At 69.6% G+C, this 90,933-nt stretch carries 87 protein-coding genes, 1 tRNA gene, 2 rRNA genes and 1 pseudogene (1 of these 91 only partly in view); 48 read left to right on the top strand and 43 right to left on the bottom strand.

The genetic code is table 11. The features are described from left to right. From IAI58_RS00940 to IAI58_RS00915, 6 genes are all read left to right on the top strand, one after another. Positions 1–1,148, top strand: a 23S ribosomal RNA gene (locus IAI58_RS00940) (it extends 1,591 nt beyond the left edge of the window). Positions 1,149–1,286: 138 nt separating this feature from the next. Continuing rightward, positions 1,287–1,401 (top strand): 5S ribosomal RNA (gene rrf / locus IAI58_RS00935). Positions 1,402–1,450: 49 nt separating this feature from the next. Then, positions 1,451–1,527 (top strand) — tRNA-Met (locus IAI58_RS00930). 138 nt (positions 1,528–1,665) lie between these two features. Continuing rightward, positions 1,666–3,117, top strand: coding sequence for an amidase (locus IAI58_RS00925; protein WP_207449289.1), 1,452 nt, complete (start codon positions 1,666–1,668; stop codon positions 3,115–3,117). A 124-nt stretch (positions 3,118–3,241) separates the two neighbouring features. After that, the gene (locus IAI58_RS00920; RefSeq protein WP_207449291.1) at positions 3,242–3,463 is read left to right on the top strand and encodes a DUF1289 domain-containing protein; all 222 of its coding nucleotides are present in this window, start codon (positions 3,242–3,244) and stop codon (positions 3,461–3,463) included. 159 nt (positions 3,464–3,622) lie between these two features. Then, the gene (locus tag IAI58_RS00915) at positions 3,623–3,949 is read left to right on the top strand and encodes a hypothetical protein (protein ID WP_207449294.1); all 327 of its coding nucleotides are present in this window, start codon (positions 3,623–3,625) and stop codon (positions 3,947–3,949) included. A 143-nt stretch (positions 3,950–4,092) separates the two neighbouring features. Here IAI58_RS00915 and IAI58_RS00910 read toward each other — a convergent pair whose 3' ends face one another. From IAI58_RS00910 to IAI58_RS00900, 3 genes are read right to left on the bottom strand one after another with little or no spacing between them, the layout of a single operon-like run. Next, positions 4,093–6,234 carry a PBP1A family penicillin-binding protein gene (locus tag IAI58_RS00910; protein WP_207449296.1) on the bottom strand — a complete coding sequence of 714 codons (2,142 nt, stop codon included), beginning with the start codon at positions 6,232–6,234 and terminating at the stop codon, positions 4,093–4,095. A 47-nt stretch (positions 6,235–6,281) separates the two neighbouring features. After that, complete coding sequence (locus IAI58_RS00905) at positions 6,282–6,860, bottom strand: hypothetical protein (protein ID WP_207449298.1); 579 nt, start codon at positions 6,858–6,860, stop codon at positions 6,282–6,284. Beyond that, positions 6,838–7,896 carry a Kelch repeat-containing protein gene (locus tag IAI58_RS00900; protein WP_207449300.1) on the bottom strand — a complete coding sequence of 353 codons (1,059 nt, stop codon included), beginning with the start codon at positions 7,894–7,896 and terminating at the stop codon, positions 6,838–6,840. The genes IAI58_RS00905 and IAI58_RS00900 overlap by 23 nt, the downstream gene beginning before the upstream one ends. Positions 7,897–8,018: 122 nt before the next feature. Between IAI58_RS00900 and IAI58_RS00895 the strand changes: the two genes are divergently transcribed. Then, entirely contained in the window at positions 8,019–9,461 is a 1,443-nt protein-coding gene (locus tag IAI58_RS00895; RefSeq protein WP_208776000.1) for a pentapeptide repeat-containing protein, read from the top strand. 22 nt (positions 9,462–9,483) lie between these two features. On the opposite strand, the gene IAI58_RS00890 is transcribed toward IAI58_RS00895, so the two are convergent. Next, positions 9,484–12,279 carry a phosphoenolpyruvate carboxylase gene (locus IAI58_RS00890; RefSeq protein WP_207449304.1) on the bottom strand — a complete coding sequence of 932 codons (2,796 nt, stop codon included), beginning with the start codon at positions 12,277–12,279 and terminating at the stop codon, positions 9,484–9,486. Positions 12,280–12,416: 137 nt separating this feature from the next. Between IAI58_RS00890 and prpC the strand changes: the two genes are divergently transcribed. Then, positions 12,417–13,574: a bifunctional 2-methylcitrate synthase/citrate synthase gene (gene prpC, locus IAI58_RS00885; RefSeq protein WP_207449306.1), complete on the top strand. Its 1,158-nt coding sequence runs from the start codon at positions 12,417–12,419 to the stop codon at positions 13,572–13,574. Between the two features lie 69 nt (positions 13,575–13,643). Here prpC and IAI58_RS00880 read toward each other — a convergent pair whose 3' ends face one another. The 7 genes from IAI58_RS00880 to IAI58_RS00850 form a co-directional block, all read right to left on the bottom strand. Then, positions 13,644–13,949 carry a YciI family protein gene (locus IAI58_RS00880; RefSeq protein ID WP_207449308.1) on the bottom strand — a complete coding sequence of 102 codons (306 nt, stop codon included), beginning with the start codon at positions 13,947–13,949 and terminating at the stop codon, positions 13,644–13,646. Positions 13,950–14,385: 436 nt separating this feature from the next. Then, positions 14,386–15,927 (bottom strand): acetolactate synthase large subunit, encoded by a 1,542-nt coding sequence (locus IAI58_RS00875; protein ID WP_207449310.1) that lies wholly within the window; start codon positions 15,925–15,927, stop codon positions 14,386–14,388. 156 nt (positions 15,928–16,083) lie between these two features. After that, positions 16,084–17,094: a cysteine synthase A gene (locus tag IAI58_RS00870; RefSeq protein WP_207449312.1), complete on the bottom strand. Its 1,011-nt coding sequence runs from the start codon at positions 17,092–17,094 to the stop codon at positions 16,084–16,086. Next, entirely contained in the window at positions 17,091–17,726 is a 636-nt protein-coding gene (locus tag IAI58_RS00865) for a peroxiredoxin (protein WP_207449314.1), read from the bottom strand. The genes IAI58_RS00870 and IAI58_RS00865 overlap by 4 nt, the downstream gene beginning before the upstream one ends. Positions 17,727–17,863: 137 nt before the next feature. Then, positions 17,864–18,103: a hypothetical protein gene (locus IAI58_RS00860; protein ID WP_408906215.1), complete on the bottom strand. Its 240-nt coding sequence runs from the start codon at positions 18,101–18,103 to the stop codon at positions 17,864–17,866. Positions 18,104–18,261: 158 nt separating this feature from the next. After that, the gene (locus IAI58_RS00855; protein WP_237182566.1) at positions 18,262–18,930 is read right to left on the bottom strand and encodes an SCO family protein; all 669 of its coding nucleotides are present in this window, start codon (positions 18,928–18,930) and stop codon (positions 18,262–18,264) included. Positions 18,931–19,039: 109 nt separating this feature from the next. Beyond that, entirely contained in the window at positions 19,040–19,978 is a 939-nt protein-coding gene (locus IAI58_RS00850; RefSeq protein ID WP_207449320.1) for a LysR family transcriptional regulator, read from the bottom strand. 149 nt (positions 19,979–20,127) lie between these two features. Here IAI58_RS00850 and IAI58_RS00845 point away from each other — a divergent pair, with 149 nt between their 5' ends. From IAI58_RS00845 to IAI58_RS00780, 15 genes are all read left to right on the top strand, one after another. Continuing rightward, complete coding sequence (locus IAI58_RS00845) at positions 20,128–20,856, top strand: SIMPL domain-containing protein (RefSeq protein WP_207449322.1); 729 nt, start codon at positions 20,128–20,130, stop codon at positions 20,854–20,856. 84 nt (positions 20,857–20,940) lie between these two features. Further along, positions 20,941–21,840, top strand: coding sequence for a DMT family transporter (locus tag IAI58_RS00840; protein WP_207449324.1), 900 nt, complete (start codon positions 20,941–20,943; stop codon positions 21,838–21,840). 116 nt (positions 21,841–21,956) lie between these two features. Continuing rightward, a complete protein-coding gene (locus IAI58_RS00835) occupies positions 21,957–22,676 on the top strand; it encodes a class I SAM-dependent methyltransferase (protein WP_207449326.1) in 720 nt (239 codons plus the stop codon). A 14-nt stretch (positions 22,677–22,690) separates the two neighbouring features. Continuing rightward, the gene (locus IAI58_RS00830; RefSeq protein WP_336512373.1) at positions 22,691–23,038 is read left to right on the top strand and encodes an ArsR/SmtB family transcription factor; all 348 of its coding nucleotides are present in this window, start codon (positions 22,691–22,693) and stop codon (positions 23,036–23,038) included. Positions 23,039–23,371: 333 nt separating this feature from the next. After that, positions 23,372–24,238 (top strand): cytochrome c oxidase subunit II, encoded by an 867-nt coding sequence (gene coxB, locus IAI58_RS00825; RefSeq protein WP_408906214.1) that lies wholly within the window; start codon positions 23,372–23,374, stop codon positions 24,236–24,238. A 43-nt stretch (positions 24,239–24,281) separates the two neighbouring features. Then, the gene (gene ctaD / locus IAI58_RS00820) at positions 24,282–25,883 is read left to right on the top strand and encodes a cytochrome c oxidase subunit I (protein WP_207449330.1); all 1,602 of its coding nucleotides are present in this window, start codon (positions 24,282–24,284) and stop codon (positions 25,881–25,883) included. Between the two features lie 21 nt (positions 25,884–25,904). Beyond that, entirely contained in the window at positions 25,905–26,861 is a 957-nt protein-coding gene (locus IAI58_RS00815) for a heme o synthase (RefSeq protein ID WP_207449332.1), read from the top strand. After that, positions 26,858–26,986 (top strand): hypothetical protein, encoded by a 129-nt coding sequence (locus tag IAI58_RS23240; protein WP_272874869.1) that lies wholly within the window; start codon positions 26,858–26,860, stop codon positions 26,984–26,986. Before IAI58_RS00815 ends, IAI58_RS23240 begins: the two co-directional genes overlap by 4 nt. Before the next feature lie 14 nt (positions 26,987–27,000). Next, entirely contained in the window at positions 27,001–27,639 is a 639-nt protein-coding gene (locus IAI58_RS00810; protein WP_207449334.1) for a cytochrome c oxidase assembly protein, read from the top strand. Between the two features lie 124 nt (positions 27,640–27,763). Continuing rightward, on the top strand, positions 27,764–28,606 hold the full coding sequence (locus IAI58_RS00805) for a cytochrome c oxidase subunit 3 (protein ID WP_207449336.1): 843 nt from the start codon (positions 27,764–27,766) through the stop codon (positions 28,604–28,606). A 69-nt stretch (positions 28,607–28,675) separates the two neighbouring features. Beyond that, entirely contained in the window at positions 28,676–29,389 is a 714-nt protein-coding gene (locus IAI58_RS00800) for an SURF1 family protein (RefSeq protein ID WP_207449338.1), read from the top strand. After that, positions 29,364–30,857, top strand: a complete 1,494-nt coding sequence (locus IAI58_RS00795; RefSeq protein WP_237182567.1) for a carboxypeptidase M32 — start codon at positions 29,364–29,366, stop codon at positions 30,855–30,857. The genes IAI58_RS00800 and IAI58_RS00795 overlap by 26 nt, the downstream gene beginning before the upstream one ends. Before the next feature lie 432 nt (positions 30,858–31,289). Then, on the top strand, positions 31,290–31,910 hold the full coding sequence (gene maiA / locus IAI58_RS00790; protein ID WP_207449340.1) for a maleylacetoacetate isomerase: 621 nt from the start codon (positions 31,290–31,292) through the stop codon (positions 31,908–31,910). Between the two features lie 17 nt (positions 31,911–31,927). Next, positions 31,928–32,263: a hypothetical protein gene (locus tag IAI58_RS00785; RefSeq protein ID WP_207449342.1), complete on the top strand. Its 336-nt coding sequence runs from the start codon at positions 31,928–31,930 to the stop codon at positions 32,261–32,263. Positions 32,264–32,372: 109 nt separating this feature from the next. Further along, positions 32,373–33,779, top strand: coding sequence for a M20/M25/M40 family metallo-hydrolase (locus IAI58_RS00780; RefSeq protein WP_207449344.1), 1,407 nt, complete (start codon positions 32,373–32,375; stop codon positions 33,777–33,779). A gap of 301 nt (positions 33,780–34,080) precedes the next feature. Here IAI58_RS00780 and pheT read toward each other — a convergent pair whose 3' ends face one another. The 5 genes from pheT to IAI58_RS00755 all read right to left on the bottom strand — a co-directional run bounded on the left by pheT (position 34,081) and on the right by IAI58_RS00755 (position 39,055). Beyond that, on the bottom strand, positions 34,081–36,555 hold the full coding sequence (pheT, locus tag IAI58_RS00775; RefSeq protein WP_207449346.1) for a phenylalanine--tRNA ligase subunit beta: 2,475 nt from the start codon (positions 36,553–36,555) through the stop codon (positions 34,081–34,083). Positions 36,556–36,559: 4 nt separating this feature from the next. Then, positions 36,560–37,642 carry a phenylalanine--tRNA ligase subunit alpha gene (pheS, locus tag IAI58_RS00770; protein ID WP_207449348.1) on the bottom strand — a complete coding sequence of 361 codons (1,083 nt, stop codon included), beginning with the start codon at positions 37,640–37,642 and terminating at the stop codon, positions 36,560–36,562. 111 nt (positions 37,643–37,753) lie between these two features. Next, entirely contained in the window at positions 37,754–38,125 is a 372-nt protein-coding gene (gene rplT / locus IAI58_RS00765) for a 50S ribosomal protein L20 (protein WP_120640717.1), read from the bottom strand. Between the two features lie 15 nt (positions 38,126–38,140). After that, positions 38,141–38,347: a 50S ribosomal protein L35 gene (gene rpmI, locus IAI58_RS00760; RefSeq protein WP_207449350.1), complete on the bottom strand. Its 207-nt coding sequence runs from the start codon at positions 38,345–38,347 to the stop codon at positions 38,141–38,143. A gap of 105 nt (positions 38,348–38,452) precedes the next feature. Next, entirely contained in the window at positions 38,453–39,055 is a 603-nt protein-coding gene (locus IAI58_RS00755; RefSeq protein WP_237182890.1) for a 3'-5' exonuclease family protein, read from the bottom strand. A gap of 102 nt (positions 39,056–39,157) precedes the next feature. Between IAI58_RS00755 and dapF the strand changes: the two genes are divergently transcribed. The 3 genes from dapF to ftsY all read left to right on the top strand — a co-directional run bounded on the left by dapF (position 39,158) and on the right by ftsY (position 42,750). After that, on the top strand, positions 39,158–39,985 hold the full coding sequence (gene dapF / locus IAI58_RS00750; protein ID WP_207449352.1) for a diaminopimelate epimerase: 828 nt from the start codon (positions 39,158–39,160) through the stop codon (positions 39,983–39,985). Further along, positions 39,982–41,223, top strand: a complete 1,242-nt coding sequence (mtaB, locus tag IAI58_RS00745; RefSeq protein WP_207449354.1) for a tRNA (N(6)-L-threonylcarbamoyladenosine(37)-C(2))-methylthiotransferase MtaB — start codon at positions 39,982–39,984, stop codon at positions 41,221–41,223. Before dapF ends, mtaB begins: the two co-directional genes overlap by 4 nt. Positions 41,224–41,775: 552 nt before the next feature. Next, positions 41,776–42,750: a signal recognition particle-docking protein FtsY gene (ftsY, locus tag IAI58_RS23430; RefSeq protein ID WP_419555858.1), complete on the top strand. Its 975-nt coding sequence runs from the start codon at positions 41,776–41,778 to the stop codon at positions 42,748–42,750. 48 nt (positions 42,751–42,798) lie between these two features. Here ftsY and IAI58_RS00735 read toward each other — a convergent pair whose 3' ends face one another. Further along, on the bottom strand, positions 42,799–43,017 hold the full coding sequence (locus IAI58_RS00735; protein WP_207449356.1) for a hypothetical protein: 219 nt from the start codon (positions 43,015–43,017) through the stop codon (positions 42,799–42,801). Between the two features lie 366 nt (positions 43,018–43,383). Between IAI58_RS00735 and IAI58_RS00730 the strand changes: the two genes are divergently transcribed. The 7 genes from IAI58_RS00730 (at position 43,384) to IAI58_RS00700 (ending at position 53,800) form a co-directional block, all read left to right on the top strand. Continuing rightward, on the top strand, positions 43,384–44,679 hold the full coding sequence (locus tag IAI58_RS00730; RefSeq protein WP_207449358.1) for an HlyD family secretion protein: 1,296 nt from the start codon (positions 43,384–43,386) through the stop codon (positions 44,677–44,679). Then, positions 44,676–46,823 (top strand): peptidase domain-containing ABC transporter, encoded by a 2,148-nt coding sequence (locus IAI58_RS00725; protein WP_207449360.1) that lies wholly within the window; start codon positions 44,676–44,678, stop codon positions 46,821–46,823. The genes IAI58_RS00730 and IAI58_RS00725 overlap by 4 nt, the downstream gene beginning before the upstream one ends. Before the next feature lie 226 nt (positions 46,824–47,049). Continuing rightward, positions 47,050–47,856, top strand: coding sequence for an endonuclease/exonuclease/phosphatase family protein (locus IAI58_RS00720; RefSeq protein ID WP_237182568.1), 807 nt, complete (start codon positions 47,050–47,052; stop codon positions 47,854–47,856). Then, positions 47,853–49,328: a phospholipase D family protein gene (locus IAI58_RS00715; RefSeq protein WP_207449364.1), complete on the top strand. Its 1,476-nt coding sequence runs from the start codon at positions 47,853–47,855 to the stop codon at positions 49,326–49,328. Before IAI58_RS00720 ends, IAI58_RS00715 begins: the two co-directional genes overlap by 4 nt. A 135-nt stretch (positions 49,329–49,463) precedes the next feature. Beyond that, positions 49,464–50,579, top strand: a complete 1,116-nt coding sequence (locus IAI58_RS00710) for a THUMP domain-containing class I SAM-dependent RNA methyltransferase (protein ID WP_207449366.1) — start codon at positions 49,464–49,466, stop codon at positions 50,577–50,579. Between the two features lie 109 nt (positions 50,580–50,688). Beyond that, positions 50,689–52,284 carry an ABC transporter substrate-binding protein gene (locus tag IAI58_RS00705; protein ID WP_207449367.1) on the top strand — a complete coding sequence of 532 codons (1,596 nt, stop codon included), beginning with the start codon at positions 50,689–50,691 and terminating at the stop codon, positions 52,282–52,284. Positions 52,285–52,291: 7 nt separating this feature from the next. Continuing rightward, positions 52,292–53,800, top strand: coding sequence for a serine hydrolase domain-containing protein (locus IAI58_RS00700; protein WP_207449369.1), 1,509 nt, complete (start codon positions 52,292–52,294; stop codon positions 53,798–53,800). A gap of 24 nt (positions 53,801–53,824) precedes the next feature. On the opposite strand, the gene IAI58_RS00695 is transcribed toward IAI58_RS00700, so the two are convergent. After that, positions 53,825–54,940, bottom strand: coding sequence for an HWE histidine kinase domain-containing protein (locus IAI58_RS00695; protein ID WP_237182569.1), 1,116 nt, complete (start codon positions 54,938–54,940; stop codon positions 53,825–53,827). Between the two features lie 401 nt (positions 54,941–55,341). Here IAI58_RS00695 and IAI58_RS00690 point away from each other — a divergent pair, with 401 nt between their 5' ends. After that, positions 55,342–55,956, top strand: coding sequence for a Crp/Fnr family transcriptional regulator (locus IAI58_RS00690; RefSeq protein ID WP_207449413.1), 615 nt, complete (start codon positions 55,342–55,344; stop codon positions 55,954–55,956). Positions 55,957–55,991: 35 nt separating this feature from the next. On the opposite strand, the gene IAI58_RS00685 is transcribed toward IAI58_RS00690, so the two are convergent. The 7 genes from IAI58_RS00685 to IAI58_RS00655 all read right to left on the bottom strand — a co-directional run bounded on the left by IAI58_RS00685 (position 55,992) and on the right by IAI58_RS00655 (position 61,574). Next, positions 55,992–57,404, bottom strand: a complete 1,413-nt coding sequence (locus IAI58_RS00685; protein ID WP_207449415.1) for an alpha,alpha-trehalose-phosphate synthase (UDP-forming) — start codon at positions 57,402–57,404, stop codon at positions 55,992–55,994. Beyond that, the gene (locus tag IAI58_RS00680) at positions 57,392–59,185 is read right to left on the bottom strand and encodes a glycoside hydrolase family 15 protein (RefSeq protein ID WP_207449371.1); all 1,794 of its coding nucleotides are present in this window, start codon (positions 59,183–59,185) and stop codon (positions 57,392–57,394) included. Before IAI58_RS00680 ends, IAI58_RS00685 begins: the two co-directional genes overlap by 13 nt. Further along, positions 59,182–59,943, bottom strand: coding sequence for a trehalose-phosphatase (otsB, locus tag IAI58_RS00675; RefSeq protein WP_207449373.1), 762 nt, complete (start codon positions 59,941–59,943; stop codon positions 59,182–59,184). The genes IAI58_RS00680 and otsB overlap by 4 nt, the downstream gene beginning before the upstream one ends. Before the next feature lie 125 nt (positions 59,944–60,068). Further along, complete coding sequence (locus IAI58_RS00670) at positions 60,069–60,470, bottom strand: DUF2155 domain-containing protein (protein WP_237182889.1); 402 nt, start codon at positions 60,468–60,470, stop codon at positions 60,069–60,071. Continuing rightward, positions 60,467–60,694 carry a hypothetical protein gene (locus IAI58_RS00665; RefSeq protein WP_207449375.1) on the bottom strand — a complete coding sequence of 76 codons (228 nt, stop codon included), beginning with the start codon at positions 60,692–60,694 and terminating at the stop codon, positions 60,467–60,469. Before IAI58_RS00665 ends, IAI58_RS00670 begins: the two co-directional genes overlap by 4 nt. Then, the gene (gene mlaD / locus IAI58_RS00660; RefSeq protein WP_207449377.1) at positions 60,691–61,209 is read right to left on the bottom strand and encodes an outer membrane lipid asymmetry maintenance protein MlaD; all 519 of its coding nucleotides are present in this window, start codon (positions 61,207–61,209) and stop codon (positions 60,691–60,693) included. The genes IAI58_RS00665 and mlaD overlap by 4 nt, the downstream gene beginning before the upstream one ends. Before the next feature lie 8 nt (positions 61,210–61,217). Further along, positions 61,218–61,574, bottom strand: a complete 357-nt coding sequence (locus IAI58_RS00655; protein ID WP_207449379.1) for an NADH:ubiquinone oxidoreductase subunit NDUFA12 — start codon at positions 61,572–61,574, stop codon at positions 61,218–61,220. A gap of 206 nt (positions 61,575–61,780) precedes the next feature. Here IAI58_RS00655 and IAI58_RS00650 point away from each other — a divergent pair, with 206 nt between their 5' ends. From IAI58_RS00650 to IAI58_RS23370, 8 genes and pseudogenes are all read left to right on the top strand, one after another. After that, positions 61,781–63,310, top strand: a complete 1,530-nt coding sequence (locus IAI58_RS00650; RefSeq protein ID WP_207449381.1) for a hypothetical protein — start codon at positions 61,781–61,783, stop codon at positions 63,308–63,310. Positions 63,311–63,340: 30 nt separating this feature from the next. Continuing rightward, on the top strand, positions 63,341–63,808 hold the full coding sequence (locus IAI58_RS00645; protein WP_207449383.1) for a RidA family protein: 468 nt from the start codon (positions 63,341–63,343) through the stop codon (positions 63,806–63,808). Next, positions 63,808–64,248 carry a GNAT family N-acetyltransferase gene (locus IAI58_RS00640; RefSeq protein WP_207449385.1) on the top strand — a complete coding sequence of 147 codons (441 nt, stop codon included), beginning with the start codon at positions 63,808–63,810 and terminating at the stop codon, positions 64,246–64,248. Before IAI58_RS00645 ends, IAI58_RS00640 begins: the two co-directional genes overlap by 1 nt. Before the next feature lie 59 nt (positions 64,249–64,307). Continuing rightward, positions 64,308–65,717: a YcjX family protein gene (locus IAI58_RS00635; RefSeq protein WP_237182572.1), complete on the top strand. Its 1,410-nt coding sequence runs from the start codon at positions 64,308–64,310 to the stop codon at positions 65,715–65,717. Then, complete coding sequence (locus IAI58_RS00630) at positions 65,714–66,667, top strand: DUF697 domain-containing protein (RefSeq protein WP_207449387.1); 954 nt, start codon at positions 65,714–65,716, stop codon at positions 66,665–66,667. The genes IAI58_RS00635 and IAI58_RS00630 overlap by 4 nt, the downstream gene beginning before the upstream one ends. 45 nt (positions 66,668–66,712) lie before the next feature. After that, positions 66,713–67,864, top strand: a complete 1,152-nt coding sequence (locus IAI58_RS00625; protein WP_207449389.1) for a GNAT family N-acetyltransferase — start codon at positions 66,713–66,715, stop codon at positions 67,862–67,864. Between the two features lies 1 nt (position 67,865). After that, positions 67,866–68,741: a DMT family transporter gene (locus IAI58_RS00620; RefSeq protein ID WP_237182888.1), complete on the top strand. Its 876-nt coding sequence runs from the start codon at positions 67,866–67,868 to the stop codon at positions 68,739–68,741. Then, positions 68,738–70,733: pseudogene (locus IAI58_RS23370) on the top strand (DNA/RNA helicase domain-containing protein). The gene IAI58_RS00620 and the pseudogene IAI58_RS23370 overlap by 4 nt, the downstream one beginning before the upstream one ends. Here the strand turns inward: IAI58_RS23370 and IAI58_RS00610 are convergent. The 7 genes from IAI58_RS00610 to IAI58_RS00580 all read right to left on the bottom strand — a co-directional run bounded on the left by IAI58_RS00610 (position 70,730) and on the right by IAI58_RS00580 (position 77,815). Beyond that, positions 70,730–71,290 carry a DUF1269 domain-containing protein gene (locus IAI58_RS00610; RefSeq protein ID WP_207449391.1) on the bottom strand — a complete coding sequence of 187 codons (561 nt, stop codon included), beginning with the start codon at positions 71,288–71,290 and terminating at the stop codon, positions 70,730–70,732. The pseudogene IAI58_RS23370 and the gene IAI58_RS00610 sit on opposite strands and share 4 nt — an antisense overlap. A gap of 24 nt (positions 71,291–71,314) precedes the next feature. Further along, complete coding sequence (locus IAI58_RS00605) at positions 71,315–73,270, bottom strand: AI-2E family transporter (RefSeq protein ID WP_237182573.1); 1,956 nt, start codon at positions 73,268–73,270, stop codon at positions 71,315–71,317. 202 nt (positions 73,271–73,472) lie between these two features. Next, a complete protein-coding gene (locus IAI58_RS00600; protein ID WP_207449395.1) occupies positions 73,473–74,246 on the bottom strand; it encodes a hypothetical protein in 774 nt (257 codons plus the stop codon). 90 nt (positions 74,247–74,336) lie between these two features. Continuing rightward, positions 74,337–74,675, bottom strand: a complete 339-nt coding sequence (gene grxD / locus IAI58_RS00595) for a Grx4 family monothiol glutaredoxin (RefSeq protein ID WP_207449397.1) — start codon at positions 74,673–74,675, stop codon at positions 74,337–74,339. A 12-nt stretch (positions 74,676–74,687) separates the two neighbouring features. Next, positions 74,688–74,918: a BolA family protein gene (locus tag IAI58_RS00590; RefSeq protein WP_207449399.1), complete on the bottom strand. Its 231-nt coding sequence runs from the start codon at positions 74,916–74,918 to the stop codon at positions 74,688–74,690. A gap of 63 nt (positions 74,919–74,981) precedes the next feature. Then, positions 74,982–77,189 (bottom strand): phosphoribosylformylglycinamidine synthase subunit PurL, encoded by a 2,208-nt coding sequence (gene purL, locus IAI58_RS00585; protein ID WP_207449423.1) that lies wholly within the window; start codon positions 77,187–77,189, stop codon positions 74,982–74,984. 59 nt (positions 77,190–77,248) lie between these two features. Beyond that, on the bottom strand, positions 77,249–77,815 hold the full coding sequence (locus IAI58_RS00580) for a transposase (protein WP_207449425.1): 567 nt from the start codon (positions 77,813–77,815) through the stop codon (positions 77,249–77,251). A gap of 157 nt (positions 77,816–77,972) precedes the next feature. Between IAI58_RS00580 and IAI58_RS00575 the strand changes: the two genes are divergently transcribed. The 4 genes from IAI58_RS00575 (at position 77,973) to IAI58_RS00560 (ending at position 82,165) form a co-directional block, all read left to right on the top strand. After that, entirely contained in the window at positions 77,973–78,119 is a 147-nt protein-coding gene (locus IAI58_RS00575; RefSeq protein WP_207449401.1) for a hypothetical protein, read from the top strand. 202 nt (positions 78,120–78,321) lie between these two features. Continuing rightward, positions 78,322–79,710 carry an RNA-directed DNA polymerase gene (locus tag IAI58_RS00570; RefSeq protein WP_207449403.1) on the top strand — a complete coding sequence of 463 codons (1,389 nt, stop codon included), beginning with the start codon at positions 78,322–78,324 and terminating at the stop codon, positions 79,708–79,710. A 172-nt stretch (positions 79,711–79,882) separates the two neighbouring features. Beyond that, positions 79,883–80,983, top strand: coding sequence for an IS630 family transposase (locus tag IAI58_RS00565; RefSeq protein WP_208775999.1), 1,101 nt, complete (start codon positions 79,883–79,885; stop codon positions 80,981–80,983). A gap of 78 nt (positions 80,984–81,061) precedes the next feature. Beyond that, positions 81,062–82,165: an SDR family oxidoreductase gene (locus IAI58_RS00560; RefSeq protein WP_237182887.1), complete on the top strand. Its 1,104-nt coding sequence runs from the start codon at positions 81,062–81,064 to the stop codon at positions 82,163–82,165. 41 nt (positions 82,166–82,206) lie between these two features. Here IAI58_RS00560 and IAI58_RS00555 read toward each other — a convergent pair whose 3' ends face one another. From IAI58_RS00555 to IAI58_RS00515, 9 genes are all read right to left on the bottom strand, one after another. Beyond that, on the bottom strand, positions 82,207–82,560 hold the full coding sequence (locus IAI58_RS00555) for a hypothetical protein (RefSeq protein ID WP_207444617.1): 354 nt from the start codon (positions 82,558–82,560) through the stop codon (positions 82,207–82,209). A 310-nt stretch (positions 82,561–82,870) separates the two neighbouring features. Next, positions 82,871–83,008 (bottom strand): hypothetical protein, encoded by a 138-nt coding sequence (locus IAI58_RS00550; protein ID WP_207444618.1) that lies wholly within the window; start codon positions 83,006–83,008, stop codon positions 82,871–82,873. Positions 83,009–83,083: 75 nt separating this feature from the next. Next, complete coding sequence (gene purQ / locus IAI58_RS00545; protein WP_207444619.1) at positions 83,084–83,782, bottom strand: phosphoribosylformylglycinamidine synthase subunit PurQ; 699 nt, start codon at positions 83,780–83,782, stop codon at positions 83,084–83,086. Next, positions 83,779–84,192, bottom strand: coding sequence for a hypothetical protein (locus tag IAI58_RS00540; protein WP_207444620.1), 414 nt, complete (start codon positions 84,190–84,192; stop codon positions 83,779–83,781). The genes purQ and IAI58_RS00540 overlap by 4 nt, the downstream gene beginning before the upstream one ends. Further along, positions 84,180–84,434, bottom strand: a complete 255-nt coding sequence (locus IAI58_RS00535; RefSeq protein WP_207444621.1) for a hypothetical protein — start codon at positions 84,432–84,434, stop codon at positions 84,180–84,182. Before IAI58_RS00535 ends, IAI58_RS00540 begins: the two co-directional genes overlap by 13 nt. Before the next feature lie 27 nt (positions 84,435–84,461). Next, positions 84,462–84,701 (bottom strand): phosphoribosylformylglycinamidine synthase subunit PurS, encoded by a 240-nt coding sequence (purS, locus tag IAI58_RS00530; protein ID WP_207444622.1) that lies wholly within the window; start codon positions 84,699–84,701, stop codon positions 84,462–84,464. A 34-nt stretch (positions 84,702–84,735) separates the two neighbouring features. Beyond that, positions 84,736–85,500 (bottom strand): phosphoribosylaminoimidazolesuccinocarboxamide synthase, encoded by a 765-nt coding sequence (gene purC, locus IAI58_RS00525; protein WP_207444623.1) that lies wholly within the window; start codon positions 85,498–85,500, stop codon positions 84,736–84,738. Positions 85,501–85,629: 129 nt separating this feature from the next. Continuing rightward, a complete protein-coding gene (locus IAI58_RS00520) occupies positions 85,630–86,187 on the bottom strand; it encodes an NADPH-dependent FMN reductase (RefSeq protein WP_207444624.1) in 558 nt (185 codons plus the stop codon). A 22-nt stretch (positions 86,188–86,209) separates the two neighbouring features. Continuing rightward, positions 86,210–87,055 (bottom strand): creatininase family protein, encoded by an 846-nt coding sequence (locus IAI58_RS00515; protein WP_207444625.1) that lies wholly within the window; start codon positions 87,053–87,055, stop codon positions 86,210–86,212. 98 nt (positions 87,056–87,153) lie between these two features. Between IAI58_RS00515 and IAI58_RS00510 the strand changes: the two genes are divergently transcribed. Further along, positions 87,154–88,041, top strand: a complete 888-nt coding sequence (locus IAI58_RS00510; RefSeq protein WP_207444626.1) for a polyphosphate kinase 2 family protein — start codon at positions 87,154–87,156, stop codon at positions 88,039–88,041. Positions 88,042–88,217: 176 nt separating this feature from the next. Here the strand turns inward: IAI58_RS00510 and IAI58_RS00505 are convergent, their stop codons facing one another. Beyond that, a complete protein-coding gene (locus IAI58_RS00505) occupies positions 88,218–88,874 on the bottom strand; it encodes a LysE family translocator (protein ID WP_207444627.1) in 657 nt (218 codons plus the stop codon). A 184-nt stretch (positions 88,875–89,058) separates the two neighbouring features. On the opposite strand from IAI58_RS00505, the gene IAI58_RS00500 reads away from it, so the two are divergent. Further along, on the top strand, positions 89,059–90,081 hold the full coding sequence (locus IAI58_RS00500) for an LLM class flavin-dependent oxidoreductase (protein WP_207444628.1): 1,023 nt from the start codon (positions 89,059–89,061) through the stop codon (positions 90,079–90,081). A 15-nt stretch (positions 90,082–90,096) separates the two neighbouring features. Here the strand turns inward: IAI58_RS00500 and IAI58_RS00495 are convergent, their stop codons facing one another. Next, positions 90,097–90,867 (bottom strand): SDR family NAD(P)-dependent oxidoreductase, encoded by a 771-nt coding sequence (locus IAI58_RS00495; RefSeq protein WP_207444629.1) that lies wholly within the window; start codon positions 90,865–90,867, stop codon positions 90,097–90,099. Positions 90,868–90,933 lie beyond the last annotated feature (66 nt).

Genomic DNA, 90,933 nt, shown 5'->3' with positions numbered 1-90,933 from the left:
CTTGGGCAACCAGGGTGGGGTGGCACAGACCAGGGGGTGGCGACTGTTTAGTAAAAACACAGGGCTCTGCGAAATCGAGAGATGACGTATAGGGTCTGACGCCTGCCCGGTGCCGGAAGGTTAAGGGGAGATGTGCAAGCATCGAACCGAAGCCCCGGTAAACGGCGGCCGTAACTATAACGGTCCTAAGGTAGCGAAATTCCTTGTCGGGTAAGTTCCGACCTGCACGAATGGCGTAACGACCTCCCCACTGTCTCCAGCATGGGCTCAGCGAAATTGAATTCCCCGTGAAGATGCGGGGTACCCGTGGTCAGACGGAAAGACCCTATGAACCTTTACTGCAACTTCGCAGTGGTGCCAGGAAGGGGCTGTGTAGGATAGGTGGGAGGCTATGAAACCGGGGCGCCAGCTTTGGTGGAGCCATCCTTGAAATACCACCCTGCGCCTTTCTGGCATCTAACCGAGCCCCATTTATCTGGGGTCGGGACCCTGCGTGGCGGGCAGTTTGACTGGGGCGGTCGCCTCCTAAAGTGTAACGGAGGCGCGCGATGGTGGGCTCAAGCCGGTCGGACATCGGCTGTTGAGTGCAAAGGCATAAGCCCGCCTGACTGTGAGCGCGACAGCGCGAACAGAGACGAAAGTCGGCCTTAGTGATCCGGTGGTCCCGCGTGGAAGGGCCATCGCTCAACGGATAAAAGGTACTCTAGGGATAACAGGCTGATCTCCCCCAAGAGTCCACATCGACGGGGAGGTTTGGCACCTCGATGTCGGCTCATCGCATCCCGGGGCTGGAGCAGGTCCCAAGGGTTCGGCTGTTCGCCGATTAAAGCGGTACGTGAGCTGGGTTTAGAACGTCGTGAGACAGTTCGGTCCCTATCTGCCATGGGTGTAGGAGACTTGCGAGGATCTGTCCCTAGTACGAGAGGACCGGGATGGACATACCTCTGGTGTACCAGTTGTCGCGCCCGCGGCATCGCTGGGTAGCTAAGTATGGAACGGATAACCGCTGAAGGCATCTAAGCGGGAAACCAGCCTCTAAACGAGGTCTCCCTAAGGGCCGTGATAGACCATCACGTCGATAGGCCGCAGGTGAAAGGTCAGTAATGGCCTCAGCCGAGCGGTCCTAATAGCCCGATCGATCTCATTCATCTGCACCGCTGTCGTGGCAACACGACACCGCACGCAGCATCCAACCGCGACACACTCACTCAACACTCAATACAGATATCACCAACTCCCATTCATCAGCATCTGTGCTGCCAATGGAGAACGATCCGGCTCGGTGGCCCGGTGGCCATCGCGAGGCTGCTACACCCGATCCCATCCCGAACTCGGCCGTGAAACGCCCCAGCGCCCATGGTACTGTGTCTCAAGGCACGGGAGAGTAGGTCGCCGCCGGGCCACCAAGCCGGACCGTTCATCCAACAAACAGCACAAATACACACACCACCGCGGGGTGGAGCAGCCCGGTAGCTCGTCAGGCTCATAACCTGAAGGTCACAGGTTCAAATCCTGTCCCCGCATCCAACATCAAATAACAGCAACAGCGCAAACCCCGTCAGCACCAACTGGCGGGTTTGAACGCGTACAGACCATGGCATCAGGCCGGGCTTGCCAAGCCCGTAGCGGTAACGGCACATTCCGCCGCCAAGCTAAGGCCTGCCCATGACCCAGCCCAACGATTCCTGCCTCATGACCGCGGCCGAGCTATCTGCCGCCATACGCGCCAGGCACCTCTCGTGCCGGGAGGTCATGTCCGCCCATCTCGATCGCATCGAGCAGCTGAACCCTGCGGTGAATGCCATCATCGCCTTGCGCGACCGTGACGTCCTGCTGGCCGAGGCGGAGGAGCGCGACGCGCAGCTGGGACGGGGCGAGGTGATGGGCTGGATGCACGGCCTCCCTCACGCGGTGAAGGACCTGGCCGATGTTCGTGGCCTGCCTACCAGCAAGGGCTCTCCGCTCCTGGCGGGCCACATGCCCGTGCAGGATTCGCTGATCGTCGAGCGGATGCGGCGCGCCGGTGCCATTTTCATCGGCAAGACCAATGTGCCGGAATTCGGCCTGGGCTCGCACAGCTACAATCCCGTGCATGGCGTCACACGCAATCCCTGGAATACCGGCCGCTCGGCCGGTGGTTCCTCGGGCGGCGCGGCGGTGGCCCTGGCGTTGCGGATGGCACCGGTCGCCGATGGCAGCGATTTCGGTGGCTCCCTGCGGAATCCGGCCGCCTGGAACAATGTCTTCGGCCTGCGCCCCTCGGCTGGCCGGGTTCCGGCCTGGCCGGCCACGGAAAGCTTCGTCAGCCAGCTCTCCACGGAAGGGCCAATGGCGCGTGACGTGACGGACCTCGCGCTGCTGCTCTCGACCCTGGCGGGGCGCGATGCCCGGGCGCCGCTGTCGTTGGAGGACGCGCCGGAAGCCTTTGCCCGCCCCCTCGCGCATGATGCCCGTGGCACACGCATCGGCTGGCTCGGAGATTACGCCGCCAGCCTGCCTCTGGAAGCCGGCGTGCTGGATGTCTGCCGCCAGGGCCTCGCTGCCCTGGAAGCCGTCGGCTGCCGGGTGGAGGAGGCGCGCATGCCGCTTTCGCGTGAGCAGATCTGGGACACCTGGCTCGGCACCCGCCACTGGCTGGCCATGAATGGGCTGATGCCCTTCTACCAGGACCCTGAGAAGCGCAGGCAGCTGAAGCCCGAGGCGCTCTGGGAAGTGGAAGGCGGCCTGCGGATGAGTGCGCTGGACACGCTGCGCGCCTCCGCCGGGCGCAGCGCGCTCTACCAGGCCTTTCTCGTCCTGTTCACGCGCTTCGATGCGCTGGTGCTGCCCAGTGCCCAGTGCTTCGCCTTTCCCGCCGAATGGCACTGGCCCCAGGAGATCGGCGGCACGGCCATGGATACCTATCACCGCTGGATGGAAGTGGTCTTCCCCGCCAGCCTCTCCGGCTGCCCCACCATCAGCGTCCCGGCGGGCTTCGGCGGCGCGCTGGACCTGCCGATGGGCCTGCAGATCATCGCCCCGCCACGACAGGATCTGGCGCTGCTGCGGCTGGCCCATGCCTATGAGCAGGCCATCACTCCCGTGCTGGCGCGCCTGCCACCCGCCCTGCGCGCCTGAAGCGGCTTTCATTCGCCGTGGCCTGCTTCAACGGCTCTCGCCTGCCGTCCTGGCGGGGGGCGGAATATGCCTGGGCGTCCGGTGCGGAACGGGAACTTTCCCGCTTCCGCGGAGTCTTTGCGGCATGGACAAACTTGACCGCCCTTGCATCAAGGTCTGCCGCTACGACGACGAGACCGGCTGGTGCCTGGGCTGCGGCATGACCAAGCAGGAAAAGAAGGCCTGGAAGCATGTGCCGGCCTATCGTCAGGTGATCCGGGATGCCTTGCCGGCACGGCTGGGCGCCTTGGCCGGGCAGGGCTATGTGATCGGCCCGGCAGCCGGCAAGAAGAAGCACAAGGAGTAGCCGGCGAAGACGGTTTCCAACGTATCGGAGGCCGATCGGCACTTCCTGAGGTAAGCCTGCCCGCAACCTTGGCTGTTCCGGCGGGTTGGCTATCTGCGCTTCCGCGCGTGCCTGTACGGCTGCGTGGGGCGAGGAAGAACACTGCAAGGAATCCCAGCAATGGCCCGTATTTCCTCAACGCTGGCAGCCGCGTCCCTGGCCGTGACCATGGGTGGCGGTATCGCCCATGCACAGACTGGCTACCCGACGGCTGGCGCTCCCTCCGCTTCAGGATATCAGGTGCAGCAGCCCATGGGGTCGCAGGGTTTTCAGGCCTCCCCTGAACTCCAGACCTCGACGGGCCGCCCGGTCGTGCCGGTCCCGCCGAATCCCTTCTCTGACCTGAATCTGCCGAATCAGCAGGTCGGCAATGGCGCCTATATGGGCGGCGGTGCGGTGATCGAGTATCTGCCGGACGGCACCCGCCGCGTCGTTCCGATGCGCTGACCCGGAACCGGTCGGCCAAGGCCGGCCAGCCGGGTGAAGGCACGTGTTCCGACGAAGCCTGGCGGAAGCCGCCCCGGGCTTCCGGAGCAACTCGAAGAAGCCCGCCGGCCCCGTGCCGCGGGCTTCCGCATGTACTACGCCCCTCAGCCGCCCCAGATGCCCAGCCGTGCCTGCCGGGCGGCGCGCTCGGCCTGACGCAGTTCGGGCGGGGCATCGGTCGAGGCCCGTCCGCCGCCGTTGGAGAGGACCAGCTCCGACAGGCTCCGCCCGCCGACGCGACATTCCCAGCTCTCGGAACTCCGTGCCTCGCAGACAGCTTCGCGCCCCGAGATCCACTGCGTCATGGCGGCGACGAAATCGCCGGAGGGCAGGCCGACGAGGCCAGCCAGCCGCACTTCCCGCCCGCCGATCAGCAGGGTGGCGGTATCCAGCACCTGCGGCACGCCACGCAGCTGCTCCTCCCGCGCCGGGGAGGGCTGGACGGCGGCCGAGGGCGCGGCGGCGGTATGGAGCTTGTCCGCCTCCTCCATGAAATCACGCCAGATGCGCGCCGGCAGCCCGCCGCCATGGACATTCTTCGTCGGGCTGTTGTCGTCATTGCCGACCCAGACGCCCACCACCGCATCCGCCGTCATGCCGATGAACCAGGCATCGCGGCTGTCCTGGGTGGTGCCGGTCTTGCCGGCGACGGGGCGCTCCAGCCGGGCGGCGCGGCCGGTGCCGTCCCGCACCACCGCCAGCATCATGTCCAGCATGCCCTGCTGGACCCGTGGCGGCACCAGCGGCGCGGTGGGCGCGGGCGGGCGGGTATAGAGCGCCCGGTCCCGCGCGCGCACCTCCTGCACCACGTAGGGCTCGATCTGCGTGCCGTAGCCGATGCGGCCGAAGGCCGTGACCATCTCCGCCAGCGTCGCCTCGGTGGTGCCGAGCGCCATGCTGGGGTTCAGCGGCATCTCGGCGGAAAGGCCGAGGCGTCTGGCCATGGCCGCCACCTTGTCGCGCCCCACCGCCTCCTGCAGCCTGACGGCGGCGGTGTTGCTGGACTGCGCGAAGGCCTCCCGCAACGTCATGGCGCCACGATAGCGGCCACCGGAATTGCCGGGGGACCAGCCATCGATGGTGATGGGCGTATCCTGGATGGTCTGGTCCGGCCGCCAGCCTTCCTCCAGCGCCGCCGCATAGACGAAGAGCTTGAACAGCGAGCCGGGCTGCCGCCTGGCCTGGGAGGTGCGGTTGAACTGGCTCTCCGCATAGTCGCGCCCGCCTACCATGGCGAGCACCGAGCCATCCGGCGCCAGGGCCAGCAGCGCCGCCTGTCCGGCCTGCTGCTTCCCGCCTGTCTGCGCCAGGTGCCGGGTCACCACCTTCTCCGCCAGGTCCTGAAGGGCCGGGTCCAGGGTGGTACGGACGGAAAGGTCCACCGGCATCGGCCCCACCAGCCGCCGTGCCTCGGCATCCGCCCAGTCCGAGAAATAGCCACGGCCGACCAGCGGCTCGGGCGGCGCCTTCAGGACGGGCGGCGCGGCGCGAGCGGCGGCGACCTGCTCCGGCGTGGCGAGGCCGGTCTCCTGCATCACCTGCAGCACCACATTGGCGCGCTGCCAGGCGCCTTCCATATTGGTGGTGGGCGCCAGGGCGGAGGGCGCGCGCAGCAGCCCCGCCAGCATCGCCGCCTCCGCCAGCGTCACATCCCCGGCGGATTTGCCGAAATAGCGCCGCGCCGCCGCATCCACGCCCACCGCGCCCGCGCCGAAATAAGCGGTGTTCATGTAGCGGGCCAGGATCTCCTGCTTGGAGAGGCGGCTTTCCAGCCAGAGGGCCAGCATGGCCTCCTGCACCTTCCGGCTCAGCGTCTTCTCCTGCGACAGATAGGTCATGCGGGCGAGCTGCTGGGTGATGGTGCTCGCCCCCTCCCGCAGCCGCCCGGAACTCACGGCGCGGGTCACGGCCCGCAGGATGCCACGGGGGTCGATGCCATGATGGCTGTAGAAGCGCCGGTCCTCGATGGCGATGATGGCATCGGTCAGCGGCTGCGGCAGGGCATCGGCGCTGACCGGCTCGCCCCGCAGCACGCCGCGCGTGGCGAAGCCGGTGCCGTCCCGGTTCTCCAGGATCAGGGTGGCGGCGGTGGCCGTGGGCTGCATCCCGCCTCCCACCGGCATCTGCAGCAGGCACCAGCCCAGATAGACCACCAGCCCCAGCGCCACGACGCCCATCCCCCCGCCAAGGAGGAGGGGCAGGCGCGGCAGCAGGCGGCGGCGTGGCGTGGTGCGGCTCTCGGTCATACAGGCTCCCCCTTCGCCGGCGGACAGGGGCGGCGTGGCCTCAAGCCTCAGCTCGCGATCACCGTCTCCGCCCCGGCCGCCAGCCAGTGCAGGCGGGTATAACCGGCTCCGCTGCGCTGCATCCAGCGGGCCGCCAGGGTCACGGTTGCGTGCGGGCCATCAAAAACCCAGTGCAGATCAGCGCCCATCATATCCCGCGCATCCTCCACCAGCCGGGGCTCCACTCCCAGCCGGCGGCGTATCTCCTCCCGCTGCGCCGCCACCAGCGCCTGCCAGCCCGCGAGGTCCAGCCCGCCCTCGGGGTGGGAGAGGCTGGCCTCCATCTCGCTCAACCGCGCTTCGGTGCCGCCGAACATGGCCATGGCCGGCACCGGGCGCGGGCTGAGCGCGGCATCCGGCCAGTCGAACAGCACGCCCTCCACCCCCGCGCAGAGCGGCGCCGGCAGGGCCGCCGGCCCCAGGGCCCGCAGCGCCTCGGCCCGCGCCATGCCCAGGCGCAGTGGCCCGAAGCCCGGCGCCGCCACGGCCGGCCAGCCCAGCCAGGCAGCCGCCCCCGCCACGCCGCTGCCCGCCAGCAGCAGCATGGCCCGGCGGGGCAGGGGGTCAGGCCGGGGTGAAGGCTTCATGGATGGAGGACTGGATGCCGCCGCCGAAGACGACGCCGCCCCCGGCCACATGGATCTTGCCGCCCACCACGGCGGCGCCGAGGCCATGGCGCGGCGTCAGCATGGGCGCGTGGCTGCTCCAGCGATCCGTGGCGGGGTCGTAGCTTTCCATCTGGCCGAAGACCTTGTTGGTCTCCTCGCCCCCCATGCACCAGATGCGCCCGCCGAGATACACGGCGCCATGGCCGGAGCGCGGCGTCGGCATGGGCGTCCGGTCCTCCCACTTGCCGGAGGCCGGGATATAGACGCGGTGGTGCCCGACATTGGTGGCGAAGGTATTGATCCGCCCGCCGATGACGTGAATGCGCCCGTCCACCACCACCACGCCCTTGTGGTCCAGCGGGAAGCCCGGCATGTCCGGCCGCGCCTCCCACTTGTCGGCGCGGGGATCGTAGACCTCGTGCCAGGAGATGCTGTGGCGGTCGGTATTGCCCTGGGCGCCGCCGATCAGGTGCAGCATCCCGTCCACGATCACCAGCCCCGCAGCACCCCGCGCGTGCGGCAGCGGCGCCAGAGAGCGCCAGATCTGGCTGTCCAGGTCGAAGGCGAAGGCCTCCCGGTGCGGGTCACGGTTCTGCTGCACGAAGCCGCCGAAGGCATAGACCGTCTCCTCCGTCGCCGCGACGGCCACGTGGTTGGCGCCCAGCGGCAGCGGCGGCGCGATGTCCCAGACATCGCGTTCGGGGTCATAGACATGGTGATAGGGGCGGTTCACCCGCTGCTCGCCATAGCCGCCGATGACATGCATCCGCCCGCGCGCGGCGGTGGCCCAGGCCATCTCGGAGCGCGGGAGCGGCAGGTTGGCGCGGGCTTCCCACTGTCCCGGCGGCCCGGCGGGGGCTGGGCTGGCGGTGAAGCGCTGAGCCAGCTGCTGGTCCGTCAGCGTCACCGGCCCGGGCGCCTGCAACCGCTCCAGCGGCTGTGGCGTGCCCTGGGCGCGGGCGAGGAATGGCGTGGCGAGCAGCCCCGTGAGCAGGGCACGGCGATGAGCCTTCATGGTCGTCTTCCCCTACCGGCTTACCCGGCGGCGCCGAGGATAGCCGAAAGCCCGGAGGGGCCGTCCAGCAGGATCGGCGCGACCGCCTCCGCTCTTTTGTTGCTACGATACAGAAACGGAATATGCTGCGCCAGGATGCGACAGGGCGAGCCGCCATGGCGGGACTGATGCGCTCGCGGAGGCTGTTCCAGGCATGGTTCATCCGGGCCAGGAAGCTGCTGCGCGATATCCGGATCGCCAGTGGCTGGAAGAAGTTCGGCCTGCTGGCTTTCGTCAGCTCGGGGCCGGCGGTGGTGGCGGATTACATCAGGCCGGTCGCGGATCTCGTTCCCTATGTCACGGTCGCCGCCGCCCTCGCGGCCCTCCTGGCCATCTGGTATTTCCGCCGCCATCACGTCGGGGTCCGGCCACCGAGCAGGGCCTGCGTCGTCTCGGCACGCATGGCCATTTTCTCCGGGACAACCTGCGCGGTTTTCTCCTGTGTCTGGCTGGCGCAGTTCAGCGCGCCGGGCGGGGATCCCCTGACCGGCCACCTTCTGCGGATCGCGCTGGAGGTTCAGAACGACCTGAAGGCATCCAATCGGCAGGTTGCCGATATCGGGGCGCGAGTGTCACAGATCCACGGGGCGATGGAACTGGAGGCGGCGGGTGGCGCCGTGAGACGCGCGCAGGAACTCCGCGATTACAGCGATGTCGGCCAGGTCCAGGCGATCGAGATGCTGTCGTCGCAGGGCAGGAGCTTTTCCGCAGCCAATCTGTCGGGCCTGCTTCTGAACGGGTTGCGCCTGCCCGGCGGCGAGTTGGAGAAGGCCGCCCTGAGCGGCGCCAAGCTCCGGCGGGCCGTACTGGCGAACGCGACGATGAAAGATGCGACCATTGTCCAGGCGGATCTGACAGATGCCCGCCTGGAGGGTGCCGATCTGTCCGGCGCGGTCCTGGTGCTGTCCGACGGTTCGCGGACCGCCTTCAACCGGGCGGATGCCAGGGGCACAAATTTTTCCCTGGGACATTTCCCGTCCGCCGATTTCCGCGCCGCCTCTCTCCAGAGCGCCCGCTTCGCCTTCGCCGATCTGCGCGGCGCGGATTTTTCCGGAGCGGATCTGAGCGACGCCGTCTTCATCGGCGCGCAGCTCTCGGGCGCGAGGTTCGATGGCGCGACGCTCCGGAACACGGATATGACGGCGGTGTTTTCCTTGCCCGATGCGCTGCGGGGCCTGCCGGAGGGCTCCATCTGCCGCACCGGCACCCCAAAGCCGGATGAGCGCCTCAACGTAACGATCATCGAGCGTATTCCCAGTTCGCGCTTCAGCGGAGGTGTCGAATACAGCCGCCTCCTTGAAAAATGGTACTATTACTCCTCGATGGAGCCGGCGGGCCTGGCGCGATGCGCGCTGCGCCGCGCGGCGGAGGATTGGAGCTTTCCTGTCTCAACCTTTCGCGGCCAGGAATCGATCAGCAGCAGTTTCTCCCTGTCCTTCTCGACCGGGTTCCTGAAGGCCGGAGACCGGGAGCGGGATGTCCTGAACCGCCTCGGGCAGAGCCTGAGCGCGCTGGAATCCGACTGAAGGCCCGAAGCCGCGGCCCGGCCTATCCGAAGGCCCCGCAGTCCAGCGACACCACCGCGCTGATTTCCCGCACCAGGGAAAACATCGCGCGCAGGGGCTCGATGATCTCCTCCTGCTCCCGCCCGTATCCGCCGTGGCGGGGGGAGGGGGCCTCGTAGAAATCCAGCGATTCCTCAGGCGGAGGAGTGGTCGGGAAGACCTGGTCCAGATGCTCCACCGCCGCCTCCACATCCAGCCGCAGCAGCCGGCGCACCAGATCCTCCCGCGTGATGCCGTGGCGGGGCGAGAAATCGGGCACCGAGACCGCCACCAGCCAGATGCGATGGATCAGGAAGAGCCGCAGCGCATGGAGGGCGAAAAGTCGGTCGCTCATGCGCGGGGCCTGACCCGGCCAGGCCGCGCGCAGCATCAGGTCATCGGCCCGCAGCCGGCGGAAGACGCCGCGCGCCGCGTCGCCCAGCGCCAGCTCCTCCAGCGCCCGCGCCACGGCCAGCAGCGCGGCCGCGCGGCCGGGGCGGCTGGTCTTCGCCGCGCGGTCCAGCCAGGTGCCGGGGTCCAAGCTGGCGACATAGCCGCGCAGCACCTCGGCATCCGAGAGCTTCAGGCCCGCGCGGGCGAAAGCCAGGGCATTGGAGAAACGCGGGCTGTGCTCCAGCAGTTCCTGGAAGGCCTCCGGCTCCCGCGCCGCGCCGCGGCCCAGCCCGTGCATCAGGTTGGCCGGAAAACCCAGCTGTTGCAGCACGGCATTATTGGGAATGGCGCGCAGTTCGCGCGGGTGGCGGATGGCGGCGGGCCCGCCCTGGTCGCTTTGCCGGTTGGCGGGGCGGGAGCCCGTGCGGTCCAGCAGCGCCGGGCCGAAGGCGCCGAGCATGGCGGCATAACCGGGGTCTTCCACCAGCCCGTTGAAGGCCGCCCGCGCGCCGGCGAAAAGATCCGTGGCGAAGCCGCCCTCGGCATAGACCGGGTCCGGCTTGTCATCCGGCAGCGGCGCGAAGGCATGTTCGGCGATCCGCGCCACCGTCGCCTGCGCGAGCGCCGGCGTGCCGAAGAGCAGGTATCCGTCGCCGCCCTGGAAGGCGGTTTCCAGCCGCGTCGGGATGCCGTGCCGCGCGAAGGCCGCGCGCACCGCGGGCGGGTCCAGGTAATCGAAGCGCTCCGCCAGCCCGTCGGCATGCCCGCCGCGTCCGAGCCCCTCGCCATGCGTGTCGAAGAGCACGACTTCCAGCCCGCGCAGTTCGTAGCGTTCCAGCAGGTCGGCCACGCGCAGCTTCAGCCGCTCGATCAGATGCGTCGCCGCGATCTGGCCGATATAGCGGCCGGAATCCGAATAGCCGAACTGCAGGCAGAGCCGCCCCACGCGGCGCAGATAGGCGCGGAAATGCGGGCTTCTCAGCGCCTCCTCCACCACCCGCTCGCCACGCTGCTCCAGCGCCTCCGCCGTCTCGAACAGCGGCGATATCTCGATGTGTTCCTCGACGCCGGACAGCTTCGCCAGAAGCAGCGCCGCCAGCAGGGTGAATCCGCTTTCGGTCTCGGCGATCAGGAAGCGGATGGGCTGGCTGGCATCGATATGCTTGGTGATCTGCGCCACCGTCATCATCAGCCGCGCCGCGCTGGCCCGGGCCGCCATCAGCCCGCCCGTATCCACGGGCTCCGCGCGCACCTCCTCCAGCGCCGTGTTGATGGCGGTGAACAGCGCGCGGCGTCGCGCCGGGTCCTCCGGCCCACCGCCGAGGGCGGGAAAGCGCAGCCGCGCGGCGTTGTGCAGCTGCGCTGCGTTCAGCCGCACCTGCGTATGCGCCAGGGAAAGCCCATGCGCCACCAGCCCCGCCCGCGCGACGCAGAGCGCCAGCCGCACCTGGTCGTCCGGTGCGGCCTGAAGGGCGGCGGGGAACAGGCCCAGCAGCGGCGCGGGCGTGGTCAGCGCCGCGTCCCGCGTGTTGAGCAGCGTATGGGCGAAGGCCTGCGCCGCCTCGGCCGAGGGCTGGCCCTCCGGCGGGCAGGCGCGCAACTGCGCCTCCACGGCCTCCAGCGCCTCGGCCGCGCGCATGCGCAGGCCGGCGGTGCATGCCTCCGGCAGGGCGGCCAGCTGCGCCACCAGCCGCGCCAGTTGCAGCCGCTTCATCCGCAGCCGCAGGCGCAGCGTGTCCTGCCAGCCGATATCGGTGCGCCCATCCGTATCGTAGCCGACCCAGGAGGCCAGGATCACCGGACGCGGGTCCAGTACCGTCCAGCGGTCCGGCCAGATTTCCCGCGCCGTGGCCAGGAAGGCGGCGGCCAGCCGGTCCAGCGCGTCCCGCCCATGGGCGATGGCCACGGCCGCCTGCTCGAATTCCTCTTCCAGCGTCGGTGGCACCGGACGCAGCGGCAGCGGCCAGGGGGGGGCCATGCCGCTGGCCGCGCGGGCCAGGGCCAGGCCGGTGGCGCGCGGCAGGCTGAAGGTCGGATGCGCGGTGAAGACCGCCCCGGCGCGCGGATGCTCGCAGACGGCGCGAAAGCGGGCCAGCGGCACCGGGCTGTCGGCCGGGTCAGGGCGTGCGGCGCGGGCGGCCAGCCGCGCCAGGGCCGCGTCGGCGGGCAGGGCCGCGTCCAGCCCGACCTTGCGCGCCAGCCCGGCCGCGCGGTCCAGGAAGGCCGCCCGGCCGAGGGCGGAGATGATGCCCGCCACCCCCTCCAGGTTCAGCTGCCCCTCGTCCATCCGCCGGCTCAGCGCCAGCGCGGTGCTCAGGGCGGGGCGGGCGAAGGGGTCCTGCCCCGCCGCCGCCCGGGCGGCCTCCGTCAGCGAGAGCAGCTGGGATTCTGGGGTTTCGCCGGTCATGGGGCAATGCTGGACCCGCCAGGGGGCCGCTGTCGCCGGTTTTGTGCCGGGGGCCGGGCTTTCCAAGCCGGCCAGGATTGGCGATCCTCCCGGGGCACAGAAGGCGCCCCAGGCCCCGTGACGAGGAAGCACGACCCATGAGCGAAGCCCAGACCACGACTCCCAACAGCAAGCCCAAGAAGTCCGTCGCTCTCTCCGGCGTGCCGGCCGGCAATACGGCGCTCTGCACCGTCGGCCGCAGCGGCAACGACCTGCACTACCGTGGCTATGACATCCTCGACATCGCCACGCGCTGCGAGTTCGAGGAGATCGCCTATCTGCTGGTGCATGGCAGCCTGCCAACGGAAGCCGAGCTGCGCGGCTACAAGGCCAAGCTTCGCAGCCTGCGCGGGCTGCCCGCCGCCGTGAGGCAGGCGCTGGAAGCGGTGCCCGCCGCAGCCCACCCGATGGACGTGATGCGCACCGGCGTCTCCGTCCTCGGCTCCGTGCTGCCGGAGAAGGACGACCACAGCCACGCCGGCGCGCGCGACATCGCCGACCGGCTGATGGCCTCGCTCGGTTCCATGCTGCTCTACTGGTACCACTACAGCCAGAACGGCCGGCGCATCGAGGTGGAGACCGATGACGACAGCATCGGCGGCCATTTCCTGCACCTGCTGCACGGCCATGCCCCGCGCGAGAGCTGGGTGCGCGCCATGCACACCTCGTTGAACCTCTACGCCGAGCATGAGTTCAACGCCTCGACCTTCACCTGCCGCGTCATCGCCGGCACGGGGTCGGACATCTATTCCGCCATCGCCGGCGGCATCGGCGCGCTGCGCGGCCCGAAGCATGGCGGCGCCAACGAGGTCGCCTTCGAGATCCAGAAGCGCTACGCCGATCCGGACGAGGCGGAGGCCGATATCCGCGCCCGCGTCGCCAACAGGGAAGTGGTGATCGGCTTCGGCCACCCCGTCTATACCATCGCCGATCCGCGCAACACGATCATCAAGGACGTGGCGCGCGAGCTCTCGGACGAGGTCGGCTCCCGCAAGATGTTCGACATCGCCGACCGGATCGAGGCGGTGATGGCCGACACCAAGAGGATGTTCGCGAATCTCGACTGGTTCAGCGCCGTCTCCTACCACCTGATGGGCGTGCCGACGGCGATGTTCACCCCGCTCTTCGTCATCGCCCGCACGGCGGGATGGAGCGCGCATGTCATCGAGCAGCGCATCGACGGCAAGATCATCCGCCCGACGGCGAATTACACGGGGCCGGAGAATCGCGCGTTCGTGCCTTTGAAGAAGCGGTAGGCCACGACGCCAAGGGGGCGCCGCCCCCCTTGAACCCCTGCTGGGGAGGCGGCGCCTCCCCAGCACCTGTCAGTTCTTCGGCAGGTAGGACTTCCCGTCCAGATAGGCCTTGCGCCAGCGCGTGATGGCCTGGCGCCCGGGCAGGCCGGCCTGGGTGAAGGGATCGGCTGCCAGGAAGGACTCGGCTTCCTCGCGCGTCTCGACATCGACGATATAGAAGCTGCCGCCGCCATCGCCGCCGTCATCGGCCAGCTTGGCGCCGCAGGCCAGCAGCCTGGCGGCATTCTCGGCCAGATAGGCCAGATGCGCGGCGCGGTGCTCCAGGCGCAGCGACTGGCTCTCGGGCTTGTCCCAGGTTTCGATCATATAAGGCATGGCATTGTCCTCCCCGCAGCAGGGTAGCGCCGTCCTGGCCTGGGAAGAAGGGGATGCGGGCCGGAGTTGCACGCCCTGCCCGCGTGCAAAACGAGTCTGTCCGCGGGCACCCCCTTCAGGCGCCCTCGGACTCGGAACGGGTGGTTCGCAGTCACACCCGCTCCCTCCGGCCCGCTTCCGGTCCATGCCTCCCCTGCAGGCAGGAACCGGTTCTCGGTTGCGGATGACGGAGGAGGGAGACCGAGGGAGGAAAGCGGGACCCCGGCAAGCGGTGGGACGGTGGCCGCCCCTCATCCGTTATCTGCAACTGCGAGTTATTCGCAATAAAACCCGGAGCCAGGGTTCCGTCAAGCGGAACCCGCGCCCCCTCCGGATAACATGGAGGAGAGGGCGGAGAGGCGCGGCGGCCGGTGGCTGGCCGCCGCGCCCCGCTGGGTCAGATCATCAGTTCGATCAGGAAGGGGGCGTCGTGAGAGAAGGACTGCCGCATCAGGTCGCCGCACTGCTCCAGCGTGGTGGCGCGCGCCGCCTCCACGCCCATGCCGCCGGCCAGGCGCAGCCAGTCCAGGTCAGGGTTGCTGAGGTCCAGCATGCTCATCGCCGTCGGGCCGGGATTGGCGCCGACATTGCGGTACTCGCCGATCAGGATCTGATACTTGCGGTTGGAGAGGAGGACGGTCGTGACCGGCAGCTTCTCCCGCGCCTGGGTCCAGAGCGCCTGCAGGGTGTACATGGCCGAGCCATCGGCCTGCAGGTTCACCACCCGCCGCTGCCCGCCGGTGCCGATCGCCGCGCCCGTGGCCAGCGGCATGCCGCAGCCGATGGCGCCGCCGGTGATCTGCAGCCAGTCATGCGGCGCGGCGGCATGGGTGTGCTGGAAGAAGCCGCGCCCGAAGGAGACGCTCTCATCCACCACGATGCCGCCTTCCGGCAGCAGCGCGGCCAGGGTCTGCGCCAGCCCTTCCGGCGTCGGCGCGCCACGGGCGATGCCGGGGCGGGGGCCGGTGTCGGGCAGCGGCGACTCGGGCGCGCCCAGTTCCTCCACCAGCGCCTTGAGGCCGGCCAGCGGGTCCTGCTCGTAGCGCGTCAGCAGATGCACCCCGGCACTCTCCGGGTAATGCAGGCTCGGCTTGCCGGGATAGGCGAAGAAGCCCACCGGCGCCTTGGCATTGACCAGGATGATATGCTCGAACTCCGCCAGGGCGGCGATGGCGGCATCGGCCATATAGGGCACGCGTTCCAGCGGCAGGCGACCGGCGCCGCGCTCCACCCGCGCATTGGACATCTCCGCCAGCACCTTGGCGCCGCAGGCCTGGGCCAGGCGCCAGGCCAGGGCCTGGGCCTCGGCGCGCAGGGCCTCGCCACCCAGCAGGATCAGCACGTTCCGCTTCTCGCGCAGCACGCGGGCGGCGTTCCGCACGGCCTGCGGGTCCGGGGCGATGGGCGCGGGCACCGGCAGGGCCTCGGCCACCATGCCGCCCTCGTTCCAGGCGGTATCGGCCGGCAGGATCAGAGTGGCGATCTGGCCGGGCGCGGTGCGCGCCGCCTGCACCGCCACGGCGGCATCGGCGCCGACGCGCTTCGAATCGGTGGCCGTCCGCACCCAGCCGGAAACCGGGCGGGCCCAGCCCTCGGTATCGGCGGTCAGCTGCGCGTCCAGCGGACGGTGATAGGTGGCCTGATCCCCCACCACATTGACGATGCCGCTGCGCGCGCGGCGGGCGTTGTGCAGATTGGCGAGGCCATTCGCCAGGCCCGGGCCGCAATGCAGCAGCGTCGCCGCCGGCTTGCGCGCCATGCGGTAGTAGCCATCGGCCATGCCGGTGACGATATTCTCCTGCAGCCCCAGCACGCAGCGCATGCCGGGAATCCGGTCCAGCGCGGCGACAAAATGCATCTCGCTGGTGCCGGGATTGGCGAAGCAGGTATCCACCCCGCTGCCCAGCAGCGTGTGGACCAGACTTTCAGCTCCGTTCACCGGTCAATCTCCCCCGTAGCTCATTCGGTGGAGCAGAAGGTGAAGCGAAAGACGGGCGCCGGGAAGGGGGGGGCGCGCTGTTCCGTCGCCTGCGGCCTGATTGGACGGCCGGACCGGCCGCCGGACTGGCTGCCACCAGCCCGGCCGGATGCCGTATCAGTCGAGCCAGGGCGGGGTCGGCAATCCCTTCTCCCGCAGGAAGGCGGGGTTGAAGAGCTTGGACTGGTAGCGCGCCCCGCCATCGCAGAGCACCGTCACCACGGTATGCCCCGGCCCCATGGCCCTGGCCACGCGGATGGCCGCCGCCACGTTCAGCCCGGCGCTGCCGCCAACCGAGATGCCCTCGTCGATCAGCAGGGAGAAGACCTGCTCCAGCGCCTCGGTATCCGGGATGGTCATCGATTCGTCGATCGGCGCGCCTTGCAGGTTGCCCGGCGCGCGAGCCGCCTGACCGATGCCCTCGGTGACGGAGCTGCCGGCACTGGCCTTCACCGTGCCGGTCTTCACCCAGGCATCCAGCCCGCTGCCCTCGGGGTCCGCCAGGACGATGCGGATCTTGTCGTTCCTCGCCTTCAGCGCCCGCGCGACACCCGCCAGCGTGCCGCCGGTGCCGCAGGCGCAGGTGAAGGCATCCACCCTGCCGCCGGTCTGCTGCCAGATTTCCAGCCCCGTCGTCTGCTCATGCGCGCGGCCATTGGCCGGGTTGTCGAACTGGTTGGCGTAGAGCACGCCCGCCGCCTCGCCGCCCAGCTCCTCCGCCAGGCGGCGGGAGACATGGACGTAGTTGCCGGGGTCGGCATAGGGCTTGGCCGGCACCAGCCGCAGGTCGGCGCCGATCATGCGCAGGAAGTCCAGCTTCTCGCGGCTCTGCGTCTCCGGCACCACGATCACGCTCTTCCAGCCGCGCGCATTGGCGGCCAGTGCCAGGCCGATGCCGGTATTGCCCGCCGTGCCTTCCACCACCGTGCCGGGCTTGCCGGGCGTCAGCACGCCGCGCTCCACCGCATCCTGCAGGATGCCCAGCGCGGCGCGGTCCTTGACCGAGCCGCCGGGATTCATGAACTCGGCCTTGCCGAGGATCTCGCAGCCCGTGGCTTCCGAGGCCCGGTGCAGGCGGATGAGGGGAGTGTCCTTCACGGCCCCCCAGAAGCCCTCGGCGATGGTCATGAGTTTTTCAGGTCCACCCAGCGCAGATAGGGCTTCTGCGCTTTCCAGCCCTGCGGGAAGCGCTCCCTGGCCTGCTCATCGGAGACGGAGGGCACGATGATGGCGCGCTCACCCGGCTGCCAGTTCACCGGCGTCGCCACCTTGTGCCTGTCGGTCAGCTGCAGGCTGTCGATCACCCGCAGCACCTCCTGGAAGTTGCGGCCGGTCGAGGGCGGATAGGTCAGCATCAGCCGCACCTTCTTCGCAGGATCGATGACGAAGACCGTCCGGACCGTCACGGACGGATCGGCCTCCGGATGGATCATGCCATAAAGTTCGGAGACCTTGCGGTCCTCATCCGAGATCATGGGAAAGTTGACCGGCGTTCCCTGGGTCTCGGCGATATCGGCGTTCCAGCCCTCGTGCCGCTCCAGCGTATCGACGGAGAGGCCGATCACCTTGACGTTGCGGCGGTCGAATTCCGGCTTCAGCCGCGCCGTCTCGCCCAGTTCGGTGGTGCAGACCGGGGTGAAATCCTTGGGGTGGCTGAAGAGCACAACCCAGGAATCGCCGGCCCAGTCATGGAACCGGATGCGCCCCTGGGAGGTCTCCGCCTCGAAATCCGGGGCGGTCTGGCCAAGCTGAATGGTCATCGCGGCGTCCTCGTCTGTCCGGGGAAGGAATTCACCCTGCAAGATCGTGCGTCAAGGCCGCGCCAGGAAGGGGCGATGCCATCATTCTGTGGAATGGCGCCATCATTCCAGGGAATAGCACCCCACTGACGGTGAATTCAGGCCTCGGCGTCGGGGTGGCGCAGCAGCCAGAGCCGTTCATGCGCCGCGACCAGGCTCTCCAGGTTCTTGCGGCGGTTGGTGTCGGCGGTCACGGGGCGGCGGGTCAGCATCCGCTCCAGGACATTGAGGAGTTCCTCCGCCACCTCATGATCCCCCTGATCGCAGGCCTGATGGAAGGCGATGAGGATCTTGTCCGACAGGCGCCGGGTATAGCGCGGCACTGGCGCCGCGGGCATGGCCCGCGCAGGCCGTCCGACCAGGTCCTCGAAGTCGTTCTCATCCATATCGCGGTCTGCTCCTTTAGGGGCCTCAGGAAGTGGTCCAGGGAGCTGCTGCCTGTTTTGCCGGTGGCTGTGCTTGCCGTGTTCCGGCCTGACGGCGACGCCCTGGAAGCTTAGCTACGCGGCAATTGCGCGCGGATCGCCGCGGCAATCTCCTCCGGCGAGGTCAGGGGGCGCAGCAGCGACCGCACCTGCCCGTCGCCGCCGATCAGGTAGATGAAGGAGGAGTGATCCATCAGATACTCGGTCATCTCCGGCCGCTGCACCTTGGAGTAGTAGACACGGAACTTCCGGGCCATCTCCGCCACCTGCTCCGGCGTGCCGGTCAGGCCGACCATGCGCGGATGGAAGTTCGAGACATAGACCTTCAGCTGCTCCGGCGTGTCGCGCTGCGGGTCCACCGTGACGAAGAGCGGCGTCACGCGCGCCGCCTCGGCCTCGGAAAGCAGGTCCATGGCGGCGCCGATGGAGCCCAGTTCTGTGGGGCAGACATCCGGGCAGAAGCTGTAGCCGAAATAGCCCACCAGCAACTGGCCGCCGAAATCGGCCTGCGTCACCGTCCTGCCATCCTGGTCCAGCATGGTGAAAGGGCCGCCCATGGTGACGCCCTGCGGCAGGCGGATGCCGCCCGCGAAGGGTGCCTCAGACTCCCGCCCCGTCAGGAAGGAAGCCTGGCGCAGGAAGGCGTCGCTCAGGGACTCCCCGGGCTGGCGCATGAACCATGCGCTGCCCCAAAGGCCACCGAGGCCGAGCACCAGGACAACCACGAGGAGACGGATCATGCGTTGCATGCGTCATGCTTAGCTTATGCAGCATTCCGGAGGAATATCCTTAGGCGCAAACAAGCCTCTAGGGGACAAGGTATGTTCCCCGTAATAAATCTCATCCCGCTCAACTGACCGTGACCTTGCCCCTGTCATGCGCGAGCAGCTCGGCCATGGTGGCCAGCACCTCGCCCCGGAACCAGCGATCCCCCGGGTCCCGGTCGCGGGAGCCGTTCCAGACCAGGGAAGTCGGGGTGGGGGTGGGGGAGACCGGGGGCGATTCGGTTATCAGGCCGTAGCGCTGGGCCAGCCGGCTCGCGACGAAATCCGGCACGGTGGCGATCAGTTCGGTCCCCGGCAGGGCGGCGGCCAGCAGGGAGAAGGAGCTGACGCCCAGCACCACCCGGCGCTGCCGCCCCTCCGTGCGCAGCAGGGCATCGACATTGCCCTCCAGCTGCCCGCGCGACGAGATCAGCACATGTGGTCTGGCGCAGTAGGCCTCCATCTCCGTGACCGGGGCGGTGGCGGCATCGCGCAGCACCTGCCAGCCGGTATGGCCCACCACGCGCATCCGCGCATTGGCCGGCAGGTCGTCGCCCATATAGCCCAGCGCCGCCTCGATCTCGCCTGAGGCGAGCAGGGAAGGCAGGCTGTGGTGGTTGCCCTGGCGGATGGAGAGCGCGCAGCCCGGCGCGGCCTGACGGAAGCGGGTCAGCAGCGGCGGCAGCAGCGCGAAGGCGATGGCATCGCTGCAGCCCAGCACGAAGTTGCGCTGAGCGGTGGCGGGGTCGAAGGGCGTGGCGGCGGCGATGGCATCGGCCATCTGCTCCAGCAGCGGCTGGATGAGGGCGTAGAGCTCCTCCGCACGCGGGGTTGGCCGCAGGGCCTGTCCCTCCCGCGCCAGCAACTCGTCCTGGAAATGCTCCCGCAGCCGCCGCAGCCCGCCCGATGCGGCGGGCTGGGAGAGGAACAGCCGCTTCCCCGCATGGGTGACGTGGCGTTCCTCCACCAGGGCGACGAAGAGGCGCAGCAGGTTCAGATCGGGCAGCCGGTCGGTCTGGCTCATGGGTCGGGGAATTCGCGCATGCGGGATCTCTGGGAATGGCGGTGCACCGCCGGACGGGCAGCCTAGCTGCGCCTTTGCCGCTCCGCCCTTCAACTATGAGGGTGGAGGACAAACATCCTGACCTGACGAAGCTGACGGGAGAACATCATATGCCGCGCCGCCTTGCCCTTGCCGCCCTTGTGCCCATGCTCGCTCTCGGCACCCTGGCGGCGCTGCCGCCGCACGCCCGGGCCCAGGGCGCCGCCGCACCTGTGGAAAACCCGGCGGAGACCACGCTGCTGCGCCTGTCCGAGACGGGCGAGGTGACCCGCGCGCCCGACGAATTGCGGCTGGAACTGCGGGCCGAGGCGCGGGGGAGCGAGGCCGCCGCCGTGCAGGCCCAGGTGAACCGCGCCATGCAGGCGGCGCTGGAGCGGGCGCGGGCCGCGCAGGGGGTGCGCGCCAGCACCGGCAACTACTGGACCAACCGGGACCCGGAGAGCCGGCAATGGACCGCCAGCCAGACCCTGGTGCTGCGCGGTGCCGAGGCCGCGCCGCTGCTGGAGCTGGCCGGTCAGATGCAGGGGCAGGGGCTGGCCATGGCCGGCATGGGCTGGAACCTGACGCGCGAGGCCACCCAGGCGGCGCGGCAGGAGGCAGGTAAGCTGGCCATCGAGGCCCTGCGCGCCCGCGCCGCGGCGGTGGCGGAGCAACTGGGGATGGAGGTGGCGGGCATCCGCCTGCTCTCGCTGGATGCGCCGGAGGCGCCGATGCCGCGCATGGCCATGGCGATGGCCGCGCGCGGGCCCGCCGCCGCGCCCCCGCCGGTCAGCGCGCCGGAGGATGTCGCCATCACCGCCACGGCCCAGGCCGAGCTGGTGTTGCGCCGGCGCCCCTGAGGCGGCGCATTTCGCGGATGTGGTAAAAAAGCCGGCCTGACGGCCTGACGCGCCAGCGCGGGCGGTGCCATGATCGGCGGCGATATGTCAGCCACCCTCACCGGCATCGCCTTCAATCTCTGTGCCCTCGTCATCTTCGTGACGATGGATACGCTGGGCAAGCTGCTGGTGGCGCATTACCCGGTGCCGCAGGTCGTCTTCGTGCGCTTCTGCTGCCACATCCTCTTCGTGGCGCTGGCGATCCGGCTGCTGACGGGCAGCCTGCCCTGGCGCTCCCGCGCGCCCTGGCTGCAACTGGGGCGCGGCCTCTGCCTGATCCTGGCCAGCCTGCTCTTCGTCGGCGCGCTGGCGTACCTGCCGCTGGCCGATGCCACGACGGTGGGCTTCGCCGCGCCGCTGCTGACGGTGCTGCTGGCGGCCTTCTGGCTGCGGGAGAAGGTGGGCTGGCGCCGCTGGGCCGGCGTCGGCATCGGCCTGGTCGGGGTGTTGGTGGCGCTGCGGCCGCCCTTCCTGACCGGCGGGCCGCTGCCGCACTGGGCCATACTGCTGCCGCTGGGCAATGCCGTGGCCTACAGCATCTACCAGATCATGACGCGGCGGCTGGCCGCGCTGGACGACCCGCGCACCACCATGCTGCACACGGGGCTGGCCGGGGTGGTGGTCCTGGCGCTGGTGCAGCCCTTCGTCTGGCAGGCCCCCGGCACGGCCGGGCCGCTGCCGGCGGCCTGGGTCTGGACCGGCCTGCTGGCGCTGGGGGCGTTGAGCGCGGCGGGGCATGGCATGCTGGTGCTGGCCTTCACCCGCGCGCAGGCCAGCCTGCTGGCGCCCCTGACCTATACGCAACTTCTCTGGGCCATGATCGCTTCGGCGGTGGTATTCGGACAGCGGCCGGACGGGATTACGTTGTCCGGCGCGGCGATCATCGCCTGCGGCGGGCTGCTGGTGGCATGGCCCTCCCGCCGCAAAGGAGGAAGCACAGGATGACCGACGCCCACCCCGGCAGGTCCGCCGAAGAGCCCGGTACGGGGCGGGAGCGCTTCCGGTCAGGCTTGCGCGCCGGGGCCGCAGGCGCTAGCGGATGGCCGGCGCGAGGACAGGGCATGGCCAGCATCATCGAGGCACCGCAGAATCAGACGGCGGAAGCGGCATTGCGGGATCACCCCCGGGCGGCACTGGATGCCGCCTCGGTGCGGGACGCCTATCGCCGCTGGGCCGGGGTCTATGACGCGGTTTTCGGTGGGGTTTCCGCCTTCGGCCGCCGCCGGGCGGTGGCCGCGGTCAACCGGCTGCCCGGCAACCGGGTGCTGGAAGTGGGCGTCGGCACCGGCCTCGCCCTGCCGCGCTACCGCACCGACAAGCGGGTGGTCGGTATCGACCTGTCCCGCGAGATGTTGATGAAGGCCGAGGAGCGGGTGCGCGCCGAGAGCCTCTCCCATGTCGAGGGTCTGCTGGAGATGGACGCCGAGTCCATGGCCTTCCGCGACGGCGCCTTCGATATCGCGGTCGCCATGTTCACCGCCTCCGTGGTGCCGGATGCCAGGAAGCTCTTCACGGAAATGCGCCGTGTGGTGCGGCCGGGCGGGCACCTGCTCTTCGTGAACCACTTCGCCGCCGAGGCCGGGCCCCGCTGGTGGGTGGAGCGCGCCATGGCGCCGCTCTCCCGCATCCTGGGCTGGCACCCGGATTTCGCGCTGACCGACCTGCTGGACCCCTCCGCGGTGCAGCTCGATGCCGTCGAGCCCTGCCAGCCGGCCGGGCTCTTCACCCTGGTGCAGGTGCGCAACACCCTGCCCGGGGAAGCCGCCGCCGCGGCGGCCTGAGCGCCGTCGGGGCCGTGCCAAGCCGGCCCTCCGTCGCGGGTGTCGGGGACGATACCGTCGTCGAGCTGGCCGGCATGTTCTGGCTGATGAGCGACCCCACGCGCCTGCGGATCATCCTCGCCTGCCTGGCCGCGCCGGCGCCGGTGGGGGAGATGGCGGAGCGCATCGGCATCTCCGGCAGCCTCGCCTCCCACCACCTGCGGCTGCTGCGCGCGGCGCGGCTGCTGCAGGCCGAGCGGCGCGGGCGCCAGGTCTTCTACGCCGTCACCGACGCGCATATCCGCTCGATGCTGGCCGACATGGTGGACCATGTGGCGGAAGGGGAGGCGGAGAGCGATTCGCCGCCGCCGACGGGCGGCTGATCCAGGCCCTCCGGCCGCCCGAATACCCCGCGAGGACGATCCTTTGGCGCAAGGTTGAGCCCCCATCACTTGTGCGGGGTATGGGGCGCGACTATGGTCCGGCCGAAGCCGGGTTCCCCCTCGCGGGGGTGGGGCGCGGAGAGGCCGGGTTGCGCGGTGCGCCCGGTATGGTTCGGAGCGGCGCCTCGGCGCGGCCGCGCCCCGAGCCTGTGGCGCAAGGGACCTTGGGCGCATGGAACGGACGGGCGCATGAGATACGGGCGGACGGGATTGGGAATGCGGCGGTCGATCGTTTCGCGGCTCGCGGGGGTTTCCGCGAAGGCCGGGCTTGCAATGGTGCTCGCGCTGGGCATGGCCTCAGTGCCGGCCTTGGCCCAGAACGCGGCGACCTCGCCGGAAGTGATTGCGCCGCAGGACTGGCATGTGGACCTGCAGCCGGCCGCTGGCCCAGTGAAGGAAGCCATCCACGACTTCAATCAGCTCGTGCTCTGGATCATCATAGCCATCACCGCCTTCGTGGGCGTGCTGCTGGTCTATGTGATGTGGCGCTTCCGGGCCAGCAGGAATCCGGTTCCCTCGCGCACCAGCCATCACACGCTGCTGGAAGTCGCCTGGACCGTCGTGCCGGTGCTGATCCTGATCGTGATCGCCATCCCCTCCTTCCGCCTCATCTACTATGAGGACCGGGCAGTGGACCCGGACATGACGATCAACGTCACGGGCCGTCAGTGGTACTGGCACTATGCCTATCCGGATGCCGGCGACCTGGCCTTCGACAGCTATCCGATCGCGGATGCCGATCTGAAGCCGGGGCAGCTGCGTAACCTGGATGTGGACAACCCCCTGGTGATCCCGGTGGGCAAGAATATCCGCGTGCTGACCCATGGGCAGGACGTGATCCACAGCTTCTTCGTCCCCAGCCTGGGCGTGCAGAAGTACACGATCCCCGGCCGCACGCTGGAGACCTGGTTCCGCGCGGACCGGCCCGGCACCTTCTACGGCCAGTGCAACCAGATCTGCGGCCAGAATCACTGGTTCATGCCGATCGTTGTGAAGGCGGTTTCGCCGGCTGAATACGAGGCCTGGGTGGCGGAGGCGAAGACGCGTTTCGCCAGCAACGGTGCGGCCCCTGCCGCGCCGGTGGCCGTGGCCAAGGCCGATGACACCGCCGCCACCAAGGTGGCGGAGCTGCGCCGCTAAGCGCGACTGATTAACGGACGGTTCGAGAGCGGGACGGACACAGATGGCGACCGCGTCACACACGCATGAACACGATGGCCCCGGCCATCACGACCACGCCCCGGGTTTCTGGAAGCGCTGGTTCTACAGCACCAGCCACAAGGATATCGGCATCCTTTATCTGATCTTTGCGGTGGCTGCGGCCATCGTGGGGATCGGGCTGAGCTTCCTGATGCGCCTGGAGCTGCAGAGCCCTGGCATGCAGTTCTTCGCCGACGGCCAGATGTGGAACGTGGCCGTGACCGCGCATGGCGTGATCATGGTCTTCTTCGTCATCATGCCGGCGCTGATCGGCGGCTTCGGCAACTACTTCGTGCCGATCATGATCGGCGCGCCGGACATGGCCTTCCCGCGCCTGAACAACATCAGCTTCTGGCTCCTGGTTCCGGCGCTGCTGCTGGCCGTGGGCAGCCTCTTCGTGGGTGGCGCCGGCACGGGCTGGACGCTCTATCCGCCGCTGTCCAACAGCCAGTACCAGTCGGGCATGGGCGTCGATATGGCGCTCTTCGCCCTGCACCTGGCGGGCGCCAGCTCGATCCTGGGCGCGGTGAACTTCATCACCACCATCTTCAACATGCGCGCCCCCGGCATGACGCTGCACAAGATGCCGCTCTTCGTCTGGGGCATGCTGGTCACCGCCTTCCTGCTGCTGCTCTCGGTGCCTGTCCTCGGCGGCGCGATCACCATGCTGATCACCGACCGTAACTTCGGCACGGCCTTCTTCGACCCGGCCGGCGGTGGCGACCCGGTGCTGTTCCAGCACCTGTTCTGGTTCTTCGGCCACCCCGAAGTCTACATCATGATCCTGCCGGCCTTCGGCATCATCAGCCACATCCTGTCCACCTTCAGCCGTAAGCCGATCTTCGGCTACCTCGGCATGGCCTACGCCATGGTCGCCATCGGCGTGGTGGGCTTCGTGGTCTGGGCGCACCACATGTTCACCTCCGGCATCTCGGTGGACACGCGGGCCTACTTCATGGCCGCCACGATGATCATCGCGGTGCCCACGGGCATCAAGATCTTCTCCTGGATCGCCACGATGTGGGGCGGCTCGCTCACCTTCAAGACGCCGATGCTCTTCGCGATCGGCTTCATCTTCCTGTTCACGGTGGGCGGCGTCACGGGCGTGAAGCTGGCTAACGCTTCCGTCGACGTCATCCTGCACAACACCTACTACGTCATCGCCCATTTCCACTACGTGCTGTCGCTGGGCGCCGTCTTCGGCATCTATGCCGGCTTCTACTACTGGATCGGCAAGATCAGCGGGAAGCAGTACCCCGAGCGCCTGGGCCAGATCCACTTCTGGCTGACCTTCGTGGGCGTGAACCTGGCCTTCTTCCCGATGCACTTCCTGGGTGCCCAGGGCATGCCGCGCCGTTATCCGGACTACCCGGATGCCTTCGCGGGCTGGAACATGGTCGCGAGCATCGGCTCCTATATCGCGATCGCCTCTTTCGTCTTCTTCTTCTACGTCTGCTACCGCACCTTCACGAGCAAGGAGAAGGCCGCGGCGAACCCCTGGGGCGAGGGTGCGACCACCCTGGAATGGCAGGTCTCTTCCCCGCCGCCCTTCCATACCTTCGACGAACTGCCCCGTATCCGCTAACGGGGGCATGGAGCGAGCGCCATGAGCGAAAGCGCGATGCAGCGGGGGGGGGCTTCTGCCCCCCTCGGCACATCCGAGGATCTCGATTTCAGTGAGGTGCGCGACTGGATCGCGCTGCTGAAACCGCGGGTGATGACGCTCGTGGTCTTCTCCGGCCTCGTTGGCCTGCTGGTGGCGCCGGGTTCGCTCCACCCGGTGCTGGCCGCGACCGCGATCCTCTGCATCGCCGTGGCCGCCGGTGCCTCGGGCGCCATCAACATGTGGTACGACCGCGACATCGACGCGGTGATGCGCCGCACCGCCAACCGCCCCATCCCGGCCGGCCGTATCCGGCCCGAGGCGGCGCTGACCTTCGGCGTCTTCCTCGCCGTGGCCTCGGTGGTGCTGATGGGCCTCGCCACCAACATGGCGGCCGCCGCCGTGCTGGCCGGCTCGATCGGCTTCTACGTCTTCATCTACACCATGTGGCTGAAGCGCCGGACGCCGCAGAACATCGTCATCGGCGGCGCCGCGGGCGCCTTCCCGCCGATGATCGGCTGGGTCGCCGTCACCGGGCATGTCTCGGTCGAGGCGCTGCTGATGTTCGCCATCATCTTCTTCTGGACGCCGCCGCATTTCTGGGCGCTGTCCCTCTATGCCTCGGGCGACTACCAGCGCGCCGGCGTGCCGATGCTGCCCGTCGTGGCCGGCGCCCGGGAGACGCGCCGCCAGATCTGGCTCTATTCCCTGCTGCTGGTGCCGCTCACGCTGCTGCCGACCGTCATCGGCATGTCCGGCCTGGCCTATGGCGCCGCCGCGGTGGTGCTGGGCGCCTTCTTCCTGCATTACATGTGGCGCGTGAAGCATGACGCGCAGGATGAAGCCGGCCTCAGCCTGACCAATGACGCGCCGGCCCGCGCGGGCTTCCGCTTCTCCGTCCTCTATCTCTTCGCGCTCTTCACCGCCCTGGCGGCCGACAAGCTGGTCTTCGGCGCATGACCCCGGAAGAGAAGCGCGCCTTCTACCGCCGCCGGCGCGCGCGCAACTGGGCCGTGCTTCTGGCGCTTCTGGCGCTGGTGGGCCTGTTCTACCTGATCGCCATGGCCCGGCTGACCCAGGGCTGACCGGAGGGACCGATATGCCCGTGACTGATCCGGACCTCGCCCGCCGCAACCGCCGCACCGCCACCATCGCCGGTGGCGTGGTGGCTGGCATGGTGGGCCTCGCCTTCGCCTCGGTGCCGCTCTACGCGATCTTCTGCGCGGTGACAGGCTATGGCGGCACGCCGCAGATCGGCGGCACTGCACCGGGCGCCACGGACCAGATGGTCACCGTGCGCTTCAATGCGAATGTGAGCCCCAACCTGCCGTGGAAATTCGCGCCCTCCCAGGGTCCGGCGAAGCTGGCGCTGGGCGAGGAGGGGATGGCCTTCTACCATGCCGAGAACCTGGCGGAGACGCCGGTCACGGGCATCGCCACCTATAACGTGACGCCCGAGGTGGCTGGCGCCTATTTCCACAAGGTCGCCTGCTTCTGCTTCGACGAGCAGACGCTGGAGCCTGGCCAGAAGGTGGAGATGCCGATCGCCTACTGGGTGAGCCCGGAGATGGCCAAGGACCCGAATACCCGGGGCATCAAGACCATCACCGTCAATTATACCTATTTCCGCACCCTGGCGGATGCCGAGCGCGCCGGCGCGCTGGCCAAGGCCGGGGAGCATGTGGGCAAGCGCACCGAGCTGGCCGAGCCCGGCCGCCCGCGCACGGCCATGCCGTGACAGGCTTGATCCACACCATGTTTTCGGGATTGATGCAGCACATTGACCCGGATGCCCGGGCATTGGCGCCTGCCGCCCTTGCCCCTTCCACCCCTCGCGTGACGTCTTGAGTCCAGGAAGCCCGATGGCCAGCACCGACAGCGCGGTTGCCCCCGCCCACAACAAGCACCCCTACCATCTGGTCGATCCCAGCCCCTGGCCGATGGTCGCCTCGCTCTCCGCGGGGCTGCTGGTGTTCGGCATCATCCTTTTCGCGCAGATGAACATCCACTGGGTGTTCGGCGTCGGCGTGCTCGGCGTGCTGGTGTCGATGTATTTCTGGTTCCGCGACATCATCCGCGAATCCAGGCAGCCGGGCGTGCACAACCCGATCGTGCGAATCGGCCTGCGCTACGGCATGGTGCTGTTCATCGCCTCCGAGGTGATGTTCTTCGTCGCCTTCTTCTGGGCCTATTTCCACTTCTTCCTCTATCCCGAGCATGTCTCGGGCGCGGCGGAGGCCATCTGGCCGCCGGCGGGTGTCCTGACCTTCGACCCCTTCGACCTGCCGCTGCTGAACACCATGATCCTGCTGCTCTCGGGCTGCACGGTCACCTGGGCGCACCACGCGCTGATCCAGGGCGACCGCAAGGGCCTGATGACGGGCCTGGGCCTGACGGTGCTGCTGGGCCTCTGCTTCAGCGGCTTTCAGGCCTATGAATATGCCCTGGCGCCCTTCGCCTTCCATGGCGGCGGCATCTATCCCTCCGTCTTCTTCCTGGCGACAGGCTTCCACGGCTTCCACGTGATCATCGGCACCATCTTCCTGGCGGTCTGCTGGATCCGTGCCGGCCGTGGCGACTTCACGGCGGAGCGCCATTTCGGCTTCGAGGCCGCCGCCTGGTACTGGCACTTCGTCGACGTGGTGTGGCTGTTCCTCTTCGTCGTCGTCTACATCATGGGTGTGGGCGAGATCGCCCACCACTGACGCCGGATCGGATCTGGCCTCCCCGGGATGGGGAGGCCAGGACCGGCCCCGCATGCTACCCTGCGGCGCATGAATCGCTGGCGCCGCCTTCTCATTCCCACCCTCGTCCTGCTGCCGGTGCTGGCCATCCTGGCCGGACTGGGCACCTGGCAGCTTCAGCGCCTCCACTGGAAGACCGACCTCCTGGCCCGTCTGGCCATAGCCGAGGCCAGTCCGCCCCTCCCGCTCTCCGAGCCGCCGGAACCCTATACGAAGGTCTTCACCGAAGGCCGCTTCCTGCATGACCGGGAGGCGCGGCTGGGCGTGGAGCTGCGCGGCACTACACTCGGCACGCATCTGCTGACGCCGCTCGAACGGCCGGGCGCCGCGCCGCTGCTGGTGGACCGCGGCTGGGTGCCGTTGGAGGGCGGGCAGATCGACCGCCCCGAAGGCCCGCTGCGGGTCGAGGGCTATATCCGCCCCGGCGAGAGCGCCGGCCTCTTCAGCGCCACGGATGATACCGCCGGACGCCGCTTCTATACCTTCGACCCTCACGCCATCGGCGCCGCCCTGGAGCTGCCCGAGACCGCCCCGTACGGGCTGGTGGCCATGCAGCCCGCCGGCAGCCCGGCCGGGGCGGCGCTGCCGCAGCCCGCGCGGCACATGCCGCGGCCGACCAACAGCCACCTCGGCTATGTCATCACCTGGTACGGGCTGGCGCTCTCGGCGCTGGGGGTCTTCATCGCCTGGGCCCGCATCCGCCTGAAGGAACCCGCTGATGGGAGTGACCATGACCGCCTATGACCGCCTGAAGGCCCGCTTCGCCCGTATCGCCCTGCTGGGCGAGTCCCAGGCCATGCTGCACTGGGATGCCGCGGCGATGATGCCCCCGGGCGGCGCCGAGGCGCGTGGCGAGCAGCTGGCCACCCTCTCCGGCCTGTCGCATGAGCTGCTGACGGCGCCGCAGGTGGCGGATGACCTGGCCGGGGCCGCCGCCGCGGACGAGTGGGACAGCGCCAATCTGGCGCTGATGCGCGATGCTCATCGCCGCGCCACGGCCCTGCCCACCACACTGGTGGAGGCGACCGCCCGCGCCAACGCCGCCTGCGAGGCCCGCTGGCGCACCGCCCGCGCGCGCTCCGACTTCGCCCTGGTCGCCCCCGCCCTGAAGGAGGTGGTGCGCCTGCAACGCGAGACCGCCGCGGCCCTTTCCAACGCCACCGGCCTGCCGGCCTATGATGCGCTGATGGAAGGCTACCAGCGCGGCATCGGCGCCAGCGACGTGGAGCCGATCTTCGCCGCCTACGACGCCTTCCTGGCCGAGGCCCTGCCGCGCGCCGAGGCGCTCCAGGCCGCCCGCCCGGCGCCGCGCCCGCTGGTCGGGCCTTTCCCGGTGGCGACCCAGCAGGCGATCTGCCGCGACATGGCCGAGCGGGTCGGGCTGGATTTCGAGCATGCGCGGCTGGATGAGAGCACGCATCCCTTCTGCGGCGGCACGCCCCGCGATGTCCGCATCACCACCCGCTACCGCGAGGACAACTTCGCCCAGGCGCTGCTGGGCGTGCTGCATGAGACCGGCCACGCGCTCTACGAGCTGGGCCTGCCCGCCGCCCATGCCCACCAGCCCGTGGGCGAGGCCGCCGGCATGGCCGCCCATGAATCGCAGAGCCTGATCATCGAGATGCAGGCCTGCCGCTCGGACGCCTTCCTCGCCTTTCTCGGCCCGCGGTTGCAGGCCACCTTCGGCGGAGAGGCGGCGGCTTATGCCCCCGCCAATCTCGCCGGTCTCTGGCGTCGGGTGGAGCGCGGCTTCATCCGCGTCGATGCCGATGAACTGACCTATCCCGCCCATGTCATCCTGCGCTTCCGTCTGGAGCGCGCGCTGATCGAGGGCGCGATGGAGGTCGAGGACTTGCCCGCCGCCTGGAACGAGGGCTTCACGCGCCTGCTGGGCCTGACGCCGCCGGATGACGCGCATGGCTGCTTGCAGGACATCCACTGGTATGACGGCGCCTTCGGCTATTTCCCGTCCTATACCCTCGGCGCCATGGCGGCGGCGCAGCTGATGCGCGCGGCCCGTACCCATGTGGCGGGCCTGGACGCGGCGCTGGCGCGGGGCGATTTCACGCCGCTGCGGGACTGGTTGCGGCAGAAGGTGCATGGCCAGGGCTCGCGCCTGGGCTTCCAGGACCTGCTGCGCGCCGCCACCGGCAAGCCGCTCGATCCCTCCGACTTCACCGCCCACCTGCGGGAACGTTATCTGGACGCCTGATCTAGCCAGCTTGGCATGCCGTCCCCAAGGGCGGCGGCATGCCAGGGCATGGGGGAAGCTCCAGTCTGCGTCAGGTAAAGATCGCTCGGGCCGGCGGATTCCGGCGCCCGGTCCCGCGTCCGCTCCGTGGTGGTGGCTCCCCTTCCTTCGTGTCGCCAGCCGCCTCCCTGATGAGATCGTCGGGTTCTGCCGATAACCGGACAGGCTCCGGCCAGGATGCTCCCGCGCTCATACCAGACGGCATGCCAGCAGGCCGGCGCGCCCTCTGCAGAAAAACGGCCAGGGCTGCTCGGAACGCATACGAAAGGAACGGGGATTTCTGTATGATACCGGAGGGAATGGCCGGGCCGGGATAGTTCCGGCAGCGCTGTGGATTTCCTTGACCTGTCTGCAACCTTAAATCACATAATCGAGAGTACAGTAGGTATCACGATGCGCTTGTATGGCCATCTCCGTTCCTTCGCCACCTGGCGGGTGCGGATCGCCCTGGCTCTGAAGGACCTCGATGTCACGCTCGTAGAGCAGCTGGCACCGGGAGACGAATTCGCGCCGGCCGGCCAGGCCCCGGCCGACCCGCAGAATATGATCCCGGTGCTGGAGACCAATGACGGACTGCGGCTGAGCCAGTCCCTCGCGATCGTCGAATGGCTGGAAGAGATGTGGCCCAGCCCGGCGCTGCTGCCGCCCGAGCCCACCAGGCGCGCCCGCATCCGCGCCTTCGCCCTGGCCAGCGCCGGCGACATGCATTCGCTGCCGACCGAGCGCAGCCTGGCGCAGTTGCAGAATCTGGGGCTGCCGGAGCCACCGCTGCGCGCCTGGGCGCGGCAGGCGCTGAGCGGCGGCCTGGAGACCTGCGAGGCGCTGCTGGACCCGACCGCCGGCCCCTTCTGCTTCGGCGATACGCCGGGTCTGGCGGATCTCTGCCTCGTGCCGCAACTCGCCATGGCCCGGCAGTTCGGCGTCTCCATGAGCTTCCCGCGCCTGCTGGCCGCCGAGGCCGCCTGCCTGACCCTGCCGGCCTTTCAGGTCAGCCGCCCCCTTGCCCTTCCCTGAGAGAGACGGACGCCGCCATGATCCGCTGCCCCCCGCGCCCCTGCGCCCTGGCCGGCGCCCTGCTGGGCCTGCTGGCGCTGCCGCTGCCCGCGGCGGCACAGCTCCGCAGCATGACCGTGCCGGCCGATGTCGCCGTGGCGGTGGCGCCGCGCGGGCAGGCCGCGCCCCGGCTCGCCGCCCCGGCTTCCACCCCCATGGAGGATGCGGGCGCACCCGTCATCCTCCCGCCCGGTCAGGGGCTGATGGGGGCGCCGCTGCTGGGCGCGCTGCTGCCAGCCGCGGCCGGCGCGCTGCTGGGTTCCTCCCTGGCCGGCGGCGGCGGGGGCGGTAGCGGACCGGTTCGCACCCGATAACGCCGATCAGCCCCTCGACGTGGCGGCCTAAGCGCAGCATTCTGCCGGCCTCCATGTGGTGGCCCGGTGCCTCGCGCCGTGCCGCCTGATGCCAAGGACGGAGGGGATCATGGCTGAACGGAACGGCGCCATCGCACGGGCGAGGCAGTTCTTCGACCAGGGCAGCTTCAAGGCCCTGCTCTCCGACCTCGTCGCCATCCCCTCCACATCGCAGGAGCCGGGGCGGGAAGAGGCGCTGCACCATTACCTCGAGAGCGGCATCCGCCCCTGGGTGGAGCGGATGGGCTTCCAGGCCGCGCTGCACGAGAATCCGGAGCCCGGCTTCGGTCCCATCCTGATGGCCACGCGCATCGAGGACCCCGCCCGCCCCACCGTGCTGCTCTACGGCCATGGCGATACCGTCGCGGGGCTGGATGCGCAGTGGTCGGAAGGGCTTTCCCCCTGGACCCTCACGGAGCGGGATGGCCGCTGGTACGGGCGCGGCACCGCCGACAACAAGGGCCAGCACGTGCTGAACCTGGCGGCGCTGGAGGCCGTGCTGGCCGAGCGCGGCGGCAAGCTGGGCTTCAACGTCAAGCTCGTGCTGGAGATGGCCGAGGAGCGTGGCAGCAAGGGCCTGCGCAAGTTCATCGCCGCCCAGGCGGAAGCCCTGGCGGCCGATGTGCTGATCGCCTCCGACGGCCCGCGCGTGGAGCCGGGCCTGGCCACCATCGCCACTGGCACGCGCGGCACCTTCCATTTCGACCTGGCGGTGCGGCTGCGCGAGGGCGGGGTGCATTCCGGCCACTGGGGCGGGCTGACCAGCGACCCGGCGGTGATCCTGGCCCATGCGCTCTCCACCATCATGGACCGCAACGGCAAGATCCTGGTGCGGGGCTGGCTGCCCTCCGGCGGGCGGGACGGCGCGCCGCCCGAGATCCGGAAGGTGCTCCAGGACTGCCCGGTGGGCGGGGCCGAGGGCGCGGCGACGATCGACGAAGGCTGGGGCGAGCCGGGCCTGACATCGGCCGAGAAGATCTATGGCTGGAACAGCTTCATCGTCCTGGCCATGGTCAGCGGCGTGCCGGAGAATCCGGTGAACGCGGTGGCGCCTCATGCCGTGGCGCATTGCCAGATCCGCTACACCGTGGATACCGACCCCGAGACCTTCGAGGCCGCGCTGCGCCACCACCTCGATATCCACGGGCTGGAGACGGTGCGGATCGAGAATGCCGGCCTCCGCATGCCCGCCAGCCGCACCGCGCCCGACCATCCCTGGGTGCGTTGGGCTCAGGAGAGCATGGAGAAGAGCCTGGGCAGCCGGGTGCAGATCATCCCCAACAGCAGCGGCGGCCTGCCGGGCGATGTCTTCATCGACCACCTCGGCGTGCCGCTGGTCTGGGTGCCGCACAGCTACAACGGCTGCAAGCAGCACGGGCCGGATGAACACCTGCTGATCGCCCCGGCACGGGAAGGCATCGCAGCCTTCGCGGGCATGTGGTGGGACCTGGGCGAGGCGGGCACGCCCTCCCGTTGAGAAGGCCAGGGGGCATTTGCCCCCTGGAACCCCCGCAGAGGGCTCTGCCCTCTGCACGCCCGCCGGGGTGGAAAGTCCACCCCGGACCCCGCTTCGAATTGGGGGCCGCGCTGGCAGCCCAAGGCGCGCCGCAGGCGTGATTTATTCAATGGACCACGCGGGCTGAGCCCGCAGTCGCTGGAGGTCGATGACCTCCGGCGGAACCCGCCTGCCACCAGGGCCAATGAATGGCGGGGTCTGGGGTGACACTGTCACTCCAGCGGGAAAGGTCTGGAGAGGGCAGCGCCCTCTCCAGCGCGTTTCACCCTCGCAGCACCGCCCCCGTCGCCTTCGCCACGGCGGCCACGATCTTCGTGCCCACCGCCTCGATCTCCGCATCCGTCATGCTGGCCGTACGCGGTTGCAGCGTGACTTCCAGCGCCAGGGAGACCTTGCCTTCCGGCAGGCGCTCGCCGGCATAGCGGTCGAAGAGCGTCACATCCGTGATGAGGTTCCGCTCCGCGCCACGCGCCGCGCGCAGCAGGTTCTCCGCCGGCACCGTGGCATCCACCAGGAAGGCGAAATCACGCCGCAGCGGCTGGAAGGCCGGCAGGTCGGGCGCCGACTTCTTCTTGCGCTTGGGGTCGGGGATGGCGTCCAGGAAGACCTCGAAGCCCACCGCCGGGCCGGGCAGGTCCAGCCTGGCGCGCAGGCTCGGGTGGATTTCGCCGAAGGTCGCCAGCACCGTCTTCGGCCCCTGGCGCACCACGCCGGACCGGCCGGGATGATAGAAGCCCGGCGCATCGGCGGTGACGGAGAGTGCCGCCGCAGGCACGCCCAGCGCCGCCAGCACGGCCAGCGCGTCGCCCTTGGCATCCATGGCATCCACCGCGCGGGCCGGCGCGGCCCAGTGGCGCGGCGTCTCGCCGATGCGGATACCAGCGGCCACCGCCGCCTGGCCGGCGGGGGTGATGTCCCGGTAGGCCGCGCCGATTTCCGCCAGCGCCACATCCGGGTAACCGCGCGCGGCATTGCGGCTGGCTGCCGTCAGCAGGCTGGCCAGCGGCGTCGGGCGCATCTGGTCCAGGTCGGCGGCGATGGGGTTCTCCAGGCGCAGCGCGGCCGGGGTTTCCCCGAACAGCGCGGCCACCTTGCCGTCGATGAAGCCGAAGCTCACGCAGTCCAGCATGCCGCGCGCCGCCAGCATCCGGCGGGCGAGTACGCTGCGCGTCTGGCGCGGCGTCAGGCTGGGCAGCGGCACGGGCGAGGAGACGGGCAGCGAGACCGGCGGCACCGCATCCAGTCCGCGCAGGCGCAGCACTTCCTCCAGCAGGTCGCATTCCGGCTCGATGGCCGCGCAGCCCTCGGCGGCTGCCTGGGCGCGGTCCGCCGGCAGTTCCGGGTTCTGCGCCAGGGCACCGTCGCGGGAGGCGATGTCGTTTCGCCAGGAGGGGACGTTCACCGTCACGCCCTGCGCATCGCGGCCGGCCACCGTGAAGCCCAGCCGCTCCAGCCCTTCCACCGCCTCTTCCGGCGTGATGGGGGAGCCGCCGAGGCCGGCGATGCGCTCGAAGCGCAGATGCGCCGTGCGCTGCCAGGCTGGCTCGGCGCCGGCCGAGACGATCTCGGAAGCCTCGCCGCCGCAGAGCTCGATGATCATGGCCGTCGCCGCTTCGAGCGCGGCGGGCGGCAGGGCCTGGTCCACGCCGCGCTCGAAGCGGGAGCGGGCGTCGGAGCGCAGGTCGTGCCGGCGGCCGGAGAGCGCGATCCGCACGGGGTCGAAGAGCGCGGCCTCGATGAAGACCTCGGTGGTGCCTTCGTCGGAGCCGGAATACTCGCCGCCCATGATGCCGGCGAGGGATTCCACCGCCTCCGCATCAGCGATCACCAGATCCTCCGGCGTGACGCGCACCTCCTTGCCGTTCAGGGCCAGGAAGCTCTCGCCCTCGCGGCCCCGGCGGATGGTGAGGGTGTCGCCCTTCACCTTCTTCGCGTCGAAGACATGCAGCGGGCGGCCGAGGTCATAGGTGAACCAGTTGGTCACATCGACCAGGGCATTGATCGGGCGCAGGCCGATGGCGGTCAGCTTGTCCTGCAGCCATTGGGGCGAGGGGCCGTTCTTCACGCCCCGCACCGCGCGGCCCAGCACCCAGGGGCAGCCCTCCAGGTCCTCCACCGCCCAGTTCAGGGGCGAGGGATAGGCGGGCACCGCCGGCTGCGGCGCGAAGGGCTTTAGTGTGCCGAGGCCCGCCGCCGCCAGGTCCCGCGCCACGCCACGGACGGAGAGCGCATCGCCCCGGTTGGGGGTGACGGAGATCTCGATGACCGGGTCATCCAGCCCGGCCCAGACGGCATAGGGCTGGCCCACCGGCGCATCCGCCGGCAGGTCGATGATGCCCTCATGGTCGTCACCGAGGCCCAGCTCGCGCGAGGAGCACATCATGCCCTCGCTCTTCACGCCACGGATCTCGCCGACCTTCAGCGTGATGCCGGTGCCGGGCACGAAGGCGCCGGGCAGGCCCAGCACCGCCTTCATGCCGGTGCGGGCATTCGGCGCGCCGCAGACGACGGAGCGGATGACGCCATCGCCCACATCCACCTTGCAGGCACGCAGGCGGTCGGCATTGGGGTGCTGCACCGCCTCGATCACATGGGCGATGCGGAAGGGCGCCAGCGCCGCCGCGCGGTCTTCCACGCCTTCCACTTCCAGCCCGATGGTGTTCAGGGTGTCGGTGATCTGCTCCAGCGTCGCCTCGGTTTCGAGGTGCCGCTTCAGCCAGGACAGAGAGAACTTCATGGCGTCAGACCCCTTCCGCCAGGGTGGCAGGCGACAGCGGGCTGGTGCCGTAATGCTTCAGCCAGCGTACGTCGCTCTCGTAGAAAGGCCGCAGGTCGGGGATGCCGTGCTTCAGCATGGTGATCCGCTCGATGCCCATGCCGAAGGCGAAACCCTGCCACTCGCGCGGGTCGATGCCGCAATTGGCCAGCACCTTCGGGTGGACCATGCCGCTGCCCAGGATCTCTAGCCAGTCGCCGCCCTCGCCCAGCTCGCCGGTCTTCCGGTTCCAGCCGATATCCACTTCCATCGAAGGCTCGGTGAAGGGGAAGTAGGAGGAGCGGAACCGCACCGGCAGGTCGCGGATATCGAAGAAAGCCCGAAGGAAGTCGATCAGGCAGCCCTTCAGGTGGCCGAGCGTGATGCCCTTGTCGATCACCAGCCCCTCGACCTGATGGAACATCGGGCTGTGCGTCGCGTCATGGTCGGCGCGGTAGGTGCGGCCGGGCACGATGACGCGGATCGGCGGCGCCTGCGTGATCATGGTGCGGATCTGCACCGGGGAGGTATGGGTCCGCAGCACCGGGCGGCGGCCATCCGGGCCGGCGGGGAGGTAGAAGGTGTCGTGATCCTGCCGCGCCGGGTGATGGTCGGGGATGTTCAGCGCGCCGAAATTGTACCAGTCGGCCTCGATATCCGGGCCTTCCGCCACCGCGAAGCCCATGGCGCCGAAGATGGCGGTCAGTTCCTCGATGGTGCGGGCGATGGGGTGGATGGCGCCGGCTTCCGGCCCGGCGGGCGGGTAGGGGCGGGCGGGCAGTGTCACGTCCATCCGCTCGGCGGCCAGGCGCGCTTCCAGGGCGGCGGCGTCAAGCTCCACCCGGCGGGCTTCGATGGCCGCTTCCAGCACAGCCTTCAGCTGATTCACGGCGGCGCCGCGCGCCTTGCGTTCCTCGGGCGGGAAGGTGCCGAGCGCCTTCAGCAGCGCGGTCAGCGCGCCGCTCTTGCCCAGCGTCGCCACCCGCACCGCGTCCAGCGCGCGGGGGTCGGTGGCGGCGGCAAGGGCCGCCTCGGTATCGGTCTGGAGTTTCGCGAGGTCGTCGGACATCTGCATCCCGCCTGAGCCCTGAAAACGAAAGAAGCCGCCGAACGCCCAGGGCTGACCCCAGGCGGCGGCGGCTCCGTTTCTCGACACTCCCCCGGAAGGGAGTGGGGGAGATTACGCCTCGGCCGAAGCCGGCAGCGCCGCCTTGGCCTTCTCGACCAAGGCCGCAAACCCGGCGGCATCATCGAAGGCGATGGTGGCCAGGACCTTGCGGTCGATCTCGATATTCGCCGCCTTGATGCCGGCGATGAACTTCGAATAGGTCAGGCCCTGCTCGCGGCAAGCCGCGTTGATGCGCTGGATCCACAGGCCGCGGAACTCGCGCTTCTTGTTGCGGCGGTCGCGGTAGGCGTACTGCAGCGCCTTCTCGACGCGCTCGAGCGCGGGGCGATAGGCGGTGGAGGAACGGCCCACATAGCCCTTGGCGAGCTTGAGGACTTTCTTGTGACGGGCGTGGGCGGTTACGCCGCGCTTAACACGTGCCATAGGTCAGATCCTTCCTTACCGGGCCGAACCGTACGGCATCCACTGCTTCACCGTGTCACCATCCTGCTTGTCCAGCACGAAGGTGCCGCGGTTCTGCCGCTTCATCTTGTTGGTCTTGGCGGTCAGCATGTGGCGCTTGTTGCCGGCGCCAGCCTTGACCTGGCCGGTGGCCGTCAGCCGGAAGCGCTTCTTCACGCTCGACTTCGTCTTCATCTTGGGCATTTCGATCTCCTGAGTTCGGAAGCATCCGCCGTGAGGCGGACACGAAACCACGGCCGGGCATGCCCTACAGGCCCGGACGCGCGGGAAGAGGGCGGGGCTATAGCCTCATTGGCGCGGTTTCGGCAAGGGCCGGCGCCGCAGCAACTCCCGCAGCAGGCTGGCATAGCCTCGCGCATCGGCCAGCGCGTCGTGGTTGTGGTCATGCCCGCCCAGCCAGGATTCCGGCCAGGAGCGGCGCGCCACCACCGCCGCATGGTCGATACCCAGCACGCCCATGGCGAGCGAGCCGATATCCAGCGCCTCCCCATGGAACAGGCCGTGCTCGTCGCGCGGTGCCTGCCGCATCCGCAGCCCGGCGAAGCGGCGCAGATACCAGTCTATCCAGAAGGCGTCGAAGATCAGCGGACAGGCGGCGAAGACCGGCTTGGCCGGCAGCCCGCGCAGCCAGGCCACGAAGCGCGCCATGGCCTGCTCGGGCGGCAGAGGGTCGCGCCGGGCGGCCGCCCAGGCCTCGGGCTGCGTCGCCCACCACGCCAGGGTGCCGGCATCCCCGGTGGCGCCGGGCAGGGTGTCCAGCGTGGTGGAGAACTCGCCCCGCACGCCCTCCGCATCGGTGGCGACGCAGCCGAAGCTCAGCATTGAATGCGGCCCGGGGTCCGGCCCATCCGTCTCGATATCGACCACCAGATAGAGAGTCGAATCGATCACTGCGGCGCTCCAGCTTCGGGGAAGGGCATGGAAGCGCGGGACGGCGTGGCGGGAAAGCGCCGCCACTTCATTTGTCACGCATTCCGCCGCATATGGTCGGGCATGATTCCCTTCCGCAAGATGCACGGCCTCGGCAATGACTTCGTGGTGGTGGACGACCGCCGGACGACGCTGGGCGTCACCCCCGCCCGCGCCGCCGCCGCGGCCGACCGCCACCGGGGCATCGGCTGCGACCAGTTCATCGTGCTGGAACAGCCGGGGGAGGGTGCCGATGTCTTCATGCGGATCTACAACCCCGATGGCTCGGAAGCCGAGGCCTGCGGCAATGCCACCCGCTGCATCGCCAGCCTGCTGATGGCCGAGACGGGGCGGGACCGCGTGGTGGTCCGCACCCTGCGCGGCGACCTGCCCTGCGAGCGGCTGGCCGATGGCACCATCAGCGCCGATATGGGCCCGCCCAGCCTGGAATGGCAGGACGTGCCGCTGGCGCGCGCGATGGATACCGCGCATCTGCCGATGGAGCTGGGCGCGGTTTCCGACCCCGCCGCCTGCTCCATGGGCAACCCGCATGTCACCTTCTTCGTGGGCGACCTGGACGGGCTGGACTGGCAGGCCATCGGCCCGCGGGCCGAGCACCATGCCCTGCTGCCCGCCCGCGCCAATATCGGCTTCGCCCAGGTCATGGACACCGACCATATCCGCCTCGCCATCTGGGAGCGCGGGGCGGGGCCGACGCTGGCCTGCGGCTCCGGCGCCTGCGCCACGCTGGTCAATGCCCACCGGCGGGGCCTGACGGGGCGGCGCGCGCGGATCGACCTGCCCGGCGGCACGCTCACGCTGGAATGGCGGCTGGACGGGCATGTGCTGATGGCGGGGCCAGTGGCCACCGCCTTCCTCGGCCAGTTCGACTGGGACAGCCTGGCCGCATGACGGTGGAGGTCCTGAGCTTCGGCTGCCGCCTCAATACCTATGAGGGCGAGGCGATGCGCGACCTCGCCACCCGCGCCGGCCATGCGGAGACGGTGCTGGTCAATACCTGCGCCGTCACGGCCGAGGCCGAGAAGCAGGCCGCCCAGGCCATCCGCCGCATCGCGCGGGAACGGCCGGGGGTGCCGATCATCGTCACCGGCTGCGCGGCGCAGATCGCGCCTTCGCGCTGGGGTGCGCTGCCGGGCGTCGCCCGCGTCATCGGCAATGCCGACAAGCTGAAGCCCGAGGCCTGGGCGCCCGGCGCCCCCGCCGCCCCGGTCTCCGACATCATGGAAGCGCGCGGCGTGGCCGCGCATCCCGTCACCGAATTCACCGGCCGGGCGCGGGCGCTGATCGAGGTGCAGCAGGGCTGCGACCACCGCTGCACCTTCTGCGTCATCCCCTTCGGGCGCGGCCCCTCGCGTTCCGCCCCCATGGGCGCGGTGGTGCGGCAGGTGCGGGCGGCGGTGGAGGCCGGCTACCGGGAGGTGGTGCTGACCGGCGTCGATATCGCCAGCTACGGCCCCGACCTGCCAGGCAGCCCAACGCTGGGCCAGATGATCCGCCGGCTGCTGGCCCTGGTGCCGGAACTGCCGCGGCTGCGCCTCTCCTCCATCGACCCCGCCGCCATCGACGAGGACCTCTGGCGCCTGATCGGGGAGGAGCCAAGGCTGATGCCGCACCTGCACCTCTCCCTCCAGCATGGCGCGGACCTCATCCTGAAGCGCATGAAGCGGCGCCACAGCCGGGCGGATGCCCTGGCCGCCGCCGCCCGCGCCCGCGCGCTGCGCCCGGGAATCGCGCTGGGGGCCGACCTGATCGCCGGCTTCCCGACCGAAACCGAGGCGCAGTTCGAGGAGATGGCGGCGCTCGTGCGGGAGGCCGGGCTGCACTTCCTGCACGTATTCCCCTATTCGGAGAGGCCGGGCACCCCCGCCGCCCGGATGCCGCAACTGCCCACCGTCCTGCGGCGGCAACGCGCCGCCCGCCTGCGCGCCATCGGCGCCGAGGCGACCCAGGAATTCTACGCCGCCCGTATGGGCCAGGAGGAAGCCGTGCTGCTGGAACGTCCCGATGCCGGCCATACCGAGCATTTCTGCGCCATCCGCCTCGTCCGGGGCAGCGGCCCGCGCGGCCGGGTCGTCCGCGCCCGCGTGACCGGCGCCGATGCGCGCGGCCTGCTGGCCGAGGCGGCCTGAGCCATGGCGCTGCGTGATCTCTGGGCCAAGCTGACCGGCCGCCCCACCGAGACGGAGAAGCCGGAGGAGCAGGCCCCCGCCGCCGAGTCCCACCCCGCCGCGGCCGCCCCCGCGCCGGAGGAAACCCGCAGCCCGCCGCCGGAGCCCGAGGCCCCGCCGCCGCCGCTGCGGCCGGAAAACGCCCCCATGCCCCCGGCACCGGAGGAGACCCGCTCCGCTCTCCCGCCCGGCGACCTGCCGCGCCCGCCCACCGAACTGCCGCCGCGCCAGTTGCCGGAGGTGTCGCCCGCTCCGGCCGAGATCCCGGCCCCGGCGCCGAGCCCGGTCTCGACGCCCGCCCCGGCCGAGCAGCCGGCGCCGGAAACGCCCCCCTCCAGCCTGCCGCCGGGCTGGCAGCCCAGCCCCGCCGAGAGGCCGGCCCCCGTGCCGCAACCCGGCACGCCGGCGGAGGTGCCGCCCCCTGCGCCCTCCGAGCCCGAACCCCCCGCCACCGAGGCACGGGCCTTCGAGCCGGAACTGACCGAGCCCCTGCCGCCCGGCTTCCTGGACAGGCTGGAGCCTGAACCGGAGCCTGAACCCACGGCCGCCGTGGCGGAGGAGGAACCCCGCACCGGCTGGTTCGGGCGCCTGCGCGCCGGCCTCTCCCGCTCCACCGCCCGGCTGACCGATGGTCTGACGGGCCTCTTCGTGAAGCGGCGCCTGGACGATGAGGCGCTGGAGGAGCTGGAGGAGGCGCTGATCACCGCCGATCTCGGCGTCTCCGCCGCCGGCCGCATCGTCACGCAGTTCCGCAAGACGCGCTTCGGCAAGGAAGTGACGGACCAGGAGGTGAAGGAGGCGCTGGCCGAGGAGATCGCCGCCATCCTGGCCCCCGTGGCCCGGCCGCTGGAGCTGGATGCCAGCCACCGCCCGCATGTGGTGCTGGTGGTCGGCGTCAACGGCACCGGCAAGACCACCACCATCGCCAAGCTGGGCCAGCAATGGCGGGAGGCGGGCAGGAGCGTCACCTTCGTCGCCGGAGACACCTTCCGCGCGGCGGCGGTGGAGCAGTTGCAGATCTGGGGCAGCCGCACCGGCTGCGACGTGGTGGCCCCCGCGAAGCAGGGCGCCGATGCGGCCGGCCTGGCCTTCGATGCGCTGACCCAGGCGCGCCAGAAGGGCACGGAGGTGCTGCTGGTCGATACCGCCGGCCGGCTGCACAACAAGACCGCGCTGATGGAGGAGCTGCGCAAGGTCGTGCGCGTGATGCAGCGCGTGGACCCGACGGCGCCGCATTCCGTGCTGCTGGTGCTGGATGCCACCACCGGCCAGAACGCCACGCAGCAGTGCAAGGTGTTCTCGGAGATGGTGAATGTCACCGGCCTGGTGGTGACGAAGCTCGACGGCTCCGCCAAGGGCGGCATCGTCGTCGCGCTGGCGCAGGAATTCGGCCTGCCCGTGCATGCGGTGGGCGTGGGCGAGAAGGCGGCCGATCTGCGCCCCTTCTCGGCACGGGATTTCTCCAGGTCCCTGCTGGGCCTGAACTAGCCCCTGGCCGCCGCGGGATGGCCTTCCGCGGCGGCGCCCGGGAAGGGCTCAGAACTTCAGGCGCAGCCCGCCGGTGCGGCCGTTGTAGTTCCAGGCCACGGCGACATTGTTGCCGGCCTGCTGCCAGTTGACCGTCAGCGGGCCGAAATTCGATCCGCCGATGTTGATGTTGCCGAAGGACAGGCCACCGGCCACGGCTTCCATCTCCGCCTCGTTCAGTTCGCGCATGCCACTCTCAGGCACGGCATGGGTCATGGGCTGGGTCATGCTGGTCGTTCCTCGCCAAGGTGTTGGGACGCCCGAAGGCGCCGGGACGCTAATACGCCGCAGCCGGCACGCGGAAGAAAACCCTGCCCCTATCACGGCGCATTGATGGCCATGCCTGCGCCGCCTTCAGGACCGTGCCCGCCGGATTCCCGAACTATCCTGCATCCGCCGGGGTTCTTCAGAAATCCGCGACTCCCGCACAAGACCCTGTGATCCCCGGTCGATTGACGGGTGCGGGGCGATGCCCCTTCATGCCCGCAGCACCCTTTGCAACGGAAGGCGGAAGAGGTGATGCCGGAAGGCCATCCTCCTCATCACACCCCAGCCCCGCAGCCGCCTCCGCAGCAACAGACCCCCGGCGCATCCTTGTTCCGCCGCGACTTCCAGGAGGCGCAGGCACTGTCCTGGCTGGGGCAGCCCGTGCTGCCCGGCCACCTGCCGCTGCGGCTGATGGCCTGGGGGGCACTGCTGCTCACGGCGCTGCTGGTCGCCTTCATGGCTTTCGGCGAATACACGCGGCGCGTCAGGGTCCAGGGCGTCGTGCTGCCGTCCCAGGGGCTGACGCGCATCGTCGCCCCCACCATCGGCTGGGTGCGCGCCCAGCATGTGGCGGAGGGCGAATCGGTCCGCCAGGGGCAGGTGCTCTATGATCTCAGCCTGGACAGCACCACCGCCACCGGCGCCACCCAGGAAGCGGTGCTGGACCTGCTGCGACGCCGCCGTCAGGCCCTGGCCGAGGAACGTGCCCGCCAGGGCGAGATCGACCGGCTGGAGAAGCAGGGCCTGGCCATCCAGTCCGCCGACATGGACCGCGAGGCGGCGCAGGTGGAGCAGCAGATCCGCATCGCCACCGAGAATACCGCCCTTCTGGCGGAGATGCTGGACCGGCAGAGATCCAACATGCAGCAGGGCCTCGCCACCTCCCGCGACTATGAGGCGCGGCTGCAGAACTACATCGGCCAGCAGACCCAGCTGGAATCCCTCAAGCGCGAGCGCCTCGTGCTCGCCGGCCGCATCTCCGAGACGCGCAACAAGCTCGCCGGCTTCGACCTTCAGGCCGCCTCCCGCGCCGGCGAGCTGGAGCGCCAGATCATCGACATCGACCGCCAGCTGTCGGAGGCCGAGGCGAAGCGGGCCATCACCGTCACCGCGCCGCGCGGGGGCATCGTCACCAGCATCATCACCCAGGCCGGGCAGACGGTGGCGGCCGGCACGCCGCTGCTGACCATCCTGCCGGATGAGGAACCGCTGGAGGCACAGCTGCTGGCGCCCAGCGAGGCCATCGGCTTCGTGCGGGAGGGGGATCGCGTGCTGCTGCGCTACCAGGCCTATCCCTATCAGCGCTTCGGGCAGTTCCCCGGCACCGTCTCCGTCATCTCCCGCGCCACGCTGCGGCCGGAGGAGGTGGAGCAGCTGATCTCGGCCGGCGCGGGGCGGCAGCAGGCGCCCTCGCTCTACCGCATCACCGTACGGCCGGATCATTCCTTCGTCACCGCCTATGGGCGGCGCGAGCCGCTGCAGGCCGGCATGCAACTGGAGGCGCATATCCTGGCCGAATCCCGCCTGCTCTACCAATGGGTGCTCGACCCCCTCTACAGCCTGCGCGGCGCCCTATCGGCCGGCGGCGGTGGCGGCACGGCGCGCCGGGAGCCGCGCGCGTGAGCGGCGCCACCACCGCCGTCACCGCCCTGCTGGACCGGCTGGGCGGCGGGCGCGGGCCGATGCCCGTGGTCATCCAGTCCGAGGCCGCCGAATGCGGGCTGGCCTGCCTCGCGATGCTGGCCAGCCATCATGGACAGCGGGTGGATCTGGCGGCCATGCGGCGGCGCTTCGCCACCTCGCTGAAGGGCATGTCGCTGCGGGACCTGGTGGGCGTCGGCGGCCGCATGGGGCTGGCGACGCGCGCCCTGCGGCTGGAGATGGCGGACCTGCGCAAGCTGCGCCTGCCCTGCATCCTGCACTGGGACCAGAACCATTTCGTGGTGCTGGCGCGCCTGACGCCGCGCGGCGCCGTCATCCACGACCCCGCCATCGGCCGCCGGCGGCTCTCCTTGCAGGAAATCTCCCGCCGCTTCACCGGCGTGGCGCTGGAGGCTTGGCCGGCCGAGGGCTTCCAGAAGGGCGAGGAGCGCGCGCGCCTCAGCCTGATGGCCATGCTCCGCCGCACCGTGGGGCTGGGGCGGGCGATGGCGCAGGTGCTGGCGCTCTCCCTGCTGATGGAGCTGGCGGTCATCGCCATGCCCATCGCCTTCCAGCTCGTGGTCGACGAGGTGGTGGTGGCCGGCGACTACGACCTGCTGACGCTGATCGCGCTGGGCATGGTCGTGCTGCTGCTGCTGGAGGTGGGCTCGCGCTTCGCCCGCTCCTGGGCCGCCATGATCTTCGGCTCCAGCCTGGTGCTGCAATGGAAGGTCAGCCTCTTCGACCAGCTGATGCGCCTGCCGCTGGACTTCTTCGAGAAGCGGCATGTGGGCGACATCGTCTCCCGCTTCCATTCGCTGGACCAGGTGCGGGATGTGCTGACGACGCGCGCCGTGCTGGCGCTGCTGGATGGCGTCATGGCCATCGCCCTGCTGGCCATGATGGCGCTCTATGGCGGCTGGCTGGCGCTGGTGGCCCTGGCGGCGCTGGCGCTCTACCTGGCGCTGCGGCTGGCCGTCTGGCGTCCCTTCCGCCTGCTGTCGGAGGAGGCGATCATCCATGAGGCGCAGGAGAATTCCCACTTCATGGAAAGCGCCCGGGGCATGGCGAGCCTGAAGGCGCTGAACCTGGAGCCGCGCCGCCGCGCCGTCTGGATCAACCACCTGGTGGAGCGCGTCGGCGCCGCCATGCGGCTGGAGAAATTCGGCATCGGCTATACCGCCGCCGCCCAGGCGCTGTTCGGGCTGGACCGCATCCTGATCATCTGGCTGGGCGCGCGGGCCGTGCTGGCGGGGCAGATGTCGGTGGGCATGCTGATCGCCTTCCTGGCCTTCCAGGACCAGTTCACCAGCCGGGTGAACGGCTTCGTCGATACCTTGCTGGACCTGCGGATGCTCTCCCTGCACGGGGAGCGGCTGGCCGATATCGCCCTGGCCACGCCCGAGCCGGTGGGGGGAGGGGAGGGCAACCCGGCCCTGCCGGCGCCCGCCCTGGCCCGGCCGCCCGCCGCCCAGGCTGCCGCCGCCGAGGCCGCCGCCATGGCGCTGCGTGGCATCCGCTTCCGCTATGCCGACAACGACCCCGAGATCATCGCCGGGCTGAGCGAGGACATCCCGGCCGGCGCCTGCATCGGCGTCGCCGGCCCCTCGGGCTGCGGCAAGTCCACCCTGCTGCGCATCATGGCCGGGCTGATCCCGCCGACCTCGGGCCAGGTGCTGGTGGATGGCGTCCCGCTCTCCACCCTCGGCCCCGCCGCGCATCGCCAGCGGGTCGGCTGCGTGCTGCAGGACGACCGCCTCTTCGCCGGCTCCATCGCCGAGAACATCGCCGGCTTCGACCCCAACCCCGACGAGCACTGGCTGCAGCTGGTGGCCGATATCGCCGCCATCCACGCCGATATCCTGCGCATGCCCATGGGCTATGCCACCCGCGTCGGCGACATGGGCAGCACCCTCTCGGGCGGGCAGCGGCAGCGGGTGGTGCTGGCCCGCGCGCTCTACCGCCGCCCCGCCATCCTGCTGCTGGACGAGGCCACCAGCCACCTGGACGAGGCGACCGAGGCCCGCATCAACGACGCCATCCGCCAGCTGCCCATGACGAGGGTGCTGATCGCCCACCGCCCCTCCAGCCTGGCCGTGGCCGAGCGGGTGATCCGCCTGGGCTGAAGGCCCGCCTGCTGGGGCTTGGCCGATTTCAGGGCGCGCTGTGCAGCCTTCGCGCCCCTCGGGGGTTCTTCCGGCTGTGACACACCCGAGCCGCCCGCAACCCAGCCACCCTCCGGCCATCCCCGCGCCAAGCTTGGATCGCCTGCCGCTGGTCCCTAAATTCGGCCATGGTGCCGGCAGATCCGCGCGGCGCCCTAGCCGCAGCATGGAGGTTCCGGAGCAGCTCATGGCCGCGGAGTCCGAGCATACCCAGAAGAGGTCCCGCGGAGCGCCCGCCCGGGATGCCGCTGGCAGCGAACTCACCGTCGCGTCTTACAACGTCCATAAATGCGTCGGCGTGGACCGCCGCTTCGATCCGCACCGGGTCGCCCGCGTCATCGCCGAGATGGACCCCGACATCGTCGCGGTGCAGGAGGCCGACAAGCGCTTCGGGCGCCGCGTCGGGCTGCTGGATACCGATACGCTGCGCGACCACGGCCTCTCCCTGCTGCCCATCTCCCGCCTGCCGGATGGCCATGGCTGGCACGGTAATGCCCTGCTGGTGCGGCGCGGCAGCCTGGTGCGGGTGCAGCGCCTGGCCCTGCCGGGCGCCGAGCCGCGCGGCGCCGTGATCGCCGAGCTGGAGCTGCCCGCCGGCCAGCTCCGCGTGGTGGCCGCGCATTTCGGGCTGCTGCGCCGCTGCCGCATGCGCCAGGGCGCCGCCATCCTGGAGGCCATCGCCCGTGGCGGCCCCATGCCCACGCTCATGATGGGCGACCTGAATGAATGGCGTCCGGGCCGCCGCTCCTCCCTCCGGCTGCTGGAGCCGGTCTTCGGCAGCCTGGCCTTCGGTCCCGCCAGCTTCCCCTCCCGCCTGCCGGTCCTGGCGCTGGACCGCATCCTCGGCTGGCCGCGCGGGCTGGTGCAGCAGGTGCAGGCGCATGATACGCCGCTGGCGCGCGTCGCCTCCGACCATCTGCCGCTGAAGGCGCGGCTGGATCTCTCGACCGCCGCCGCCCTGCCGGCCCAGCAGATCGAGGCCGTCGCGGCATGAGCATCGCCCTCCAGCCCCCTGCTCTCGCGCCGCCGGCCCCGGTGGCCGCCGCGGCCGGGCCGCGCGCATCGGCCCTGGACGGGCTGGTGGAACAGGCCCTGGCGCAGGCGGGGGCGCGCACCGGCGTCAGCCTGATCCCGCTGGGGCTGGGGGCCTTCATGAGCCGCGCCAGCATCGCCCGCGCCGCCGGCCGCACGCTGGACCTGCAATACTACACCTGGATGGAAGACATCACGGGGCGGCTGATGGCGCGCGAGGCGCTGCACGCCGCCGACCGGGGCGTGCGCGTGCGGCTGCTGCTGGACGACAGCTACGCCCTCACGGGCGAGGCGCTGCTGGCCACGCTCTCCGCCCATCCACGGATCGAGGTGCGGCTGTTCAACACCCGCCGCTTCCGCTTCCTGGGCCAGGTCGGGCTGGCGCTGGAATTCGCGCTCGGCGGCTGGCACCTCAACCACCGCATGCACAACAAGTGCTGGGTGGCCGATGGCAAGGTGGCGCTGGTCGGCGGCCGCAACATCTCGGACGCCTATTTCGACGCCGCCGGCGACTTCAACTTCCGTGACCTGGACCTGCTGATCGCCGGGGAGGCCGCCTCCCAGGCCCAGGCGGTGTTCGACAGCTACTGGTCCAGCAGCCTGGCGGTGCCGGTGGAGCAGTTCCGCGCCGGCCGCGACCTGAGCGAGGCCGCGCTGGCCGCCGTGCGGGCCCGGCTGGAGGACACCCCGCGCGAAGAGACCGCGCGCCCCTATCTGAAGGAGCTGGCACGTACCCGCGCCTCCCTGTCCGAGGTCGCGCTGCTGCCGGCGGATGGCGCCGTGCGCGTTCTGGCCGACCCGCCCGCCAAGGCCAAGGGGCGCGGCGTGGCGGGCTGCATGGCCCCGGCCATCGCCGATGCGCTGCTGGCGGCGCGCCGGGAGGCGCTGGTCGTCTCCCCCTATTTCGTGCCGGGCGAGGGCGGGCTGGAACTGTTCGAGACGCTGGTGCGGCGCGGCGTGAAGGTGACGGTGGTCACCAATTCCCTGGCGGCGACCGATGTGGTGGCCGTCCATGCCGGCTATGCCCGCTACCGGCCCCGCCTGCTGGCGCTGGGCGTCACGCTGTTCGAGCTGAAGCGGACCACGAAGCGCAACGGCGGCGTCTTCGGCTCCAAGGGCGCCAGCCTGCATACCAAGGCCCTGGCGGTCGATGGCGAGCATGTCTTCGTCGGCTCCTTCAACCTCGACCCCCGCAGCGCCCGGCTGAACACGGAGATGGGCGCCTTCGTCCACCATGGCGTCCTGGCCCGGCAGATCCATGCCGAGCACCGCCGCCTGACCGAGCCCGACCGCAGCTACCGCGTCTGGAAACGCGGCCGGAAGCTGTTCTGGACGGACGACGAGACCACCACGCCGCATGAGCCGGAGGCGCCGCTGGCGCGGCGGATACTGGCGCGGGCGGTGGAATGGCTGCCGGTGGAGGCGCAGCTCTAGCGGCCCCTCATCCCCCGCCGCGCTGGCCCTGCCTCCCGTCGGGGGCTACAGGGGCGGGCGCCGCGCCTCCCCCGCCCCTTGAACCCTGGGGGCACAGGAGGCGCCCCTGCGCCCACTTCCGACATGCATGTGAGAATGACCAGAGACACGGGCTTCGAGATCTTTCTTGCCACCGCCCCGGGGCTGGAGCCGGTGCTCTGCGACGAGGTACGCGGCAAGGGCTTCCGGCAGCCGAAGCCCGTGCCCGGCGGCGTCGTCATCAGGGGCGGCTGGCCGGAGGTCTGGCGGGCGAATCTCTGGGTCCGCGGCGCCGGGCGCGTGCTGGCGCGCCTGGATTCCTTCCGCGTCGTGCATCTCGCGCAGCTCGACAGCCGCGCGCGCCGCGTGCCCTGGGGTGATGTCCTGCGCGCGGACCTGCCCTTCCGGGTGGAGGCCTCCTGCGCCGGGTCGCGCATCTACCACAGCGGCGCCGCGGCCGAGCGGATCGAGACCGCCATCCGCGAGACCCTGGGCGCGCCTTCCTCGCCGGAGGCCGGGGTCACCGTGATGGCGCGGATCGAGAACGACATCTGCACCATCAGCGTCGATACCTCGGGCGAGCCGCTGCACAAGCGCGGCTACAAGGAAGCCGTCAACGCGGCGCCCATGCGGGAGACCATGGCGTCGCTCTTCCTGCGGCAATGCGGCTATGACGGCAGCGAGCCGGTCTATGACCCGATGTGCGGCTCCGGCACCTTCGTCATCGAGGCGGCGGAGATCGCGGCGCGGCTCAATCCCGGCCGCGCCCGCCATTTCGCCTTCGAGCAGCTCGCGACTTTCGATGCCGAGACCTGGCGGCACATGCGCGAGGTGAAGAGCGCCCGCGTGCCGGCGGTGCGCTTCCATGGCAGCGACCGCGATGCCGGCGCCATCGCCATGAGCCGCGCCAATGCCAGCCGTGCGGGAGTCGCGGAGCTCACCGATTTCCATCAGGCCAGCATCAGCGAGGCGGAGCCGCCCGCCGGCCCGCCGGGGCTGGTCATCGTCAACCCGCCCTATGGCACCCGCATCGGCGACAAGACGAAGCTGCTGCCCCTCTACCGCGCCCTCGGGCAGACGCTCGTCAGCCGCTTCCGTGGCTGGCGCGTCGGCATCGTCGCCAGCGAGCCCCGGCTGGCCCATGCGACGCGGCTGCCCTTCCTGCCCGGCACCGCCCCCGTCCCGCATGGCGGGCTGCGCGTGTCCCTGTTCCAGACCGGGCCCCTGGCCTGAAAGGGCCGTGCCGGACGGACAAGGCTGCGCTCCGGCTGCGGCGCGAATGGCCTATATGGCGGCCAGCCGCAATTTCCCCCCGGCGGCTTACTGGAGATGGACGAAACGCATGAACCGGCGCGCCTTCCTGGCGGCGGCCTCTGCCGCCTCCCTTTTCAGCTATGACACACTGACCCGTGCCTTCGCCGCCACGCCGAAGAACATGCTGGTCGTGGCGCAGTTGTTAGATAACGTTACCAATCTGGACCCGCAGGAAAACTTCGAGGCCGTGGCGGCCGAGATCAATACCAACGTCTATCAGAAGCTGCTGCGCCCGAACCCCGACAAGCCGGAGGAACTGGAAGGCGACCTGGCGGAATCCTGGACCGTCTCCGATGACGGCAGGCTGCTGACCTTCCAGCTGAGGACCGACGCCGTCTTCGCCTCCGGCACGCCGGTGACGGCGGAGGACGTGGCCTTCTCCCTCGGCCGCGCCGTCAAGCTGAACAAGGCGCCGGCCTTCATCATCAACCAGTTCGGCTTCACCCCCGACAATGTCGATGAGCGCATCCGCGCCACCGGCCCGCACAGCCTGACCGTCGCGCTGGACGGCAAGAGCTCGCCCGCCTTCGTGCTCTACTGCCTCTCCTCCAATGTCGGCAGCGTGGTGGACAAGAAGCTCGTCCTCTCCCACGCGCAGGGCGACGATCTCGGCAATGGCTGGCTGAAGTCCAATTCCGCCGGCTCCGGCGACTGGATCCTGCGCTCCTGGAAGCCGAGCGAGAGCGCCATCCTGGAAGCCAGCCCCGCGCAGGCGAAGCGCACCAATATCCGCCGCATCGTGCTGCGGCATGTCGTCGATCCTTCCGCCCAGATGCTGCTGCTGCGCAACGGGGATGCCGATGTGGCGCGCAACCTGACCACCGAGCAGCTGCGCGCCCTGCAGGGCGACCCCGACTACACCCTGGTCCGCAAGGCCGCGGCCGCCCTGGTGGTGATGCAGCTGAACACCGCGCATCCGCAGCTCGCGAAGCCGCAGGTGCGGCAGGCCATCAAGCACGCGCTGGACTACCAGGGCATTCAGCAGAACCTGGCCTCGCTGACCCATGCGGTGCATCAGAGCTTCCTGCCCCTCGGCTTCCCCGCGGCGGTGACGGAGACGCCCTTCCGGAAGGACGTGGCCCGTGCCCGGGCACTGATGGCCGAGGCCGGCGCGGAAGGGGGCTTCGAGCTGGTGATGGACCACTATTCCTACCAGCCCTACAACGACATCGCCCAGGCCATGCAGGCCGACCTGGCCGAGATCGGCATCCGGCTGCGGCTGATGCCCGGCGAGAACCGGCAGGTGCTGACCAAGACCCGTGCCCGGCAGCATGAGGCGGCGCTGACCGCCTGGGGCGCCGATTATTTCGACCCCAACAGCAATGCCGAGGCCTTCTGCGTCAATACCGACAATGGCCCCGATGCGCGCAACCGCACCCTGGCCTGGCGCAATTCCTGGAAGGACGATGAATTCACCCGCCGCGCCCAGGAAGCGCTCGCGGAACCTGATGCCACGAAGCGGCTCGCGCTGTATGAACAGCTGCAGCGCGACCACATGCAGCGGAGTCCCTTCGTGATCATGTTGCAGACCACCGAGACCGCCGCCTGCCGCAAGGGCGTGGAGGGCGTGCGGCTCGGCACCCTGGCGGATAGCAACTCCTACGCCGACGTGCGGAAGGCCTGACCGCCGGATGGCCGCCGCCCGCTGGTCCGCCGCCGCCCAGACCGCCGCCGCCCTGATCGCCGGCTGGGGGCAGGGGGAAGCACCGGGCGGCGCCATCCTCGCCTTCGACAGCCGGGAGATCCCGGTCGTCGAGGCGGCGGGGCTGGAGAACCTCGCCACCGGCACGGCCTTCACCGCCGATACGGTGGTGCGCTACGCCTCCGTCACCAAGCATGTCCTGGCCGCCATGCAGCGCCGCCACCAGGACCGCGTGGGGCTGGAGGATGCGCTGGGCGCGCATCTGCCGGAGTTGCGCGCGCCCATGGCCGATGTCACGGTCGGCCGCGCGCTGGACATGACCGGCGGCCTGCCGGATCTGCGGGAGACGCTGGGCCTGCTGGGCCTGACCGTCCATACCGCGACGGAGGCCGGGCCGCTGCTGGACTTCCTGGCCGGGCTGGGCGCCTTGAACTTCCCGGCGGGGACGGAGATCTCCTATTCCAATACCGGCTACCGGCTGGTGGAGGCGGCGCTGGCCCGAAAGGGCCTGCTCTTCGAGGATTTCCTCCAGTCGGAGATTGCCGCCCCCCTCGGCATCCAGTGGCACGCACCGGAGACTTGGTTCGACATCGTCCCCGGCCTCGCCCCCGGCTACTGGATGGGGCCCAGGGGCTGGCAGCTCGCGACGGCCGGGCTGCATCTCTCGGCCTCCGGCAGCCTGACGGGCAGCGCGCGGTCGCTGGCCATCTGGGGACAGGCGGTGCTGGCGGATCGTGGCCCCGCCGCCGGGATGCTGGCGGCGCAGGCGGCGCCGCGCCACCTGCTGGACGGGCGCGCCACCGCCTATGGCCTGGGCCTGGCGCATGGGCGGCTGGGGGAGGTGGCGCTGGTCGGCCATGGCGGCTCCCATGCCGGCTATAAGACCTATTTCCTGCTGGCGCCGCAGCCGGGCCTGGGCGTCGTGGTCGTCTCCAACCGCGAGGACCCCGGTGCCTATACCCTGGCGCTGAAGGTCATGGCCGCGCTGCTGGGGCAGGAGATGCCGCCCCCCGCCAGCCTGCCCGAGGGCCTTTATGCCGAGCCCGGCACCGGCCACTGGCTGGCGGTGCAGGGCGGCACCGCCAGTTTCCTCGGCGCCGGGGAGGCGCTGTACCAGGGCCCGGATGGCTGGGCCGTCTCCCTCTCCGCCCACAACCCCATGCGGCTGCGCGCGGCGGAAGGCGGGATCGAGGGCGAGATCGGCCATGTCGCCCGGCACTTCCGGCCGGTGGCGGCGGATGACACCCTGGCGCGGGCGCAGGGCCGCTGGTCCTGCCCCAGCCACCATGCCAGCTTCGATATCATTGGCGAGACGCTGGGCATGGGCATCGGCCCCGCCCGCCAGCATGCCCCGCTGCGCCCGTTGGGCGAGGGGCGGCTGCTGGTGGAGATGCAGGACGGCCCCTGGCCCAAGCCCTTCAGCCTGCGCTTCAAGGGCGACACGGTGGCGCTCACCAGCCACCGCAGCCGGGTGATCCGCTTCCAGCGCGGCCCCTGACCGCGGCATGCGGGCGCCGGGCGGTTATTCCGCCGGCGCCGCCGTGGCCGGCAGGCAGATATGGCATCTCAGGCCGGCCGGGCGGAAGGCGAGCCTGACCTTGCCGCCGAACTTCTGCTCCAGCCCCTGTTCCAGCAGGCGCGAGCCGAAGCCCCGGCGCTTCGGCGGCAGGACCGGCGGCCCGCCATGCTCGCGCCAGAAGATCTCCACCATCGGCTGGCTGTTCCTGTTCCGCTGCAAGGCCCAGCGCAACTCGACCCGGCCCTCCGGCACGGAGAGCGCGCCATGCTTGGCCGCATTCGTCGCCAGCTCATGCAAGGCCAGGTGGAGCATTTCCACGATATCGGCCGCCAGCCAGACCGGCGTGCCATCCATGTCCAGGCGATTGGGCCCGTTATAGGGCAGCAGCGCGCGCCGGATGACCTCTTCCAGGGGCGCGCCTTCCCAGCCGCCACGGACCAGCAGGTCATGCGAACGCGCCAGGGCCACCAGCCGGTCGCCCAGGGCCTCCCGCACCGCCGCGGGCACATCGGCATCGTGCAGGGTCTGCAACGCGACGGACTGCACCGTGGACAGGACGTTCTTCATCCGGTGGCCCATCTCGGCCAGCAGCAGCGCCCGGCGTTCCTCCTCGGCCCGGCGCCTCGTATCGTCGCGCAGAACATTCAGGAAGCCCACGGGCTTCCCGTTCGCGTCCCATAGCGGCATCATGGACCCGCTGGCCCAGAAGCGGCTGCCATCGCGCCGGATGTGCCAGCGCTCGTTCAGCGCGCGTCCTTCCTCCATCGCGCCGCACAGCTCCCTGACGAAGGCGCCGCGCTCGCGGTCCTCGGCGGGAAAGAAGAGCTCGCCGGAGCGGCCCAGGATCTCGGAATCCCTGTAGCCCAGGATCGCGCGAGCGCCCTCGTTCCAGCCCGTGACCTGCCCGCGCAGGTCCAGGACCACGATCGCATAATCCGTGGCGCTGTCCAGCAGGCGCCGGATGCGCTCCAGCTCCGCGGCCATCGCCTGTTTCTCGGCTTCCACTTCCGCGATGCGTCGTTCGATGCTGGCCAGCACGGAAGCCTCTCCCGCGTCACCCGCCGGGGTGACCGCATGGCTATCCGTGCGCCCCGAATGGCGCAGCGCTTCTGATGGCATGTTTCGGTTTCCTTCAACCTGCCGGCACGATGATTCAGAAATGATTTGTGATCGGTCTGATTTGATACGTTTGCAGAGACGACATTGCCCGATGAGGGCCACTGTCGATGCTTCCGGTAGTAAATATTTGTTAAAAAACAGAGAAATACTTCACAAACGAATCAACATAGATCATGCGTTGAATTCACTCTCGCGCGAGCTTGGAGATTTCCAATCGCCTGCTGCGACCTTTCGGCGCGGGCGGCTGGGAGAGATTTGCACTCCCGCCGACCTCCGCTGCCCAGGAGTAGCCGGTGACACATTCACAAGCTGCGGCTGCGCCGCGCAACCATCTGCTCGCGGCCCTTCCGGCGGAAGACCTCGCCTGACTCTGGCCGCAGCTCAAGCCCGTCCATGCCGATCTGCACAAGGTTCTGCACCGGCCGCACGAGCCCATCGAGGCGGTCTTCTCCCCGCTGGAGGGCTGGTGCTCCTTCCTGATCCTCCTCGAGGACGGCCGGTCGGCCGAGGTCGGCGTCGCCGGCGCCGAGGGAATGATCGGCCTGCCCCTTCTGCTCGGCAGCGACAGAAGCGGCGTCGAGGCCATGGTCCAGGCCTCCGGCACCCTGCTGCAGCTCGGCGCCGCAGCCTTCCTTGAGGCGCTGGAGCGAAGCCCCGCGCTGAAGCGCCTCCTGCTCCGCTACGCCCTGGCCTTTCAGCAGCAGGTGGCCCAGACCGCCGCCTGCAACGGCCACCATGCCCTGGATCAGCGCCTGGCGCGCTGGCTGCTGGTGGCGCATGACCGCGTCAAGGGCGACGACTTCCCGATGACGCAGGAATTCCTGGCGATGATGCTCTGCGTCCATCGTCCGGGCGTCACCGTGGCGGCGCGGCTGTTCCAGCAGGCCGGGCTCATCCGCTACAGCCGGGGCCATATCACCGTCACCGACCGGGAGGGGCTGGAAGCCGCCTCCTGCGAATGCCACCGGGCCGTGCGCCAGCAGTACGATCACCTGCTGGGCTGCACGACGGGCTGAGCGGCCGGGCCGGGTGGCCGGCCGGCCACCCCGTCTCAGTTGCGCGCGCTCTCCGTCGCCAGCTCGGCCGGCACCGGCATCTCCTCCAGCTCCGTGAGGAAATTCTCCGCCCAGCGCGCGGCGGTCTGCTCCTCCAGCCCCGCCATCATCGAGGTCCAGCGGTTGCGCCGTTCTTCCAGTGGCATCTTCAGCGCATGGTCGAGCTGCTCGGCCATGGCCTCGGGGTCCAGCGGATTGACCAGCAGCGCGCCGTCCATGGTCTCCGCCGCGCCCGCGAAGGAGGAGAGCACCAGCACGCCCGGATTCTCCGGGTTCTGGGCCGCGACATATTCCTTGGCGACCAGGTTCATGCCGTCGCGCAACGGCGTCACCAGCCCGACATCGGCCAGGCGGTAGAGGCCCGCCAGGGTGTCGCGCGCCATGGCGCGGGCGACGTAGCGCACCGGCGTCCAGTCGAATTCGGCGTAGTCGCCGTTGATGCGGCCCGCCAGGCTGTCCAGCTCCCGCTTCAGGTCGCGGTAGCTGGCCACCTCGTTGCGGCTGCGCGCCGCCACCTGGAGGTAGGTGACGCAGTTCAGGTGCTCGGGGAAATTGGCCAGCAGCGCGCCGAAGCCGCGCAGCCGGTGCGGCAGGCCCTTGGTATAGTCCAGCCGCTCGGCGCCCACGATCAGCTTGCGGTCGCCCATGCTGGCCCTCATCCGCTGCGCGTCCGGCCCGTAGGCGGCCTTGCGCGCGATGGTGGCGAAGCCGCGCGTGTCGATGCCGATGGCGTGGTGCGAGAACTGGGTGCGCCGGGCGTCGGTGGTCACGCCGCCATGGACATCCGGCACCAGCTCCAGCCCCTCGCGCAGGCAGCTCATCAGCCCGTTCAGGTCGCGCTGCGTCTGCACGCCCACGAGGTCATAGGCCAGCAGGTCCCGCAGCAGCCGGTCCGCCCCCGGCAGGGCGGAGAAGACCGCCCAGGGCGGGAAGGGGATATGCAGGAAGAAGCCGATGCGCTGCCGCGCCCCCAGCGCCCGCAGTTCCGCCGCCATCGGGATCAGCTGGTAGTCATGGATCCAGACGGTGTCCTTGGGCCCCAGCAGTGGCAGCAGCGCCTTGGCGAAGTCGCGGTTGACGCGCCGGTAGGCCTCGGCCTGCTTGCGGTCGTATTCCAGCAGGCCCAGGCGGAAATGGAACAGCGGCCAGAGGATGTTATTGGAATAACCGGCATAGAAGCCTTTGTAGTCGGCGTCGTTCAGGTCGATCGTGGCGTAGTCGATGCCCTGGTGGCGGAGCTTCTTCGGCTCGCCCGTGGTCGGGCCCTTCAGCGTCTCGCCGCTCCAGCCGAACCACAGCCCGCCATTGGTCTTCAGCACATCCTTCAAGGCCACCGCCAGCCCGCCGGCCGTGGGCTCGCCCCGGCGCGGCAGGGCGACGCGGTTGGATACGACGACTAACCGCCCCACAGCCCGTGCTCCCATGAACGGCTCAAACGCATCGCTGAGAGGATCAGGCCAACGTGGGAATAGGTCTGCGGAAAGTTCCCCCACAACTGGTTCCGCCTGGGGTCCAGGTCCTCGGCCAATAGTCCCAGATGATTCCGGCATGATAGAATCCTCCCGAACATTGCGCGCGCCTCATCGACACGGCCAACCGCAGCGAGCGCGTCCAGGTACCAGAATGAACAAACAAGGAATGCGGTTTCAGGCTGGCCAAAATCATCGGCAGAATCGTAACGGTAAATGAAACCGTCCCGCAGGAGGCGCTTCTCCACCCGTTCCAGCGTGCCCAGGAAACGCGGGTCGGTGGCGGACAGGAAGCCGATCTCCGGCAGCAGCAGCAGCGCCGCATCCATGCCGTCGGATTCGAAACTCTCGACGAAGCTGTTCAGCTCCGGGCGGAAGGCGCGCTCGCAGATGGTGGCGTGCAGCCGCCGGGCGGAGGCGGTCCAGCGCTCGGCCTCCTCCCGCAGCCCCAGGTGACCGGCGATGCCGGCCAGCCGCGCCAGCCCCGCCCAGCACATGGCGGCCGAGAAGGTATGGACGCGCTCCCGCCCCCGGTATTCCCAGATGCCGGCGTCCGGCACCAGCGCCAGCCTCTCCGCATGCTCGCCCAGATGCTCCAGCAGTCGGAACAGCGGCTCGCCCGCCGGGCGGGGCAGGCGGTGGTCGAAGAACATCTGCGCCGCCGCCATGATGACGGAGCCATAGACGTCGTTCTGCACCTGCTCGGCCGCCTGGTTGCCAACGCGCACGGGGCCCATGCCCAGGAAGCCCGGCAGCGCCTCCTCGATCCGTTCCGGCATGGGGAGGGAGGGCACCAGCGGATAACAGGGCCGCAGCACCCCGTCGGGAGAGACCGCGACCACATTGGTCACGTAGCGGATGTATTCCTCCATGGTGCGGGTAGTGCCGAGGCGGTTCAGCGCCTGCACCGTGAAGAAGGCATCCCGCAGCCAGCAGTAGCGGTAGTCCCAGTTGCGCTGGGTGTCCTGCGCTTCCGGGATGGAGGTGGTCAGCGCCGCGACGATGGCGCCCGTCTCCTCGAAGGCGCACATCTTCAGCGTGATGGCGGCGCGGATGACGGCGTCCTGCCATTCGAAGGGCAGGTGCAGCCCGCGCGTCCAGTCCAGCCAGTAATTCGTGGTCTGGCGGATGAAATCCTCCACCAGGCTCTCGGTATTCTCCGGCACCGTCTCGTCCGGGCCGAGGATGATCGAGACGGGGCGGTCCAACAGGAAGGGCGCTTCCTCCGCCAGGCAGGCCAGCGGCGCATCGGTGGTGACGCGCAGCGCCTGGGTCTCGGTGAAGAAGCGCAGGTGGTTGCTGCCGGCGCGCTTGACCGGCGTATCCTTGCCCCAATTCCCGCGCGGGCGCACCCGCAGGCGGATCAGCGGCGTGCCGGAGAGCGGCTCGATCCGCCGCACCAGCATGGGCGGGCGGAAGCTGCGGCCGAAGCGGCTGAAGCGCGGCGCGGCGTCGGTGATCCGCAGGCGCGCGCCATGCCCATCCTCCAGCTCCGTCACCAGAACGGCGGTATTGCGGTGGTAGCTCTGGCGGCTGGTCTTCAGCCCCACCAGCTCGCATTCCATGAAGCCGTCCTGCGGGGCCTCGCCGCCCAGCAGGGCGCAGAAGACGGGATCGCCGTCGAAGCGCGGCCAGCAGAGCCAGGAGCAGCGTCCCAGCGGGTCGAAGAGCCCGGCGATGATGCCATTGCCGACGGGCGCGAGGTCCAGCGGCTGGCTCATGCCGCTCCCTGCACCCGCGGCGCGGGCAGGCTCTCGGCCAGCCGGGTCAGCCATTCCAGCACATCGGCGGGGCCGGCCGGGAAGCGTTCGGGGACGCGGTAGCCTTCGCCGCCATGGGCGCGGGCGGCGCGCATGCCATCCTCGTCCGTCACGTCATCGCCGATGAAGACCGGGATGCGGCCGGCGAAGGGCGGGTGGCGCATCAGCCAGTCCGTGGCCACGCCCTTGTCGCTGCCCCTGGGGCGCAGCTCGAAGGCGGCATGGGCCGGGATGACCTGGAAATGCGTCCCCTCCGCCAGCCGGAGCAGGAAGGCCTGGGCTTCCTCGCCCCGCTCCGGCACGGCGCGGAAATGCAGGACGAAGCCGAAATTCTTGTGCTCCAGCAGCATCCCCGGGCGGGCGGCGACGAATGCGGCGGCGGCCTCGCGCCATTCATCGGGCGGGCCGGCGGGCTCCGGCAGGGGCGGGATGGCGGCGCCGATGCCGCTGGCGTCGATGACCGTGCCGTGCTCGCAGGCGAAGCCCACGGGCGGGGCGCCGGTCAGCTGGCGCGCCACATCCAGCCCGCGCCCCGTGACGATGGCGACGGCCCCGCCCAGCCCGGCCGAGAGGCGGGCCAGCAGCGCCGGCAGTTCCGGTGGCACGACCACGGCATCGGGGCGGGGGGCGATCTCAATCAGTGTGCCATCGAAATCAAGGAAGAGCGCGGCCTGCGGGCCGGGAAGCGGCGGCAGGTCGGAGCGGGTGGTCTGCGGCATGGCTGTTCCATATGGACGGCTTCCGCCCATCCGCAAACCCCGAGCGGCAGCTTCGCCAGGGGGCCGCCGCGATCCCGCCACGATCTGACACGAGCAAAGCCAATGTCACGATGGCGTGACGAGTCTCAGCGGCAGGACAGAACCCGCAGGTCGTAGACGGGGTGCTCCAGCATCGCCACGCCCGGGGCATTGGCGAACATCCAGCCCTGGAAGACGATTCGCCCGGCCGTGTTGCCGGTATCCCGCAGATCTTCCACCTGCAGCCAGGCGGCGGCATCGGGCACCTCCTCGGGCGGGCGGGCGTTGCAGGCCTTCACGGTGATCCGCAACGTGCCGAAGGTGATCGGCTGGTTCAGCCGGGCCTGCAGCAGGGTGATGCGCGCCGTCACCTTGTCCAGCGCCTGCAGTTCCGCCTCCTGCTTCCGGTCCCAGCCCGCGTCCATCTGCGCCAGGGCAGGACGGGGGGCGAGGGTGGAGAGCGGCGCGGCAAAGGCCAGCGCCGCCAGCAGCGCGAGCGCCGCCTTCACGGGGCCTTCCGCCCCTGGTGCGGGCTCGGCAGCGACTCGACGAGCCCGGTCAGGATGCGGCGCATGGCGGCCTCGTCCACGCCCATCAGCACGGCGTCCTCGAAGACGTCGCGCAGCGTCTGGGCGGCCTCGGCATGGTTCTCCGCCAGCATCTTCAGCTTCTCCCGGCAGGAGATGGGCTGGCCATCCGCGCCGGGCCAGGACTCGGGCGCGGCCAGGCTCATCGCGCGGGGGCCGGGGCGGCCGGGGCCGCTTCCTCGCTCTCGTTCTGCGGCTTGTCGCTGGACATCTGCGTCACCGAGAAGATGAAGCGGCCCAGCAGCGACTCCAGGCTGACGGAGGACTGGGTGAGGGTGATCTGGTCGCCGCTGGCCAGGACCTTCTCCTCCCCGCCCGGCACCAGCGCGACATACTTGCCGCCCAGCAGCCCCTCCGAGGTGATCTCGGCCGAGGTATCGGTGGGCAGCTTCAGGTTGTCGTTCACCCGCAGCTTCAGGACCGCCAGGAAGGTGGCGGGGTCGATCTCCTGGCTGGTGACGCTGCCGACCTTCACGCCGCCGATCCGCACATCGGCGCCGGGCTGCAGCCCGTCGATGCGGTCGAAGCGCGCGGTCAGCTCGATACCGTTGCCGCTGGCCAGGCTGCGGCCGGAATTGCTGACGGCGTATACCAGGAAGCCGAGTGCCACCAACAGCACCACGGCGCCGGCCAGGATTTCGGCGAGGCTTCTACGTTGCATGGGAAATGTCAGCTACCCGGTGTCCAGGCTTCATAATCGCCCGTCGTCACCTGCCGGTGGCCGGTGGCGTGGTCATGCCCGGTGGGGCGGTAGGCCTGCGGCGTGCCGGTCAGGTTCGGCTGGTGCTCTTTCTGCCAGGGGTAGAGCTTCTGCTCCGGCAGCGGCACGGGCGAGGTGTGGTGCAGCCAGCCATGCCACTCGGGCGGCACGGCGGTGGCTTCGGCTTCCTTGGCATAGATCACGTAGCGGCGCTTGCGGCCATAGGTCAGCCAGTCGCGCTTGCTCTCGTAATAGGTATTGCCGAAGCGGTCGGTGCCGATCTCGCTGACGGCGAAGCCAGTGGTCAGCCGATGCAGGAAGGACATGACGCGGTCGGTTCCATAAGGCCAGGGGGAACGGGTCGGGTGACGCGGGGGCGTCGCCCGCGCTTCCTTCGCACATGCGGGCGCCGCGCGAAAGGCCGGGCGGCGACACGGCAGGCACGCCATATCTGGGAAGACAGAGTCGGATTCAACAGCGGAGACGGCTTCCGCCCTTCCGCATGGCATCATACCATGGGGAGATGGAACGAATGGCAGGCACGGTCTGGGCGGGAATCGCGCTTCGGCGCATGCGGGCGCAGGCCGACCCGGATGCCCCCGCGCGAGCCATGGCCCTGCCCGCCGCCTGGGAGGACGAGGCCGCCGCCGCCCTGGCCGCGCTGGCCCCGGGGCAAGGCGCCGTTTCCCTGCCCGCCCTGGCGGATGGCTGGATCAGCCGGCTGGTGGCCCAGGGTCTCAGGCTCCGCCTGCTGTGGGAGGAGGAGGGCAATGCCCTGGCCGGGGCGCTGCACCGCCTCGTGCTCACCCGCCGCGGCGCGCCCGGCGCCGCCACCTGGCGGGGCGAGGCGAAGGCCGAGCCGCGCTTCGTGCTGAACCTGCCGGCCTTCCTGGACGATGCCGGGGGCTTCGATATCCCCGGCTACATGGCGGCGGTCGGCACCGCCGTCCGGGCGCTGGACGTGCTGACAGCAGGCAAGGCCCATGCGCTGCGACTCGGCTTCGCCGACCTGGCCGGGCTGCTGGCCGCCATGGGCCTGGCCTATGATTCCACCCCGGCGCGGGAGGCCGCGGCCTGCCTGACCGCCCTGACCCGCGCCGCCGCCGAGGAAGCCAGCGCCGAGCTGGCGCAGCGCCATGGCGCCCGCGAATCCGCCTGCCTCTTCTGGCCCGCGCCCCCGGCCGGCTGCGCCATGCCCGGACTGGCCGTGGCCGCGCGGCAGGCGCTGGAGCGCGCCAGCCGCAGCGGTGGGCTGCGCCATGCCGCCCTGCTGGCCCTGACCCCGCCCGACGCCGCCGAGGGGCTGCTGGGCATCGAGACCGGCGGGCTGGCCCCCGCCCAGGGCCCGACCCGCTTCGCCCATGCCGCCCATGGCGGGGTGGAGGAGCAGCCGACCCGCGCCGCCCGCCGTGCCATGGCGCTGCACGGCGCCGGTGCCGCCGCCCTGCTGGCCCCCGTGCCTGCCGCCGCCCGCGCGGCGATGGAGGCCTCGGTCCGCCCCTATCTGCACGCCCCGGCCCCTGCCGCCCCGGCGCAGCCCCAGCCCGCGCATCCGCTGCCGCCGCCGCGCCCGGCCTTCGGCCCCGCCCAGGTCTGGCGCGTGACCCTGGCCGGCCACCGCGTCACCCTGACGGCCACCGAGGCCTATGACGGCAGCCTGGCCGCCATCGGCCTGGCCATGGCGCGGGACGGCGCGGCCTTCCGCGGGCTGATGGACAGCTTCGTTCATGTGGTGAATCTCGGCCTGGCGCGCGGCATGCCGCTCTCGGACTACGTGCAGGCCGTGGCCTATGGCCAGGGCGGCCCCTGCGGCACGGTGGAGGGCGACCCGGAGATCCGCCGCGCCACCTCGGTGCTGGACTGGGCCTTCCGCCGCCTCGCCATCGCCTATCTCGGCGGCGCCGAGGCCCGCCACCTCTGGCCCGACCCGTCCGAGGAGGATTGCGCGGCCGAGGCCGCCCCGGCCCCCGCCCCGCGCGCCGATGCCCCGCAACTGCCGCTGGACCTGCCCCTGCGGCCCAGCCCCGCCGCCCGGCGCGGAAGGCTGCGGCTGGTCGGCTGACCGCTTTCCCAGACTCTGGAGTTCTCGATCATGACCGGAACCGTCGAAGGGCGCCTCGCCGCGCTCGGCATCACGCTGCCCACCCCGGCCGCGCCGCTGGCCAATTATATCGGCTTCAATTTCGCCGGGCCGAACCTGCTGGTCGTCTCCGGCCAGATCCCGCTGGTGGACGGCAAGATCGCCTATACCGGCAAGGTCGGCGCCGAGGTCCCGGTCGAGGATGCGCGCGCCGCCGCGCGGGTCTGCCTGATCAATGTCATCGCCCAGGTGAAGGCCGCCGTGGGCGACCTGGACCGGGTGAAGCGCGTGGTGCGGCTGGGCGGCTTCATCGCCGCCGGGCCGGAATTCACCCAGCACGCGCAGGTGATGAACGGTGCCTCCGACCTCGCGGTCGAGGTCTTCGGCGATGCCGGGCGCCATGCCCGCTCCACCATCGGCGTGCCCTCCCTGCCCGGGGATGCGGCGGTCGAGGTCGAAGGCATGTTCGAGATCGCCTGATGTCCACCGCCGCCATCGGCTTTGAACTGAGCACCAGCCCGGAGCCGGAGGCGGCGGCCACGCTGCTGCGGGCCATCCTGGACTTCAATGAGGCGCTGGCCGGCTCCGCCGGGCAGCAGCCCATCTCCGTCCTGGTGCGGGACCCCGAGACCGGGGCCACGCGCGGCGGGCTGATCGGCCGCGTCCGCTACAGCTGGCTGTTCGTGGAGACCTTCTTCCTGCCGGAAGATCTGCGCGGCGGCGGCCTCGGCGCCCGCATCCTGGCGGCTGCGGAGGAGGAGGCGAGGGCGCAGGGCTGCATCGGCGCCTATCTCGATACCAACAGCTTCCAGGCGCCCGGCTTCTACGAGAAACAGGGCTATAGCCGCTTCGGCACCCTGCCGGACTATCCCGTGCCCGGCTTCGCCAAGCTCTACTACATGAAGCGCTTCGCCGGCTGAGGCTTGCCGCGCGCAGGTCCCATCCGCACATCTGCCGAGGACGCAGGAAGGGGTGGGGTTTGTCGGGTCTGTTCAGGATAGGCGAGGAACTCGGCAGCGGCGCCCTCCGCCTCGTGACCGGCATGGCCGATGAGGCGGAGCGGCTGCTGAACGAGACGACGCTGCGGGTCGCCATCACCGGCCTCAGCCGCTCCGGCAAGACGGTCTTCATCACCTCCGTCATCGCCAATCTGCTGGCCATGGGGCGCGGGCGGAACACCCTGCCGGCGCTCTCGGCGCAACTGGAACGCCAGGGCACCCGCCTGCTCAGCGTCGGGCTGGAACCCGCCGGCACGCAGGCGCTGGACTGGTTCGACGCCGCCGACAAGATCCGCGACCTCGCCGGCGCGCAGCCCCACTGGCCGCCCCGCACCAGCGACCTGGCCAGCGCCAGCCTGACGCTGGAACTCTCCCGCAGCGGCCCGGCGCGGCTGCTGGGCCCCCGCCGCGTGCGGCTGGACCTGCTGGACTATCCCGGCGAATGGCTGCTGGACCTCCCCCTGCTGGACCAGGATTTTTCGAGTTGGTCCGCCGAGACCCTGGCGCTGCTGCGGGCCAGGCCGCGTGCCGAGGTGGCGGGGGAATTCCTCGACTTCATCGCCACGCTCGACCCCGCCGCCCCGGCGGATGAGGCCGTGGCCCGGCGCGGCCATCGCCTCTACCTGACCGTGCTGGAACAGGCGCGGGACCGCTTCGGCCTCCGCTGGCTGCAGCCCGGCCGCTTCCTGCGCCCCGGCCCGCGCGGGGAGAGCCCGATGATGTGGTTCTTCCCGCTGCCAGGGGAGGGGCCGGCCCCCGCCCGCAGCCTGCGCGACCTGCTGGCCCGCCGCTTCGCCGCCTACCGGGACGATATGCGGCAGAATTTCTTCGACCCCTGGTTCGCCCGCTTCGACCGGCAAGTGGTGCTGGTGGATGTGCTGGGCGCGCTCTGGGCGGGCGAGGGGGCCTTCGAGGATACCCGCCACGCCATCGCGCAGGTCGCCGCGGCCTATGATGCGCGCTCCCGCTCCCGCTGGTTCGGCATCTCCAGCCTGAAGCGCGTGGGCTTCGTGGCTAGCAAGACCGACCATGTGCCCGCCAGCCAGCGCCCGGCGCTGGAGAGCCTTTTTTCGAGCATGATCGCCACCCCCGGCCACGACCGCCGCGCCACCAGCCACCGCGCCCTGGCCGCCCTGCGCTGCACGGAGGATGCGGTGCATGACGGGCTGCCGGTGGTGCTGGGCGTGCCGCTGGGGGAGGAACGGCGCCGCCCCTTCCGCCCCGGCCATATCCCCTCCGCGCCCCCACCGCCGGGCGATGCCTTCTGGTCCCGCCCCTTTTTCGAGCTGCCGGTCTTCCGCCCGCCGCTGATCGACCCTGATGGCCGCGATGGCCTGCCGCATCTGGGGCTGGATGAACTGCTGGCCTGGCTGCTGGAGGATGCGCTGTGACGCCTCAGACCCCCGGCTGGGCCGATGAGCCCGCCCCGCCGCCACCTCCGCGCCCCACCACCACGGCCGGGCCGCCGCCCGATCTCGGCCCGGCGCTGCTCGACCTCGATCTCGGCGGGCCCATCGAGCATGGCGTGCCGGCCGTGATCGACCTGCCGCTGGAAAAGCCGCCTTCCTGGTTTGGCGCGCTGGGGCTGCTGGCGGGGGCGGCGGGCGCGCTGGTGCTGGGCACCTTCGGCCTCGGCCTCGTGCTGATGCTGCGGGACCTTTTCGCCACCTCGCCCATCCTGGGGTGGATGGGCGTGGCGCTGGGCGCGGGCGCGGGCGGCGCGGTGCTGCTGGCGCTGGGGCGGGAATGGCGGGCGATGCGCCGCCTCTCGGCCCTGGACCGGCTGGCCCATGACCTCCGCGCCACCCCCGGCAGTGCCGCGCCCCCCGCCGCGCTGCGTGCCTGGGCCACCGATGTCGGCCGCCGCCTGCCGGAAGCCGCGCCCGCCGTGGCGCAGATCCTGCGCGCCACCACGCTGGACGAGGCCCGGGGGCTAATGACCTCGGCCCTGCTGCCGGTGCTGGATACCAAGGTCAAGGCATTGGGCTGGCAATCGGCCAAGCAGGTCTTCGTCGTCACGGCCATCCTGCCCTCGCCCGCCATGGATGCGGCGGCCATGGCGCTGCTGGGGCTGCGGCTGATCCGGCAGGTGGCGGTGCTGCACGGGCTGCGGCCCGGCACCGTCATGCTCTGGCGGCTGCTGCGGCGCCTGACCGTCTCGGCCGGGCTGACCGCGGGCGCCGACCTGGTGACCGAGGCCGGGGTGGAGCAGTTCTTCGAGGGCCATGCCGCCAAGCTGGCCGGCGGCGCCGCCGGCGCCACGGTCGCGGCGCGGCGGATGATGCGCCTGGCCGCCGCCGCCGCCGCCGCATGCCGCCCGGCAGGTGACAGCCGCCGCTGAGGTGCCATATCTGCCGCGGCGCAGCGAAGACCTGAGGCAAGGACGATGGCGGATCACGAGACCGAACTGACCCTGCGCCTCCACCCCTCCGTCGCGGAGATTTCCGCTGGCGAATGGAATGCCTGCGCGGGGGATGAGAATCCCTTCGTCAGCCATGCCTTCCTGCTGGCGCTGGAGGAATCCGGCTCCGCCAGCGCCCGCACGGGCTGGCTGCCGCAGCACGCCGCGCTGCGGGACGCGAATGGCCGGCTGCTCGGCGTCGCCCCCGCCTATGCCAAGAACCATTCCTACGGCGAATATGTCTTCGACCACGCCTGGGCCAATGCCTTCGAGCGGGCGGGCGGACGCTACTATCCCAAATTGCAGGTGGCCTCACCCTTCAGCCCCGTCCCCGGGCGGCGCCTGCTGGTGCGGGACGGGCTGCCCCCGGCGGTCCTGGGCGGGGCGCTGGTGCAGGCGACGCAGGAACTCGGCCTCTCCTCCTGCCACGTCACCTTCTGCACGGAGGCCGAGTGGCATGCGCTGGGCGAGGCCGGCTGGCTGCAGCGCCTGGGCACCCAGTTCCACTGGCATAATGACGGCTATGCTGACTTCGAGAGCTTCCTCGGCGCCCTTTCCAGCCGCAAGCGCAAGCAGATCCGGCGGGAGCGGCGGGAGGCGCAGTCGGCCGGCCTGACCTTCCGCGCCCTGCGCGGCGCCGAGATCACGCCCCGGCACTGGAAGGCCTTCCACCGCTGCTACATGGACACGGTGGACCGCAAATGGGGCAGCGCCTATCTCACCGCCCGCTTCTGGCCGCTGCTGGCCGAACGGCTGGGGGACCGCGTGGTGCTGATGGTGGCCGAACAGGATGGCGAGCCCGTGGCCGGCGCCCTGAACCTGATGGGCCGGGATGCGCTCTACGGCCGCAACTGGGGCGCGCTGGTGCAGGCGCCCTTCCTGCATTTCGAGCTCTGCTACTACCAGGCTATCGACTTCGCCATCGCCCATGGCCTGTCCCGTGTCGAGGCCGGGGCGCAGGGCGAGCACAAGATCCAGCGCGGCTACCTGCCGTCCCCCACCTATTCCGCGCATTGGATCGCCCATGGCGGGCTGCGCCGCGCGGTGGCGGAGTTCCTGGAGCAGGAGCGCCCGGCCATGCTGGAGAACATGGCGGACCTCGCCACCCTCTCCCCCTTCCGGCAGGACGCCGAATGACGTGCTGACGGCTTACGTCCAACTGGCGTCCAGCATGGCGCTGGTTGGGGCCAATGTGGCGGTGGCGAAGCTGCTGGCCGATGCGCTGCCCATCGCCCTGATCGTCGGGCTGCGCTGCCTGCTGGCCTGCGCCGTGCTCTGGCCCCTGGCCCGGCTGTGGGAGGGGCGGGTGCGCCCATCCCCCGCCGCGCTGCGCAACCTGGCGCTGCAGGCGGCGCTGGGCACGCTGCTCTACAATGCTGCGCTGCTGACCGGCCTGCGTTTCACCACGGCGCTGGAGGCCGGGCTGGTGTTGGCCACCCTGCCGGCCGTCATCGCCATCGGCTCCGCGCTCTGGCTGCGGGAGAGGCTGCCGCCCCGGCAATGGCTGGCGGCGGGGCTGGCGGTGGGCGGCATGGGCGCCATCACCCTGGCCCGGACCGAGGGCGGCAGCGGTGGCAGCCTGCTGGGCAATGCGCTGATCTTCCTCGCTGTCTGCGGGGAGGGGGCCTATGTGCTGCTTGCCAAGCGCCTCTCCGGCCGGCTGCCGGTGGTGACGGCCAGCTTCTGGATGCAGGCGTTCTCCGCCGCCATGCTGCTGCCCTTCTGCCTGCCCGTGCTGGGCGCGGCGGCAGCCCTGGCCGAGCCGGAGATCGCCGGGCTGCTGGTCTTCCACAGCATCACCGCCAGCGTGCTCTGCCTGCTGCTCTGGTATCGCGGGCTGCTGCGGGCGCCGGCCGGGGTGGCCGGAATCTTCACCGGCTTCCTGCCCGCCACCGCCGCCGTGCTGGCGGTGCTGGTGCTCGGCGAGCATTTCTCCGCCTTCCATCTGGCCGGGCTGGCGCTGATGCTGGCGAGCATCCTGTTGGCCACCTGGCCTGGGAGACGGATGGCATGATGGCCTGGCTCATCTGCACGGGGCGCGAATTGCTGGCGGCTGATCCGGCGGATCTGGCGGGCCGGCTGGCGGCCACCCAGGCCCGCCGCCATCGCGGGTTGGAGCCGGAGCAACTCGATGCCTGGGCCACCAGCCTGCGCGCGCTCCAAGCCACGGTGGCGCAGCCCGGTGGTGAGTCCTGGACCATCCTGCTGGAATACGACCTGCTGCGGCTGGAGCGGCGCATCGATGCCGTGCTCCTGACCGACCGCGCGATCCTGGTGCTGGAATTCAAGGAACGCGCCACGGCTTTCCGCCCGGAGGATCTGCGGCAGGCCGAGGACTATGCGCTGGACCTGCGGGATTTCCACGCTGGCAGCAGGAAGCATCCTATCCTGCCGGTCCTGATTGCGACGCATGCGCCTGCCCCGCGCAATGAATGGCCCCTGCCGCTGGCTGGCGTGGCACCGGTGCTGCGCGCCAATATCGCTACCCTGCCGGCGCTGGTGGCGGAGGTGCAGGATCGATTCCCACCCACCTTCCCGCCATTGGATGCCGAAGCCTGGACCAGGGCCGCGTATCAGCCGGTGCCTGGAATCATCGATGCCGCCCGCCTGATGTTCGCGCGGCACAGCGTGGAGGAGATCGCGGCCGCCCGCGCCGATACCGTCAACCTCACGCTCACGACCACCGCCATCCGCCGCGCCGTGATTGAGGCGCGGGAGAAGGGAGAACGGCTGGTCATTTTCGTCACCGGCATTCCCGGCGCAGGCAAAACGCTCTGTGGCCTGAATGTCGTCTTTGGCGGGCAGGATATTGAAGCCGCTTTCCTGACCGGTAATGCCCCCTTGGTCGCGGTGTTGAGGGAGGCTCTGGCCCGTGACGCGCGAATGACGCAGGGGCGCCGTCAGCCGGCACGGCAAGGGCGGGGTTTCCTGCAGAATGTGCACCGCTTCCTCGAGGCGCATACCCGCGACGCTGCCAACCCGCCGCCTGAGCATCTGGTGGTTTTCGACGAAGCCCAGAGGGCCTGGGACGCAGCCCAGGCGCGGCGCGATACGCAGCGCCGCCAGTCGATCCTGACGGATTCCGAGCCTGCCCATATGCTGGAGATCATGTCCCGCCCCTCCGGCTGGGCCGTCATTGTCGCGCTGGTCGGCAACGGGCAGGAGATCAACACGGGTGAGGCCGGCCTGGCCGAATGGGGGCGCGTGATCGCGGCGTCCGGGGGGCGCTGGAAGGCCTTGGCCGCGCCACGCGTATTGACGAAGACCGCGGAGCCAGCTCAGCGGCTGGCAGAGGCCCCTGTGCCCTGGCTGCGGCTGGATCCGGCATTGGATCTGGTTGTGCCGATCCGATCTGTGCAGGAGCCCGCGGGCGCCGCCTGGGTGGATGCCGTGCTCTCCGACCAGGCGGAGAAAGCCGCGCGCATCGCCGCTGCTTCGGCGCTCCCCTTCTATCTGACGCGAGACCTCGCCTCCGCGCGCGGCCTTGCGCCGGATGGCGCGTGGCATGCGGCGGGCAGGATTGGTCTGCTCTTCCGGCGCCCGACGCTTGCGTGCCGACGGGCTTGGCCATGTGCTGCACGGACCTGAGGAAGCCGTGCGCTGGTTCCTGGACCGCTGGCCGGATGTGCGTGCCTCGGACGCGTTGGAGGTCTGCGCCACGGAGTATGCTTGCCAGGGGCTGGAACTCGATCTCGTCGGCCTTGCCTGGGGTGGCGACTTCATCCGGGCTACAGAGGGCTGGCAGGCCCGAGCCTTCGCCGGCACGCGCTGGAATGCCGTCAAGAAACCCGATGAGCAGCGGTTCATCCGGAATACCTACCGGGTGCTGATGACCCGGGCGCGGTATGAGACGGTCATCTGGGTGCCACCGGGCGATACCGCTGACCGCACCCGACCGGCGGCGGAACTCGATGCCGTAGCCAGTTATCTCTCCGCCTGCGGGGTCCAGCCGCTTCAGGGCTGGAAGGACCCGGCCGCGTCAGCGGCCGAGCCCGTTTTGTTTTAAGCGGGAGTGCCCGGGCTGGCAGGGGTACCCGGGCTGGCTCCCGTGGGTGCGCCGCCGGACAGGGCCTCCTGCAGCCGCTTCTCCTGGTCAGGCGAGAGGGAGGTGCGCAGCACCCGGGCCTTGATACCCGAGAATTCCGCCAGGACCTTCTCCGGCTGCGCCTTCCGCACGAGCACGAAGAGGGCGGAGGAATTGGGGGGGATGGTCTCGCCCAGGGAGCGGATGAAGTCGTCGTTGATGCCGTAGTCGGTGAGCGAGCCGGAGAGGGCGCCGGTGCCCGCGCCGATGGCGCCGCCGATGACGAAGCCAGCCAGCGGGTTGAGGAAGAGCAGCCCGACCAGCGCCCCCCAGAGCCCGCCCGAGGCCAGGCCCGAGGTGGCGCCGACGGCCGTCAGGTTGAAGCTTTGCTTGATATGCACCTTGCCGCTGGCATTGCGTATCACGACCACGGCGTCTTCCAGGTCGATCAGGTACTCCTTCCGCAGCTGTGTCAGCCGCTCCATCACATTGTCCGCCTCGTCTGGCTGGTCGAAGCCCAGTACAATCAGGTCAGCCATCATTGTGTCCTTTTCGTTGGGTTCTCAGGCGCCACGCGCCACAGCATCGACAGGCACTCCCGCGCTGCCGGAAGTCTCCGGCACGCGGCTGGCAGGACGCTCGCTCTCTCGCGCCACACGGCTGCAGGCGAGAACGGCCTCCCGGAGTGAGGACACGAGGAAGCGCGCGCCCAGCACACGGCGTAGTTCGTCTTCCCGCAGCGCGGGGTCGTCATCCTGCCAGATGCCCACCAGGACCGGGGCCTCCGGCGCCCGCCGGTGCAGGCGCTGCAGCAGGAAACGCAGGTTGGACGGGGTGCCCTGCAACTCGACCGAGCAGACGCAGATCATCCGCACGCCCGCGGTCTCCAGCGTACCGAAATGGCGGCGGGAGGCCGCCTGGTTCGGCACCACCCTCGCCCCCATGCCGTGCTTGCGGAGGATCTGCGCCAGCAGCATGGCCGAAAGCTCGTCCAGCGGTCCGCGCCCGGCGACACAGAGGATGCTGCCGTCCTGGCGCCAGGATTCCGGGATCTCCTCGGGCTCCGGCAGCTTCACCCCCGGCTCGCGCGGCAGCTTCTGCTCGGCGGGGGAGAGGCGCAGCATGCGGGCCGGGCCCTGTGCCGGCGGGGCGGGGGCGGGCTCGGCATCGGTATGGTCTTGCAGGCTCTCGATCAGGTCGGTCACCGCCTCGCGGATGCGCTCCAGCTGCGGCGGCGTCACCACGCCACGGCGCACATCAGCGGAGGCCATTTGCAGGCCCTTCACCGCGACCTCGTCATAATAGGAGCAGAGGGAGCGCTCCTTCAGCAACAGTTCCGCCTGATCCTGCGCCTCGTCCGGGTCGCCCGCCAGGGTGCGCTGATAGAAGTTCTCGACCGGTGTCAGGGCGGGACGGTCGCCCAGGATGACATCGAGGAATTCCAGCCTGTCGATATGCCGACCCAGAACCACCAGGCAGAGCGTCAGCGGCGTGGCCAGCAGCAACCCGATGGGACCCCAGATCCAGCTCCAGAAGATCGCCGCCAGGATGACCGAGACCGGCGACATGCCGGTGGAGTGGCCATAGGCCAGCGGCTCGATGATGTGGCCGATCACCGGCTCGATGGCCAGGAAGAGGGCGGCCGTCCAGATCATCATGGACCAGCCCGGATCGACCGCGGCGGCCAGCGCCACCGGCATCAGCGCGCCCAGGATGGCGCCGACATAGGGCACGAAGCGGAGCAGCCCGGCCAGGATGCCCCAGAGGATCGGGCTGGGCAGGCCGATGATCAGCAGCCCGAGCGCGATGACGCAGCCGAAGGCGGCGTTGATGGCCACCTGCGTCAGGAAGAAGCGGCTGAGGCGGTAGGCGGCATCGTCCATCGCCACCGTGGTTCGGTGGAGGTCGGAGGAGCCGAAGAGGCGGATCAGCCGGTCGCGCAGATCCTCCCGCTGCAGCAGCACAAAGATGGTCACCACCAGGATGATGCCCAGATGCGCCAGCGGGCTCAGCACCGGGGAGAGATAGGTCGTTGCCATCTCCAGCGATGAGAGCTGTGGCTGGTGCACCTCCACCGGCAACGGCGTGGCGGGCTGGGACGGTTCGGGGCGGATGTCGGGGACGGTGGGCTGCGCGGATGGCGGGGCGGGCGTGCGGCGGAAATCGGCGCTGGCGCGCTCCAGCACCGCGTTCAGCCGCCCGATGGTCATGCTCTGCAGCGTGTCCACCTTGCGGGAGATGGTGTGCTGGTAGCGCGGCAGGTCGTCAGCCAACTGGGCCAGCTGGTTGCCGATGATGCCGCCGATGGAGAGCATCACGCCCAGCGCGATGAAGACCGCCAGGATGACCGCAGGGACCCGCCCCAGCCGTATCCGCCGCAGCAGGCGGATGAGCGGGGCGAGGAGCAGGCTGAGAAGGAAGGCCAGGGTGACGGGAATCAGCACGTCCCGGCCGAGATAGAGGCCGGCGACGATCACGACGCCACCCGCCAGCGTGGTGAGGCTGCGAGTGTCAGGCATGGCGGCAGGCACGACCTTGGCGGCCGGGGAAAGCGGATGGATGCCGCCCCCGGATGTTACGGAACTCGATGGGCGCGACGAAGCATCCGGCATGGATAGGTCTGGCCTTGCGCGCAGTGACGCAGGGATGAACGCGCGAAACCGCTGCAGGATCGAGCGGGAAGCGGATTTTTTCGTGACAGGCCGTTCCATCGGCCTGTCCTCAGCCCAGCGGGCGGAGGCGGCGCATCCGCTGCCAGGAGACGGCGACGACCAGGACCAGCAGACCCATGGTGACCACTGCCACCACGAGGTTCACCTCCCGCTCGGCCGTATTGGCATAGACGATGGCTAGCAGCGCCCAGACGAAGGCGCCCGCGTACCAGGGCGCGCCGCGCCCCACCCAGAGCACGCCAAGCGCCAGCCCCGCCGCAGCCAGCAGCAGAAGGATGGCGGCCAGGGTGCTGCCTGCCCCCGACGGGGGGATGGCGCCGGAGAGCAGGGCGGCACCGGCGATATTGGCGAAGCTGGCGGCGGAGACCCAGCCGGCGAAAAGGCCGGTGAGGGGATAGATGATCCAGCTGTCCACCCAGCCCTGCGGCGGCTCGGCCCGGGCGGTGAAGAAGGCAGCCAGCGCGCAGGCCAGCAGCAGCAGGATGACGATCACCAGATGCCAGCCGTTGCCGGTCATCATCGCCAGCAGCATCCAGAGGTTGGAGAGGGCGAAGACCCCCGCCAGCGGCCAGCCCAGCCGCCGCGCCGCCACGCTGTCCCGCCCCGCCGGCAGTGCCTGCCAGATGCCCCAGGCGATGGAGAGGGCGAAGATCAGCCCCCAGATGGAGAAGGCATAGCTGGCCGGGGTGACGGGCGTCTCGCTGCTGGCGGACATCTCGGCCATGCTCATGCCGATGCCGAAGACCGTCGGCAGGGCCCCGATGACCGGCTGCAGGATCGGCAGCACGAGGTTGAGCAGGGTACGCAGATACTGGTTGTTCATGGGATGCGCGCCTCGGACAATTGTCGAGGCAACGCAGCAGGGCCGCCTTGGTTTGGCGGCCGGCGGGGGGCATGAGCCCCCCGCGGCACGTCAGGCGGCGGCCTGGTGGGGAATGCCCTTATCGTCCAGCAGCGTGGCCAGCTCACCGGACTGGAACATCTCCATGACGATGTCGCAGCCGCCGACGAACTCACCCTTCACATAAAGCTGAGGGATAGTCGGCCAGTTGGCGAAGGACTTGATGCCCTCGCGGATCTCGGGGTCCTCCAGCACGTTCACGCCCTTGAAGGGCACGCCCATGTGGCTGAGGATCTGCACCGTGCGGGCGGAGAAGCCGCATTGCGGGAAGACCGGGGTGCCCTTCATGTAGAGCACCACGGGGTTCTCGGTGATCTCGGCCTGGATGCGATCGAAGACGGGGTTGCTCATCGCGGGCTGTCCTTACGGGGCTGAGGTCTGAAGGGCGAGGGCGTGCAGCTCACCACCCATGCGGCCGCGCAGGGCGGCGTAGATGAGCTGGTGCTGCTGCACGCGGGACTTGCCGCGGAAGGCTTCCGACACGACCGAGGCGGCATAATGGTCGCCATCCCCGGCCAGGTCCTGGATCACGACCTCCGCGTCAGGCAGGGCCGCCTTGATCAAAGCCTCGATTTCCGCCGGCTGCATCGCCATTCCGCGTTTCCACTCCAGAGGGGGGGCGGCGGGCGCTTCGGGGGCCAGCCGCCGGTTCATGATTTAACGGGCCATCAGGGCCGGCAGGAAGTGTTCATGCGCTTCCCGCAGCTTATCAAGCGATATGGACTCGCCGCCCGGCAGAACCAAGGCCCTCCCGCCACTGCGGCCGATCCGCATGGCCGGAACGCCGGCCGCCCGCGCCGCGGCCAGGAAGCCGGCCGCATCGGCGGTGGCGACGAGGTAGCGGCCCTGGTCCTCACCGAACCAGAAGGCATGGGCGGGGGTGGTGCCGGGGGCGGCGGCCAGGGTGGCGCCGGTATCGCCCTCCAGCGCCATCTCAGCCAGTGCCACCAGCAGGCCGCCATCGGCCAGGTCGTGGCAGGCGGTCAGCTCGCCGGCCAGGATGCGGGCGCGGATGAAGTCGCCGGTCCGGCGCTCCTGCGCCAGGTCCACGGGCGGGGGGGCGCCTTCCTCCCGGCCCGCGATCTCCCGCAGCCAGAGGGACTGGCCGAGCCAGCCGGCGGTCTCACCCACCAGGACGAGGTCCTGGCCGTCCTTCAGCGCGTAGCCGAGGGATTTGGAGACATCCTCGATCACGCCCACGCCGCCGATGGCGGGGGTGGGCAGGATGCCCTTGCCTTCCGTCTCGTTGTAGAGGGAGACGTTGCCGGAGACGACCGGGAAGTCCAGCGCGATGCAGGCGGCGGCCATGCCGCGCACGGCGGCGGCGAACTGGCCCATGATTTCCGGCTTCTCGGGGTTGCCGAAATTCATGTTGTCGGTGATGGCCAGCGGCTTCGCGCCCGTGGCGGTGATGTTGCGCCAGGCCTCGGCCACCGCCTGCTTGCCGCCTTCCTCCGGGTCCGCCGCGCAGTAGCGGGGGGTGACGTCGGTGGTCATGGCGAGGGCGCGGCTCGTGTCTTCCAGCCGCACGATGGCGGCATCGGCCGCGCCGGGGCGCTTGACGGTCTGGCCGCCGACGGTGCTGTCGTACTGGTCCCAGATCCAGCGGCGGGAGCAGAGGTCGGGGGAACCGACGAGCTTCACCAATGCCTCCCCGATGCCCATGGGGCTGGGGATGCTGTTGGGGTCCAGCACGGGCTGCTTCGGCGTCTCGGCCGTCGGGCGCTGGTAGAGGGGTGCCTCGGATTCCAGGGGGGCGAGGGGGATGTCGGCTTCCAGCGCGCCCTTGTGGCGGATGACGATGCGGCCCGTGTCGGTCAGGTGGCCGATGACGGCGAAGTCCAGCTCCCACTTGTGGAAGATGGCCTCGGCCACATGCTCCTGGCCCGGCTTGAGGACCATGAGCATGCGTTCCTGGCTTTCCGAGAGCATCATCTCGTAGGCCGACATGCCGTCCTCACGCTGGGGGACGCTGTCGAGGTTCAGCTCGATGCCCACGCCGCCCTTGCCGGCCATCTCCACGCTGGAGGAGGTGAGGCCGGCGGCGCCCATGTCCTGGATGGCGACGATGACGTCGGTGGCCATCAGCTCCAGGCAGGCCTCGATCAGCAGCTTTTCCGAATAGGGGTCGCCGACCTGGACGGTGGGGCGCTTTTCCTCGGAATCCGCGCTGAATTCGGCGGAGGACATGGTGGCGCCGTGGATGCCGTCGCGGCCCGTCTTGGAACCCACATAGACCACGGGGTTGCCGATGCCGGCGGCGGCGCTGAGGAAGATGCGGTCCTTCGGCGCGATGCCGACGGTCATGGCATTGACCAGGGGGTTGCCGTTGTAGGCGGGGTGGAAGTTCACCTCTCCGCCCACCGTGGGGACGCCGACGCAATTGCCGTAGCCGCCGATGCCGCGCACCACGCCATCCAGCACCTGCCGGGTCTTGGGCAGGGAGGGATCACCGAAGCGCAGCGCGTTGAGGTTGGCGATGGGGCGGGCGCCCATGGTGAAGACATCGCGCAGGATGCCGCCGACGCCGGTGGCGGCGCCCTGGTAGGGCTCGATGAAGCTGGGGTGGTTGTGGCTTTCCATCTTGAAGATGGCGGCCAGGCCCTCACCGATATCGATGACGCCGGCATTCTCACCGGGGCCATGGATGACCCAGGGGGCCTTGGTGGGGAGCTGCTTCAGCCAGTGGCGGCTGGATTTATACGAGCAGTGCTCGGACCACATGACGGAGAAGATGCCGAGTTCCGTCAGCGACGGCGCGCGGCCGAGGATGGTGAGAACGCGCTCATACTCATCCGGCTTCAGGCCGAATTCGGCCGAGAGCTGCTTCGCGCGGTCGGGGGCGAGGAGGACGGGGGTCGACATGCCTGCCTTGTCGGCACCCGCGCGCCCGTTGTCCAGGGGTGGATTTGGCATATCCGCACTCATGCCCAGGCCAGGCGCACGGAACGGGGGATGCGGCGGCGCCCGCCGGCATCCCGGTGCAGGCGCCGGAGGGTGGCGAGAAGGCGGGCATGGCGTGTCCTGTGCCCGTATTCGCCCGGTGGCGGCGGGGTGATTTTTACCCGTGCGAGGGTTTCGGACAAAAGCGGGTCGGGCAGCAGCCAGGGCGGTCCGGGGAGGGCGCGGCGCAGGTTGAGGCGGCGGATGAGCACGAGGAAGGGCAGGCCGAGGATGCGGTGCGCGCGGCGGCAGGCGCGGAGAATTTTTTCCTCAAGCTGCCGCAGCGGGTGGCCGGGTGCTGCTTCCGCCAGCGCGTGCAGCAGCTTCTGCCAGAGCCCGGCATGGGTGAGGCGGCGGAAGTAGCGGGAGACGGTATCCGCGCGGCCGTAGCGCGCGGGGAGGGCGCACCACGGGAGGGAGGAGGTGGCGATGAAGAAGATGGCTTCCATCCGCTCCCGGTGTTCCTCCAGGCGGCGGCCTTGGGGCGCGCGGGGGAGGAGGTAGGGGAGGAGGGCGGACCATTGGAGGTTAGTGATCAAGCTGGGCATGGTCATGGTAGACACCTCACCTCCTGCTTGAAATTATAGGACAAAATTCCTTAAAAGGCAAGGTTGGAGTTCGCCCCGTGACATTGCTGGTTTGATCCAGTTAAGATGCCAATTCGTAATGGTGGCATCGTAGCGAGACCTTGTTATTGGAGTGACCGTGATTCAGCAAGAATTTCAGCGGAGAGAAGCTGCAGTAAACCTTGCGATAAGTCATGTAATTGAAAAAGGTTTTGATGATATATTCAAAGCCCCAACATTTTTGGACCCCTTAGAGGCTGTTATGAACCTGGTGCTAGAGAACTGATTTTGCTGGCCTTCCCCAGCGGACCTACCTGCGGAAGGCCGAGCAGATCCAGCATGTTATGAGTGGTTCATAACAGCCTCTAGAATGCGGCGAAATCATCAAGAATCCGGAGGATTTCCGAAGGGAAGCGAATAAAATTGCGCTGAAATTCTTAAGTGTAGCCAATCTCGACATAGAGCGCATTGGACGAATTCATTACTATATGCTGCCCAAGGATGAATTTTCTTACCGTCGAGTTGCATGGATAGACCCATTTGATGCGGTTAAGTATTTATCTTTGTGTATAATGCTTTTCGAAAAAATCGAAGCTTGTAGAATTCCTAAAATTGATGGCGTGATCCACTCGCATAGAATGGCATCTGTGCCAGGAAAGCTTTTCGACAGCGATTATGGATATAACTCGTTCCGTCAAAAATCTGGAGAAATTTCCAACAACTACATCGGTAAGTGGAAGATTTCGACTGATATATCAAACTTTTTTGAGAGAATTGGGAACCATCCTTTAGAAAATCATCTTAATGATGCTGGCTGTGAGGAAAGATACATTAAGCTTGTGCGCGAAGTTTTGCTTCAGTGGGCTGGAGATCGTAGAAGCTTCGGGGTTCCTGTGGGATCGGACGCAAGCAGAATACTGTGCGAAGCGGCCCTTATAGGGGTCGATAATAAACTTACTGAGCAAGGTATTTGCTTTGTCAGGTATGTGGATGATTTCAGGCTGTTTGCTGAAAGTAAGGCCCAAGGCCATGAAATTATGCGCGTTTTAAGTGAACTGCTTATCGAAGAAGGTTTATCTATTAACCCTCGAAAAACGAATATCGTCCAAATTCTAGAAGGTAAAGAGATTTCAGATCAAATCCAAGATCAGCTGCACCCCACACATGTCTCCATCGACCTAAACGCAAAAACTGAGTTTACAAGACGGGTTGTGGTTAGCGGTAGATCTAGTATCTCGCGGTTTTATAGAGAGCCAGGGAAAGAAGCCATTAAATCTTTAGCTAAAATTAACTTAGAAGAACATATCAAGGAACTTGATAATATAAGCGGCGCCGATAAAGAATTGATCATTCGTAATTTAGTGAAGTATTTCATATATGTAAATCAAGATGTGGAAATTCTCTACTCTATATTGAGGTCAAGGTTGACTTCTATATTTTATATAGTGGATGCCTTGATGAAAGACGCAGATAGGATAGAGCCTGAGAAAAAGATTAAACTACGGGATGGACTTGCCGATGTGATTGGTTTCAAACATCTGAGCTACTCATTCAAGATACCTCTGCTCCGACTAGCATCTCATATTGAGTATCAAAATCCAAAACTAATCTATCAAGTTGTAGATGAGCATAGGACCACAGACAGTATAGCTTTCTTTAGGGAGGCAATATGCTTAGGTTACCAGCAGCTCGACAGGCAAAGAATTAAAAAGCTTGCTGTGGATGTATTTCCGTCCGCGACAATTTCTATTCAAAGAAGCATATACTATGCAATTTTAAATTACAAAAAAATGACTGACGAAGAGAAGCGGCCATTAATGAAAAATATGAAGATTCAAACGAACGATTATTTCATCAAAAAGCTACAGCAAGATTAGTGGGAGGTGCAGGAACCTCAGGTTCCTGCCGGGGTGCAGGGGCAGAGCCCCTGCAAGGCCACCCGCGCCACCTTCCATCCCCGCCCGCGCCGCGCCCTGTGACCGGCGGCGCGCCTAGTATCCTGATCGCGAAATTCCTACGATCATGCAGGTAATCGTAGGGAGAGCCGCGATGGGCAAACCGGCGGTGACGATTAGGCTGAGTGAGGCCGAACGTCGGGAACTGGAATTCCTGGCTCGGGCTCACAAGACCGGACAGGCGATGGCGCGCCGGGCCCGCATTGTGTTGGCCGCCGCCGCGGGTCTGGAGAACAAGGCGATCAGCGCTGAGGTCGGCGCGGACGCCAACACGGTTTCAAAGTGGCGTCGGCGCTTCGCCGTGCATCGCCTGGACGGGTTGCTCGATGAGCCCAGACCAGGCACGCCGCGCACGATCGGCGATGACGCGATCGCCGATACCATCCGGCTGACGCTGGAAACAACGCCGCCAGGTGCGACGCATTGGTCGCTGCGCTCCATGGCCCGGACCGTCGGGTATGCGCCATCGACCATCCACCGCATCTGGCGGGCCTTCGGGCTGCAGCCGCACCGGAGCGAGACCTTCAAGCTCTCCAATGACCCGCTCTTTGTCGAGAAGGTGCGCGACATCGTCGGGCTCTACCTGGCACCGCCGGACCGCGCGCTGGTGCTGTGCGTGGATGAGAAGTCCCAGATCCAGGCGCTCGACCGCACCCAGCCCCTGCTGCCGATGCGTCCCGGCCAGGCGGAGCGGCGCACGCACGACTATACCCGCCACGGCACTACCTCGCTGTTCGCAGCGCTCGACATCGCGACCGGGACAGTGATCGGCCACTGCTACCCTAAGCACCGCTCCACCGAGTTCCGGAAGTTCCTGGATCAGGTGGAGAAAGCCGTGCCCCAGGATCTCGACGTCCATCTCGTGATGGACAACTACGCCACCCACAAGACCAAGCCGATCCGCGACTGGCTGCTCAAGCGCCCGCGCTGGCATGTCCATTTCACGCCCACCGGCGCCTCCTGGATCAACCAGGTCGAACGCTTCTTCGCCCTCATCACCGACAAGCAGATCCGGCGCGGCATCCATCGTTCCACCCAGGCGCTCGAGCGCGACATCCGTGCCTTCATCGAAGCCCATAACGTCGATCCCAGACCGTTCCGCTGGACCAAGTCCGCCGACGACATCCTCGGTGCCATACAGCGCTTCTGCCAGCGCACCCAGAAGATCGGAGGAACTACAGAATCAGGACACTAGCGCAACGGGCGGGTGGGCCTAGCTGTGATCCGGTGCCCCTGCTCTCGCGGGGGCTGATCGAGGAAGGATCGCGCGCCCATGACGTCTCATTCCCGTTCCGGCCCTGGGTTGCTGTCCTTGTTGCCGTTGCTGCCGCTGGCGCCTCTGGCGGCGCCGCTGGCCATGCTGGCGGTGGGGGCTTTCGTGCTTTCTGGCTGCGCGGCGGGTGCGCTTTCGGCGCAGGAGGGGCAGCGGAAGGTGGCGGGGCGGGTGTTCGTCGTCACCGGGGCCTCCAGCGGCTTCGGGCGCGGTGTGGCCCTGAAGCTCGGCGGTTATGGCGGGCATGTGGTGCTGGCGGCGCGGCGGGCGGCGGTGCTGGAGGAAGTGGCGGCCCAGGTGCGGGCGGCGGGCGGGCAGGCGCTGGTGGTGCCGACGGATGTTGCCAGCCCGGAGGAGATGCAGCGGCTGGCGGAGGCGGCGGTGGCGCGGTTCGGGCGGATCGATGCCTGGATCAACAATGCCGGGGTCAGCGCCATCGGGCCGTTCGAGGATGTGCCGCTGGAGGATCATGCCCGCATCGTGGATGTGAACCTGAAGGGCGTGATCCATGGCAGCCATGTGGCGCTGCGGCAGTTCCGGCGGCAGGGGCATGGGGTGCTGGTGAACCTGGGCTCGGTGGAGAGCCAGGTGCCGCTGCCGTATCACGCCAGCTATGCCGCGACGAAGCACGCCATCCTCGGCCTGGACAAGGCGCTGGCGCAGGAGCTGCGGCTGAGCGGGGCGCGGGACATCCATGTGACGACGGTGATGCCCTGGGGGGTGGATACGCCCTTCTGGGACCATGCGGGCAATGACAGCGGGCGTTCCCCCCGGATGGTGGCGCTGGATGGGCCGGAGCAGACGGTGGATGCCATCGTCTGGGCGGCGATCCATCCGGGGCGGGAGATGCCGGTGGGGTGGAAGGCGCGTGGCGCCCTGTTGAGCCACCAGATCTGGCCGGGGCTGGCGGAGCGGGTGGCGGCGAATATCGCGCATCGCGCGCAGATGGAGGATGCGCCGCCGGCGGGGGATAGGCCGGGCAGCCTGCATGAGCCGATGGCGGAGGGGGTGGGGGTGGGCGGCACCACCCGGGCGCGGATGGAGCGGGAGGATGCGGCCCGGGGGGGTGCGGTAGAGGCCGTGCGGCTGGGTGCGCACGGGTAGCCGGGCCGCCGCGCGGGGGAGCGCGGCGGTGGCGGCTGCTGTCAGCGGATGGCGGGTGTGGCGGCCAGTACGGCGCCGCTTTGCCCGGCGGGGATGAGGTAGAGCAGGTCGCCGTTGCTGCCGCCGGTATCGACCGGGATGCCGGCGGCGGCGAAGGCGTAGCCGGGGCTGCTGTGCAGCAGGACGGTATGCTCGGTGCCGGCCTGGAGCACCGTGACGTGCCCGCCGCCGACGATGTTGCCGGGCTGGGTGCGGGCCTCGGGGACGTTCAGGTGTTCGCCCTGGTTCAGCAGGCCCATCTGGCCGATGCCCTGGGCCGAGGCGGCGGTGGTGCCGGCCATGGCCATGGCCAGGAGCGCGAGCGCGGTGCGGAAGGGGGGAAGGTGTTGGCGCATGGTGGGCGTCTCCTCGGGTTCGCGGCGGGTCCGGGATCGGGCCTGGGCGTTTGGTCGAGAGAGATCTGTCCCGCAGGCAGGGCGGTTTAAGCCTGCCTTCATGGCGCCATGTTACGGCGCCGGGCGGATGCCGCCATGGACAGGTGGGGCCCATGTTACCGGAAGAAACCGGCGGGGGAGGGGCTGTTGCAATTGGGCTGTCGCCGTTGTTCTTTTTCACAAGAAAAACGGTGGTGTGACGTAACTTTGTGGCGTGTTGCGGCATTTGGGGCGCCGCGCCGGCGGCGGGGCCGGCGCGGCGGGGCTGGCGTCAGAAGCCGATGATGCCGGTGACCCAGAGCAGCAGCACGATGATGCCGGGGACGCCGAGGAACCAGAGAAGGATGGGCATGGGTGGTCTCCTGTCGAGGGTTCTGCAGGCGGCCTGTGGTTCAGGCAGCGTGGGCATAACCATCGAAGGATGGCGAATGTTTCATGCCATCGGTCCGTCCCGGCGCGCGGGGCGCGCCGGGAGCGGGGTGGTTCAGGCGGTGGCGAAGGTTCCGGCGATGGAGCGGAAGAGCGGCAGGCCGTCCTCCCCGCCCATCAGCGGGTCCACCAGATCCTCGGGGTGCGGCATCATGCCGAGGATGCGGCGGTTGTCGGAGAGGATGCCGGCGATGTTGTTGCGGGCGCCGTTGCGGTTGGCGGCTTCCGTCGCCTCCCCTTCCGGGGTGACGTAGCGGAAGGCGACCTGGCCCTGGCCTTCGAGGCGTTCCAGGGTCGCGTCATCGGCGAAGTAGTTGCCGTCGCCATGCGCCATGGGGGCGCGGAAGATGTCGCCCTTGCGCCACTGGCTGGTGAAGGGGGTGTCCGTGCGCTCCACCCGCAGGTGGCAGTCCATGGAGAGGAAGCGGAGCGAGGCGTTGCGGAGCAGGGCGCCGGGCAGCAGGCCCGCTTCCGTCAGGATCTGGAAGCCGTTGCAGACGCCGAGGATGTGGCCGCCCTTGGCCGCGAAGTCGCGCACCGCGTCCATGATGGGGGAGCGGGCGGCCATGGCGCCGCAGCGGAGGTAGTCGCCGTGGGAGAAGCCGCCGGGCAGGACGACGAGGTCGGTGCCGGCGGGGAGTGCCGTTTCCTGGTGGAAGAGCATGGCGGGCTTGCGGCCGGTCGCCTTCTGCAGGGCGATGGCCATGTCACGCTCCCGGTTCGTGCCGGGGAAGATGATGATGGCGGCGTTCATGTCGGGCGGGCCTTCTCGGGGGCGCAGGGAGGCAGGGGCGGGGCCGGGCGGGCCTGGGTGAGGGCGGCTTCCAGCGGGGCGGCCCAGGGTTCGTCGGCGGGGACACCGTGCAGGGCGGCGACGGTCCATTCCGCCAGGGCGGCGGGGGGCGGCACGCAGAGGCCGAGTTCGGGGCGGCTTTCGGCGAGGCCGTTCATGAAGTGGCGGACGAAGGCGGCGCAGTCCCGCCGCGCATGGCCCCAGCCGCTGCAGAGGTTGGAGAGGGGGCCGGAGATAGTGGCGGCGGGCTGGTTGAAGCCGGCCATGGTGCGGGACAGCCCCGGCTCCCGCCCCGGCAGCATGGAGATGACGAGGATGGCGACGCCGGCGAGGCCCAGGAAGGGCAGGACGTTGCGCTTCATCCGATCCATACGCGAATCCAGTGCAGTCCGCCCATCAGGGCGATGGTGGCGACGGCGGCGATCGCGGCGGCGGTGACCCAGCGGTCGAGGCTGGCCTTGCCGCGGGCCATGAGGCCGGGGCGGTTGCGGGCCCCGGGGCGCTGCTTCTGTGCCGTGATGGCGGGGTTGCCCATGCGGGCTTCCCGCCAGCGCAGGCCCATGCCGATCAGCACGGTCAGCAGCAGCATGAGCAGGAGGGAGGCTTTCACCATGGGGTCACGCCTCCGGACCTGGCCAGCTCAGGCGAGTTCGACCTTGAAGGATTCGATGACGGTGTTGGCCAGGAGGCGGCGGGCCATCTCCTCGGCGGCGGCCTTCGCCCTGGCGGGGTCGGTCTCGGCCAGTTCCAGCTCGATCACCTTGCCGGCCCGGACCTCGCCCACGCCCTGGAAGCCGAGGGTGCCGAGGGCATGGCCGATGGCCTTGCCCTGGGGGTCCAGCACGCCGTTCTTCGGCATGACCGTCACGTAAGCCTTCATCACTGCATCACCTCGGCGTTTTCGAAGCGGGCGGTCACTGCATGACCTCCGGGCCCTTCATGTCGCGCGCGCCGGCCTCAGGCGTGATGCCGAGGCGGGAGGCGACTTCCTGATAGGCTTCCTCGACCTTGCCGAGGTCGCGGCGGAAGCGGTCCTTGTCCATCTTCTCGCCGGTCTTGACGTCCCAGAGGCGGCAGTTGTCCGGGCTGATCTCATCGGCCAGGACAATGCGCATCTCATCGTTCTCATACAGGCGGCCGAATTCGAGCTTGAAGTCGACCAGCACGATGCCGACGCCGAGGAAGAGGCCGCAGAGGAAGTCGTTGATGCGCAGCGTCAGGGCGACCATGTCGTCCAGGTCCTGCGTGGAGGCCCAGCCGAAGCAGGTGATGTGCTCCTCGGACACCATGGGGTCCTGCAGGGCGTCATTCTTGTAGTAGTATTCGACGATGCTGCGGGGCAGGCGGGTGCCTTCCTGGATGCCCAGGCGCGTGGCCAGGCTGCCGGCGGCGACGTTGCGGACCACCACCTCCAGCGGGATGATCTCCACCTCGCGGATCAGCTGCTCGCGCATGTTCAGGCGGCGGATGAAGTGGGTGGGCACGCCGATCTCGGCCAGGCGCAGCATCAGGTATTCGCTGATGCGGTTGTTCAGCACGCCCTTGCCGGTGATGACGCCCTTCTTGGCGCCATTGCCGGCGGTGGCGTCGTCCTTGAAATACTGGACCAGCGTGCCGGGCTCCGGCCCTTCAAACAGGACCTTGGCCTTACCTTCGTAGAGCTGCCGGCGACGCGCCATGTTCTGGGAATCCTTCTCGCCGCCGGAACGAGGGGCCGGCGGGCTCGGTGTGCCCTATAGCAAAACGGGGCGGCATGCGCCAACCGGCAGCGTGGCCCCCCAGCCATGCAATGAAACAGGAGGTTGAGTTCAGGCCCTCGGCGCCAGCCGGTCGATCCAGGTGGCGAAAGCCTTCAGGTAGCTGGCCAGGAAGGCCCGGGTGCCCTCATTCGTCACATTGCCCTCGGCGTCGATCAGCCCCTCCTTGAACTGCAGGAACAGTTCGGGCTGGCTCATCAGCGCCATGTCCATATGGGTCAGGACGGCGCGCAGGTGCTGCTGCATGGCCGCCGTGCCCACCGCGCTCGGGGAGGTGCCGCCGATGGCCACGGGCTTGCCGGCCCAGACACTCCTGCCATAGGGGCGGGAGCCCCAGTCGATGGCGTTCTTCAGCGCGCCGGGGATGGAGCGGTTGTATTCCGGGCTGATGAAGAGCACCGCATCCGCCGCCTTCACCTGCGCCCGCATGCGGTCGGCCTCCGGGGAACTGGTCTCGATATCCTGCCGGTAGAGCGGCAGGTCGCCATAGTCCACGAAGCGGAACTCCATCTCCGGGGCGGCCAGCTTGGCCAGGGCCTGGGCCAGCTTCCGGTTGATCGAATCGGCATGGAGGCTGCCGACCAGGACGGCGACGGTGCGGACGGTCATCAGCTTGCTTCCTTCTGGGGTGTCAGGTGCGGACCTGCCGGTCGGAGATGGGGCGGCCGTCATGGCCCTGCCAGACCCGGCCGGGCGTCCAGACCGCGTCCGGGGTGCTCCAGAGCCGCTGGTTGCGCATCACCGCCGCCAGGGCCTTGGCCACGGCGGCCAGCAGCTTCTCCCCCTTCTCCGCCGTGGCGGCGCGGGGATCGCCGATCACGCCGGTCAGCGGCGCGCGCTCGGTGAAGGACCAGAAGCGGCTGACGGGACCGGCCACGGAGCTGTCCCCGGGGGAGAGGGCGTGGGCGATCTGGTCCCGCCGCACCTGGGCGGCGTCCAGGTGCAGCCAGAAGCTGGTCTCGGCCTCGCAGGCATGCTGCACGCCGGGCTGGGTGTCGAGCAGGGCGCCGATCTCCTCCCTCGCCACATGGAAGACGGTGGTGGTGGCGACGGGCATCGCGAATTCGACGCAGAGCTCCCGCGCCGAGACGGCCAGCGGGTCGATATTGCCGCCATGGCTGTTCAGCAGCAGCAGCCGCTTGAAGCCGCCCGCCCTGATGGAGCGGCAGACGCAGCGCAGCACGCCGTGGAAGGTGGCGTAGTCCAGGCTGATGGTGCCGCCGAAGGGCAGGTGGTGCTCGGACATGCCCGTCCACATCGGCGGCAGCACGATGGCCGGCACATCCGTGGCCTCCGCCGCCGCGCGCAGGGCGCAGGCATGGCCGATCATGCTGTCGGTCCAGACCGGCAGATGCGGCCCGTGCTGCTCCAGCGAGGCGACGGGCAGCACCACCAGCGCATCCCGCTCCGCCAGGGCGCGGAGCTCGGGCGCGGTGCGGCGTTCCCAGCGGACGGCATCGGTTCCGGTATCGGTCATGGAGGATTCTTCCCTCGGCTGTGCGCCGCCACGGAACCATGGCATGGGCGTTGTTGAAAAGGGGCGGCGCACCCGCCCGGGCCAGCAGGGAGGATTGCATGCCCCAGTACGACACCGCCGCGCTGATCTCCGCCTGCCGGGTGATCTCCGGCGAGGGCTTCCGCCTGGCGGAGCGGCCGACGCGTATCGACGTCCCCGGCATCGACAAGCAGGGCGCCGAGGCGGCGCTCGCGGATGCGGTGCGGCGGATGGATGGGCTGCAGCAGCGCCTCTATGCCGAGGACCGGCAATCCCTGCTGGTGATCTTCCAGGCCATCGATGGGGGCGGCAAGGACAGCACCATCCGCGCCGTCTTCTCCGGCATCAATCCGCAGGGCTGCCAGGTGATGTCCTTCAAGGCCCCGGGGCCGGAGGAGCTGGCGCATGACTTCCTCTGGCGCCACATGCAGGCGCTGCCGGCGCGCGGGCGCATCGCCGTCCATAACCGCTCCTGGTACGAGGAGGTGCTGGTGGCGCGGGTGCATGCGGATGTGCTGGCGCGGCGCAAGCTGCCGGCGCGCTGCGTCAGCGCGGATATCTGGCGGGAGCGGCTGGAGGATATCGCCGGCTTCGAGCGGTATCTGGCCCGCCAGGGCGTGGTGGTGCTGAAGTTCTTCCTGCATCTGGGCAAGGAGGAACAGCGGCAGCGCTTCCTGGCGCGGATCGACGAGCCCGAGAAGAACTGGAAGTTCGATGCCCATGACGTGGCGGAACGCGCGCACTGGGATGCCTATCAGCGCGTCTATGAGGAGGCCGTCGCCGGCACCGCCACGCCGCACGCGCCCTGGTTCGTGGTGCCGGCGGACCGGAAGTGGCTGGCGCGGCTGATTGTGGCGGAGGCTCTGGTGGCGGCGCTGACCGAGGCCGATCCGCGCTACCCCGAGCCCGACCCCAAGGCGCGTGCCCTGCTGCTGCGGGAGCGGGCGAAGCTGGAGAAGGAGGGATAGGCGGCTGCAACGCCCCGCTTGGCATGTTTCCATGCCCGGTATCCTGTCGTGCCTGGCTTGCCGGAACCGGCCGCGAGGCCTTCGGGGAAGCGCTCGGCACGGCGGGCCTGTGGCGCTGCGGGCCTGCCTGACGATGCGGTGGCACCCGGAGCGGTCCTGCGGCCGGCCATGCTGGCCTAGCCGATGGCGGTGGGGCGCCGGGCCAGGGCGAGGCCGAGGCCCAGCGCGATCATGGCGCCGCCCGAGGCTTCCCGCAGGCGGCGGATGAGGCCGGGGCGCGCCGCCGCGCCGGCACGGATGCCGGCCGCCACGAAGGCCACCACAACATCGGCCAGGGTATTGAGGAGGACCGAGACGAGGCCGAGCAGCGCGAATTGCAGGGCCACATGGCCTGCCGCCGGGTCCACGAACTGCGGCACGAAGGCGAGGAAGAAGGCTGCCGTCTTCGGGTTCAGCGCCTCCACCGTGATCCCTTCCCGGAAGGCGCGGCCTGCCCCGAGGGCGGGCACCGTCGCGCCATGGCCCAGGGCGGCCGAAGCATTCCGCCGCGCGGCGATGATGGTGCGCAGGCCGATCCAGACGAGATAGGCGGCGCCGAGCAGCTTCAGGGCCGTGAACAGCTCCGCGCTGGCCAGCACGATGGCGGATACGCCCAGGCTGCCCGCGAGGACATGGACCATCCCGCCCAGGCCCGTGCCGAGGCTGGAGGCGATGCCTTCCGCGCGGCCGCCCGAGAGCGTGCGCGCCGCGACGTAGAAAATGCCCGGTCCCGGCGTCACCGCGAGCAGGAGGGCGGCGGCGAGGAACAGGGCGAACTGCGTGGTGTTCAGCATGGCTGCCAGTCTATCGATTCGGGAACCCGCCACCAGCCCCGCCGCCGGACGCAGCCGGGCAGGGCTGGGGCATGACCATCATTGATCCAGGAAATTGGGGTGGCGGTGGCGGAGGCCCCATATCCCCGGCGACAGAGGGCCCCGCGCAACGGCGGGGCCGCCCCCATCCGGACCAAGCTCCATCATGAAGAAGATCGGTTTCCTTTCCTTCGGCCACTGGGCGTCCTCGCCGCATTCCGGCACCCGCTCCGCCGCCGATGCGCTGCTGCAATCCATCGACCTCGCCGTCGCGGCGGAGGAGCTGGGCGCGGATGGCGCCTATGTCCGCGTCCACCACTTCGCCCGCCAGCTCGCCTCGCCATTTCCCCTGCTCGCCGCCATGGGCGCGAAGACGCGCCGCATCGAGCTCGGCACCGCCGTCATCGACATGCGCTACGAGAACCCGCTCTACATGGCCGAGGATGCCGGCGCCGCCGACCTCATCAGCGACGGGCGGCTCCAGCTCGGCCTCAGCCGTGGCTCGCCCGAGCAGGTGATCGATGGCTGGCGCCATTTCGGCTACGCACCCGCCGAGGGCGAGACCGATGCCGATATGGGCCGCCGCCATGCCCAGGTCTTCCTGGAGGCGCTGCGCGGTCAGGGCTTCGCCCAGCCGAACCCGCGCCCGATGTTCCCCAACCCGCCCGGCCTGCTGCGCCTGGAGCCCCATTCCGAGGGGCTGCGCGAGCGCATCTGGTGGGGCTCCGGCTCCAATGCCACGGCGGTCTGGGCCGCGCGGCAGGGGATGAACCTGCAAAGCTCCACCCTGAAGGATGACGAAACCGGCGAGCCTTTCCACGTCCAGCAGGCCCGGCAGATCCGTGCCTACCGGGAGGCCTGGAAGGAGGCGGGCCATGCCCGCAGCCCCCGCGTCTCGGTCAGCCGCAGCATCTTCCCGCTGCTCGATGACCGCGACCGCGCCTATTTCGGCCAGGGCGGCAAGGAGGAGGACCAGGTCGGCTTCATCGACGAGAAGACCCGCGCCATCTTCGGCCGTGGCTATGCCGCCGGGCCCGAGGCGCTGGTCGCGCAGCTCCGCGCCGATGAGGCCATCGCGGAGGCGGATACCCTGCTGCTGACCATCCCGAACCAGCTGGGCGTCGATTACTGCGCCCATGTCATCGAGGGCATCCTGAAGCATGTGGCGCCGGCGCTGGGCTGGCGCTGACGCCTCCGCCCACCGCTAGACCGCCCGCAGCCAGCCGCCGTCGACATCCAGGATGCTGCCCTGCACGTAGCTGGCATCCGGCCCGGCCAGGAAGGCCACGGCGGCGGCGATCTCCTCCGGCTCCCCGAAGCGGGCGATGCCGGATTCGGCCGCCAGCGCCGCCGCCGCCGCCTCGGTCCCGATGCCCCGCTCCCGCGCCAGGGTATCGATGCGGCCGGTCAGCCGGTCCGTGCGGATGCTGCCGGGGTTGATGGCATTGACCCGGACGCCGTCACGGACCCCGCGGTCGGCCAGGGCCTTGGTCAGGTTGATCAGCGCCGCGTTGACCGAGCCGCCGATGGCGAAATCGGCGCTGGCCAGCCGCCCGCCGATGCCGGCGATCAGCACGGCCGCGCCGCCCGCCGCGACCAGATGCGGCCAGGCGGCGCGGCACAGCCGCATGCCCCCCAGAAGCTTCAGCGCATAGCCATCCTCCCAGGCCTCATCCGGCAGGGTCAGGAAGTCGCCGCGCCGGGTGGCGCCGGCGCTGTGCACGAGCAGGTCCAGCCGGCCGAAGGCGGCGACGGCGGCTTCCACGGCCTGGCCGGCGGCCTCGGGCCGCGCCAGGTCGGCGGCGAAGGTGGCGGCGCCGGGCAGGGCCGCCGCCTCGGCCTCCAGCACCGGGGCGGAGCGCGCCACCAGCATCACCCGCGCGCCATCGGCCGCAAGCCGCCGCGCGATGGCGAGGCCGATGCCACGGCTGGCGCCGCTGACCAGGGCCGTGCGGCCTTCCAGAATTCGCTTCATTCCTGCTGTCTCTCCCTTTGACGACGCGCGCATCATGCCGCATCCGCCATGCCGGCGCGGCCGTTA

It is taken from the genome of Roseomonas marmotae (assembly GCF_017654485.1).
GTDB lineage: Bacteria > Pseudomonadota > Alphaproteobacteria > Acetobacterales > Acetobacteraceae > Pseudoroseomonas > Pseudoroseomonas marmotae.
Note: the sequence above shows the minus strand (reverse complement) of the source record. Positions and strands in the feature narration are given on the sequence as shown.

Coding starts and splice junctions, on each gene's coding strand:
- IAI58_RS00925 (WP_207449289.1), top strand. CDS start 1,666: ATGACCCAGCCCAACGATTCCTGCCTCATGACCGCGGCCGAGCTATCT.
- IAI58_RS00920 (WP_207449291.1), top strand. CDS start 3,242: ATGGACAAACTTGACCGCCCTTGCATCAAGGTCTGCCGCTACGACGAC.
- IAI58_RS00915 (WP_207449294.1), top strand. CDS start 3,623: ATGGCCCGTATTTCCTCAACGCTGGCAGCCGCGTCCCTGGCCGTGACC.
- IAI58_RS00910 (WP_207449296.1), bottom strand. CDS start 6,234: ATGACCGAGAGCCGCACCACGCCACGCCGCCGCCTGCTGCCGCGCCTG.
- IAI58_RS00905 (WP_207449298.1), bottom strand. CDS start 6,860: ATGAAGCCTTCACCCCGGCCTGACCCCCTGCCCCGCCGGGCCATGCTG.
- IAI58_RS00900 (WP_207449300.1), bottom strand. CDS start 7,896: ATGAAGGCTCATCGCCGTGCCCTGCTCACGGGGCTGCTCGCCACGCCA.
- IAI58_RS00895 (WP_208776000.1), top strand. CDS start 8,019: ATGCTGCGCCAGGATGCGACAGGGCGAGCCGCCATGGCGGGACTGATG.
- IAI58_RS00890 (WP_207449304.1), bottom strand. CDS start 12,279: ATGACCGGCGAAACCCCAGAATCCCAGCTGCTCTCGCTGACGGAGGCC.
- prpC (WP_207449306.1), top strand. CDS start 12,417: ATGAGCGAAGCCCAGACCACGACTCCCAACAGCAAGCCCAAGAAGTCC.
- IAI58_RS00880 (WP_207449308.1), bottom strand. CDS start 13,949: ATGCCTTATATGATCGAAACCTGGGACAAGCCCGAGAGCCAGTCGCTG.
- IAI58_RS00870 (WP_207449312.1), bottom strand. CDS start 17,094: ATGACCATCGCCGAGGGCTTCTGGGGGGCCGTGAAGGACACTCCCCTC.
- IAI58_RS00865 (WP_207449314.1), bottom strand. CDS start 17,726: ATGACCATTCAGCTTGGCCAGACCGCCCCGGATTTCGAGGCGGAGACC.
- IAI58_RS00860 (WP_408906215.1), bottom strand. CDS start 18,103: ATGCCCGCGGCGCCAGTGCCGCGCTATACCCGGCGCCTGTCGGACAAG.
- IAI58_RS00855 (WP_237182566.1), bottom strand. CDS start 18,930: ATGATCCGTCTCCTCGTGGTTGTCCTGGTGCTCGGCCTCGGTGGCCTT.
- IAI58_RS00850 (WP_207449320.1), bottom strand. CDS start 19,978: ATGAGCCAGACCGACCGGCTGCCCGATCTGAACCTGCTGCGCCTCTTC.
- IAI58_RS00845 (WP_207449322.1), top strand. CDS start 20,128: ATGCCGCGCCGCCTTGCCCTTGCCGCCCTTGTGCCCATGCTCGCTCTC.
- IAI58_RS00840 (WP_207449324.1), top strand. CDS start 20,941: ATGTCAGCCACCCTCACCGGCATCGCCTTCAATCTCTGTGCCCTCGTC.
- IAI58_RS00835 (WP_207449326.1), top strand. CDS start 21,957: ATGGCCAGCATCATCGAGGCACCGCAGAATCAGACGGCGGAAGCGGCA.
- coxB (WP_408906214.1), top strand. CDS start 23,372: ATGGTGCTCGCGCTGGGCATGGCCTCAGTGCCGGCCTTGGCCCAGAAC.
- ctaD (WP_207449330.1), top strand. CDS start 24,282: ATGGCGACCGCGTCACACACGCATGAACACGATGGCCCCGGCCATCAC.
- IAI58_RS00815 (WP_207449332.1), top strand. CDS start 25,905: ATGAGCGAAAGCGCGATGCAGCGGGGGGGGGCTTCTGCCCCCCTCGGC.
- IAI58_RS23240 (WP_272874869.1), top strand. CDS start 26,858: ATGACCCCGGAAGAGAAGCGCGCCTTCTACCGCCGCCGGCGCGCGCGC.
- IAI58_RS00810 (WP_207449334.1), top strand. CDS start 27,001: ATGCCCGTGACTGATCCGGACCTCGCCCGCCGCAACCGCCGCACCGCC.
- IAI58_RS00805 (WP_207449336.1), top strand. CDS start 27,764: ATGGCCAGCACCGACAGCGCGGTTGCCCCCGCCCACAACAAGCACCCC.
- IAI58_RS00800 (WP_207449338.1), top strand. CDS start 28,676: ATGAATCGCTGGCGCCGCCTTCTCATTCCCACCCTCGTCCTGCTGCCG.
- IAI58_RS00795 (WP_237182567.1), top strand. CDS start 29,364: ATGGGAGTGACCATGACCGCCTATGACCGCCTGAAGGCCCGCTTCGCC.
- maiA (WP_207449340.1), top strand. CDS start 31,290: ATGCGCTTGTATGGCCATCTCCGTTCCTTCGCCACCTGGCGGGTGCGG.
- IAI58_RS00785 (WP_207449342.1), top strand. CDS start 31,928: ATGATCCGCTGCCCCCCGCGCCCCTGCGCCCTGGCCGGCGCCCTGCTG.
- IAI58_RS00780 (WP_207449344.1), top strand. CDS start 32,373: ATGGCTGAACGGAACGGCGCCATCGCACGGGCGAGGCAGTTCTTCGAC.
- pheT (WP_207449346.1), bottom strand. CDS start 36,555: ATGAAGTTCTCTCTGTCCTGGCTGAAGCGGCACCTCGAAACCGAGGCG.
- pheS (WP_207449348.1), bottom strand. CDS start 37,642: ATGTCCGACGACCTCGCGAAACTCCAGACCGATACCGAGGCGGCCCTT.
- rplT (WP_120640717.1), bottom strand. CDS start 38,125: ATGGCACGTGTTAAGCGCGGCGTAACCGCCCACGCCCGTCACAAGAAA.
- rpmI (WP_207449350.1), bottom strand. CDS start 38,347: ATGCCCAAGATGAAGACGAAGTCGAGCGTGAAGAAGCGCTTCCGGCTG.
- dapF (WP_207449352.1), top strand. CDS start 39,158: ATGATTCCCTTCCGCAAGATGCACGGCCTCGGCAATGACTTCGTGGTG.
- mtaB (WP_207449354.1), top strand. CDS start 39,982: ATGACGGTGGAGGTCCTGAGCTTCGGCTGCCGCCTCAATACCTATGAG.
- IAI58_RS00735 (WP_207449356.1), bottom strand. CDS start 43,017: ATGACCCAGCCCATGACCCATGCCGTGCCTGAGAGTGGCATGCGCGAA.
- IAI58_RS00720 (WP_237182568.1), top strand. CDS start 47,050: ATGGCCGCGGAGTCCGAGCATACCCAGAAGAGGTCCCGCGGAGCGCCC.
- IAI58_RS00715 (WP_207449364.1), top strand. CDS start 47,853: ATGAGCATCGCCCTCCAGCCCCCTGCTCTCGCGCCGCCGGCCCCGGTG.
- IAI58_RS00710 (WP_207449366.1), top strand. CDS start 49,464: ATGACCAGAGACACGGGCTTCGAGATCTTTCTTGCCACCGCCCCGGGG.
- IAI58_RS00705 (WP_207449367.1), top strand. CDS start 50,689: ATGAACCGGCGCGCCTTCCTGGCGGCGGCCTCTGCCGCCTCCCTTTTC.
- IAI58_RS00700 (WP_207449369.1), top strand. CDS start 52,292: ATGGCCGCCGCCCGCTGGTCCGCCGCCGCCCAGACCGCCGCCGCCCTG.
- IAI58_RS00695 (WP_237182569.1), bottom strand. CDS start 54,940: ATGCCATCAGAAGCGCTGCGCCATTCGGGGCGCACGGATAGCCATGCG.
- IAI58_RS00680 (WP_207449371.1), bottom strand. CDS start 59,185: ATGAGCCAGCCGCTGGACCTCGCGCCCGTCGGCAATGGCATCATCGCC.
- otsB (WP_207449373.1), bottom strand. CDS start 59,943: ATGCCGCAGACCACCCGCTCCGACCTGCCGCCGCTTCCCGGCCCGCAG.
- IAI58_RS00665 (WP_207449375.1), bottom strand. CDS start 60,694: ATGAGCCTGGCCGCGCCCGAGTCCTGGCCCGGCGCGGATGGCCAGCCC.
- mlaD (WP_207449377.1), bottom strand. CDS start 61,209: ATGCAACGTAGAAGCCTCGCCGAAATCCTGGCCGGCGCCGTGGTGCTG.
- IAI58_RS00655 (WP_207449379.1), bottom strand. CDS start 61,574: ATGTCCTTCCTGCATCGGCTGACCACTGGCTTCGCCGTCAGCGAGATC.
- IAI58_RS00650 (WP_207449381.1), top strand. CDS start 61,781: ATGGCAGGCACGGTCTGGGCGGGAATCGCGCTTCGGCGCATGCGGGCG.
- IAI58_RS00645 (WP_207449383.1), top strand. CDS start 63,341: ATGACCGGAACCGTCGAAGGGCGCCTCGCCGCGCTCGGCATCACGCTG.
- IAI58_RS00640 (WP_207449385.1), top strand. CDS start 63,808: ATGTCCACCGCCGCCATCGGCTTTGAACTGAGCACCAGCCCGGAGCCG.
- IAI58_RS00625 (WP_207449389.1), top strand. CDS start 66,713: ATGGCGGATCACGAGACCGAACTGACCCTGCGCCTCCACCCCTCCGTC.
- IAI58_RS00610 (WP_207449391.1), bottom strand. CDS start 71,290: ATGGCTGACCTGATTGTACTGGGCTTCGACCAGCCAGACGAGGCGGAC.
- IAI58_RS00605 (WP_237182573.1), bottom strand. CDS start 73,270: ATGCCTGACACTCGCAGCCTCACCACGCTGGCGGGTGGCGTCGTGATC.
- IAI58_RS00600 (WP_207449395.1), bottom strand. CDS start 74,246: ATGAACAACCAGTATCTGCGTACCCTGCTCAACCTCGTGCTGCCGATC.
- grxD (WP_207449397.1), bottom strand. CDS start 74,675: ATGAGCAACCCCGTCTTCGATCGCATCCAGGCCGAGATCACCGAGAAC.
- IAI58_RS00590 (WP_207449399.1), bottom strand. CDS start 74,918: ATGGCGATGCAGCCGGCGGAAATCGAGGCTTTGATCAAGGCGGCCCTG.
- purL (WP_207449423.1), bottom strand. CDS start 77,189: ATGTCGACCCCCGTCCTCCTCGCCCCCGACCGCGCGAAGCAGCTCTCG.
- IAI58_RS00580 (WP_207449425.1), bottom strand. CDS start 77,815: ATGCCCAGCTTGATCACTAACCTCCAATGGTCCGCCCTCCTCCCCTAC.
- IAI58_RS00570 (WP_207449403.1), top strand. CDS start 78,322: ATGCTGCCCAAGGATGAATTTTCTTACCGTCGAGTTGCATGGATAGAC.
- IAI58_RS00565 (WP_208775999.1), top strand. CDS start 79,883: ATGGGCAAACCGGCGGTGACGATTAGGCTGAGTGAGGCCGAACGTCGG.
- IAI58_RS00560 (WP_237182887.1), top strand. CDS start 81,062: ATGACGTCTCATTCCCGTTCCGGCCCTGGGTTGCTGTCCTTGTTGCCG.
- IAI58_RS00555 (WP_207444617.1), bottom strand. CDS start 82,560: ATGCGCCAACACCTTCCCCCCTTCCGCACCGCGCTCGCGCTCCTGGCC.
- IAI58_RS00550 (WP_207444618.1), bottom strand. CDS start 83,008: ATGCCCACGCTGCCTGAACCACAGGCCGCCTGCAGAACCCTCGACAGG.
- purQ (WP_207444619.1), bottom strand. CDS start 83,782: ATGAACGCCGCCATCATCATCTTCCCCGGCACGAACCGGGAGCGTGAC.
- IAI58_RS00540 (WP_207444620.1), bottom strand. CDS start 84,192: ATGGATCGGATGAAGCGCAACGTCCTGCCCTTCCTGGGCCTCGCCGGC.
- IAI58_RS00535 (WP_207444621.1), bottom strand. CDS start 84,434: ATGGTGAAAGCCTCCCTCCTGCTCATGCTGCTGCTGACCGTGCTGATC.
- purS (WP_207444622.1), bottom strand. CDS start 84,701: ATGAAGGCTTACGTGACGGTCATGCCGAAGAACGGCGTGCTGGACCCC.
- purC (WP_207444623.1), bottom strand. CDS start 85,500: ATGGCGCGTCGCCGGCAGCTCTACGAAGGTAAGGCCAAGGTCCTGTTT.
- IAI58_RS00520 (WP_207444624.1), bottom strand. CDS start 86,187: ATGACCGTCCGCACCGTCGCCGTCCTGGTCGGCAGCCTCCATGCCGAT.
- IAI58_RS00515 (WP_207444625.1), bottom strand. CDS start 87,055: ATGACCGATACCGGAACCGATGCCGTCCGCTGGGAACGCCGCACCGCG.
- IAI58_RS00510 (WP_207444626.1), top strand. CDS start 87,154: ATGCCCCAGTACGACACCGCCGCGCTGATCTCCGCCTGCCGGGTGATC.
- IAI58_RS00505 (WP_207444627.1), bottom strand. CDS start 88,874: ATGCTGAACACCACGCAGTTCGCCCTGTTCCTCGCCGCCGCCCTCCTG.
- IAI58_RS00500 (WP_207444628.1), top strand. CDS start 89,059: ATGAAGAAGATCGGTTTCCTTTCCTTCGGCCACTGGGCGTCCTCGCCG.
- IAI58_RS00495 (WP_207444629.1), bottom strand. CDS start 90,867: ATGAAGCGAATTCTGGAAGGCCGCACGGCCCTGGTCAGCGGCGCCAGC.